At 69.7% G+C, this 111,486-nt stretch carries 109 protein-coding genes and 1 tRNA gene (1 of these 110 only partly in view); 43 read left to right on the forward strand and 67 right to left on the reverse strand.

Annotated elements, in window-relative coordinates; genetic code table 11:
- From AB0M83_RS12910 to AB0M83_RS12925, 4 genes are all read right to left on the reverse strand, one after another.
- Positions 1–1,201 (reverse strand): AAA family ATPase (locus tag AB0M83_RS12910; protein ID WP_364516412.1); only part of this gene is annotated, 1,201 nt, incomplete at its 3' end.
- Positions 1,198–1,743, reverse strand: coding sequence for a flavin reductase family protein (locus tag AB0M83_RS12915; RefSeq protein WP_364516414.1), 546 nt, complete (start codon positions 1,741–1,743; stop codon positions 1,198–1,200). The genes AB0M83_RS12915 and AB0M83_RS12910, both read right to left, overlap by 4 nt.
- Before the next feature lie 75 nt (positions 1,744–1,818).
- Positions 1,819–4,848, reverse strand: coding sequence for a BTAD domain-containing putative transcriptional regulator (locus tag AB0M83_RS12920; RefSeq protein ID WP_364516416.1), 3,030 nt, complete (start codon positions 4,846–4,848; stop codon positions 1,819–1,821).
- A 105-nt stretch (positions 4,849–4,953) separates the two neighbouring features.
- Positions 4,954–5,706: an FAD synthetase family protein gene (locus AB0M83_RS12925; protein ID WP_364516418.1), complete on the reverse strand. Its 753-nt coding sequence runs from the start codon at positions 5,704–5,706 to the stop codon at positions 4,954–4,956.
- A gap of 183 nt (positions 5,707–5,889) precedes the next feature.
- Between AB0M83_RS12925 and AB0M83_RS12930 the strand changes: the two genes are divergently transcribed.
- From AB0M83_RS12930 to AB0M83_RS12945, 4 genes are read left to right on the forward strand one after another with little or no spacing between them, the layout of a single operon-like run.
- A complete protein-coding gene (locus tag AB0M83_RS12930) occupies positions 5,890–6,678 on the forward strand; it encodes an SDR family oxidoreductase (RefSeq protein ID WP_364516420.1) in 789 nt (262 codons plus the stop codon).
- Positions 6,678–6,884 (forward strand): tautomerase family protein, encoded by a 207-nt coding sequence (locus tag AB0M83_RS12935; protein WP_364516422.1) that lies wholly within the window; start codon positions 6,678–6,680, stop codon positions 6,882–6,884. Before AB0M83_RS12930 ends, AB0M83_RS12935 begins: the two co-directional genes overlap by 1 nt.
- Positions 6,881–7,939: a maleylacetate reductase gene (locus AB0M83_RS12940; protein WP_364516424.1), complete on the forward strand. Its 1,059-nt coding sequence runs from the start codon at positions 6,881–6,883 to the stop codon at positions 7,937–7,939. The genes AB0M83_RS12935 and AB0M83_RS12940 overlap by 4 nt, the downstream gene beginning before the upstream one ends.
- A 13-nt stretch (positions 7,940–7,952) precedes the next feature.
- On the forward strand, positions 7,953–8,561 hold the full coding sequence (locus tag AB0M83_RS12945; RefSeq protein WP_364516426.1) for a YetF domain-containing protein: 609 nt from the start codon (positions 7,953–7,955) through the stop codon (positions 8,559–8,561).
- Here AB0M83_RS12945 and AB0M83_RS12950 read toward each other — a convergent pair.
- The 4 genes from AB0M83_RS12950 to AB0M83_RS12965 all read right to left on the reverse strand — a co-directional run bounded on the left by AB0M83_RS12950 (position 8,533) and on the right by AB0M83_RS12965 (position 11,245).
- On the reverse strand, positions 8,533–8,991 hold the full coding sequence (locus AB0M83_RS12950; protein ID WP_364516428.1) for a carboxymuconolactone decarboxylase family protein: 459 nt from the start codon (positions 8,989–8,991) through the stop codon (positions 8,533–8,535). The genes AB0M83_RS12945 and AB0M83_RS12950 overlap by 29 nt on opposite strands.
- 23 nt (positions 8,992–9,014) lie before the next feature.
- Positions 9,015–9,491, reverse strand: coding sequence for a cupin domain-containing protein (locus tag AB0M83_RS12955; RefSeq protein ID WP_364516430.1), 477 nt, complete (start codon positions 9,489–9,491; stop codon positions 9,015–9,017).
- 112 nt (positions 9,492–9,603) lie between these two features.
- Positions 9,604–10,494, reverse strand: a complete 891-nt coding sequence (gene sigJ / locus AB0M83_RS12960) for an RNA polymerase sigma factor SigJ (RefSeq protein WP_364516432.1) — start codon at positions 10,492–10,494, stop codon at positions 9,604–9,606.
- 112 nt (positions 10,495–10,606) lie between these two features.
- Positions 10,607–11,245: an HD domain-containing protein gene (locus AB0M83_RS12965; protein WP_364516434.1), complete on the reverse strand. Its 639-nt coding sequence runs from the start codon at positions 11,243–11,245 to the stop codon at positions 10,607–10,609.
- A gap of 86 nt (positions 11,246–11,331) precedes the next feature.
- Between AB0M83_RS12965 and AB0M83_RS12970 the strand changes: the two genes are divergently transcribed.
- On the forward strand, positions 11,332–12,288 hold the full coding sequence (locus AB0M83_RS12970) for a DJ-1/PfpI family protein (protein WP_364516436.1): 957 nt from the start codon (positions 11,332–11,334) through the stop codon (positions 12,286–12,288).
- On the opposite strand, the gene AB0M83_RS12975 is transcribed toward AB0M83_RS12970, so the two are convergent.
- Positions 12,285–12,875 (reverse strand): TetR/AcrR family transcriptional regulator, encoded by a 591-nt coding sequence (locus AB0M83_RS12975; protein ID WP_364516438.1) that lies wholly within the window; start codon positions 12,873–12,875, stop codon positions 12,285–12,287. The two genes, AB0M83_RS12970 and AB0M83_RS12975, sit on opposite strands and share 4 nt — an antisense overlap.
- Before the next feature lie 38 nt (positions 12,876–12,913).
- Here AB0M83_RS12975 and AB0M83_RS12980 point away from each other — a divergent pair, with 38 nt between their 5' ends.
- Positions 12,914–13,765, forward strand: coding sequence for an SDR family NAD(P)-dependent oxidoreductase (locus AB0M83_RS12980; RefSeq protein WP_364516440.1), 852 nt, complete (start codon positions 12,914–12,916; stop codon positions 13,763–13,765).
- Positions 13,766–14,064: 299 nt separating this feature from the next.
- Here AB0M83_RS12980 and AB0M83_RS12985 read toward each other — a convergent pair whose 3' ends face one another.
- Complete coding sequence (locus AB0M83_RS12985; RefSeq protein ID WP_364516442.1) at positions 14,065–14,841, reverse strand: Ltp family lipoprotein; 777 nt, start codon at positions 14,839–14,841, stop codon at positions 14,065–14,067.
- Positions 14,842–15,974: 1,133 nt separating this feature from the next.
- Here AB0M83_RS12985 and AB0M83_RS12990 point away from each other — a divergent pair.
- Positions 15,975–16,622, forward strand: a complete 648-nt coding sequence (locus tag AB0M83_RS12990) for a recombinase family protein (protein WP_364516688.1) — start codon at positions 15,975–15,977, stop codon at positions 16,620–16,622.
- A 1,916-nt stretch (positions 16,623–18,538) separates the two neighbouring features.
- On the opposite strand, the gene AB0M83_RS12995 is transcribed toward AB0M83_RS12990, so the two are convergent.
- A complete protein-coding gene (locus AB0M83_RS12995) occupies positions 18,539–19,324 on the reverse strand; it encodes a hypothetical protein (protein ID WP_364516444.1) in 786 nt (261 codons plus the stop codon).
- A gap of 202 nt (positions 19,325–19,526) precedes the next feature.
- Between AB0M83_RS12995 and AB0M83_RS13000 the strand changes: the two genes are divergently transcribed.
- Positions 19,527–19,856 carry a hypothetical protein gene (locus AB0M83_RS13000; protein ID WP_364516446.1) on the forward strand — a complete coding sequence of 110 codons (330 nt, stop codon included), beginning with the start codon at positions 19,527–19,529 and terminating at the stop codon, positions 19,854–19,856.
- 73 nt (positions 19,857–19,929) lie between these two features.
- Positions 19,930–22,116: a tetratricopeptide repeat protein gene (locus AB0M83_RS13005; RefSeq protein WP_364516447.1), complete on the forward strand. Its 2,187-nt coding sequence runs from the start codon at positions 19,930–19,932 to the stop codon at positions 22,114–22,116.
- Between the two features lie 88 nt (positions 22,117–22,204).
- On the opposite strand, the gene AB0M83_RS13010 is transcribed toward AB0M83_RS13005, so the two are convergent.
- On the reverse strand, positions 22,205–24,358 hold the full coding sequence (locus AB0M83_RS13010; RefSeq protein ID WP_364516449.1) for an NB-ARC domain-containing protein: 2,154 nt from the start codon (positions 24,356–24,358) through the stop codon (positions 22,205–22,207).
- A 459-nt stretch (positions 24,359–24,817) separates the two neighbouring features.
- Here AB0M83_RS13010 and AB0M83_RS13015 point away from each other — a divergent pair, with 459 nt between their 5' ends.
- A complete protein-coding gene (locus AB0M83_RS13015) occupies positions 24,818–27,130 on the forward strand; it encodes a tetratricopeptide repeat protein (protein ID WP_364516451.1) in 2,313 nt (770 codons plus the stop codon).
- An 88-nt stretch (positions 27,131–27,218) separates the two neighbouring features.
- Here AB0M83_RS13015 and AB0M83_RS13020 read toward each other — a convergent pair whose 3' ends face one another.
- Together AB0M83_RS13020 and AB0M83_RS13025 are read right to left on the reverse strand one after the other, a co-directional pair.
- Positions 27,219–27,503: a hypothetical protein gene (locus AB0M83_RS13020; RefSeq protein WP_364516453.1), complete on the reverse strand. Its 285-nt coding sequence runs from the start codon at positions 27,501–27,503 to the stop codon at positions 27,219–27,221.
- Between the two features lie 58 nt (positions 27,504–27,561).
- Positions 27,562–27,834, reverse strand: coding sequence for a hypothetical protein (locus AB0M83_RS13025; protein WP_364516455.1), 273 nt, complete (start codon positions 27,832–27,834; stop codon positions 27,562–27,564).
- Between the two features lie 262 nt (positions 27,835–28,096).
- On the opposite strand from AB0M83_RS13025, the gene AB0M83_RS13030 reads away from it, so the two are divergent.
- Positions 28,097–28,843, forward strand: a complete 747-nt coding sequence (locus AB0M83_RS13030; RefSeq protein WP_364516457.1) for a hypothetical protein — start codon at positions 28,097–28,099, stop codon at positions 28,841–28,843.
- A gap of 133 nt (positions 28,844–28,976) precedes the next feature.
- Here AB0M83_RS13030 and AB0M83_RS13035 read toward each other — a convergent pair whose 3' ends face one another.
- The gene (locus AB0M83_RS13035; RefSeq protein WP_364516459.1) at positions 28,977–29,693 is read right to left on the reverse strand and encodes a hypothetical protein; all 717 of its coding nucleotides are present in this window, start codon (positions 29,691–29,693) and stop codon (positions 28,977–28,979) included.
- Positions 29,694–30,236: 543 nt separating this feature from the next.
- On the opposite strand from AB0M83_RS13035, the gene AB0M83_RS13040 reads away from it, so the two are divergent.
- Positions 30,237–30,791: a hypothetical protein gene (locus AB0M83_RS13040; RefSeq protein ID WP_364516461.1), complete on the forward strand. Its 555-nt coding sequence runs from the start codon at positions 30,237–30,239 to the stop codon at positions 30,789–30,791.
- Between the two features lie 79 nt (positions 30,792–30,870).
- On the opposite strand, the gene AB0M83_RS13045 is transcribed toward AB0M83_RS13040, so the two are convergent.
- Entirely contained in the window at positions 30,871–31,908 is a 1,038-nt protein-coding gene (locus AB0M83_RS13045) for a site-specific integrase (RefSeq protein ID WP_364516463.1), read from the reverse strand.
- Positions 31,905–32,372 carry a hypothetical protein gene (locus AB0M83_RS13050; RefSeq protein ID WP_364516465.1) on the reverse strand — a complete coding sequence of 156 codons (468 nt, stop codon included), beginning with the start codon at positions 32,370–32,372 and terminating at the stop codon, positions 31,905–31,907. Before AB0M83_RS13050 ends, AB0M83_RS13045 begins: the two co-directional genes overlap by 4 nt.
- Positions 32,373–33,287: 915 nt before the next feature.
- Between AB0M83_RS13050 and AB0M83_RS13055 the strand changes: the two genes are divergently transcribed.
- A complete protein-coding gene (locus tag AB0M83_RS13055) occupies positions 33,288–33,851 on the forward strand; it encodes a hypothetical protein (protein ID WP_364516466.1) in 564 nt (187 codons plus the stop codon).
- A gap of 97 nt (positions 33,852–33,948) precedes the next feature.
- On the opposite strand, the gene AB0M83_RS13060 is transcribed toward AB0M83_RS13055, so the two are convergent.
- Positions 33,949–34,143 (reverse strand): hypothetical protein, encoded by a 195-nt coding sequence (locus AB0M83_RS13060; RefSeq protein ID WP_364516468.1) that lies wholly within the window; start codon positions 34,141–34,143, stop codon positions 33,949–33,951.
- A gap of 1,004 nt (positions 34,144–35,147) precedes the next feature.
- Positions 35,148–36,125, reverse strand: a complete 978-nt coding sequence (locus AB0M83_RS13065; protein WP_364516470.1) for a hypothetical protein — start codon at positions 36,123–36,125, stop codon at positions 35,148–35,150.
- A 341-nt stretch (positions 36,126–36,466) separates the two neighbouring features.
- Between AB0M83_RS13065 and AB0M83_RS13070 the strand changes: the two genes are divergently transcribed.
- The gene (locus tag AB0M83_RS13070; protein WP_364516472.1) at positions 36,467–37,354 is read left to right on the forward strand and encodes a CHAT domain-containing protein; all 888 of its coding nucleotides are present in this window, start codon (positions 36,467–36,469) and stop codon (positions 37,352–37,354) included.
- A gap of 80 nt (positions 37,355–37,434) precedes the next feature.
- On the forward strand, positions 37,435–38,235 hold the full coding sequence (locus tag AB0M83_RS13075; protein ID WP_364516473.1) for a hypothetical protein: 801 nt from the start codon (positions 37,435–37,437) through the stop codon (positions 38,233–38,235).
- Between the two features lie 61 nt (positions 38,236–38,296).
- Here the strand turns inward: AB0M83_RS13075 and AB0M83_RS13080 are convergent, their stop codons facing one another.
- The 4 genes from AB0M83_RS13080 to AB0M83_RS13095 form a co-directional block, all read right to left on the reverse strand.
- Positions 38,297–39,325 carry a hypothetical protein gene (locus AB0M83_RS13080; RefSeq protein ID WP_364516475.1) on the reverse strand — a complete coding sequence of 343 codons (1,029 nt, stop codon included), beginning with the start codon at positions 39,323–39,325 and terminating at the stop codon, positions 38,297–38,299.
- 69 nt (positions 39,326–39,394) lie between these two features.
- The gene (locus AB0M83_RS13085) at positions 39,395–40,222 is read right to left on the reverse strand and encodes a DUF3800 domain-containing protein (protein ID WP_364516477.1); all 828 of its coding nucleotides are present in this window, start codon (positions 40,220–40,222) and stop codon (positions 39,395–39,397) included.
- 1,182 nt (positions 40,223–41,404) lie between these two features.
- Positions 41,405–42,232, reverse strand: a complete 828-nt coding sequence (locus AB0M83_RS13090) for a Scr1 family TA system antitoxin-like transcriptional regulator (RefSeq protein WP_364516479.1) — start codon at positions 42,230–42,232, stop codon at positions 41,405–41,407.
- An 87-nt stretch (positions 42,233–42,319) separates the two neighbouring features.
- On the reverse strand, positions 42,320–42,661 hold the full coding sequence (locus AB0M83_RS13095; protein ID WP_364516481.1) for a MarR family transcriptional regulator: 342 nt from the start codon (positions 42,659–42,661) through the stop codon (positions 42,320–42,322).
- A 419-nt stretch (positions 42,662–43,080) separates the two neighbouring features.
- Between AB0M83_RS13095 and AB0M83_RS13100 the strand changes: the two genes are divergently transcribed.
- Positions 43,081–44,562: a helix-turn-helix transcriptional regulator gene (locus AB0M83_RS13100; protein WP_364516482.1), complete on the forward strand. Its 1,482-nt coding sequence runs from the start codon at positions 43,081–43,083 to the stop codon at positions 44,560–44,562.
- On the opposite strand, the gene AB0M83_RS13105 is transcribed toward AB0M83_RS13100, so the two are convergent.
- From AB0M83_RS13105 to AB0M83_RS13115, 3 genes are all read right to left on the reverse strand, one after another.
- On the reverse strand, positions 44,551–44,901 hold the full coding sequence (locus AB0M83_RS13105) for a signal peptidase I (RefSeq protein ID WP_364516484.1): 351 nt from the start codon (positions 44,899–44,901) through the stop codon (positions 44,551–44,553). The genes AB0M83_RS13100 and AB0M83_RS13105 overlap by 12 nt on opposite strands.
- Positions 44,898–46,460 (reverse strand): transcriptional regulator, encoded by a 1,563-nt coding sequence (locus AB0M83_RS13110; RefSeq protein ID WP_364516690.1) that lies wholly within the window; start codon positions 46,458–46,460, stop codon positions 44,898–44,900. Before AB0M83_RS13110 ends, AB0M83_RS13105 begins: the two co-directional genes overlap by 4 nt.
- A 144-nt stretch (positions 46,461–46,604) precedes the next feature.
- Positions 46,605–46,985: a helix-turn-helix transcriptional regulator gene (locus AB0M83_RS13115; protein WP_020640049.1), complete on the reverse strand. Its 381-nt coding sequence runs from the start codon at positions 46,983–46,985 to the stop codon at positions 46,605–46,607.
- Positions 46,986–47,141: 156 nt separating this feature from the next.
- Here AB0M83_RS13115 and AB0M83_RS13120 point away from each other — a divergent pair, with 156 nt between their 5' ends.
- The 8 genes from AB0M83_RS13120 to AB0M83_RS13155 are packed head-to-tail and all read left to right on the forward strand — an operon-like array spanning position 47,142 to position 52,707.
- Positions 47,142–47,330 (forward strand): helix-turn-helix domain-containing protein, encoded by a 189-nt coding sequence (locus tag AB0M83_RS13120; RefSeq protein ID WP_084093921.1) that lies wholly within the window; start codon positions 47,142–47,144, stop codon positions 47,328–47,330.
- On the forward strand, positions 47,327–47,662 hold the full coding sequence (locus AB0M83_RS13125) for a WhiB family transcriptional regulator (protein ID WP_364516486.1): 336 nt from the start codon (positions 47,327–47,329) through the stop codon (positions 47,660–47,662). The genes AB0M83_RS13120 and AB0M83_RS13125 overlap by 4 nt, the downstream gene beginning before the upstream one ends.
- Complete coding sequence (locus AB0M83_RS13130; RefSeq protein WP_364516488.1) at positions 47,659–47,988, forward strand: hypothetical protein; 330 nt, start codon at positions 47,659–47,661, stop codon at positions 47,986–47,988. The genes AB0M83_RS13125 and AB0M83_RS13130 overlap by 4 nt, the downstream gene beginning before the upstream one ends.
- Positions 47,985–48,674: a hypothetical protein gene (locus AB0M83_RS13135; protein WP_364516490.1), complete on the forward strand. Its 690-nt coding sequence runs from the start codon at positions 47,985–47,987 to the stop codon at positions 48,672–48,674. Before AB0M83_RS13130 ends, AB0M83_RS13135 begins: the two co-directional genes overlap by 4 nt.
- Positions 48,667–50,802: a cell division protein FtsK gene (locus tag AB0M83_RS13140; RefSeq protein WP_364516492.1), complete on the forward strand. Its 2,136-nt coding sequence runs from the start codon at positions 48,667–48,669 to the stop codon at positions 50,800–50,802. The genes AB0M83_RS13135 and AB0M83_RS13140 overlap by 8 nt, the downstream gene beginning before the upstream one ends.
- A complete protein-coding gene (locus tag AB0M83_RS13145; RefSeq protein WP_364516494.1) occupies positions 50,799–50,963 on the forward strand; it encodes a hypothetical protein in 165 nt (54 codons plus the stop codon). Before AB0M83_RS13140 ends, AB0M83_RS13145 begins: the two co-directional genes overlap by 4 nt.
- Entirely contained in the window at positions 50,953–51,108 is a 156-nt protein-coding gene (locus tag AB0M83_RS13150; RefSeq protein WP_364516496.1) for a hypothetical protein, read from the forward strand. The genes AB0M83_RS13145 and AB0M83_RS13150 overlap by 11 nt, the downstream gene beginning before the upstream one ends.
- Before the next feature lie 48 nt (positions 51,109–51,156).
- Positions 51,157–52,707, forward strand: a complete 1,551-nt coding sequence (locus AB0M83_RS13155) for a recombinase family protein (RefSeq protein WP_364516498.1) — start codon at positions 51,157–51,159, stop codon at positions 52,705–52,707.
- Here the strand turns inward: AB0M83_RS13155 and AB0M83_RS13160 are convergent.
- The 3 genes from AB0M83_RS13160 to AB0M83_RS13170 all read right to left on the reverse strand — a co-directional run bounded on the left by AB0M83_RS13160 (position 52,689) and on the right by AB0M83_RS13170 (position 55,503).
- Positions 52,689–52,772: transfer RNA gene (locus tag AB0M83_RS13160), tRNA-Leu, on the reverse strand. The genes AB0M83_RS13155 and AB0M83_RS13160 overlap by 19 nt on opposite strands.
- Positions 52,738–54,525 (reverse strand): AfsR/SARP family transcriptional regulator, encoded by a 1,788-nt coding sequence (locus AB0M83_RS13165; protein ID WP_364516500.1) that lies wholly within the window; start codon positions 54,523–54,525, stop codon positions 52,738–52,740. Before AB0M83_RS13165 ends, AB0M83_RS13160 begins: the two co-directional genes overlap by 35 nt.
- Before the next feature lie 36 nt (positions 54,526–54,561).
- A complete protein-coding gene (locus AB0M83_RS13170) occupies positions 54,562–55,503 on the reverse strand; it encodes an NmrA/HSCARG family protein (RefSeq protein ID WP_364516502.1) in 942 nt (313 codons plus the stop codon).
- A gap of 154 nt (positions 55,504–55,657) precedes the next feature.
- Between AB0M83_RS13170 and AB0M83_RS13175 the strand changes: the two genes are divergently transcribed.
- Entirely contained in the window at positions 55,658–56,437 is a 780-nt protein-coding gene (locus AB0M83_RS13175) for a cellulose-binding domain-containing protein (RefSeq protein ID WP_364516504.1), read from the forward strand.
- On the opposite strand, the gene AB0M83_RS13180 is transcribed toward AB0M83_RS13175, so the two are convergent.
- From AB0M83_RS13180 to AB0M83_RS13190, 3 genes are all read right to left on the reverse strand, one after another.
- Entirely contained in the window at positions 56,409–57,461 is a 1,053-nt protein-coding gene (locus AB0M83_RS13180) for a cytochrome P450 (protein ID WP_364516506.1), read from the reverse strand. The two genes, AB0M83_RS13175 and AB0M83_RS13180, sit on opposite strands and share 29 nt — an antisense overlap.
- A gap of 58 nt (positions 57,462–57,519) precedes the next feature.
- Positions 57,520–57,648, reverse strand: a complete 129-nt coding sequence (locus AB0M83_RS13185) for a tryptorubin family RiPP precursor (protein WP_364516508.1) — start codon at positions 57,646–57,648, stop codon at positions 57,520–57,522.
- An 83-nt stretch (positions 57,649–57,731) separates the two neighbouring features.
- Positions 57,732–58,625, reverse strand: coding sequence for a LysR family transcriptional regulator (locus AB0M83_RS13190; RefSeq protein WP_364516510.1), 894 nt, complete (start codon positions 58,623–58,625; stop codon positions 57,732–57,734).
- 96 nt (positions 58,626–58,721) lie between these two features.
- Here AB0M83_RS13190 and mdlC point away from each other — a divergent pair, with 96 nt between their 5' ends.
- From mdlC to AB0M83_RS13205, 3 genes are read left to right on the forward strand one after another with little or no spacing between them, the layout of a single operon-like run.
- The gene (mdlC, locus tag AB0M83_RS13195) at positions 58,722–60,296 is read left to right on the forward strand and encodes a benzoylformate decarboxylase (protein ID WP_364516512.1); all 1,575 of its coding nucleotides are present in this window, start codon (positions 58,722–58,724) and stop codon (positions 60,294–60,296) included.
- Positions 60,297–60,298: 2 nt separating this feature from the next.
- The gene (locus tag AB0M83_RS13200; RefSeq protein ID WP_364516514.1) at positions 60,299–61,726 is read left to right on the forward strand and encodes a benzaldehyde dehydrogenase; all 1,428 of its coding nucleotides are present in this window, start codon (positions 60,299–60,301) and stop codon (positions 61,724–61,726) included.
- A 19-nt stretch (positions 61,727–61,745) separates the two neighbouring features.
- Entirely contained in the window at positions 61,746–62,957 is a 1,212-nt protein-coding gene (locus tag AB0M83_RS13205; protein WP_364516516.1) for an aromatic acid/H+ symport family MFS transporter, read from the forward strand.
- Here the strand turns inward: AB0M83_RS13205 and AB0M83_RS13210 are convergent, their stop codons facing one another.
- Together AB0M83_RS13210 and AB0M83_RS13215 are read right to left on the reverse strand one after the other, a co-directional pair.
- Complete coding sequence (locus tag AB0M83_RS13210) at positions 62,958–63,131, reverse strand: hypothetical protein (protein ID WP_364516518.1); 174 nt, start codon at positions 63,129–63,131, stop codon at positions 62,958–62,960. It lies immediately after the preceding gene.
- A gap of 57 nt (positions 63,132–63,188) precedes the next feature.
- Positions 63,189–63,797 carry an HSP18 transcriptional regulator gene (locus AB0M83_RS13215; RefSeq protein WP_364516520.1) on the reverse strand — a complete coding sequence of 203 codons (609 nt, stop codon included), beginning with the start codon at positions 63,795–63,797 and terminating at the stop codon, positions 63,189–63,191.
- 106 nt (positions 63,798–63,903) lie between these two features.
- On the opposite strand from AB0M83_RS13215, the gene AB0M83_RS13220 reads away from it, so the two are divergent.
- A complete protein-coding gene (locus AB0M83_RS13220) occupies positions 63,904–64,704 on the forward strand; it encodes an ANTAR domain-containing protein (protein ID WP_364516522.1) in 801 nt (266 codons plus the stop codon).
- Positions 64,705–64,731: 27 nt separating this feature from the next.
- Here AB0M83_RS13220 and AB0M83_RS13225 read toward each other — a convergent pair whose 3' ends face one another.
- Genes AB0M83_RS13225 through AB0M83_RS13235 form a run of 3 tightly spaced genes read right to left on the reverse strand, consistent with a single transcriptional unit; the run spans position 64,732 to position 66,050 of the window.
- Positions 64,732–65,178 (reverse strand): nitroreductase/quinone reductase family protein, encoded by a 447-nt coding sequence (locus AB0M83_RS13225; protein ID WP_364516524.1) that lies wholly within the window; start codon positions 65,176–65,178, stop codon positions 64,732–64,734.
- A gap of 52 nt (positions 65,179–65,230) precedes the next feature.
- A complete protein-coding gene (locus AB0M83_RS13230) occupies positions 65,231–65,404 on the reverse strand; it encodes a hypothetical protein (protein WP_364516526.1) in 174 nt (57 codons plus the stop codon).
- Positions 65,405–65,450: 46 nt separating this feature from the next.
- Complete coding sequence (locus AB0M83_RS13235; protein WP_364516528.1) at positions 65,451–66,050, reverse strand: TIGR03086 family metal-binding protein; 600 nt, start codon at positions 66,048–66,050, stop codon at positions 65,451–65,453.
- A 99-nt stretch (positions 66,051–66,149) separates the two neighbouring features.
- Here AB0M83_RS13235 and AB0M83_RS13240 point away from each other — a divergent pair, with 99 nt between their 5' ends.
- From AB0M83_RS13240 to AB0M83_RS13250, 3 genes are read left to right on the forward strand one after another with little or no spacing between them, the layout of a single operon-like run.
- The gene (locus AB0M83_RS13240) at positions 66,150–67,409 is read left to right on the forward strand and encodes an amidase family protein (RefSeq protein ID WP_364516530.1); all 1,260 of its coding nucleotides are present in this window, start codon (positions 66,150–66,152) and stop codon (positions 67,407–67,409) included.
- A gap of 8 nt (positions 67,410–67,417) precedes the next feature.
- Positions 67,418–68,221: a MerR family transcriptional regulator gene (locus AB0M83_RS13245; protein ID WP_364516532.1), complete on the forward strand. Its 804-nt coding sequence runs from the start codon at positions 67,418–67,420 to the stop codon at positions 68,219–68,221.
- A gap of 12 nt (positions 68,222–68,233) precedes the next feature.
- The gene (locus tag AB0M83_RS13250; RefSeq protein ID WP_364516534.1) at positions 68,234–69,214 is read left to right on the forward strand and encodes a hypothetical protein; all 981 of its coding nucleotides are present in this window, start codon (positions 68,234–68,236) and stop codon (positions 69,212–69,214) included.
- A gap of 53 nt (positions 69,215–69,267) precedes the next feature.
- Here AB0M83_RS13250 and AB0M83_RS13255 read toward each other — a convergent pair whose 3' ends face one another.
- Genes AB0M83_RS13255 through AB0M83_RS13265 form a run of 3 tightly spaced genes read right to left on the reverse strand, consistent with a single transcriptional unit; the run spans position 69,268 to position 72,476 of the window.
- The gene (locus AB0M83_RS13255; RefSeq protein ID WP_364516536.1) at positions 69,268–70,446 is read right to left on the reverse strand and encodes an MFS transporter; all 1,179 of its coding nucleotides are present in this window, start codon (positions 70,444–70,446) and stop codon (positions 69,268–69,270) included.
- A gap of 57 nt (positions 70,447–70,503) precedes the next feature.
- Positions 70,504–71,703: an MFS transporter gene (locus AB0M83_RS13260; RefSeq protein ID WP_364516538.1), complete on the reverse strand. Its 1,200-nt coding sequence runs from the start codon at positions 71,701–71,703 to the stop codon at positions 70,504–70,506.
- Positions 71,700–72,476 carry a DeoR/GlpR family DNA-binding transcription regulator gene (locus AB0M83_RS13265; protein ID WP_364516540.1) on the reverse strand — a complete coding sequence of 259 codons (777 nt, stop codon included), beginning with the start codon at positions 72,474–72,476 and terminating at the stop codon, positions 71,700–71,702. Before AB0M83_RS13265 ends, AB0M83_RS13260 begins: the two co-directional genes overlap by 4 nt.
- 123 nt (positions 72,477–72,599) lie before the next feature.
- On the opposite strand from AB0M83_RS13265, the gene AB0M83_RS13270 reads away from it, so the two are divergent.
- Entirely contained in the window at positions 72,600–73,187 is a 588-nt protein-coding gene (locus AB0M83_RS13270) for a TetR/AcrR family transcriptional regulator (protein WP_364516542.1), read from the forward strand.
- Here AB0M83_RS13270 and AB0M83_RS13275 read toward each other — a convergent pair.
- Positions 73,184–74,284: a Gfo/Idh/MocA family oxidoreductase gene (locus tag AB0M83_RS13275; protein WP_364516544.1), complete on the reverse strand. Its 1,101-nt coding sequence runs from the start codon at positions 74,282–74,284 to the stop codon at positions 73,184–73,186. The two genes, AB0M83_RS13270 and AB0M83_RS13275, sit on opposite strands and share 4 nt — an antisense overlap.
- Complete coding sequence (locus AB0M83_RS13280; protein ID WP_364516546.1) at positions 74,281–75,015, reverse strand: TIM barrel protein; 735 nt, start codon at positions 75,013–75,015, stop codon at positions 74,281–74,283. Before AB0M83_RS13280 ends, AB0M83_RS13275 begins: the two co-directional genes overlap by 4 nt.
- A gap of 210 nt (positions 75,016–75,225) precedes the next feature.
- On the opposite strand from AB0M83_RS13280, the gene AB0M83_RS13285 reads away from it, so the two are divergent.
- On the forward strand, positions 75,226–75,420 hold the full coding sequence (locus AB0M83_RS13285) for a hypothetical protein (protein WP_155546414.1): 195 nt from the start codon (positions 75,226–75,228) through the stop codon (positions 75,418–75,420).
- A gap of 77 nt (positions 75,421–75,497) precedes the next feature.
- On the forward strand, positions 75,498–76,343 hold the full coding sequence (locus AB0M83_RS13290) for an SAM-dependent methyltransferase (RefSeq protein WP_364516548.1): 846 nt from the start codon (positions 75,498–75,500) through the stop codon (positions 76,341–76,343).
- On the opposite strand, the gene AB0M83_RS13295 is transcribed toward AB0M83_RS13290, so the two are convergent.
- The 10 genes from AB0M83_RS13295 to AB0M83_RS13340 form a co-directional block, all read right to left on the reverse strand.
- Positions 76,340–76,717, reverse strand: a complete 378-nt coding sequence (locus AB0M83_RS13295) for a CU044_2847 family protein (protein ID WP_364516550.1) — start codon at positions 76,715–76,717, stop codon at positions 76,340–76,342. The two genes, AB0M83_RS13290 and AB0M83_RS13295, sit on opposite strands and share 4 nt — an antisense overlap.
- Positions 76,718–76,740: 23 nt before the next feature.
- Entirely contained in the window at positions 76,741–77,829 is a 1,089-nt protein-coding gene (locus AB0M83_RS13300) for an extracellular solute-binding protein (RefSeq protein WP_364516552.1), read from the reverse strand.
- On the reverse strand, positions 77,736–78,038 hold the full coding sequence (locus AB0M83_RS13305) for a hypothetical protein (protein WP_364516554.1): 303 nt from the start codon (positions 78,036–78,038) through the stop codon (positions 77,736–77,738). Before AB0M83_RS13305 ends, AB0M83_RS13300 begins: the two co-directional genes overlap by 94 nt.
- Positions 78,035–79,138: a hypothetical protein gene (locus AB0M83_RS13310; RefSeq protein ID WP_364516556.1), complete on the reverse strand. Its 1,104-nt coding sequence runs from the start codon at positions 79,136–79,138 to the stop codon at positions 78,035–78,037. The genes AB0M83_RS13305 and AB0M83_RS13310 overlap by 4 nt, the downstream gene beginning before the upstream one ends.
- Positions 79,135–80,547, reverse strand: coding sequence for a VWA domain-containing protein (locus tag AB0M83_RS13315; protein WP_364516558.1), 1,413 nt, complete (start codon positions 80,545–80,547; stop codon positions 79,135–79,137). Before AB0M83_RS13315 ends, AB0M83_RS13310 begins: the two co-directional genes overlap by 4 nt.
- A 4-nt stretch (positions 80,548–80,551) precedes the next feature.
- Positions 80,552–82,741: a tetratricopeptide repeat protein gene (locus tag AB0M83_RS13320; protein ID WP_364516560.1), complete on the reverse strand. Its 2,190-nt coding sequence runs from the start codon at positions 82,739–82,741 to the stop codon at positions 80,552–80,554.
- A complete protein-coding gene (locus tag AB0M83_RS13325; protein WP_364516562.1) occupies positions 82,738–84,195 on the reverse strand; it encodes a serine protease in 1,458 nt (485 codons plus the stop codon). The genes AB0M83_RS13320 and AB0M83_RS13325 overlap by 4 nt, the downstream gene beginning before the upstream one ends.
- Before the next feature lie 246 nt (positions 84,196–84,441).
- Positions 84,442–85,413: an ABC transporter permease gene (locus AB0M83_RS13330; RefSeq protein ID WP_364516564.1), complete on the reverse strand. Its 972-nt coding sequence runs from the start codon at positions 85,411–85,413 to the stop codon at positions 84,442–84,444.
- Entirely contained in the window at positions 85,410–86,294 is an 885-nt protein-coding gene (locus tag AB0M83_RS13335; RefSeq protein WP_364516566.1) for an ABC transporter ATP-binding protein, read from the reverse strand. Before AB0M83_RS13335 ends, AB0M83_RS13330 begins: the two co-directional genes overlap by 4 nt.
- Before the next feature lie 13 nt (positions 86,295–86,307).
- Positions 86,308–86,703 (reverse strand): GntR family transcriptional regulator, encoded by a 396-nt coding sequence (locus AB0M83_RS13340; RefSeq protein ID WP_364516568.1) that lies wholly within the window; start codon positions 86,701–86,703, stop codon positions 86,308–86,310.
- A gap of 119 nt (positions 86,704–86,822) precedes the next feature.
- Here AB0M83_RS13340 and AB0M83_RS13345 point away from each other — a divergent pair, with 119 nt between their 5' ends.
- The 3 genes from AB0M83_RS13345 (at position 86,823) to AB0M83_RS13355 (ending at position 90,307) form a co-directional block, all read left to right on the forward strand.
- On the forward strand, positions 86,823–87,596 hold the full coding sequence (locus AB0M83_RS13345) for a cyclase family protein (protein ID WP_364516570.1): 774 nt from the start codon (positions 86,823–86,825) through the stop codon (positions 87,594–87,596).
- Positions 87,593–89,221 (forward strand): thiamine pyrophosphate-binding protein, encoded by a 1,629-nt coding sequence (locus AB0M83_RS13350; protein ID WP_364516572.1) that lies wholly within the window; start codon positions 87,593–87,595, stop codon positions 89,219–89,221. Before AB0M83_RS13345 ends, AB0M83_RS13350 begins: the two co-directional genes overlap by 4 nt.
- Positions 89,222–89,314: 93 nt before the next feature.
- A complete protein-coding gene (locus AB0M83_RS13355; protein WP_364516574.1) occupies positions 89,315–90,307 on the forward strand; it encodes a hypothetical protein in 993 nt (330 codons plus the stop codon).
- A gap of 914 nt (positions 90,308–91,221) precedes the next feature.
- Here AB0M83_RS13355 and AB0M83_RS13360 read toward each other — a convergent pair.
- The 3 genes from AB0M83_RS13360 to AB0M83_RS13370 all read right to left on the reverse strand — a co-directional run bounded on the left by AB0M83_RS13360 (position 91,222) and on the right by AB0M83_RS13370 (position 93,926).
- Complete coding sequence (locus AB0M83_RS13360; RefSeq protein ID WP_364516576.1) at positions 91,222–92,589, reverse strand: DUF222 domain-containing protein; 1,368 nt, start codon at positions 92,587–92,589, stop codon at positions 91,222–91,224.
- A gap of 157 nt (positions 92,590–92,746) precedes the next feature.
- Positions 92,747–93,478, reverse strand: coding sequence for a hypothetical protein (locus tag AB0M83_RS13365; protein ID WP_364516578.1), 732 nt, complete (start codon positions 93,476–93,478; stop codon positions 92,747–92,749).
- A 1-nt stretch (position 93,479) separates the two neighbouring features.
- Positions 93,480–93,926 carry an Lrp/AsnC family transcriptional regulator gene (locus AB0M83_RS13370; protein WP_364516580.1) on the reverse strand — a complete coding sequence of 149 codons (447 nt, stop codon included), beginning with the start codon at positions 93,924–93,926 and terminating at the stop codon, positions 93,480–93,482.
- A 157-nt stretch (positions 93,927–94,083) separates the two neighbouring features.
- On the opposite strand from AB0M83_RS13370, the gene AB0M83_RS13375 reads away from it, so the two are divergent.
- Positions 94,084–97,476 carry an indolepyruvate ferredoxin oxidoreductase family protein gene (locus AB0M83_RS13375; RefSeq protein ID WP_364516582.1) on the forward strand — a complete coding sequence of 1,131 codons (3,393 nt, stop codon included), beginning with the start codon at positions 94,084–94,086 and terminating at the stop codon, positions 97,474–97,476.
- Here the strand turns inward: AB0M83_RS13375 and AB0M83_RS13380 are convergent.
- The 4 genes from AB0M83_RS13380 to AB0M83_RS13395 form a co-directional block, all read right to left on the reverse strand.
- Positions 97,457–98,083, reverse strand: a complete 627-nt coding sequence (locus AB0M83_RS13380; protein WP_364516584.1) for a response regulator — start codon at positions 98,081–98,083, stop codon at positions 97,457–97,459. The two genes, AB0M83_RS13375 and AB0M83_RS13380, sit on opposite strands and share 20 nt — an antisense overlap.
- A gap of 63 nt (positions 98,084–98,146) precedes the next feature.
- The gene (locus AB0M83_RS13385; RefSeq protein ID WP_364516586.1) at positions 98,147–99,112 is read right to left on the reverse strand and encodes a DJ-1/PfpI family protein; all 966 of its coding nucleotides are present in this window, start codon (positions 99,110–99,112) and stop codon (positions 98,147–98,149) included.
- A gap of 1 nt (position 99,113) precedes the next feature.
- Positions 99,114–99,623: an ATP-binding protein gene (locus tag AB0M83_RS13390; RefSeq protein ID WP_364516588.1), complete on the reverse strand. Its 510-nt coding sequence runs from the start codon at positions 99,621–99,623 to the stop codon at positions 99,114–99,116.
- Between the two features lie 205 nt (positions 99,624–99,828).
- Positions 99,829–100,470: an NAD(P)H-dependent oxidoreductase gene (locus tag AB0M83_RS13395; protein ID WP_364516590.1), complete on the reverse strand. Its 642-nt coding sequence runs from the start codon at positions 100,468–100,470 to the stop codon at positions 99,829–99,831.
- Between the two features lie 82 nt (positions 100,471–100,552).
- Between AB0M83_RS13395 and AB0M83_RS13400 the strand changes: the two genes are divergently transcribed.
- Entirely contained in the window at positions 100,553–101,029 is a 477-nt protein-coding gene (locus AB0M83_RS13400; protein WP_364516592.1) for a MarR family winged helix-turn-helix transcriptional regulator, read from the forward strand.
- A 5-nt stretch (positions 101,030–101,034) separates the two neighbouring features.
- Here AB0M83_RS13400 and AB0M83_RS13405 read toward each other — a convergent pair whose 3' ends face one another.
- Together AB0M83_RS13405 and AB0M83_RS13410 are read right to left on the reverse strand one after the other, a co-directional pair.
- Positions 101,035–101,637 carry a precorrin-3B C(17)-methyltransferase gene (locus AB0M83_RS13405; protein ID WP_364516594.1) on the reverse strand — a complete coding sequence of 201 codons (603 nt, stop codon included), beginning with the start codon at positions 101,635–101,637 and terminating at the stop codon, positions 101,035–101,037.
- 22 nt (positions 101,638–101,659) lie between these two features.
- Positions 101,660–103,447, reverse strand: a complete 1,788-nt coding sequence (locus tag AB0M83_RS13410; protein ID WP_364516596.1) for a glycoside hydrolase family 76 protein — start codon at positions 103,445–103,447, stop codon at positions 101,660–101,662.
- Between the two features lie 153 nt (positions 103,448–103,600).
- Here AB0M83_RS13410 and AB0M83_RS13415 point away from each other — a divergent pair, with 153 nt between their 5' ends.
- Positions 103,601–104,665, forward strand: coding sequence for a serine hydrolase domain-containing protein (locus AB0M83_RS13415; RefSeq protein WP_364516598.1), 1,065 nt, complete (start codon positions 103,601–103,603; stop codon positions 104,663–104,665).
- Here AB0M83_RS13415 and AB0M83_RS13420 read toward each other — a convergent pair.
- From AB0M83_RS13420 to AB0M83_RS13430, 3 genes are read right to left on the reverse strand one after another with little or no spacing between them, the layout of a single operon-like run.
- Positions 104,662–105,246, reverse strand: coding sequence for a CPBP family intramembrane glutamic endopeptidase (locus AB0M83_RS13420; protein WP_364516600.1), 585 nt, complete (start codon positions 105,244–105,246; stop codon positions 104,662–104,664). The two genes, AB0M83_RS13415 and AB0M83_RS13420, sit on opposite strands and share 4 nt — an antisense overlap.
- Positions 105,243–106,139, reverse strand: a complete 897-nt coding sequence (locus AB0M83_RS13425) for an NAD(P)H-binding protein (protein ID WP_364516602.1) — start codon at positions 106,137–106,139, stop codon at positions 105,243–105,245. The genes AB0M83_RS13420 and AB0M83_RS13425 overlap by 4 nt, the downstream gene beginning before the upstream one ends.
- 37 nt (positions 106,140–106,176) lie before the next feature.
- Complete coding sequence (locus tag AB0M83_RS13430) at positions 106,177–107,082, reverse strand: DMT family transporter (RefSeq protein WP_364516604.1); 906 nt, start codon at positions 107,080–107,082, stop codon at positions 106,177–106,179.
- Between the two features lie 73 nt (positions 107,083–107,155).
- Here AB0M83_RS13430 and AB0M83_RS13435 point away from each other — a divergent pair, with 73 nt between their 5' ends.
- Complete coding sequence (locus AB0M83_RS13435; protein WP_364516606.1) at positions 107,156–108,079, forward strand: LysR family transcriptional regulator; 924 nt, start codon at positions 107,156–107,158, stop codon at positions 108,077–108,079.
- Between the two features lie 5 nt (positions 108,080–108,084).
- Here AB0M83_RS13435 and AB0M83_RS13440 read toward each other — a convergent pair whose 3' ends face one another.
- Positions 108,085–108,975, reverse strand: coding sequence for a LysR family transcriptional regulator (locus AB0M83_RS13440; protein ID WP_364516608.1), 891 nt, complete (start codon positions 108,973–108,975; stop codon positions 108,085–108,087).
- An 85-nt stretch (positions 108,976–109,060) separates the two neighbouring features.
- Here AB0M83_RS13440 and AB0M83_RS13445 point away from each other — a divergent pair, with 85 nt between their 5' ends.
- Positions 109,061–110,005, forward strand: coding sequence for a threonine/serine dehydratase (locus AB0M83_RS13445; RefSeq protein WP_364516610.1), 945 nt, complete (start codon positions 109,061–109,063; stop codon positions 110,003–110,005).
- On the opposite strand, the gene AB0M83_RS13450 is transcribed toward AB0M83_RS13445, so the two are convergent.
- The gene (locus AB0M83_RS13450) at positions 109,959–110,777 is read right to left on the reverse strand and encodes an LLM class flavin-dependent oxidoreductase (protein ID WP_364516612.1); all 819 of its coding nucleotides are present in this window, start codon (positions 110,775–110,777) and stop codon (positions 109,959–109,961) included. The genes AB0M83_RS13445 and AB0M83_RS13450 overlap by 47 nt on opposite strands.
- Positions 110,778–111,070: 293 nt before the next feature.
- A protein-coding gene (locus AB0M83_RS13455) for a peptidoglycan-binding domain-containing protein (RefSeq protein ID WP_364516614.1) crosses the window boundary here: on the reverse strand, positions 111,071–111,486 show its 3' portion. It continues 415 nt past the right edge of the window; 416 of the gene's 831 nt are visible here — the last part of the coding sequence; its start codon lies beyond the right edge, outside the window — the gene reads right to left on this strand; the stop codon is at positions 111,071–111,073.

The raw sequence follows: 111,486 nt of genomic DNA on the forward strand, positions 1-111,486 counted from the left end.
CGTGCGCGTCGGCCGGCGCCGCCGGCAGCTCGTCGAGCCGCGCGAGCAGCGTGCGCGGGTGCGCTGCCGGCCACGTCTCGAGGGCGGTCCGGGCGGCGACGCCGGGCAGCCCGGCCAGCCGGGCGTGCTCGTAGGCGGCGTCCGGATCGCCTTCCCGCCGCAGGCGTTCCGCCGCGCGGGCGTGCAGCACCGCGACGGCCTCGGGGTGTTCGGCCGTCAACACCGATCCCAGCACGGCCCGCAGCACCGGGTGGCACCGCAGCCCCGCTCCGGTCCGCCGCACCAGCAGCGAGGACGCGGCCAACGCGGCCAGCGTCTCCCCCACCGCCGGCAGCGCCGTCACCTCCGCGCACCGCTCGGGGGTCAGCTCGGCCAGGACGCTGCTGTGGAGCAGCAGCCGGCGTTGGCGTGAGGTGACGCGTTCGAGCACCTCGGCGCGGAAGAACTCCTCCACCGCCGGAACGGGGTACGGCAGGCGCGCGCCGGGCGGCCGGCTCCGCAGGGCCATGCCGGCCAGCCGCAGACCGGTCGCCCAGCCCGCGTACCCGCGCCACACCGCGGCAGCCTCCGCCCCGTCGACCGGCCGCCCGGCCGTGGCCGACAGAAGTTGCCGGGTCTCCGCCAGGTCGAACCGCAGGTCGTCCTCGGTGAACTCGGCGAGCCGGCCGGCCGCGCGCAGGGCAGCGACCGGCCCGCTCGGCGGGCGGGCCGTCGCCAGCACCACCCGGACCGCGTCGGGGGCCCGGCGGACGAACTCGTCCAACGCGGCCCTGGTCACCGGGTGCTCGACGACGTCCAGCCCGTCGAGCACGAGGACCAGCGGCCCGGCCGGACCCAGCGCGTTGAGCAGCTCGGGGATGATCTCGGTGAGCAGCGCCTGCTCGTCGTCGAGCAGGGCCGCCGGGGGCGCCGGAACGCCGGCGCAGCAGGGCCGCAGCGCTTCGAGCACCGCGGACCACACTCCCGCCGGGGTGTCGTCGTGCCGGCTCAGGCTCACCCAGGCGCACTTCCGGGAGGCGACCCACTGCGCCAGCAGCACGGTCTTCCCGGCGCCTCGCGGCGCGGCCACCAGGACCACCGGTTCGCCGGCCGCGTCCAGCCGGGCCAGCAGCCGCGTGCGGCGCACGTCGTCCGGGTGCGGGGCGGGGGGCCGCAGCCGGGTCCGGACGACGACGGCCGGACGCGTCCGGGGTGCGGTCACATCGCCGACGCGAAGTGCCAGCCGCCGGCGGCCGCCGGGTCGTGGAGAGTGCCGAAAGCGCTGGCGAAGTACACCAGCGGAGTCGTGCCCGGCACGTGGTCACACCTCAGCACGTCGCCGACCACGATGGTGTGGTCCCCGCCCGGCAAGGTGTCCGCGACGGCGCAGACGAAGTGCGCGATCGCGCCGGCCAGCACCGGGACGTCGCTGTCGGGCCGCAACTCGACGCCGGCGAACTTGTCCTTCCGGCGCGTCGCGAACCGCTTCGCGAGGTGCTCGTGGTCTTCGCCGAGGACGTTGACGGCGAAGTACCCCGACTCGCGGATCGCCTGGCAGGTCGGGAGGTTCGACCCGATGCACACCAGCAGCTGCAGCGGGTCCATCGACAGCGAGGCGACCGCGCTCGCGGTCATCCCGGCGGGCCCGTCCACGGTGCGCGTGGTGATCACGGCGACCCCGGTGCTGAACCGGGAAATGGCCTGGCGGAACCGGAAGACCCCGTCGTCGGTGTCGGGCACGGCGAGCTGCTTCGCGCTGTCCATTGCTACCTCCGTGGGAGCACGCGGGTGACGTTGGCCGCCACCACCGTGCCACCGGCCCCGTTACCGACCGGGAAATCAGCTCCGCAACCGGGTGACCAGGCGGTGGACCTCCGCTGACGGGGGCACGGCCAGTTCGTGCATGGTCGCCGCGTAACGCTGGTACAGCGCGAGCACGTCGTCGTCATTGCCGCTGGCCTGGGCCAGGGTGATCCGCAGCAACCAGGCCTGCTCGCGGTACGGGTCGAGGCGCAGCACCGTGTCCGCGTTGGCGACCGCCTCGCGGTACCGGCCCAGCCGGAACGCGACTTTGGCGACGTCCAGCCGGGCCCGCAGGACGCGCTCGTCGATTTCGGCGCGCCGCGCCTCCACCCACGCTCCGGACAGGTCGGCGAGGTACCTGCCTCGCTCGGTCGCGGCCAGCGCTTGGGTCAGCGTGTCCAGCTTGGCTTCTCCGTCCTGGTGATCGGCCTGCGTGAAGGCCTCCATGACCTCCGCCGCGCTGCTGCCGACCAGGTCGGGCCCCGGCAGGTGGAACCGGTCTTTCCGCAGGACGGGCGCCAGCTCCTCCGGCAGCACCTCGCGCAGGCGGTACAGCGCCTGCCGCAGGTAGCTGCGTCCGGCCGCTTCGTTGTCCGAGTCGAACAGCGCGCCGAGCAGCTCCTGCCGGCCGGCCTCGCGGCCGGGGGTGGCGAGGAGGTAAGCGAGCAGCTCGACGCTCTTGCGCAGCCGGGGCGTCACCGTCGCGCCGTCCACCCGCAGCTCCGGCTCGCCCAGGTCCTCGAGCACCAGCCTCGGCGCCCGGCCGGCCGCGGTGATCCGGCGGCCGTTCGCGAGCGACGCGGTCAGCTCGTGCCAGCGCGACAGCCGGTTCGGTTCGGTGTCCGCGCCCCGCACGGCCACGGCGGGCACGTCCGCCAGCGCGGTGAGCAGCAGGTGCACCGAACCCCGCTCCTCCGCCACCCTGATCGCCAACGCCGCGGATTCGTCGGAATCGTCCTCCTCCCCCAGCCGCCATTGGACTTCGGCCAGGTAGCACGCCGCCGTCGGGATCTCGAGCACGCGGTCGGCGGCGAGCATGCTCCGCAGGCACTGGTCGAGGACGTCACGGGCCTCGGCGTCGCGGTGGCGCAGCAGGAACGCGAGCCCCCGCCAGAGAGAGGTCAGCTCGCGGGTGAACGCGTGCGTGCCCGCACCGCTCGCCTCCGCTTCGTCCAGCGCGCGGTGCGCGGCGTCCGGGTCCTGGTGCAGGCGCAAGCACAGCTTGGCCTCCATCACGTGCAGCCACACCCGGTAGATCTGCGACCCGGTGGCCGGCACGAGTTCGTGCCCGCGCCGCAGGGCCTGCCACGCGTCCTCGGCGCGACGGAGGTCGATCATGAGCTCCACGGCGTCAAGGGCGTGCAGCCACAGCGGCTGAGGTGCGTCGCGGTGCGCCTCGTAGCGGGCCAGCGCCTGGTCGATCCGCCCCGTCGCGCGGAGCCCGGCGATGACCCAGGGGGCGCCGAGAACGCTGCGCCAGGGACCGTGGGTGCCGGGATCGTCCAGACCGGCCAGCCGCCCGCGCATGAAGGCCAGCCGCATGAGCATCCCGTCGAGCGGTCCCGAGGGGGTGGTCGCGAAGGCGGGGAACGGGGGCGGTGGGTCCTCGCGGCTCAGCGCCAGCACGGTGAGCGCGATGTCCCGGGCCCGCCCGGGCGGCAGCAGCTCGGACACGTGCCCGGCGTCGGCCGGGCGACCGGCGTGCCACAGGCACCACACCAGCAGCACCAGCGCCTCGCCGGAGCCGTTGTGCTCGTCGGCGGCCAGCTCGGGGAGCCAGTCGTGGCCGTGCCGGTCGTACAGTTCCACGCCGCGCCCGGCCTGTTCCAGGGCGAAGGCGACGCGCAGCACGATCCCGCCGATCCGCGGGCTGAGCGAGCGCTCGGACACCCGCAGTTCGTCGAGCCAGCGCGCCGCCGGGCCGAAGTCCATCCGTTCGATCAAGCGCGGCAGCAGCTCGGCCGCCAGCACCCACGCCTCGTCGGCGGCACCGACGCCGAGCAGGGCGTCCACGGCCTCCTCCTGCTCGCCCCGGCGGACCAGCAGCCGGGCGTGCCGCAGCCGGACCCGCTCCAGCTCGCCCGGCTCCTGCTCGGCGAGCAGGTCGCGCAGGTGGTCCCGCAGCTGGGGGCTGACGATCAGCGTCCGGTCGTCGGGCCAGGCGGCGGGCAGGTGCCGGTGGCGCAGCGCCGCCATGGTCCGGGGTGCGTCGTCGAGGCCGAGCGCGAGCGCGTCGTCGACGGTCACCTCGTCCAGGAGGCTGGTGTGCACCAGGAACCGGCGCTCCCGTTCGGACAGTCCGGAAAGGACGTGCGTGGAGAGGTAGTCGCGGAACCGGTGGGGCGCGTCGCCGACGGCGCCGTCGGCGAAGAGGATGCCCGCCGCCCAGCCGCCGGTGACGCGGATGGCCTCGGCCGCATCCGACGGCGGGCACCCGGCCAGGCGCAACGCTTCCGCGGCCTCGTCGAGGTCGAAGGCGAGGTCCGGGCCGGTGAGCTCGGCGATCCGGGCCAGGTCCCCGGTCGAACCGGTGTCCAGCGGCAGGGCGGTCCGGGACAGGAGGACGATCTCGACGTCCGCGGGTGCGTAGCGGGCCAGCGCGGACAGCACGGTGAGGGCCTCGTCGCTGCCGGCGATCCGCTCGGCGTTGTCGCAGACGAGCACGATTCCGGTGCCGTGCAGGCTTTCGGCGAGCAGTCCGGCCGCCTCGCCGATCAGGATGCCGGCGGCGAGCGCGTCGGTCGCCGCGCCCCGCGCTTCGGGGGCGTGCGGCGCGACCGCCGCCTCGATGTACAGCAGCAGCCGTCCCGCCGCCGCTTCAGTACCGTCGAGCGACAGCCAGGCCACCGGCCGGTCGAGGTCCTCGAGCGCCATGGCGACGGCGGTGGTCTTGCCCGAGCCGGCCGCCGCGTACACCGCGAGGACGTTCGCTCGCCCGAGCAGGGCGCGGATGCGGCCGGTCAGCCGGTCCCGCCGGACCAGCCGGTCACCGACGGCCGGCGGCGCCAGCTTCCGCCGGATGATGGTCCGGGCACCCGGCGGCACGCCGGGTTCGGCAGGTGCCACGCAACGCACCTCCCATCGCATCCGGCTCGTCCGCACTGCAGTGTCTCCCGAGCACCACAGGCGGGCAATGCGGGATTTCGCGCGGATTAACAGGCCTGGTTCACCTCAGCTCCGGTGCAGGAAGGCCACCTCGACCGGGCCTGCCGCCCGCCGCCGCGCCAGTTCGACGACACCGGAGCCGAGCACGGTCACGGGGGCCGCCACGCCGTCGACGACCGCCGTGTACCGGCCCGGGCGGGGAATCGCCAGAGCCGGATCGAGCACCAGGCGGTCGTCGCCGAGCGCGTGGACGGGCAGCGCGTGCGGCCGGCCGAGCAGCCGCGCGGCCCGCTCGACGTCACCGGCGGCGACGAGATCCCGGATCCGGGACGAGGACACGACGTCCTCCCCGACGGTCACCATCTCCGCGACGGTGGTGGCGAACCGCCGGTCCGCCCGCAGCATCTGCGCGTCGCCCCCGCCGCGCGCGCCGAACCGGAAGTTCGCCCCGACCGCCACCCGGACCGCGCCGAGCCGGCCGACCAGCACATCGTCGACGAACGTGGCCGCGTCCAGCGCCGCCCACTCGCGGTCGAACGGGATGACCACGACTTCCCGCACGCCGAGCGCGGCGAGTCTCCGCCGCTTGCCGGCCACGTCGGTCAGCAGCCGGGGGCCGCCGCCGGGGCGCACCACCGAGCGCGGGTGCGGGTCGAAGGTCAGCACCGTCCCGCAGTCGGCGACCACCCGCGCGTGACCCAGGTGGACACCGTCGAAAGTGCCGACCGCGACCGCGCGGCGGCCCGGCCGCACCTGCCGGACGTCGACGAGGCGGGCGGGTGCGCTGTCCGGGATCCGGAGAACTCCGGGACTTTCCATGGTTCCTCCCCGTTCCGGGCTCGAAGCCGCCGATCGTGCCCCGCCCCGTGTTAGCGGCGCGAGAGCCGCCCGGCTCGTCGGCGGGCACGGTGTGAACGGCCCTGTTAGGACGGTTTGTCAGCGCGGGCCGGCTCGCGGTGCAGTGGAGGCCGAACTGCCGGGGACGAGCCGAAGGAGACCCGAATGGTGGCACGCACGGAGCAGGCGGAGCGGCGCACGGCGCTGGTAACCGGGGCCAGCCGCGGGATCGGGCACGCCGTGGCGCGGTACCTGGCCGAGCAGGGCGTCGCGGTCGCGCTGCTGGCCCGCGACGAGACCGCTGTCAAGGACGCCGCGGGCCGGCTGGGCGGGGAAACGCTGGCCGTGCCCGCGGACGTGCGCGACGGAGAGTCCGTCGACGCCGCCGTCGGTCAGGCGTACGCCTGGCACGGCCGGCTCGACATCGTCGTCAACTGCGCCGGCCCCCAGATCGCGGCGGCACCGCTCACCGACACCGAGCACGGCGTGCTCGGGGACGCGCTCGACACGAAGCTGCGCGGCTTCGTCCGCGTCGCGAAAGCCGCGCTGCCCAAGATGATCGGGGGCGCGATCGTCAACGTCGCGGGAGCCACCGCGCACGCGCCGGTCCCGGGGGCCGCGGTCACCGGGATCACCAACGCGGCGGTCGTGGCCTTGACGAGCTACCTGGCGGCCGAAGCCGCGCCGCGCGGCGTCCGGGTCAACGCGGTGTCGCCGGGGATGACGCTGACCGAAGGCTGGCTCGCCCGCCACCAGGCGATGGCCGGCAAGCAGGGCCTGACGGCCGACGCCGTGCGCGCGACCATGGCCGACGCGCTCGGGATCCACCTGGGCCGCTGGGCGTACCCGGACGAGATCGCCGCCGCGGTCGCGTTCCTCGCCTCCGACGACGCGTCGTACGTCACCGGACAGGTACTGCGCGTCGACGGCGGCCTGACGAAGCCGGTGGCCTGATGCCGTTCATCCAGATCACCATCGCCCAGGGACACGACCGGTCCGTGAAGCGCGGCCTGCTGGCCGCGGTGTCCGCGGCCGCCGCCGAGGCCACCGGAACGCCGGAGAGCGCCTTCCGGGTCTGGCTCGTCGAGGTGCCCGACACCGAGGTCATGGTCGGGGGCACGATCCTGCACGACAGCCGCCACCCGGGAGCCACGCCGTGACGGCCGGGTTCGAGTACGTCGGCCTGCCCTACCGCATCCTCTTCGGCCGGGGGCTGCTGGAAGAGGTCGGCGCCGAAGTCGCCCGGCTGCGTCGGTCGCGGGTACTGCTGCTGAGTGCCGGCGATCTCGTGGAACCGGGTGACCGGGTCGAAAAGCTGCTCGGGCCGTTGTGCGTCGCCCGGTTCGACGGCGCTGCCCTGCACACCCCGGTCGGCGTGACCGAGGAGGCGATGGGGTACCTGCGGTCGAGCGCCGCCGACTGCGTGGTCGCGGTCGGCGGCGGCTCGACGACCGGGCTGTCGAAGGCGCTGGCCGCGCGGACCGGCGTCGACCAGGTCATCCTCCCGACCACCTACGCGGGTTCCGAGGTCACCCCGGTGCTCGGCGAGACCGCCGGCGGGAAGAAGACCACCCGGTCGTCGCCGTCGATCCTGCCCGAAACCGTGATCTACGACGTGGACCTGTCCATCGGGCTGCCCGTGCCGATCGCCGTGACCAGCGCGGTCAACGCGCTCGCCCACGCGGTGGAGGCACTGTATTCGGCCCAGGCCAACCCGATCGTCGACGGCTGGGCCGTCGACGCGATCTCCGGCATCGGAAACGGACTGCGCCGCCTCGCCGACGAGCCCACCGACCTCGAGGTGCGGTCGGATCTGCTCCGGGGAGCGTGGCTGGCCGGGATGTGCCTGGCCTCCGTGGGCATGGGCTTGCACCACAAGCTCTGCCACGTGCTCGGCGGCAGCTTCGGGCTGCCGCACGCGAGCACGCACACCGTGGTCCTCCCGCACGTGATGAGCTACAACGCACCGGCCGTGCCGGAAGTGATGGAGCGGATCGGCCGGGCGCTGGACGCGCTCGACGCGCCTTCGGGCGTGTTCGACCTGATCGAGCGGGTGGACGGTCCGACGAGCCTGCGCGCGCTCGGCCTCGGCCTCGGCGATCTCGGCGAGGTGGCGGACCAGGTGACCGCCTCGCCGTACCCGAACCCGCAGCCGCCGACCCGGGAGGGAATCCTGGAACTGCTCACCGGAGCGTGGCACGGCGTTCGGCCGTGATGTGGAGGTGCCCGTGCTCACACTGGCCGAAATCCGGTCGATCACCCCGGGAGGGGCGCTCGCGGTCGCGCTCACGACGGTCGTGATGTACGGGGTTTTCCTCGTGCTGGTGCGGGTCATGGGCCGGCGCAGCCTGACGGCGATGTCGGTCTACGACGCGGCCGCCGTCATGGCGTTCGGCGCGGTGCTCGGCCGGACCGCCCTCCTGAGCGTCCCGACGCCGGCCGGCGGTGTGGTCGCGATGGTGACTTTGTTCGTGCTGCAGCGGTTGTTCGCACTCGCGCGGAAGAGCCGCTGGTTCGGCCGGGCGCTGCGGCTGGAGCCGATTCTGCTCATGGAGGGTCCGCAGGTCCGCCACGGCGGCCTGCTGCACGTCCGGATCACCCCGGACGAACTGCGCCAGCACCTCCGGCTGGCCGGCATCACCCGCCTCGACGACGTCGCCTGGGTCGTCCTCGAGGCCGACGGCCGGGTGAGCGTGGCCCGGCGGGATTCCGCACCGGACCCCTTCCTGGTCGAAGACCTCGCCGGCTACGGCGAGCGGAAGCCCTCCGGACAGCCCGGGTCCCCGGGCTGTCCGGAAGCGGGGGACGTCAGCCCGCGACGTGGTACCGGCTGGTGATGGCCACGCGGTTGAACGCGTTGATCACCGTGGTGAGCCACGCGACAGCCGAAATCTGCTCCGCGGTGAGCACCGACGCGGCGGCGGCGTAGTCCTCGTCGCCGACGTGCCCGTCCGCCACCCGGGTGATGGCCTCGGTCAACCGCAGCGCCGCCCGGTCGGTGTCGGAGAAGTAGCCCGTTTCCTCCCAGGCGGGCAGCACGGCGATGCGGTCGGGGTTTTCTCCCTTCTTGAGGGCGTCACCGGTGTGCATCCGCAGGCAGAACGCGCAGCCGTTGAGCTGGGAGGCGCGGATCCGCACCAGCTCGACCAGGAGCGGGTCGAGACCCGCCGCGGCGGCGGCCTTCTCCGCTTCCATGGAAAGGCCGATGAGTGCCTTGTAGGCAGCCGGGTGCTGTTTGTCGATGCTCACGCGTGGGGTGTTCGTCATCACTTTCTCCGATTTCTTGGATATCACTGGTGGGCGTCGTCGACCTTGAGCTCGGCTCCGTTGTCGGCGACGAAGACGACCAGCAGCCTGGCCTGTTCCGTTGCGCTCGGGTTTTCCGTGAGGACGTGGTGGGCGCCCGGCCGCTCGGTCCAGTTCTCCCCGGGGTGGAAAGTGCCGGCGGGTTTGTCGTCGACTTGGCTGCGCACAGTTCCTTCGAGGACGTAGGCGTAGACGAAAGCGCCGCCGTGCCGGTGCGGTGCCGCGTGCGCGCCGGGAGGGAAGGTGACGATCGCCGAGGTGAAGGTCTTTCCCTGCACGCCGGGAAGAGCCTGCTGGAGCAAGGGTTTCAGGGTCTCCGCGGGTGGCTGCGCCACCGGCGCGGTTGTCGGGGTCGTTGCCGAGGCGGGGTGGTCCGCGGCCGCGCAGGCCGTGACCGCGAACACCGCGGCGACGGCCAGGACACCGCCGGCGATCCGCAATCCGGCCCTGGTGTATTTCATGACTTTCCTCACCGGGAGGGGAAATGCGCGAACGGGCCTGCTCGCGAGCGTTCCCTCGGCTCCCTTTTTCGTTCTCGTCAGGGAGACGAGGTAGCTCCTCCGGGTGTGACAGTCAGAGGTGAGAAAGTTTGTCCGGGTTGATGACCCGGCGGTACGCGGTGATTCGGCCGTCGGTGATCTGCACCGTGTCGACGGAGTAAACGCGGCCCTGCCGGTAACAGACGAGGGAAAGCTCGCCGCCCACCTCGACGAGGTCGATGTGGTCCAGCTCCCATTGGCGGCTCACGCGCACCATCACCTCGGCGATGCGCTCGCCGCCGTGGATGAGCTTGCGGGCCGCCGAGACCTTGCCACCGCCGTCGGTGACGTAGACGGCGTCCGGGTCCAGCAGCCGGACCAGGCCGGCCAGGTCACCGGACTCGTAGGCGGCGCGGAAGGTCGCCAGCACCCGTTCGCGCTCCGCCTTCGGTGCCCGCGGAGCGGACTGCTTCGCCTTGGCCACCCGCCGCCGCGCCCGCGAGGCCAGCTGCCGGGCCGCGGGCACGGAGACGTCCAGCACTTCCGCGATCCGGCCGAACTCGAGCTCGAAGACGTCGTGCAGGACGAAGGCCACCCGCTCCGGCGGGGTCAGCTCCTCCATGACCAGCAGCATCGCGGCGCTGACGGACTCGTCGACGAGCACCGGCTCCGACGCGTCCGGTCCGGTCAGCAGCGGTTCCGGCAGCCAAGGCCCGACATAGGCCTCCCGGCGCACGCGAGCGCTCTTGAGGATGTCATAGGACCGGCGCGCGGCCACCGTGACCAGCCAGGCCCGCAGGTCGTCCACTTCGCGGAGATCGGAACCGCCCGCCCGCAGCCACACGTCCTGGGCCACGTCCTCGGCGTCGGCCACGCTTCCCAGCAGCCGGTACGCCACCCCGAAGACCGCGGGCCGATGCGTCTCCCATTCGGCACCGAGCCGGTCCGCCTGCCCGGCCTCCCGCGGCGCACGCTCGTCGACCACGCGACCGCGACCTCCTCCGGCTTGCCGGCTCGACGTACCTTTCCCCACTCGGATGCTTACCGGAAGATCTTTGGCCGAGCGAATCGGGGATGCGCGAGTCCTTTCCGGAGGGTCAGCTCGGCCACGGCGAGCCGGTGATGCGCTCGACCGTCGTCGTGCGCCGGAAGCCGGGAACGAAGTGTTCGAGGTAGTCGGAGTTCACGGTGCCGTTCGTGGTGTCCGGGCGGTTCTTCAACCCCTCGACGGTGGTCCGCAGGAACTCGTTCTTGAAGTCCCCTCGGGGGTGGGCGGCGAGGATTGCGGCCAGCCGTTCACGGTCCAGTTCGTCCAGGCCGAAGCCGAGCACGTCGGTCAGGACGCCGTAGTACGTGACCGCGATCTCCGGGGCCATCCGGCCGGGGATGCCCGGGGTGGTGTGCAGGGCGATCGCCGTCCAGACCGTCTCGGCGGCGGCGGCCGGGAAACCGCGGTCCATCAGGAACTTCCGCGCGTGGTCGGCGCCGTCGACTTCGAAGCGCTGCTCGGCTTCGGAGAACGGAACCCGGAGACCGGCATCGTGGAACATGGCCGCCACGTAGAGCAGCTCGGGATCCGGCTGCACACCGAGCCGGTCCGCGTGCAGCAGGCCGAAGAAGAACACCCGCCGCGAGTGGTGGTAGATGAGTGGGCTGGTCGTTTCCCGGATGTGCGAAGTCGCCTCGGCGACCGCCTGCGTATCCGGGATTTCCAGCTCTGCGATGACTTCTGACATGCTTCCATGCTGCTCGCCGATCCTTGTGCGGCGCTGCCTTCGTCCGGCCAGGAACGCCTCGAATCCGGACGTGCTACGAATGACCTGTGCCCGTTCACCGTGTCGCGTTCCTCGTCTACGACGGGGTGACCCTGCTGGACCTCGCGGGTCCCGCGGAAGTGTTCAAAGAGGCGAACCGGTTCGGCGCCGAGTACCGGGTCGTGCTGCTGTCACCCACCGGCGCGGACGTGACGTCGAGCCTCGGGGTCCGGATCGCGGTCGACGCCGCCGTTACGGCCGAACCGGCTCCGGGCACGTTCCTGGTGGCCGGCTCCGACGTCTATCCGCGCGCCCGGGTCCCGGGCGAACTCGCGGACGCCGCGCGGGTACCGGCCGCGGCGGCCGGCCGGGTCGCGTCGATCTGCACCGGGGCCTTCGTCCTCGCCGCCGCGGGCCTGCTCGACGGCAAACGCGCGACCACGCACTGGCAGGTCGCGCACGAACTCGCCACCAGGTGCCCGACCTGCCACGTGGAGCCGGACGCGATCTACGTCCGCGACGGCGTCACCTACACGTCGGCGGGCGTGACGGCCGGCATCGACCTGGCGCTCGCCCTGGTCGAGGAGGACCACGGCCCCAGCCTGGCACGTGACGTCGCCCGCGCCCTGGTCGTGTACATGCAGCGGGCGGGTGGCCAGTCCCAGTTCTCGGCGCCCCTGCGGGGGACACCACCCCGCTCGCCGGCGCTGCGCACGATCACCGACCTGGTGACGGCGGATCCCGGCGGAGACCACTCGCTCGGCGGGCTCGCCAAGCACCTCAACGTGAGCACCCGGCACCTCGCCCGGCTCTTCCACGACGAGCTGGCCACGACGCCGGCCCGCTACGTCGAGAACATCCGGTTCGACCTGGCCAGGGCCCTGCTCGACCAAGGACACACCGCGACACAAGCCGCGACCCTCGCCGGCTTCCCCGGTTACGAAAGCCTGCGGAGGGTCTTCGCCAAGAAGCTGTCGATCAGCCCGGCCGCCTATCAACGCCGGTTCGGCACAGCCCGTCGCTAACCGGCCAGCACCACGTCGATCATTGACCGCGCGGTGACTCGGAGCCGTTCCGGATCCTGGTAGACGCGTTCCATGACGACGATGCCGCGGGTCATGGTGACCAGCACCCGCGCCGCGTCGGCCGCGGGGAGCGCGAGCCGGGTGTCTTCAGCTGCCAGCCGATCGCGGACGAGCTGTTCCAGACCGTCGAGCAGGCGGCGCAACGCGGCGTTGATCCGTTCGCCGCCGGCCTTCGAGTCGATCGCCGTCTTGGTCGTCAGGCACCCGCGAGCGGGCTCGCCGGTGGTCATGGACGTGATGGTGAAGTCGAAGAACGCCCGCAGGGCGCGGCCGATGTCCGGATCGGCGAGCACGCGGGCCGCCTCGGCGAGGAAGTCGCGGGCGTAGTCCTCGAACACCTGCAGGAACAGGGTTTCCTTGTCCTGATAGGCGTTGTAGAGCGAGCCGCGCAGGACGCCCGAGGCGTTCGCGATGTCCTGGATGGACGTCGCGCCGTATCCCTTGGCCCAGAAGATATCCCTCGCCAGCTCGAGGGTGCGCCTCTCGTCGAACTGCCGCTTGCCCGCCACGGTCTCAGCGTAGCTCATCTTTGACAGCCTCATCAAAGATGAGCTACGTTCCATTCATGACAACCGTGTCAAAGATGAGCCTTCCCCCGCTCGACCTGCGGGAACGCCGCACCCTGATCACCGGGGCCGGCAGCGGCATCGGCCGTGCCCTGGCCCTGGAACTGGCGTCCCGGCGGGGCGCGCTGGCGCTCGCCGGACGCCGGGCCGAGCCACTGGCCGAAACGGCGGCGCTGGTCGCCGAGCGCGGCGGCACCGCGCACCCGATCACCGCCGACCTCACCGCCGACGGAGAGCCGGACCGCGTGGTCACGGAAGCGGCCGAGGCGCTCGGCGGCCTCGACGTCCTGATCAACAACGCGGGCAACGTCCGGGCGGCACCCCTCGAGGACATCGACGTGGCGGACATCCGGGCCATGGTCGCCCTCAACCTGCTGGCCCCCATCCTCACGGCCCGGGCAGCGCTACCGCACCTCCGCGCCGCGGGCGCGGCGCACGGAAACGCCGCCCTGGTCGGGATTTCCTCGGCCGCAGGCCTGGTCGGCACGCCGTTCTACGCGACGTACGCCGCCACGAAGGCCGGAGTCATGCGCTTCGACGAAGCCCTGCGGCGCGAGCTGTACGGCAGCGGCATCCACGTCGCCTCGGTCTACCCCGGCCCGGTCGACACGCCCATGATGGCCACGACCCGAGCCGGCGCGGACCTGGGCTACGGCCTGCGACCCGTCGACGAGGTGGTCGCGGAGATCGTGGCAGGGCTGGAGGAGCGCCGGATCGACATCAACACCCAGCTGCCCGAACGCCGGGCGATGCAGGAGCTCAACGCACGGGATCCGCTCGCCGTCGACGCCGCCCTCGCGCCCAAGCTCGCCGAACTCCGGGCGGCTGTCAGCACACACCGCAGCGTCTGAACCACAGATTCCTTTGCCCGTTTCGCATTTCCACGCGGTCATGGACGACAACATGGTCCACTTGTCGTCGCCGTTACCCGAGGTTTCCGCGAGGACCCCGCCCGCTACTTCCGGCTACGCACCAGGCGATGGTCAACGCGACGCGCCCCCATAGAAGACGCCGGCCGCGTTGCTGTAACGCCTTACCCGCTTCCCGGCGCGAGACGCTCGACTTCCCGTACTCGGCGACGATCGGCGACCAATTCCGCGACAGGTCGCATGGGTGAGGACATCCGTTACTCCCGCTGGTTGCGGCGGATCTACTTGCAGGCTGCAGTCTGGCCAGCCCCATAGGCGGCCTGGGCCTTCGTGAAGCCGTCACCCGCCGACGATGACAGCTGCTGCTTCAACCCCGAGCAAGAGAACGACGTGAAGCTCAAGTAGTTCTCCGCCGACTTGACCGCCTGCGCGTTCCAGTCCACCGACAGGCTGTCGACGGCCTGGGTTGCCACATCCTTGGGGAACCCGTCGCCGGCCGACGAGGACAGCTGCCGGATCAGGCCGTTGCGCGAGAACGCGGTGAAGCTCAGGTAGTTCTGGGCGGAGGCGCGGGCCTGCTCGACCTGCGGCGGGAACTTGGGTGCTTCGCTCGTGGTGGGTGCCGGCGGCTCGACCGGAGCAGTGGCCGCGGCCGAAGCGGCGGCGTCGTTCAGGTTGGGGCTGGTGGTCTGAATGTGGTCGGGCGCGGCGACCGAGCTGGTCGGGGCAGCGGCGGGCATCCCGTTGGCGGCGTCGTTGACCGCCTTGCCGAAGGCCGCGGTCCAGAGCACGCAGATGACCAGCCCGATCGCCGACAGCACGACGGCGGTGATGGCCAGCCCCTTGTTGCTCGCCTGGCCCTGGTTGGCGCGCAGCGTCCCGACGATGCCGAAGATCAGTCCGAGGATCGTCAGCGGCCACGCGACGATCCCGATGATCGGGATGAACGCGAAGATCAACCCGATCAGGCCGAGCACGAACCCGGCCGTGCCGAGGCCGTTCTTGGGCTGGTTCGCCACCGGCATCGGCACCGACGGCGGCATGGGGGCGTAAGACACGGGGCTGCCTCTTTCAGTCCAGCGGCGACGCAACGGAACGCGTCACGCTCTGTGGCAGACGTCGACATCCGCATCCCGCGCGTAACAGTGCCCGAAAGCCGCCTCCGGTCACGAAAAGGACTCAGCCGACGATGTTCACGATCATTTCCGCTGGTGACCGCAGTGAGCGACTGACTCCCCACCGTTACCTAGAGTAAGAAATTGAAACTTCAAGTTCACTCGTTCGGAGCAAGTGGAGACGTGGGACGACGTCGCCTCGAGCTGAGTTACGACATGAGCGTTCACTGTCACTGGCTGGCGGCGAGCCTGCGAGACGACGACCCGCCCTGCGCTGATCGGATGAACCGCTCAGAGCGCGCCGTCATGACCCAACGGCCGCGACATCCGTCCAGCGTGATCTCACCGCACCGCCCCGCGTTACGTGACCGCACAACCCGCCGACACGGCCGACCTGCTGGCGCAGTGGATGAAAAGCAAGAAGCCGACAACCACTACTGCCCGCCCCAACCACGGCAGTGGCTTGCGGTTCGCCTTCTACGGCCGGACCTCGACCACCCGCCATAAGACCGCGTCTCATCACCGGGCCGGCAACGCGACATGGCCGATGAGCTGGTCGGGGGCCACGGCCATGTCGTCGCCACCTACTTCGACGTCGGCACCTCACGCCGCGTCCCATGGCACCAGCGACCGCAGGCTGCCCAGCTCATGACCGAGACCTCCAGCCCGGAGTCCGAAATCGATGCGATCGTGGTCGGTGAATACGAACGCGCCTTCACCGGCACCCAGTTCGCCACCCTCTACAGCCGGTGCAGCCGCCACGGTATTCAGCTCTGGCTCCCCGAGACAGCCGGTCCGGTCGATTTAAGCAACCGCGATCACCGGGCACTGATGTCGCTGCTGGCCACGCAGTCACAGCGCGAAGTCCTCCGCGCCCGCCACCGGGTACTGGCGGCGATGCACAACAGGCCACCCAGCAAGGCCGCTACCTCGGCGGCCGACCACCCTACGGCTACCAACTCGTCGACGCCGGCCCCCACCCCAACCCCACCGACGCCCGCTGGGGCAGACGACTCCAACGCCTCGCACCCGACCCACGAACCGCGCCCCACGTCGCCTGGATCTTCCGGCAACGCCTGGCCGGGCAAAGCGTCGCCAGCATCGCCCGACACCTCAATGAGCGTGGCGTGCCCTGCCCATCGAGCGCCGACCCGGACCGCAACCGGCACCGCACCCGCGGAGCCTGGACGCTGCGCACGGTCGCCGTGATCCTGGCGAACCCGCGCTACACCGGCCGCCAGACCTGGAACCGCCGCACCACCGACACCAGCAGCCCAGCCTCAACGCCGGCCCTGTCAGCGAAGGCCGCCCATCTAGCGCTCGTCACCGAACAGGACTTCATCGACGCGCAGCAGATCCGAGCGGCGCGACCGGCCAGTGACGGCCGGGCTCGCTGGTTCGCCTTGGCCGGCCTGATTCACTGCGGTGTCTGCGACCGGCGGCTGGACTCGCATTGGAACCACGGACGTGCGACCTACCGCTGCCGTCACGGCTACAACAGCACTCAGTGCGCGGGCCAGTCGCGGCCGAAGACGCTCTATGTCCACGAAGACGAGCTCGTCGACCAGGTACACTCCCGGCTCGGCGACCAAGTAGACGGCAGCGCCAAGCTGAAGCCTGACCAGACACGAAGTAAACGCATCGCCACAGCGCTAAGAGACTCAGGGCAGTTCATCGTCTACGACAGCGCCGGATGGCGACTGCAGGAGATCGATTCGAGCTAGGATCGCCCCGATTTCAAGATCGCGTTTCGCGATCCGTGGGGTAATACTGTGTCCGAGGACGATCTTGCTCACTATCCACACGTCTTAGCACTTGAGAAGTTTCCCAGCTAACAATCTTAATTATAATTCCAATTTCCGCCTCGTTGGCAGCGCTCATGATGGAACACAATGCAGTGACAAGCGGGCGCAAACTGAGATATCGGGAAGTCATCTGATTATGCGGAGGAGATCACCACTGAACCTGGACGGATAGAAGCGAGAACCACCCCCGCTGTGACTACTTCGCCCTTAACTCGGTGCAATCACGAAGCGCGAACAGGTCCCCTGTTACTATTCTGCGCGAGCATTCATCGACCCCACTCACGAGCAACCACTAAACTCAGAAGCGAGCATCAAAAATCATAGATTGCGAACCAAATCATTCGATCAATTAAGCTTCGCAGAACGGCCACACTGAAGGACATCGAGATCTTGCGACATGCCCATCCGCCCAAAACTAACGCTACACAGCGAAGGCTGGACAGTGAGAGTAAGCCGAATTTATGGGGTCGCTTGTGAAGCTCAAAGCTGGAGGGGAAGGTTGCTTAACTCGACCACACCAGTATGCGAGTATATGCTGGATCTGCACCCCCCAGCCAACTCCACGAGGACTAGCAGCGCTCGCCCAGTATGCGTGATGCACGTTCGCCCGACCTGGCGAGACAATCGGCACAACTGCGCAACTGTAACACTCAGCCGTCGGATCGCGACTTGATAAGGCCAAGCCTCTTAGCCACGGAAGGGTCAACCAGATGATCGACTTAGTGCAGAGATATATCTGGTTCCTGATCAGTCCTGCATTAATTGGAGCGGCGCTGCTCGTGCGGGGAGCCATCCGCCAGTTAGGCCTTGATGCAACATCGGCCTTTTTGTGGCTGTTTCGTCGACGCGTTCGCAAGGCTATTGCATCCGCAATGAACTTACGAAGATACTGCAAAATAGTAGCATCGACTCCAAGTGTTCAATTTTTACAGGTTCCAGGAGCGGATCGATCAACGTCGCTTCGAGTTGACGATCTTTTTGTGAGACTCCGCTTAGATATAGCCTCAAATATATCGAAGGTATACACCGATGACAATATCCTAGAAGCCGCCAACCGAATACAGATTGTAGGCGACCAATCAGGAGCGTACTGCGTAGCGTAGTTGATGATGATCGCAGTGATCAAAGCAGCACCAGTGGCCATGGCAGTACGCATGTATTGATTATGCCTAGCACGAACGGCTCAAGCCAGAACTGTTTCCACCGGCCTCGGCCAGCGGCGTCTTCCGCGTCGCCGAGGCCGGTCGGTGAAGGTTCTTCGCCGTATGCCCCCCAGGACCACACTGAGCGGCGGCCGGGGCACCCGATGCCGCCGATCCTCATGCCGAGCCCGCTCCGCGACAGCTCGAACTTGCAGTGGCACCTGCCGACGCGGCGGCGAGTCCGGGCATCGAGGTGTTCAAGCCCTTCGGCAGGACCTGGCCGTCGCGGTCACGGACGTGCCGCGAAATCACGCTCGGCCGACTGCATGAACGTTGTCAAGATCATCAGCCAGCCCATCGAGGTCACCCCGATGGACCACCCTGGACCAGGCGCAACATGATCGTCGCGGGGGCGCCTGACCACGAGGCTCCCGCGACGAGCCGGCACCGGCTTCAGAACGTGATTCCCACTTGACGTGCCATACTCGCTAGTCGGCGGTCGGATCACCGAGCCGTTGCCCTGCGGGTTCCCTTAAGTCCGGAATCACCGGCGACAACCATTTCAGGAGGCAACGTGCGACGCTCGGGTCGCGACGCCCGCCGGAATCATCATTCCCCCTGATTGATGTTCCCGCTCACCGTATGGGAGCTGAACTCATTGCGTGTCCCCGCCATGGTTCGCCACGCCGACCCTCAGTGCTCTGCTCCGTGACGGAGCCCGCCATGGAGATGCCCTACCTGGATCGCCGTGCCGATTTCCCCGCCACTGATGATGTTCGTCGTGTCTGGAAGCCCGCGCGCCGCCACTGCTCTCGAGGTCGCTGTCGCCGAGCTGGTATCGAAGCCGTGGACCAGCAGGTCGCCGCTTGGGCGGGGAACGTAGAGGTGGACTGTGCCCTGGTACTCCTTGATAGTGACCCGTTGTTCCACCAGCGGCGCCAGCCGGGCATATTCCGTCAGAAGAACGTCCTCGTACACTCGCTGCGACAACGCCACCGCCAGGAACGTCTGCTCGGGGTCGGACCGGGTCAGCAGGTCGCGAACTTCCGGGGCGTCGAGCAGGCGGTGGGTCGTGATCACCGCGCCGCCGATCGCGGCCGCTGAACCGGTGTCTGCCGCGGAAACTAGGACGGGGCCGACGTTCAAGCTCGCGCGCATCCGCAGCCGCACCCGCCGCACTCCGGTAGGCCATTGGCTGTCACGGTCTGCCAGCACTTCTTGAAGCGTGTCGAACAAGCGCATCACGACCACGGGGAGGTAGCGCGTGTCGAAGCCGAGCCCGAAGCCGTCCCCGGTGCCGTGGGGGAAGAGCGCCTCGCGCCAGACGTGAGCCAAACCGGCGCGCTCGAAGGCGAGTGCCAGCACGTCCGGGACGGCGTCAGCGAGTACCGCCTGCCCTCGATCGGAGTGCCCGCCGAACTCCTTTGTGTCCACGACCAGCACCGCACGGTATGGCGGCAGCTCGCCCTCGCTCGTCATCCCGCTCCTCGCCAGATCGTCGCAGCAGGCCACGGTACCTTGGCGAACTCGAGCCGTCAGTCGCTCGACAGAGACTGTCCCGGATTTGTCACTTGTCCCGGAACCCGACACCGTTCGCCGGCACTCGGCGCTTCGTCATCGGGTATCTTCGGCAGGACGGCCGCGAAGTCCGGGAGGGTGCGTTATGCCTGAGCCTGTGTTGGTGTCCGTCGCCGCGGCTGTCGCCGGGCGAGCGGTGGTCAGCCTGTATCACCTGGTGAAGGCCAAGTTCGCGGACGACCCCGAAGCGACGGCGGTGCTGGAAGCCGCCGAAGGCGCCGAACAGGAATCGCCGCAGGTGCGGCAGCTCGCCGCAGCACTGGAAGCGAAGCAAACCGAGGACCCCGGCTTCGGCGAGCAGGTACGAGCCGAATGGGAGCGGCACACGAGCGAGCAGCACGCCACGTTCGGCGGCGTGACTAATCACATCTCGGGCCACGTAAGCGGGAATGTTGTTCAAGCTCGCGACATCACCGGTGGCGTCAAGTTCTAACTGAGCCTGTGGTCACTATCGCCGCGAGCGTGGCAATCAAGCCGGTGAGGGAACGACTGCGGCGGGCGGAGCGATGACGGTTGCGGACCAGCGCGAAGAAGGTCGAGACGACGCTTCGTCCGTCAGGCCGCACAACGCAGTATTGGGCGCGGTGATCGGTTCGGTGGTGCAAGCCAACAAGATTACCGGCGGCATCCACTATCACCTGCCGCGACAACAGATCCTGGTACCTCGACAACTTCCCCCGAACCCAACCCCCTTCGTGGGTCGTGCTCACGAACTCTCCACGTTGAGTATGTCCGCGGACCACCCGGATGATGTCGGCGGCGTGATGCTGATCTCTGCCCTGGCGGGGGCAGGCGGGATCGGCAAGACCTGGCTCGCGGTGCATTGGGCACACGAGCATGCCGCCGAGTTCGCGGATGGACAGTTGTTCGTCGACTTGCACGGCTTTGCCCCTTCAGGAGCATCGCTTCCCGCCACCGACGCACTGCGCATGTTCCTGGAAGCGCTCGGCATCGCCCCTGCGCACATCCCCGCTGATCTAGGCGCTCGGACGAGCTTGTACCGCAGCCTGGTAGCCAACAAGCGGATGTTGATCGTCTTGGACAACGCTGCCACCGGCGAGCAGGTCGAACCCCTGTTACCCAACTCGCCAGCCTGCACCGTACTGGTCACAAGCAGAAAGACGCTCTCCACGCTGATCACCCGGTACGGCGCCAAACACCTGCCTCTATCTGTCCTCAGCGAGGACGAGGCACATGTACTTCTTACCCGCCGCCTTGGACACACACGCGTCACCACCGAACGCGACGCGGCGAAGGAACTGATCCGACTATGTGGGCGCCACCCGTTGGCGTTAGCCCTCATGGCCTGCCGTGCTCATGCCCGCCCCCAGCTGCCTTTGGCCGAATTCGCCGCCGAGCTATGCGAGCTGGGCCTAGCCGCGCTCGACGGTGACGATCCCCTGACGAGCTTGCCCAAGGTGCTGTCCTGGTCTGTCCAGGACTTCACAGATCAGCAGCACGCAGTGTTCGCCCTCCTCGGCATCGGCCCAGGTCCTGATATCTCTCTGCCGGCAGCTGCCGGACTGACCGGTCTTGATGAACGGCAGGTCGCCTCGGTAATGCGGCAGTTGGAGGAGGCATCGGTGCTCGACCGCCACCCGGGCGGCCGGTATTCCATGCATGATTTGGTCCGCGCCTACGCCGCTGCGACGGCCCACAACGACCTAACCGAGGAGACACGAATCGCGGCCCTACGGCGAGTGGTGGACTTCTACACCCACACTGCCTGCGCGGCCGATCGTCTCCTCGCACCACACCGAACACCCATCCCGGTCGGTCCGGCCATCCCCGGCGCGAACGTGAGACAGGTGACCGACGGTCCCGCGGCAATGACATGGTTCGACGCCGAACGTGCCGACTTGCTGGCTGCTCAGCACGTCGCGAAGATGTACGGCTGGCATGACGCAGTGTGGCAGCTGGCTTGGGGGTTGACCACTTTCAGCGAACGACGGGGGCAACGCCAGGATCAGCTCACCGCGTGGCGAGCCACGCTGGACGTCATCGACTTTCTGCCCGACCCAACCGCACGCATGAATATTCTTCGGAATCTCGGTCACGCCTATACACACCTAGGTCGCCACGAGGAATCGATCAAGAACCTGCACCAGGCCCTCGAGCTGGCCGCACAACATGACAAACCGATCCACGAGGCCCACGTCCACCGGATGCTCGCGTGGGACTGGGGACGGCAGGGAAGCAACCGTCGAGCTCTTGCACACGCGGTCCGTGCGCTAGATCTCTATCGCGTCCTCGATCTGCCTGCGTGGGAGGCGAACGCGTTCAACACGGTTGGCTGGTACGCCGCCCAGCTAGCCGACTACGACACTGCACGGACGTACTGCCAGACCGCCCTCGCCCTACATCGGCGTCACGACAATTCCGACGGCGAGGCCAATACTCTGGACAGTCTCGGATATATCGCCCGCCGCACCGGCGACCACAAGCAAGCCATTCACTATTATCGGCAGGCCTGTTCTCTCCTGCGCGTTCTCGGTGACACCTACGCATCAGCCAGCGCGCTCGACTGCCTCGGAGGCTCTTATGCAGCGGTCGGCAAAAACACTCAGGCGCGTACCGCGTGGCGGGAAGCGCAGGAGCTATATCGGCAACAAGGGCGAGATTCCGACGTCGAGCGAGTACAGTGTCAGCTCGATACGTGTGGCCATCAACCTCTGAACTTCTCACTCACGTGATGAATGGCAGGCTTCGCGCTTCGGGACCGGCGGAAACAGAACATCGACGTGACTGTGGTGAGCCGCCAGCCGAAGGTCGATCGTCGGATCATTCTGCTCGCATGTGCGCACGGATTTCCGCGGAACGCGGGAGATCGAACATGTCGTAGATCTCCAATGCCTTCTCCCAACAAGCCGCGGCGCGTCGACGATCACCCAGCTCGACGAGTGAATCCGCCATGACGTCGAGGAGTCTGCCGACACCCCTAGGGTGACCACGGCGCTTGTTGAGCTGAGCGAGTGTTTCATCGCAGATCTTCACCACTTCGGCGTGCCGGCCGCAGCTCTGGTACGCCAGGGCGAAGTGATAGGGAGAGGCGGACTCGAGACCTTCAGCGTCGCCGGCTCGCCGACGCAGCACTCGCTCCTGTTCAGCATGGCGGAGGGCTTGCTCATGGTGGCCGAGATGGGCATGGGCCTCGCTGAGGTTACCTTCAACGACCCCCTCCATGCGTCCGTTCTGATATCCGGCGCTCAACGGCCGCGCTCTGTGCAGATAGCCGATGGCGTCGGTGTATCGGCGCTGGTTGAGGCTAATCAGGGCCAGGGTATTGAGCGCCCATGACATTATCGATGGCTGGCCAAGACGTTCCGCCAGAGTCAGACACTGTTTGGCGACTTCAATGGCCCGATCGGCATTGCGGTCAGGCATGTCACAGAGAAATTCTGCCAACTGGCAGAGCAGGTGGGCTTCGATAAGTTCTTCGCCGCTTCGTTGGGCGGTCGCCACGGTGGACTCGAGAACGTCGAAGAGGTCGGTCCACCGTCCCCGGCGGGTAAAGATTCCTATCGCTCCGTATATCAGCACCACGGTCAGATTGAGCAGCGCTGCGTTGGTGCAGACCTGGCGCAGGACTGCGGACACATTGGCGGCTTCGTCGTCCCACCAGGCCATGACGTCCTCGATCGAGGACAACGCCAATACTGGTAGGTCATTTGGGATCGGCTCGTGGAAGGGGGCAGTCGAGGACGGCGGGTGAGTGATCCTTTTCGCTGCTGTCACCTGCTGGGTGTACCACTCCAGTAACCGGCGTTCTGCCTGCTCGCGCTCGGCTTGCGTGTTCTCGAGGTTGGCCTGTTCGGCGGCGTAACTGTGCAGCAAATCGTGGAGGCGGTAGCGATATCGTCCAGCGGACTCGATCAGGTGAGCCGTGGCCAGCTTTTCCAGCAGCCGCCGAGTAGTCGGTAGATCTAGCCCGGTCAAAGCGGCGGCGGCGTAGGTGGTGATGTCTGGTCCCGGGGCCAGACCGAGCAGCCGGAACAGGCGCGACGTGACGACGTCGAGCATGCGATAGGAACCGTCGAACACCGCGCGGACTGTGGCTTCTTCGTCGTCGGACACGCTCAGTGTGTCCAGGCGGGCTTGTTCGTCGGCGAGTTCGGTGATGAGATCGGCGATGGTGAGGCTGGCTTCGGCGATGCGAGCTGCCGCGATGCGCAAGGCCAAGGGCAGCCTCGCGCACAGCCTGATCAGTTCGTCCACCTCGCCGGCGCCCGCCGCGTCGATCGCAGGGCCGATCAAATTCTGAAGCATGCTCGTGGCTTCGTCCGGACTCATGAGGTCCAACGTCATCCGGCGCGCCGAGGTGTTGACGACCAGCCCGGTCAGCGACGCACGGCTGGTGACCAGGACCAGGCACCCAGGGTGTCCTGGAAGCAGTGGCCGAACCTGACCGGGCGTGTTCGCATTGTCCAAGACGATCAGCACGCGCTTGCCGGCGAGCAGCGACCGGTACAAGCCGGCCTGGCTCTCGATCCCGGCAGGAATCATCTCGCCCGGTACACCGAGGGCCTGAAGGAATCCTTCCAGCGCCTTGCCAGCGGACAGCGGGTCACCCGGCCCGTAACCGCGGAGGTTGACGAAGAGGGTTCCATCGGGAAACTGACGTTCGACCTGGCGCGCCCAGTGCAGCGCAAGCATCGTCTTGCCGACGCCGCAGGTTCCGTTGACCGCCGTGATTACCACGGCCCCCACGCGGTCGTCCTGGTCGTCCACAGGTAGCTGCGCGGTCAAGAACGCCAATTGCTCCTGCCGCCCCGTGAAGTCGGGCATGATCGGTGGGAGCTGCCGGGGCACGACGGGAACCGACCACCATCGATTTGCGCCCGTGACAGACACCTGCTGAATCGCTCCGGCCTGGACGACCGATCCAACATTATGACCACGGGCAACATTTCGGGTGAGGTCACTGGTCGGCTCCATGGCAGTGGTCGTGCCTCCCTCAGCGATCCCTCAAGCGCGGCGACTTCGTGGGCGATTCTCTTGGCATCCTCCGGTGAGGCCCTCGACCTCAGAGGTTCGCTGCCCGACCGCGAGACCGTCGGGTCCCCGGCGGGTTTGGCACCCTCCCGGCTTGGTGACCGCATACCTCCACGCCCGTGCCAACACCGATCCGCGGTGGCGTCAGCGTGGTGAGTTAGTCGCGCCAGGCTCCATCATTGTTACGCAACCGGTCACTTTCCGTAAACATGCTCTCTATGCCGCTGGTCGTGCGCATCGCGTACTAGCCCGTGCCAAGGGGCGCGGTTTCTCGGCGCGCTGCAGTCTGCTGAGAACGGAGCACGATCGGGCCGCCGTCGGGCCGCGCAGCTGTGTACCACCATTTGGGTCAGCTTGTCGGCTCCCGCCATATGCGTGCGACGGCGTCGGGATACTGGATCGATGAGCCACCATCCCGATCAGCCGGTGCACGCCGGCACGGCCAATCACGCGACTGGCGGCGTATCCGGGAATCTGGTCCAGGCCGGTATCATCCAGGGTGGCGTGCATTTTCACCAACAGACCCGTCCGATCGTGACCTTCCCCCATCGGGCTGGTGTCGCGCCGCAGCAGGCGGCGGCCTTTCAAGACCGCGGAGGGACTACCCGCCTGCTAGCGCAGGCATTGGAGCGTGGGGACGCCGCGGTACTGACCGCTCACCCAAGATTTCACACCGGCGTGGTGTCGGGGATGGGCGGGGTCGGTAAGACACAGGTGGCGCTGGACTATGCCAAGCGGCTGTGGGCCTCGGGCGAGGTGGAGTTGTGGCTGTGGGTGACGGCGGGCTCGCGGGCGGCAATCGTGTCCAGCTACGCCCGCCTGGCCACGGACCTGACAGGCGTCGAAGATCCCGACCCCGAGCACGGCGCACGACGGCTGCTGGAATGGCTAGCCGGCACCCGAACACGCTGGCTAATCGTGCTCGACGATGTCCAGAGCCCGGCCGACCTACGGGGCCTGTGGCCGCCCGCCACATCCACCGGACGGGTGGTAGTGACTACCCGGCGCCGCGACGCCGCGCTACGCGGACACGGCCGCTGCCTGGTCGAGGTCGACGTGTTCACCCCTCGGGAGGCTGATGCGTACCTGCACGCCGCGCTGGCCGACCAGCAGCACTTGGTGGAGGGCGCGGCCGAGTTGACGGCCGAATTGGGGTTTTTGCCATTGGCGTTGGCGCAGGCCAGCGCCTACATGCTTGACAGGGGGTTGTCCTGCGCCGACTATCGCACCCGGTGGGCGAGCCGTCGGCGGAGCCTTGCGTCGCTGATGCCTGAACCTGACGGGCTACCCGACGAGCACCGCGCCACCGTGGCCACCACGTGGTCATTGTCGATAGAGCAAGCCAACCGGTTGGAACCGGCGGGGATTGCGGGCACATTGCTGGACGTGGCCAGCGTGCTTGATCCCAACGGCATCCCCGCCGAACTTTTTACCTCCCCACCGGTCGTCGCCCTGCTATCAGTCGACTCGGAACGCGAGGTCGACGCCGAGCAGGCGCGCGATGGGTTGGGATGCCTGCACCGATTGAACCTGATCGCCCTGCACCCGGACTCGATGTCTCGAGCGGTGCGGGTGCACGCGTTGATCCAGCGCGCCACCCGAGACACCCTGCTCGCCCAGAAGCTTCCGGACGTGGCGTACGCAGCGGCTGACGCACTTCTGCAAATTTGGCCGGAAGTCGAGCGGGACGCCGCGCTGGGACAGGTGCTACGCGGCAACGCCGACGCACTTGCTGACGCTGTCGGCGAGCTCCTGTGGGAGTCCGATCGATATGCGGTGTTGTTCCGCGCGGGTATCAGCCTCGCTGACAGAGGGTTGGTCGCCGAGGCAAGGGGCTACTTTCACCGACTCCACACCACCGCCACGCGTCAGCTGGGAGGCGACCATCCCGACACTTTGACCATCCGTAGCCACCTCGCCGTCTGCCGAGGGGAGGCAGGCGATCCCGCTGGTGCCACAGCCGCCTTCCAGGAACTGCTCATCGACCAGCAGCGGGTGCTCGGTCCTCACCACCCCGACACCCTGGCCACCCGTGGCAACCTCGCGCGCTTTCGGGGTGAGGCAGGCGATCCCGCCGGTGCTGCAAACGCGTTCGACGAACTGCTTACCGACCAGCTCCGTGTGCTGGGTCCTGACCACCTCGACACCCTGACCACGCGCAGCTATCTCGCCTCCTGGAGGGCGCGTGGGGGTGATCTGGCTAGTACTGCAGCCGCGTTCGAAGAACTGCTTACCGAAGAGCTGCGCGTGCTGGGTCCTGACCATCCCGACACCCTCACCACCCGCAACAACGTTGCGCGATTTCGAGGGCTTGCGGGTGATCCTGCTGGCGCCGCAGCCGCCTTCCAGGACCTACTCACCGACCGCCTGAGGGTACTCGGCCCTGACCACCCCGACACCTTGGCAACCCGCAACAACCTCGCCTACTGGCGGGGTGAGGCGGGCGATCCCGCCGGCGCCGCAGCGGCATTCGAGGAGCTACTTGCCGACCGACTGCGGGTGCTGAGCCCTGACCACCCCGACACCTTGACGACCCGTGGACACCTCGCCTGCTGGCGGGGTGAGGCGGGCGATCCCGCCGGCGCCGCAGCCGCGTTCCAAGAACTGCTCACCGACCGACTGCGGGTGCTAGGCCCTGACCACCCCGACACCCTGACCACCCGCAACAACCTCGCCTACTGGCAGAACCAATCTTCCGATGGGCTGAATTCGTGATCAAGCTCAGCCGGTCGATAATGTCAACCCAGCTCGTGCCTAATCGAACATCCGCTTCTGCCGCGAAGGGTGCCAGTATCGGCATTTATCATTCCCGATGAATGTGGAAGTCCGAGCAAGTCGGCTCAGGCGTTGCATGCCTGACTCCCTCCATCGAGGAACACCACGAGGACTGGAGGCTCGTCCAGCAGAGCATGAGATCCTCGGTTTCCCGAGTCCGCGAGAGTCCAACCGTCGAATCGATGAACGCCTGCGCGTCCACAGCGTCGACGTTGCCGCCGAGCTCTTCGATCCGTGCCCACTCCCGCGCCACGCGAGGCACATCGCCGGTCTGGGCCAGCACATCGTGAGCCGAAGTGTTCAGCTCGGACACCCACGACCCCTCGTAGTCGGAGTCCGGCTCCCGGCCGCTGGCCACACCAAACTCTCGCTCACGAGGTTCGGACTCCACGGCACCTGCTGGTCGCCGCGATCATCATGCCCAACACGACTATCGGATCGACGTCCTTCGCGTCGATCCCGTCGAACACATTGCCCACCGGAGTGCGCCACCACCGGCATCCATCACCCGCCGCACGGCGTCGGCGGGCTTGCCGGAACTCCGGTGTGGGCAGCAGCCACACGGCATAGCCGGGCACCGCGAGCAGCGGCTTGACGAGAGACGGCAGCAGCCGGAGGCCCTCGGCGACGAACTGCCCGCGCATACCGCTGAGTGCGCTGCTCGGAGCGCTGATAGCCGGGCTCGACGTTCCCACCACGGCTGGACGGACCGCAACCACCGGGGCCACTACGCCCAGACGAGCGCCCGCCCCCATAACCATGAGCGCCCACTACAGTTGAAATACACCAACGCTGATACGTCCAAACGGGTTAACCGTCCGACGATGCCAGGGGCCTACCTGCCAAGCGGGTCGTGAAGACGTATCGTTCCCCTCTGCCGCCCGAATCGCGCTCAGGAGGAATCCGGTGGCTGACACTCCGGATCGGCCACCTGCAGGCTCCACGGACAACACTTCGACAGGTAAGAAGCTCGAGAACGTCATACAGGGCCGAGACATTTCGGGCCCGATCCATTTCCACGGGCGGTCCGGCACCGGCCTTGTTGTGGCTGTTGCCGTCGCTATGGTGCTGGCCCTCGCCGCACTGGCGCTGGCTGCGGCGGGGCGAGGCGGCGACACCCCGGCAACCTCAATCGCACAGCCGTCTCCCGGCGACGGCCCGGCAGAGCCGAGCCAAGCGCCGGAGTGGAAGCCGCTCCACGCCTGCAAGCTGCTGGATCCCGAGTCAGTGGCGTTGTTCTTCGGAGTGTCGCTGGACCAGCTACAGCCCGGTGCGGAAATCGGGCCGATGCCGGAAGCGACCCCAAATCGCGGGAAAGTGACGAATTATACCAATTGCGTATGGAAACCTATGGATCCGGCCGACCTGCGTACGCTCGTTTGTCACTATCTGAGCTTCGTCAACGACGACGAGGCCAAGGCTGCGTTCGACGCCATGATCAAGATCAAGAAGGGACAGTCCGGCGACGCCACCCTGATAACGCCGCCGAACATCGGCGACAAAGCCGTCATCGCGGACTCTCCTGCACACTGGATGCTCGCCGAAAAAGCCGGTTTCGTCGTCGACCTGTCGTTCGAGCCCGCCGAAGCCCGAAACAACGGCGAATTCCGCACACTGGCGACTAGCGCGGCCAGCCGCGGCCTCTTCGCTTGAGCGCGAACCCGGGCGGCAGCGCGATCCAGCGACCGGGTCAGCAGGGACCTTTGTATGGACCGGGGCACCACGCCGAAGCGTCACCGCCGGCGTGGTGCCCCGGTTCGTGGTCGGATTCGAGCGCACCCAAGGATTACGTGTGTACTGGCGCGCTTTGGGCACGGACGCGCGCCACCAACATCCGTGAGGTCGTCGCGCCGACCCGAAGCTGTTTTCGCAACGTCTCCGCTGAGATCGGACGGCCGATCCGCCGCCAATGTTCGGCGTCCGCGCGTCGCGCCCGCTCCACAAGTTCCTCGTCGAGGTCGGAGGCAGGCGCGGTCCTTGTCTCTAACTCCTCACGACCCAACTCGACTACCTCGTGAACCTCCGGGTTGGCGCTGTCCGACTGAAGGTCCAAGGGCGAAGCCGCAGCTGACCGGCCCGACTCGGAGGCGTTCGCAGCGGTCAATGCCCGCAGGAGACCAGGCCCCGTTTCGGCCCAACCGATGAGCAGGAGCGGGCCGACCGAGTCGAACGCGGCCTTGCCCCACTGGCCAGCGGACACCGGGTCAGCGACGTTCAACAGCAGGGTCACGGCGCTCGCCGCCAACAACAGCCGCCGAGCCGGCCGAATCACCTCAACGGAAGCACCCCGTAGCGACAGGGACCGAATGGCGACCAGCAGCCCGACCACGGACAGATCCACCGCAGGCGCCACCAGCGGCGCAATCCAGACCGGCACGCCCAGCCGAAGCGCCAACGTGAACACGTTCCCGAAACCGAACAGGAACGTCAGCGCCACGATGACCCCGACGATCAGCGTCACCGCCGACAGCACCGGATCACGGTCCTCGCTCGGGCTCAACACAGCAACCACCCTGCCCGGCAGTTCCCGCCCGGCCCCGCGCCCTCAGCAATTGACCTGCACGGATACCTCGACAGAATCCGGCACGGACGAGCCCGAGAAGTGCCCGAGAGGTCTCGCACACGTCGACAGAACGCGGTATAGTCCGACACAAGTGATGGCCGTTGACCAGCCGAAAAGGTCTTGTCCGACATCACTCGGCACCACCCGACACCCCAAAACGCGTTCTCTTAATCAGCGGGTTGAGATACCGGCGGTACCCAAAGATCGTCGCTCGAGCACAGTGCTCCGTCAGATGCCCGGGCATGTCCGCCGCACACTTTGCTCGAACGATCCTGACAAGCTGGCGCACTCGACCAGCCGTCGACACACGCAGCCGATAAAGGCTGAATTGAACCGTCCCTTGCACAGCCAACAACTCAAGTTGTCGCGTTGAGCTGAGGCTCCGGTGCAGAGTTGGCAGTCAAGCCCATCGCGCGGCACACTGACACTAGTGATCCACTTGGATGACCGACGCCCTCCCACGTCAACGCACGTGGAGGGTACGTGTCCACACCGTCGAGCGCCGACGAGAAGGCGGCGACGAGCAGCGCTCGCGCTACCAGGACTCCGGCCGACATCCCGTCCAGCTCTCATGTCGTACAGCCCGCCGACCGCATCGTCGAGACGCTCGCGATCCCACCACTATCCAGGACGAGCTCCACGGTCACGGCGCTTCCCGTCCCTCCGCTAGAACCGCTAGTTGATAACTCGACGGCGGGTTTTGCCCTCGTGCGGGTGGACGGCTCAGGCACCGTTGCGTCGAAGGCAGCCATCACGCTGCTCGGCTGGTCTGCGGGGATCCCGATTCGCTACGACATACGTTCGGGACTGATCGTTGTCACCGCAGACCCGACCGCTGGACGGCGGGTGCCGGCGAAGCTGAATCTCGTATTGCCCACAAAGATCCGTTCCCGCTGCCGTATCCGCGCCGGCGACCAAGTCTTCCTCGCCGCGCTGCTCGAGCACAAGTTGCTGGTCATCTACCCGCAGCGCCGTCTCTACGACATGGTCCTCGCCTACCACGCAACCCTTCGGACCGAGCCCGGTTCGCTTCCCTGATCAACCGGGAGCCATATCGCCGCCGCTCTTGTGGGGTGTCCGCGCGACACGACAGCGGCGCGAACACCCCGCAGGCTGGTCAGGCGGGTGCTAGCGGATGTGGTTCACCGGTCAGGGCGGACAGCGCGTTGGCGACTTCGGTGATGTCGGCTTTGACGTAGGTGGTGGTGGTCAGGTCGCTGCCGCTGTCGGCGTGTCCGGCGTAGGCGCGGGCGACGCCGATGCCGAAGCGACGTTCGACCCAGGTCAGGGTGGTGTGGCGGAGCCAGTGGGCGGTGACGCCCATGGCCTTGGCCCAGTCGAGTTCGTTCTGGACGCGGTTGAAGATGTAGTCGTAGCGGCGTTTGGTGATTGGCAGACCGTTGGCGTAGCGCAGCAGCTGTCCGTTGCGGTCGCCGTCACCCCGTTCTTTGGCGTGTACGAGTAGGTGGCGTATCAGTGTCGGCGAGACGGGCTGCCAGCGTTCGGTTTCGCCCTTCTCGCGCAGCAGGATCAGGCACTGTTTGTCGTCGAGGTCGCGGGGCCGTAGGGCCAGTGCGCCGCCGCGGCGGCAGGCGGTCTCGACGTGCAGGCGGCAGATCAGCGCGTCGAGTTCCGGGTCGTTGCCGGTGCTGGCCACGACGTCGGAGATCTCGACGAGCCGGTCGTTGGCCAGGCCGCGCCGGGTGGAGGGGTTGCGGCGCGGTTTGGTGACGCGGATGGCCGGGTTGTTGCGATCATCGATTCGCTGGTCGTTGACCAGGTGCTTGTAAAGGCAGCGGACGGCGGCGATGAAGTTCTCGGCCGCGTTGCGGCCTCCGCGGGAGTTGCGCCGGACCCGGGCGGTGCGGCGGACGATCTCGGCCTGGGTCTTGATCTCGCTGGCGGTGATGGTGTCCATCCGGCGGCCATCCCAGGCGGCTTTGGCTTTATTCCAGTAGGAGCCGTAGGAGGTGGCAGTGCTGGGGGAAACGAGCCGGGCGACGACCGGAATCCATTCGTTCATCGTCGGGACGGGCTTGCGGTCGCCGTTCTCGGCCGGTTCGTTGAGGAGATCGGCGGGGTTGACGCCCAGGCGCGAGAGCAGCAGCCGGGCGGCTTCGAGGTCGGCGGAGTTCGTGGTGGTGGTTTCGGTCATTGGTCCGCCTCCCCAGCGGCAAGGGTCGCGTGAAAGTCGCGCAGCATCACGTGTACTACGTGTTCGGGGTGCACGACCAGGACGTCCTGAGCGAGGTCGGCCACGAGCAGGACGCGGCTGCCGGCCAGCACGCGGCAGCCGTGCCGGACCGGGGCGGGTAGCACGACATACGGTTTGGTGGTCATCCGGAAGACACCGTCGCTGCGACGGCAGATCACTGCGGACGAGCGAATCTGCGCGATCAGCAGACGGTCACCAGGTTTCCAGTCCAGGGCGGTGACGATGCCGCGGTCCTGGATCCGGCCAGAGGCGTCCAGCAGCGCGGTGGAGAACCGCCGCTGCCCATCCGTGGCTAGTTCCGGCAGCGCCGGTATCGGCAGCGGGACGAGGGTTCCGGCCTGTACAGGAGCAGGCTCATGCCTGCCGGCGCGGGGCGGGAGCGTGAGCGGCGCGATGCCGGTCATGACGCACCTCCCCGATAGCGGTCGCGCGGGGAGGGCGCGGTCAAGATCAGCCTAGCCGAGACGAGCAAGGGCTGAACGCCAGAAAGACCCGCCGTGGCGGGCCTGTTACTCTGTGGTGCGGGAGATATCCCGTGTTTTTGTGTCCGAGGACGATCTTGCTCACTATCTACACGCCTTCCACTTGGCGCGTTCTGAGCTGCATGGCGGGCTTGTTCGCCCTTCACGATCGTGAGCTCAACGGTGGCCGCGGCGGTGCCAGCTCAGCGGTCACCCGTGGAACGCCGTAAGCGCCCCCGGTGCTCGACATAGATCTCGGCGATCACCCTCACCAGCTCGTCCTCGGCCTCCGCTCGCGTAGCACGCGCCTGCTCGGCGGCGACCCACTAATGGAAGCCCTGTCGATGCAGGCCCAGGACCCAGCACGACCGCTTCACACCGAACTCGGTGCGATGCTCAAAGATGAACCGGTAGCGGTAGATCGTCGATCCGTCTCGCGCGCAAAATAGGCGGCGCTTTCCGCAGGATCTCCTTCTCATACTCCAGCTCAGCAACCTTTTTACGCAACCGCGTCACCTCATCGGCCACTCCAGGATCCCCACCGGCAGGCCGGCCTCCGCCGCCTACTTGGCCACGTTGACCCACGACCGCAACATCTCGCGGTTGACCCAGCTCTCGGGCGCTCTACCGCAACCGACGATCACTCGAGCTCACCAGCTCCACCGCATCGCGACGGAACTCCGGATACTTCGACCTGCGCGACACCAGGACATCCTCCCCCAGACCACCGTCTGGAATCAAGGTGTCCGGCCCCATGGGGCAACCCCATGTCTACACCCGTAACGGGTAAACATGCTGACAGACATCGGGGCGTGGCGGTCACGGGCGTGAGTTGCGGCGTCCGGCATAATGTCTCACATGCGGAGATCAAAGTTGACGGTTGCGGCTGAAATTGCAGGTGTTGGCGCGCTGGTTGTCGCAATTGCCGCTTTATTTGTGGTCGTATTCTTTGATACCGGCGTCCGAATGCCTTGGAATTCCGGCGCCAACGCGCAGCCGAGTTCGAACACCGCGCCTATGTCGGATTCGACATCCAGTGCAGCCCCCCGGAATCCTTTCGCCCAACGGGCGGATCCGACACCAGGAAGCAAGATGGAGGCAGCGGCGAAAGATTCAACGACCGAGCCAAGTCGTAGTCACGACGACTTTTGGACCAGCTGGCTCGGCCTCTGCTTTGCTGCTTTCGTGGCCTATCTTGTTGTGGCCATCGCTTCCATTATTATCGGCTTCTTGGTTAACGCATTTTTCTTTCCCGATAATCCGGCCGCAGTGGGAGTTACAATCTCAACCCCTTTGGTGAGCATGCTATATCTATGGCTCTTCTGGCCATTCTTGTCAGTCTTTGGAAGCATATTGTTTGTAGCACTCACTGCGGTAGCCGCCGTCTGCTTGGCATTTGTATTGGAGGACTGGATTTTGTGATTTAGCACGTCAGCCCCTTCGTGCACCGTAGTGCGGATGGCGCCGTTAAGCAGGAGGCCGACGAGCGCTTCTTGTCGGGTGCGCCAAGGGCCGCCCGTCACGGTGAGCCCGTGAGCGCAGTTGTCGTCCGGGCTTCGCAGCGGCATTTCAGGCCGCGCGCGAGGTAGCCGAGCAGGATCGAGTCACCGGCGAGTACGCGGTAGATGCAGGAGATCTCGAAGCCCTCGCCGCGCTCGACCTCCACGGTATCGACGTCGATTACGTCCCTGCGCGTCACCGGCCGCACGATCACCGTTTCAGAATTCGTGAGGGTTTTCGTGACATTCCTAGGCATCGGCACACGGGCGTAGGCGGACGCTCGACAGTCGCGCTCGGCACGGCCGCATCGTCGGACGTGTGCCCAGCGTTAGCTAGCTCGGCGATAGCCAACTCCATGAGCGCGGCGGCGGGCACATCGCCGGAAAGCCCGGCGTGCCGCGCAGCGGCGAGCGCGCGGCCGGCGCGGTCGAGTGGGGTGAGCAGGTCCGCGCGGTCAGGCTCGGCGGCCAGGCGCTCCCGGCCGGCGCGCTGACGGCAGGCCGGTCCAGTCATCCGCCGACTCCAATTTTCGTGACTTGTTTCGTGACGACGGCGCCACTCCACCGTGCGATCACGAAATTTGTCACGGAATCAGCCGTCACAACTTGTCTCAGGGACCCGTCACGCCGTCACGCCCGGTGTGACGGCCGGAAATGCTGGATGACCTGCGGAAACGTTTCGTGTGACCGCTGTGACGGCTCGCTAAACCGTCACGGTTACTCGAAACGGCCCCTCGTGGGTCGTTTCGAGGCGTCCGTCGGACAGCCGTCCCAGCGCGGCCAGCGTCACCTACGCGCGGCGCGCTGCGGCCGCAATCAGGTCTGCGGCCGCATCAGCAGCAGCGGGCCAGGCTCCACCAGAAGGTCCCGGGCTCGCTACACCACGCACTCGGTAGTCAAGTAAGCGGTCACCTCAGCGATGCGCACCCAGCGACGGTCGTGTTCGACGACGAACAACACGTACAGCCGACGCAGCAGCACCGTGTCCACATGGAAGGGATTCCACCGCCAAGGTGCCTTGGCATGGGGCGCGAGGAACCGCTCCCACGTCGGCCCCAATCGACGCGGCGCCGGGTCCCTCTGAGTACCACGCCGGCCGTCGCAGGCCCCTGGCTACCTTTACACCGTCTGGCGCGACCCCAAGAACGACTTCGGCGACGACGCCTTGGCCCGCCACCTCGCGGCGTTCCACCGGGCCCCTTTAGGCCACCGTGTCGGGCTATCCGCCACTGTCACGACTTACCGCCACGGCCGACGCGGTCGGGTCGGCATCGGGGCGCCCCAATTGTCGGCGGATCGTCGGAATCTGGGTTCGGAGATGCGTCTCGACCTGCTCGAGCCGATCGGCGAAGCTCTCGGTTTTCCGGCCGTAGTAGGTGCCGACAGCGTTTCCGGCCTCCCGCACGATCGAGCTGACATCGGCGGCGAGTTCGACGTGTTTGTCTTCGAAGGCGAGGGTCGATGCGAGCAGACCTGTTTCGCCCCTGGCGAGGGAGAGCGAGGTCCAGGGCTGGTGTGCCCATGACGCGTAGTGCGCTGTGGCGCTCCACTGGTGATAGAGGCTCTTTCCGTCAACATCGATGAGGCATCGAACAGGCGCAAGGGAGTGGAACGGCTTTGGTTGTCCGCCCTGGTAGATCGCGATGTTCCGGCCGTGGCCGTAGTCCTTCCCGAAGGGCCTGACGTCAAAGCCCGCGTCCTTTGCGAGGCGTTGTGTGTACTCGACCGAGCCTCGTTCGTCGGGCGGGATCGTCGCGCCCCCGGAGCGCTGTTCGCAGGCCGACCACAGATGGAAGCGCGCAGAACGATAGAGCCGTTCGCCTGGGTCAGCTGGAAGCAGCCAGGCGGCCAAGGCGGTGCCTTCGAGAAGGGTGCGCGCGAGCGTGAAGGCGGCGAAGCCTGGCCACCCGTTCGGATGAAGACCGCTGTCCTGCAGCGCATCCGGCGGGTAGATCATCGCCAGCGACCTGAGGTGGTGCAAGACGCCTCTGACCGCGTTGTTAGCACTAATCTCGGCCTCGACGAGCAGCCGCGTTCTCCCGCCAGCCGACTCATCGGGCCCTTCGAGGGGTTCCCACTGGTCCCACGGAGCGGACTCGTCGCACTGCTGGTCCATGCTCAAGGCGTGCCATGCGTCGCGCACCACCTGGTATGCCCAGGTAAGGTGATATAGCGTTGAAGGGCCCTCGGTGGTCATCGCGCGAGACTACCTGCGATGCCGTCGAGCTACCTCCGGTTTTAGGCTCGGGAACATGTTCGCGAGCACTCCAGCTCGCCCTGGATGTCAGCGCCCCTGCAGTGCGGCGCGCCTGATTGCCGCCCTGGCTCTCATCGAGTTAGATGAGACAAGGAACAAGGACGGCAGGCGATACAATGAGCATCCAACAAGATCGACGGCAGCTAGAAGCAAAACAAAAATCTCAATCTGATGCTGCTCGTAAAGCCGCAGATCTCCGCACGAGGGAGTCGCGTAAGCGAGCAGATGCCGCCCAGGCTCAGCAAGCCGCCGGTCGAACGAGTAGCGCCAGCCAAGCGCGCATGAAGACGTCGGAGGCTACGCGAGCGCTAGAGGCGGCGAACAAGTTCGGCCGCGACGCATCAGCTCTAGAAAGTAAAGCTGCTAGTTATGGAGCCGACGCGGCGAACCTGCAGGCCAAGATTTCACGGGCAGAAGCCGCCGAAAGGGAGCGTCTCGCCCGTCAGCAGGCCCTCGCTCAGCGCGCGGCCGAGCAGGAGCGGCGCAAGTTTGCTCAACAAATCAGCTTCACACAGCAGAGAGTCTCAATGACCGAGACGGCATTGCACCACCTCAAAGCACCGAAAGTGGAGAAACTTCGCATCCTTATGCTCGGCGCTTCCTCGCAGGGAGACTTACGCGTTGGACGGGAGCACACTAGGATTCGGCGAGCAGTGGAGGTCGCCGTGCACCGGGACCAGGTGGAGATTGACGTAAGACTGTCGGCAACTGCACAAGACCTTCTGGAAGGGATTGCGAAGTTCCGCCCACACGTTGTCCATTTCTCCGGACACGGCGACGACCAGTTGATCGTCTTCGAAGATGACATTGATGACCTGCACGAAGGTGTGATCATAACTGCGAGCGCCTTTGCCGCCGCTTGCGCAGCCACTGACGACCCTCCCACATTAGTAGTACTCAATGCATGTCACTCGAAGGGAACTGCTGAGGCGTTGGTTAACCGCTGCGCACCCCTGGCAGTTGGAATGAACGGAAGCATCGATGATGCCGACGCACTCCAGTACGCAACGGCGCTTTACTCCTCAATTGCCAACGGTCACTCAGTTGGCTCCGCGCACGCTGCCGGCAAGGCGGCAATTGAACTTTCTGGCGGCGAACACGACCTTCCCTATCTAGCATTGACTCCTGGCATTACGGCGAGCGTCGTCAAGCTCGTCCAGGAACCTTGAAAAGAAACAGTAACCGCAAAGTCACTACCAGACGATCCACCCCAAGGCAGAGAACAACATGATTGAGGAGAAGTAAACACTTGGAAGAGCCTCGAATCAGAGTCCCTAGATGGACAAGAGCGGCCTACAGCAATCCTCCTTTCGTCCGAAAATCTGATGAATTCAGGTTCGTCGCCGAGGGCAGCATCGAGTGCTGGCGCGGCACGCCTCACGAACTTCTAAGTGTCGCCGAAATACTTACAACACAGCGCACGGTTTACACTATTCAAGCATCTATAACATGGATAGACGGTACCGCTTTTCGAGCAGAATCAGTTGAAGAAGTTCGCGCAAAATTAGGAAGCCAGAATCTAAATAGGGTGCTGGCAATACGAGTAGAAGCAAAGTCGTCAGATGACACTGTAAACACCGCACTAGTGGCCAGAAATAAAATACCAGGAGTCATCGTACACGTTGAATCAACCGATGAAAGCCAAGCTTTAGGGGCTGCAGAGTTGGCCTTTAGACAACTAATGCTCGGATACGTGGATCGCATGGGAAGCTTTCGTGCACCAACTTGGATGCTCACCGCGCTAACACCAATGCTTGTATTTGGCCTGCTCATCAGCGGGAAAATAGATAACGGCGCAATTAGAGCAACGGCAGCAGCTTTGGTGGCGGCAACATCGATAGCGACATTCGCCGCAACATATAGGCTGCTTATGTTCTCAAAAGGATTCGAATTAGTTGACCAGATTCCTCGATCAAAGATCGCCGGATTGCTGGCCAGCACACGAAGCATCTATCGAAACCGTTGGACAAAACCCATACTTGCCGGACTCATGGCTATCATCTTGGGCATTATTGGAAATAAGCTGTCGGACCTTATTCCATTCCCCTGATTAACCTATTCGAGATATTGTAGTCACCACATGCGTTCTTGCACATCCGTTCACGGTCACTTCAATATTTCTCACTTTCTAACCGCAGCTGATTGAGCTCTGCTTCTACTACCGAGCCGCGCATTTCATCGGGCTCCCAAATCACGTGATCGATATCGTCGAATAGAATATCCCACCTCTCAAAAGCGGCCGATATAGTGACCAAAAGCCGACCTGTGACCATCTCAGGAACCTCAGTCAGGAAGGGTCCGGCCAAATGCATAGACCCCGCCGAACGCCTCACAGCGGAAGGGGCATATCGCAACTCAAGTAGCCGCATTATATGACGCATCTCGTCGGTGAATACTCCTTCCATCACCTGTTTTTGTAGCTCGCCACAAAAATCTAGAAATACTCGACCTTTAGTGGTCACTTGAACCAGGAGGGCGCCTCCGCCGAACTGGCTCGCAAACCCCGATCCCAACAAGCGCAATAGTCGTTCACGAACCGCGCTTGCAGACACTCCCAGGGCCGCCGAAATGTCTTTTGTAGACTTATATTTCTCGCGTGTCGTCGACAACAAGTGGAGGACGGCAATATTTAGACCCGCCACACCGCTAGCGCGCACGAAGAAACGAATATCCTCCGGCCCGAGGTTTCCGAACACGATATTCATCAGAATATCGCGATTGACGTTCTCTTCAAGCATTCCAGAGACGAATTTGCGTTGCGTTTCGTCGTCAGCATCGAAGTCATTCGGCACCCAAAATACCCGGAGACGGTGTGGTCGCACCGGCGCACCGCTCGAACGAAAGTCTCTCATGCCCTCAGAGAGCAATCTCCGTGCCTTAATAGTATCTCGCGCTACATAAGCGCAAATTTCCGCATCTGGATCAAGTAGCATCGTGCGCAAGTCCTTATCGACTCCGGCAGTATGACTCCAGAGCGTTTGCCCCACCAGTGGACGAGACCAATCACGACGCAACTCACATGCGAAGTCAAATTTCCGTCGCTCCGCTTCCACGTACGCATAAAGGCGCGATTTAGACATTCTACTCAAAACATCGGTGACGCATTGAGATAGGAATTGATGCTCTGCCGATTCCGCCACGCTTCAATCTCCCTGATACTCACGACCAAGATCGTTGATAATACCTACAGTCTTCGATGATTTGTCGAGCTACCCGAGACCGTCGTCATCATAGTATGGATGCCCCTTTACGGGTAGCACAAAACCCGTGTTGCGTCCCGGCTTTGAACAACCCGTCTCACCAAACGCTTGGTAGTAAAGGTTATACTTCGGAGGAAAAATCACCAACCCAGCACCGTTGACATCACCAAGGCTGTGACGGTGCATAATCTTCACCAATTTTGGCGCCAAATCAAGTCCCGACTTCCTTCCCGCGATTGCGGCAGTCGTCGAAGCGACAACGAGGTCAGCGAGTTGAAGATGTGGCACATGATGACTTGGCGCCGTAACAATGGGAAGAACAATTTTCCCGGGCTCCACATATTCAGTGCCGTCACCTGTGATGCATAAAGTGTCAGCAAGCCAGCGTCCCTCCTCCGCCGAACCTCCACCAGGCTTGTCGGCGATCATGATCCCAATGTCGTCGTAGTCGTCCAACAACATAGATACTCGCTCGAACAACCACTTGAGGATTTCGCGCCCGACCTCCGCCTGGTTGCGTTGCGTATACGAGGCGGAATGGTCAATGACCACAACGATAGACCTAACTTGATGATCAATCGCAGCTTCAAGCATTCGCGCTCGGAGTGCGCCAGCAACCTCGCCACCAGCGCTCGCGAGAAAACTGCCCTTGGGAGCTTTCCATTTGATCTCTTCCTGCGAAGGAATTCCAAGGTCGATGCGAATTGCAGCCAATGTATCGGCGTAAGTGGCCACTTCTTCCTCAGGAAAAATTACGGCCCCCATCGCCATCAAGTGCCCTAGACCGCGACGGGGTGGCTCTCGCTGCTGACTATCATCGATGAACACCAGTCGCATAGCAACCGCCTTTCGCTAACCTTTCACGAGCCACTTGGCACATAGTCCAGATCATGATCGGTCCCGTGGCGTTTTCGTGTCGTAATATTGTCGCTGACAGCGGTGCGTGAGTTACAGACTGTACGTCTCGATTTGGCGAAGATTTCTGCAGTCGCCTACAGGAGACCCAACGTTGCCAGCATGGTTCGACTTCTCAGCGCAACAACCTCCGTGTCACCCCTGCCTGAAGGCCGCCGTAGAGCGCAATCCAACGGAGGTCGTTCTGCCCGGTATGCCTACGGCTGCCCTCAGGAGGAGCGCTGCCTGGCGGTTCAGGCCTCCCAGCATCGACGCCAATCCGAGTGAGATGGCAGAAGCGGTTGGGAATCGTCGGCGAGTATGCAGTAGTTACCTGGGGCCGGAGTCTTCGCCGCGTGCCCCAGAGTCGACTCCGCATCGATCATGCGTTCGATGTCGGAGGTCGAGTTTCTGACACCGCAGGTGCGCGGATCTGGCCGTCGCAGCCCGTCCAACGAGCCGTCACGACTCCAGGCTCTTGACGACAGCCGTAAGGGCCAGCTGACCTGCAAAGATCCCATTTGTGTCGGTTGTGACGGATGCGCCGGAACGGGCCACAGCCGTCACAATTCGGCCGCTTACGGCGCCGCTCTCAAGCTACGAGGCCATCTGCTGTCACATCGGACGCTTGGGCCGGCACACGGCGCGGCGATTATGCACACTCCTGTCTGAAGCAGCCCAGTGTGCGATCAATCAGTCATGGCCGAGCGTCGTAACGCAAGGTCGTACGGCGTGAGGCGGTCCGGTCTCCCGGTACTCCAACCCACAGTCTTCTCGATATGCTCCGCGTACTCCGCTCACGAGGGTGTAGCGCTTCAGAACGACGACGGCACCTTCAAACCTGCCAGTCGGCACGCTTAACCTGGCTAATTCACGAACGACCGGTTCGATCCTGCCGAAGTGGGATTCCCTGCTCACGACGATAGACGACGTCACAGCGTTCGCACTGCCGAAGAATCCGGCGCTGTCGACGCTCGTCGGACAACTTGAACGCCACGGCGTCCGAGACTCCGCAAAGCATCGTGATGACCTGCCCGGGTGCCGGAATCTCCGTCAGGCGGGTTCGATGCCACTCGCCGGCGATCACTGGCTGGATCAGAAGCGGTTCGATGTAGATTGTCGCGGTCACCGTGTCGCTCGAATCAGGGCAGGTGCGCTCAAGGCGGACGTGCTCGCCGGCTCATCGAACGCGCGCCGCAGCAGCGCCTGTGTTGTGTCGTGATAGCGGCTCAGCATTTTGCGATCGGCCAGGTAGGTGTTGCAGTGGTGGTGCCTTAGCACCACCGCGATCGGATCGGAGCGATCCTCGAAGAGCGTGAATGCGCCGATCGACTTCAGCGCGATCTCCGTTGACGGCACGATCCGGATAGTCACGTGCTTGAGCTGCGCCGCCGCGTGAAGATGCTCAATCTGCTCGTTACGTAGGTCGTCCATGCCGCGTAGTGCCTGGTCACCGATAAGGAACAGGTAGCGCCGGTCCCCTCGATCCAGTGCCTGGTGGCGGACTTGGCGGCTTAGCTGCTCCATGTCCCTGCGGTCGTCCTCTACCACGCCCTTGTCGAGCACTCGTTCGGTATACGCCCGCGTCTGGAGCAGCTCGGGAATGCCCGACGGTGCCCACTCCACGACACGGCTAGAGAGCTGTTCGTACGTCCACAGCAGGTGCCCGAGCTGCGCGTCAGACGAGTCGACCAGATTCGCGTCGCCGGCGTACGGGGCGAACGCCATCACCCGGTCGTACTCAGCCGACTCGACCCGGAGGTATCCGAGGATCCAGGCCACGGCCGTCGCGGGCGCGACTCTGACGCCCAACTCCCACGCCGAGAGAGTCGCGGGACGAACCCCGATCTTGTCGGCCAGCCTCCGCAACCCGATTCGGCGGCGCTCACGGGCGTCTCGCAAACTGCTGCTGACAGCGACAGTCGCGGGCGAACATATGACCGACTTGGGCATCTTCAGATCCTTGCTGAGGGCTGTTCGCAGCAGGTGGCGAGCACGTGAGCTGCGGTTTAGAACGGTCTGGTTAGCGAGGGCCAGCTGTCACGGTGGACTCTCGCCGGGGAGTGCAGTTCGGACTTCCGCGACCAGGGCGCCAGCTGTTGCCGCGACCGTCTTTAGGGCGCCGATGTGCTCCAGCAGCCGCTTCAAGCCCAACGTGGTCAGGCGGAGTTCGCGGGGTTCGGCACGGCACTGTAGGTAGCCGGCCGCGCGCAAGAACTCGATGTGCAGGTCGAGGTCGGGCGTGGGAAGCCCCAAAGCCTGCTGAACTGCGAGTTGCGAACGCCAACTGGTGTCGGCCAGCAGGCAGGCGATGAACAGGCGGACCGGCTGGAGCAACAGCGCGTCGAGGTCCGTACGCGAAGGGGGCGAGATCGGCGTCATCGCCGCCTCACCGCGACGCGCGCGGAGGCGTTCACGAGTTCACGACACGTCGGACATGAACGGTCGGCCGGTGCCAGGCAGGAGTGAATCAGCACTTCGTGGCCGCAGAGAGATTGATACCGGCCTTGCTGAAGACGGATGCCACGCAGGAACTCGTCGTCCGTGACCGCGTGTGTCAGGCCGTCCATGACGCACCGGTACCAGCTGACGTAGAGCGCTGAATGCAGCGACCTGCAGCTAATGCCTGTCACGTCCCCTCCCTTCGACCTCACGAGTTGATGAAATCAGTCAAACGGGAGTCAGATTCGACGACCAGAGCAGCGGGGCGGCAGTTGTGTGGCGCGTACGTCGCACTAGCCCATCTGAGCTGCAGTTACTACTGCTACATTGATCTGGTCACGCGGGGTTGGAGGTCGGTTATGCCCACAGGGCGACGTCGGGAGGGGCTGATCTCAGCTCGCAAGGTCGCCGGCTTTACCCAAGAGGGTCTGGCGGACGTGCTGCATGTCGACCGGTCGACCGTTGCTCGCTGGGAAGCCGGCGACTACGTGCCACTCCCCTACCTTTGGCCGAAGCTCGCGAACGTGCTCGGTCGTTCACGAGACGAGTTGCAGGGCCTGATCGGTCCGAGCGCCGTCACGCGGGAGTTCAACCCCGACGACTCGTTCGAGCCGGTGTTCACGTGGCTCGATCGGCACACCGGGTGGCCGCTGGGGCGAGCCCGTGAACAGGTGTGCGCGAGCGCAGCCATCTCGACTCGGGACCGGCCGAATCCGCCGCGAAGCGTCATCTCAGATGCTCTGGCTGATTACTACGCACCTCCGACCAGCGACTACCGGCCATACGCCGCGCACTGCGGTCGGGTGGAGGTGACCACCAGCGTCCTTACGCGGCCGGCGTGGCTGGATCTCGCCTGCTCGCTGACGGCCACGGGCGAGCAGACCGCCTTCGAAGGTGGAGGCGCGCGGCCGCCGGCGGCGGTTGACGAGCGAGCTGCGGTGCTGCGTCTCGCGGACGCCGCAGCGTCCGGCATCCGGATCACCGACGTTCCCCTGTACCGGCTGCTCGATGTCGACCCGCAGCCCGGAGCACTGCGGGCGAAGGTCGGGATCGCGTCGTTCGTCGAGTACGCGCTTGGCGTCGATCTGCTGGAACGCGAGTTGACCGAGCACTTGGCGAGCGGTCGCACCGCACGTCCAGGACACATGCCGCTCCGGGACCGCCAGCTGCCTGACGTGGCCGCAGTACTCGACCTGCCCGGGCGTCTCTGCGCGGGTGGCGTGCTGGCATTGACGGCTATCGCGCGGCCAGCGGACCCGTTTCGTGGTCACGCCGACTTCGTGCTGCTGGTCCAGAAGCGGTCCGCGCAGGTCGTGAACACGGCCGACCGCCTGTCGGTGATTCCGAAGAGCTTCCACGGGCCGCTCGCGGACCGGCGAGCGGACGCCCGGATCGGCGTCACCTTGCGCCGTGAGCTTGAGGAGGAGCTGTTCGGCAGGACGGACGTCGACCGGTCCGCCGGAGATCTCCGGGTCGCCAATCCCATGCATCCGACCAGGCTTTCCGCGCCGATGCGGTGGTTGACCGAGCAGCCGGGACGGCTGCGGATGGAGTGCACCGGGTTCGGACTCAACCTCGTCAGCGGGAACTACGAGTTCGCCAGCCTGGTCGTCATCCAGGATGAGGAGTTCTGGCCGCGGTTCGGTGGCGACGTTGAGGCGAACTGGGAGGCTGCCGGTCTTCAACAGTATTCGACGCTGGACGGCGACTTGGTCACCGAACTGATCGGTGACGAAAACTGGAGTAACGAAGGACTGTTCGCCTTTCTCCAGGGATTACGTCGACTCGCCGAGATCGGCGGCGATCGGGTGCAACTTCCCGTCGTCGAATTAAGTTGCTGAAGGCCAGCGGGCGGTCAGGACAACCGAATCCGCCAACGCTTCCCAAGAATGGTCAATTCCGGGCCCCCACATCACGTAGTCACCCTGGCGTGTCATAATCTTGCCGCCGCCAGTGACCTCTACGCGGAACTCGCCGGAGATCAGCATCACCAGCGTGGTCCGCTGGTCGTCGGACGTCCACTCGGGACGCTTGTCCCCGGCAGGGTGGTTAGCCCACTTGACTTCGACGTCCTTCGAGGCGCGGACGCCCTGCGACGGGTCGATGAAGTGGCCGACCAACCAGCCGCGCGTGTCCGCCGCGTCTTCGTTGGCGTTGCCGGCGGTCCAACCGTCGCTCACTGGCCTATCTCCCATTCGATCGCGGGCAGTTTCACACGCTCTCCGCCGATTTCCGCAAGGCGTCGAAGTCCTTGCGTCATGGCGAACAGTCCTTCGTTGCTCCACGCTACATCACCCAACAACTCGGTGACGAGTTCCGCATCAGTAGTCGAATACTGACGAAGAGTCGCTGATTCCCAGTTTGCTTCGACCACTCCGCCGTAGCGCGTCCAGAATTCTTCGTCGTCGATGACGATGAGGCTGGCGAACTCATAGTTGCCGCTCACGAGGTTCAGGCCGAACCCGGTGCACTCCATGCGTAGGCGGCCGGGCTCGTCGAGGAGCCAGCGCATCGGCTCGGTGAGCCTGGTCGGGTGCATCGGGTCCGCGGTCAGCGTGTCGGCGACAGTGTTGTCAGCGTCCGGCCGGCCGAACAGCTCCTCTTCCATCTCGCGTCGCAGGGTGGCGCCGATCTGGGTTTCTCGCCGTACGTCGGTGAGTGGCTGGTGGAAGCCCTTCGGGATGACGGCGAGCCGGCGCGTGGCGTTGAGTACGTGGCCGGAGCGCTCCTGGACCAAGAGCACGTAGTCCGCTTCGCCGCGGTACGGGTCGGCCGGCCGAGCGATGGCCGTCAAGGCCAGGGCTCCGCCTGCGCAGAGTCGGCCGCCGACGTCCAGGACGGCGCCGACGTCCGGGAGGTAGCGATCACGCAGGGGCAGCGACGTCGTGTCGCCTGACGCGAGCGCGTCGAGCAGCTCGCCTTCGAGCAGGTCCATCGTCAGGGCGTAGTGCACGAAGTGGTCCACGCCGAATGTGCCGCCGAGATGACGTTCACGGATGTCCGTGCTCAGCAGCCGGTAGAACGGCGCGTTCATGAGCCGCGTGTTCATGGCCACCGTCTCGGCCAGCCGGTTAACCGCTGCACTCGTCGCGTGCTCGTCGAGCACTTCCCGCGGGTCTGGCCGGGCGCTTGCGATCGTGAGCCCGTCGTGCGGCGGGCGTAGCTCGCACGCCAGATCGAGCCAATCAGCGCAGGTCAGAAGGCTGGTGTTCACGGCCTGCTCGCCGCAGCTTCCGGCATACAAGCCGTGGTCACCGTGACGTCGACCGTAGTACTCGGCGAGCGCGTGGGTCACGGAGCGCTGGTCGACCCACGCGCGGCGAGTGGCCCGGGCGTACGCCTCCTGCGCATCGACGTGCGCGGCCTGCTCGGCTACTGCGCGGCGTGCAGCGCCAGGACTCCGGTAGGCGTGCTGGTCGAGCCATTCGAGAGCCGCGCCGATGTGGGGGTCCGCGGCAAGTCGTCGGTCGGCTTCCTTCGTGTCCGGCCTGGTTTGGGCGGCCGGCCCGTCGCCGGTCAGCTCGGCGAAGCGGGCTCGCTCGGCGTCCGACGCCCGCTCATACGCGGTGTCGAGGACCTGCTGCATCTCCGACTGCGGGCGAAGGTCCGGCTTCTGGTGCCAGGACGCGACCGTACGCGCGCCGATTCCGAGCTTCTCGGCGAATTTCTCATTGCTCAACCGCAACGCGGATTGCAGCGCCGACGCTGACCGTCCGGTCCAGCCACCTACCCCGCTCATTGCCGCCCCAAAGCGCTCTTGTGCAGCGGATATGCAGTAGTTGCGCACTGCTTCTGCACTGGTTGTGCATGGGATCGGACGTCGTTTCGGCCTTGAATTCTAGGTATGGAAATCACCTGGTTCACCAGCCCGAATCGCCCGCCGCTAACGCTTCGGCTTCACGTGCTCGACCACGGTCGCAAGGCTCGTTTGGACGTCCTCCAGCCGGTCGGTGATCTCGGCCAGGCGCTGTTCCAGCGCGTCCAACCGGGACCACAGCTCGTGGCCGTCGTCGGCCGGCTCGTCCGGGTGCGGCGGTGTGCGGTTTTGCAGCACGGCCAACAGGTGCTGCGGGTGCCAGCCCAGGGTCGTGGACAACGCTTCGAGCGTGCGCGCGCTCCGGCGGCGCTCAACCGTGTGGTGCTGGAGCTCGCGCACGATCGCCTGCGACACGTGCGACCGCTCGGCCAGCTCGCGTTGTCGCCAGCCGAGTTCGTTCACGCGCATGTTGATCGCCTTGGCGACTGCCGCCCAGTCCTCCGTCACGTATTCCTCCGCGCTCCGCCTCAGCGCCGAGATTAGCGGTTCTTCAAGCCTTCACCACGTCGCCTAGCACTTCGTCGGCAGCGCGTCGGACAAACGCGTACGTCGACGAGCTGAAATCAGCAACATAGTCTTGAAATCATCAGATTGGCCTTTCTCATGAACTCGCACATCACCTTTCACACCATTCGAGAAGCGGCCTGGCTGCTTGGCGTCTCCCGCGCTGCAGTCAGCCGGGCGATTCGGACGCGCGAGCTGCGCGCTACCCGCTGCCGTTCCGGTCTTCGGGTGTCGTCGACCGAGTTGGCTCGTCTGCTCGGGTCGCGTCAGGCCGGAGGTGCCGCATGAGCGCCGACGACCTGCAGTTGATCGGGACCGCGTGGCGGCTGGATCGGCTGCGCTGGGTTCCGACCCAAGGCCTGACCGACGTCGTAACCAGTGAAGGAGTCTCCATGTGGCCCCCGCCGGACGACGGGCCACCCGACGCTGACAGCGACGGCGAGCTGGCTGAGCGGCTGTGTGGCGGATGCCCTGTCCGGGACGAGTGCCTGGAGCTGGAGTTGCGGACGGCCGGCCTCGACACGGTCGGCGTCTGGGGCGGGATGACCGACGACGACCGGCGCGCCCTGCACCCCGTCTGGCTGCGGCGCGGCGAACGGACCGATCGGGGTGCGCAATGAACGGGCTCACCGTGACGCCCACGCAGATTCTCGCCGGTGTCGGCATGCTGCTCGTGCTGTTCTGGGTCTGGCGTGCCGGTTCCCGCCGAGCGAAGGCCGCCGCCGAAGCTGCTCGGAGCGGGGCGCGGCTCGTGTCGCTGGTCGGGCGGGTGTTGTTCAACGCCGGGCTGATCGTCGCTGTTCAGTGGGTCGTGATCGCCCATCCGGGGAACCCGTGGCTCCTGTTCGCCGTGCTCGGGTTGCCTGCGCTGTTCGCGTCCTACGCGCTGACTCGTGCCATGACGGTGACCACCGTCGACACGTCGAAGCGGGATGGTCGGCGATGAACCGGGCGCAACGGCTTGCGCAGGACGCGGCCGAAGCGGCAGAGGTGCGCGCTTACCAGACCGATCCGGACGTCGTTGCGCTGCGGATCGAGCGGGTGCGGCGGCAGGTCGACTGGATGTGCTGGTCCGGGATCGTGCTCGGGCTCGCGTTCACGATGACCAACGTCCAGGGTTTCGCGTCGGCCGGGACCCGGCCGGGGTCGCTGCCGTGGCTGGCCGCGTGGGTGCTGGACCCGACCGTCTCGCTCGTTCTGCTGGCGATTCTGCGGGCCGAGCAGGTCACTGCGCGGTACCAGGTCCGGACCGGTGTCTGGGTGCGGCGGGCGAAGTGGTTCACGCTCGCAGCCACCTACGTCATGAACACCTGGACGTCGTTCGCCGCCGGCGAGGCTGCCGCCATCGTGCTGCACTCGGTGCCGCCGCTCGTCGTGTTCGTCGCCGTCGAGGCGATCACCGACCTGCGGGACAAGCTCACCGATGCCGTGCTGGTCGCAGCTGAACGGCGGCCCGTTCAGCAGGATACCGGGCGACGGGTGCTGTTTGCCGACTACCTCGCTATCGCTCGGGAGACCTGGACGCCGGACGTCGAGATCACGCCGGCGTGGGTGCGGAGGGCTACCGGCTGCTCGCGGGGCCTCTCTCCCCGGCTGGCGCGGGCGCTGCGGTCGGAGGTGGGCAATGGCTGACTCATTACCGGTCAAAGCCGATCCCGTATTCGACGGCGAGTTGATCGACGACACGTTGCCTCAACCGCGTCGGCGAGAGCCGAAGACGAACCGCTTCGTCCGGTGGTGGCGGCACTCACCGCGGGTGCCGTTGTGGCTGAAGAGCAAGCCTCAGGCCGTCCAGGCGGGCAAGGACGCCTTCGTCGGGCTGGTGAAGTCGCCGTGGCGGTACATCGGCGCGGTCGTTCGCGGGCTGGTCGTCGGGGTGCGGTGGTGGCGCGGGTGGGGCACCGTCCGGGACTACCGGACAGCGGCTGAGGAGTCCGAGAAACTGGCCGACAAGTTCACGGAGATTCGGGCACTCACCCTGTTCCGCTGGAAGGTGACCGGTGCCGTCCTGGTCGTCGCGATCGTTGGGGTGGCCGTCGTTGACCTGGTGTACGGCACCGATCCTCTATGGATCGGCGGGGCCGCCGCCTCCTTGGCGCTCGCGATACTTGGGCGCAAGAAGGACGGCAGTCCCGGCCGCAAGCCGGCGCTCGCGGGCCCACGGACGCTGACCTGGACGATGGATCCCCAGGTCCTGGTGGACGCGTTCCGGGACGCGAAGCTGATCGGCAAGGACGAGGCGTTGCGGCTCGTCGAGCGCGCGACGCGTGTCGGCGACGGCTGGGCGGTCACCGTCGACCTTCCTGCCACCCGCAAGGCGGCCGACGTGGTGAAGAACCGAGACGCACTCGCGTCAGCGCTCGCCGTCGATGAGGTCCAGCTGATCGTCGAACGGGTCCGCGGCAACGGTGGGCACGCCGGACGGGTGTCGATGTGGGTGGCTGATGAGGACCCGTACGCTTCGCCGCCGTTGCGGACGCCGCTGCTCGGGGTGGCGCAGTGGGATGCGTGGCGGCCGATTCCGTTCGGACGGGATGCGCGGGACCGGCGAATTGACCTGCCGCTGGTGTGGACGTCCCTCCTGGTCGGTGCCATCCCCCGGCAGGGCAAGACCTTTGCCGCCCGGCTCGCGGCGGCCGGGCTCATCCTGGATGCGTGGGTACGTCTGTACGTGGCGGACTTCAAGGCCGGGAAGGATTGGGACGCGGCCGGCCTGGTCGCGCACCGGTTCATGTCCGGCGATGAACCCGAACACGTTCTGGCGCTTGTGGACTGGCTGATTGAGCTGGTCGGTGAGGTTCAGGCGCGGTTCCGGCGGATGCGCGGCCTGGACGACCTCACGTGTCCGGAATCGAAGGTCACGCCGGAGATGTCCCGCGACAAGGCGCTGAACATGCCCATTACGGCCATCTTCATCGATGAGGTTCAGGTTCCCCTAGAAGACCGCACACCCGTTGACGTGCAAGGAAAGAAGCTCACCGCAGGCGAGTACGTCGGCGAGCTGCTGACGTGGCTGGCGAAGAAGGGACCGGCCGCCGGGATCGTGCTCGTACTGGCGACACAGCGACCGGACTCGAAGACGATCCCGTCCGGTCTGCGGGCGGTGCTCGGGTCGCGGTTCGCGCTGCGGGTGATGGACTGGCGCGACTCGAACATCGTGCTCGGCGAGCAGATGAACACGCGCGGGTTCGACTCGTCTCGACTGCTGCCCTCTCACAAGGGAGTGGGCATCTTGCGGCCGGACGGCGACACGTCAGCCGGCGCGGATGTGCTGGCCATGACGGTTCGGACGTACTACATGCCGAACGAGGACTGGCGGACCATCTGCGAGCAGGGCCGGACGCTGCGCGAAACGGCTGGGACGCTCACCGGACACGCGGCCGGACAGGACACCATGCCGGTACTCGACCACGCAGCCGCGGTGAAGGCAATCGGCGCAGGTCACGCGGTTGACGCGGTTCAGTCACCTGGTGAGCTGCCCGAGGTGCTCGCGTCGCTCGTCGAGTACCTGGGCGATGACCTGAGCCCGGACGGCAGGGACTTCGTACCAACGGCCGAGCTGTTGAGCGCTCTGGAGATCGACGGGAAGACGTTCGCGCAGCAGATGACCGACGCGGGATGCCGACCGACGCGAGACCGCGTGACCAGCGAAGACGGCGAGACACGGCAGGTACGCGGGTACCTTATGGCTGAAATCAGGAGCGCCATCGACCGCGCGACCGCTGGTACCGGGGCGACAGACGAGGACGATCAGCGATGAGCGCCGATCGTTCCGAAGATCCGCCGATCCGGGTTATCCTACCTGCGGGATTGCCTGAGCTGACGCCTGCTGTCGCGCGTGCACTACTGGCCGTTCTGATCGAGGTTACTGAGGTGCCGGTGCTGGACGTTCCGGCGGAGGAGGTGAACCGTGGCAGCTGAAATCATCAGCGACCCGTGGTCGACTCTGGACGACATCCTGGGTCTGGAGATCGCCGACGTGGTGGACGACGGCATCGGGACGTTGGCGGCTTACGGTCGGTGCTCGACAGAGGACAACCAGGACCCGGAGACGTCGCGTGGTTGACAGGTCGGGAACGCGCGCAAGTTCGTCGAACCGCTTGGCGGGCGGATCGTGGCGGAGTTCTTCGACATAGGGCAGTCGCGGTCCGTCCCATGGGAACGGAGGACAGAGGGGTCGCGGCTGCTCGCGGCATTGAAGGATCCGCGACGCGGCTGGGACGCGATCGTGGTTGGCGAGGGCACCCGTTGTTGGTTCGGCAACCAGTTCTCCCTTATTGCGCCGAAGTTCGCCGCGTATGGCGTGGATCTGTGGGTGCCGGAACTGGGCGGGAAATACAACGCGCGGAACCCGTCGCACAAAATGCTCATGAGCGTGCTCGGCGGGATGAGCGAGTCCGAGCGCCAGCACGTTCAGGCGCGCGTCCGTGCGGCGATGGACGCGCAGGTGATCAACGAAGGGCGGCACCAGGGCGGCCGGGCGCCGTACGGGTACGTCGTCGTCGACAGTGGACCCCACCCGAATCCGCGGAAGGCCGCCGAGGGGTTCAAGTTGCGCGCGTTGGCGCTCGACGAGACGACGGCGGACGTGGTGCGCCGGATCTTCGCCGAGTACCTGGACGGCAACGGTGACCGAGCGATCGCCAACATCCTCAATCGCGACGGCATTCCCTGTCCCTCCGCGCATCGGCGGGATCAGAATCGACACCGGCTCGCGGACGGCTGGCAGGGCAGTTCAGTGCGGGCAATCCTGGACAACCCGCGATACACCGGTTACGCGATTTTCGGGCGCTGGACGAAGCATGAGACGTTGCTCGACCCTGAGGACGTCGCTGCGGGCCACGTGGTGCGGTTCAAGCGCGCTGCTCCCGACCGGATCGTACGGTCGCGCGTGCAGGCACATCCGGCGATCGTGTCCGTGGAGACGTTCACGCAAGCTCAGCTTCTCCGCCGGACGAAGTCGGCGGGTGGGTTGAAGACGGCGCGCAAGGCCGAGCGCGGCGGCCGGAAGACTGCGCGGGCGTATCTCCTGCGCGGGCTGCTCCGATGCGGGGTGTGTGGCCGGAAAATGCAAGGCGCCACGATCAGGAAGGGCGCCTACTACCGCTGTACCGCGCGCACGATGGCGCCGGGCTCTTTGAAGCTGGCGGACCACCCGAAGACGGTCAACCTGCGCGAAGGCGTGGTCGTCGAGGTGATCAACGGATGGATTCATGAGCTGTTCCACCCGGATAACCGCGACCGAACGGCGGCCGCGCTACTCGGATCGGATGGCAGTCAGGCCAACGGCGGTCCGCTTGAAGCCGCGCGAAACCGGCTGGCGGACGCGGAGGCGAGGCTTCAGCGGTATCAGGCCGCGATCGCGGCCGGCGTCGAGCCCGAAGCACTCGTCGACCCGATCAACCAGGCACAGGCTGAACGAGCCGCCGCGAAAGCCCAGATCGAGAGCGTCCCAGCCGACTCGACGGTAAGCCGAGCGGAGGTCTACGCGAGGATCGATGCACTCGGCGACGTCTGCGGAACCCTGGCCGACGCGACCACGGCTGGCATGAGCCGCCTGTACCGAGCGCTGAACCTGGAGCTACGCTACGAACCAAAAGAGCTGGCCGTCTATGCGACGACCAGCCCGGGTGTAGATAGTGCGTGTGTCCGAGGGGGGACTTGAACCCCCACGCCCGTTAAGGGCACTAGCACCTCAAGCTAGCGCGTCTGCCATTCCGCCACTCGGACCTGCTGAAGAAAGAGTATACGGCCGCCCGGTGGGGTCGTTCAGGGGGGTCTGGATCCGGCCGGATGCGGGCTCTGGCATCATCGGCGAGTTTTGGATCTGCTGCATCGATTCAGCGCCGCGGCTCCGGGCAAACATGCGGACCGGCTCCTGGTAGCTGTAGCGGGACGGGCCGGCCGGGTCCAGTAAATGCGCGTCCACCAGGGACTCCAGCAGGGTTGTCGTGTCCGCCAGGCCCAGCTCCAGGACCTCGGACGCCGTCTCTGCCGAGAACGTCGGGAATGCTGACAACCTCGAGAATGCCCGGGCCTGCCAGGGAGTCAGCTCCGCCAGCGCCGACTCGTACGGCTTCTCGATCGCCTGGCACTCCGGGGGTGTAGCCGGCGCGCCCGGGGCCGGGCGGCCCACTCGCTCCAGTGCCTCGGCCAGTGTCCAGGCCGGGCGGGCCGCCAGGCGTGCGCCTACTGCCTGGATCACCTGGGGCAAACCCGCTGTGTGGGACAGCAGCGTTCGTGCCTCCGGCAGCTCGCGGTTCACCCGCTCCGGGCCCAAAAGTCCAGTGAGCAGGGCCACCGAGTCCGGGAGATCCAGGCCGCCCAGTTTGGTCCAGTGGGCGTGGGCCAGGTCGTACCGGCGGCGGCGGGCCGTGATCATCACCGCCGGGCCTCCGGCTCCCGGGAGCAGGGAACGGAGGTCGTCCGTGGGGCGGGCGTTGTCCAGGATCACCAGCAGCCGGCGGCCGGTCGTTCGGGTTCGCCACAGGGCCGCGCGTTCGCTCAACGAAGGCGGGGCGTCCGGCACACCGATGCCGCGCAGCAGCTCCGACAAGGGGTCCGCTGACGTGGACATGTCCAGGAACAGGCGGCCGTCCGGAAAACTCGAGGTCAGGGCGTGACCCAGGTGGACCGCCAAGGTCGTCTTGCCGATGGCCGCCAGGCCCTCGATACCGACTACCGAAGACCTGGTCAGTGCTTCGGAGAGCGCCGCGATCTCCGGCACGCGGCCGACGAACTCCGGGAGGTCCGGGGGCAGCTGCGACGGGCGGGACATCGGCGCCAGCGACGGGTCCGCCGCGAGGATGCGGCGCTGCATCTCCTGCAGTTCGGGGCCTGGGTACAGGCCCAGTTCGGACTCGAGGAGGCGCTGCGTCCGGGCGTAGACGTCCAGGGCCTCGGCCTGGCGGCCCGAGCGGTACAGCGCCAGCATCTGCAGCTCGCGAGGCCGCTCGCGCAACGGCTGCTCCGCGATCAAGCCGGACAGAACCGCCACCGCTTCGACGTGCCGACCGGCCTCGATGTCGGCCGCCGCCAGGTCCTCGAGGGCTGTCGAGCGCAGCTCCGCGAGACGCACGCGTGCGGCCTCCGCGTAGTCGCCGTTCATCCCGGCCAACGGCGTGCCGTGCCACAACAGCAGCGCCGCGCGCAACGACTCGGGGTCGGACGAAGACAGCAGGCGCTCGAACTCCGTGACGTCCAGGGCGGCCGGCCGGATCGCGTAGCCGCCGCCGGCGGACTCGATCGGGACGCCCGCGTGGCGCAGGCGGGACACGTACGAGCGCACCATGCCGATCGCCGCCCGCGGCTCGGCGCCGCCCCACAACGCCGAGACCAGCTGGGACGGCGACAGCGGCGTGCCCTCCTGCAGGAGCAGCACCGCCAGCGCCGCCCGCTGCTGGGGCGGGCCCAGCTCGACCTCGGCGTCGCCGCGCCACGCCCGGACCGGGCCCAGGACTTCGAACCGCATCGCTTCGGTCACGCAGAGCGCAACCGGCCGATGCGGAACGGTATTCCGTCACAGTCCCTGGAAGGCCTCCCGGTGCCCGGCGAGCCAGGTCGCGAAGTCCTGCAGCCGCGGGTTCAGCTCCCGCACCGCCTCCGGGTCGCGCGCGCCGGCGAACGCGTCTTCGTGCTCGGTGTAGTAGAAGAACATGTTCGCGAGGTCGTCGGCGCCCGGGAAGCCCGCCGCCCGCAGCGCCTCGACGCTCATCGGCCGGTAGGCGACGTCGGTGCCGAGTTCCTTGGCGAACGCCGCCGCGTACTCCTCGCCGGTCAGGTTCTCGCCCGAGATGCTGATCGTCTCCCCCGCCAGCGACGGGCCCTTCGCCAAGACGCCGAACGCCGTCCGGCCGATGTCCTCCGCGGCGATGCCCGGCAGCCGGCGGTCGGCCATCGGCAGGTGCAGCGCGAGGACGCCGTCGTCGTCGCGGACCGGGCGGAAGAAGTCGACGAAGGCCTCGAAGTAGAACGTCGTCGAGAGGAACGTCGTCGGCACACCCGCCTCGACGAAGTACTTCTCGGCCTCGGCCTTGCTGTCGAAGTGCGGCACCTTGTACCGCTCGTGGAGTGTCGGCACGTGGTCGTCGCGCAGGTGCAGGCGCGTGTCCGGCAGGGTCGACCAGATCACGTGCCGCAGCCCCGCGGCCTTCGCGGCCGCCGCCATCGCGCGGGCCTGCTGCTGCTCACGCTCGACGGAGTTGTACTCCCAGAACGCGGTGACCAGGTAGGCGCCGTACGCGCCTTCGAAGGCCTTCGTGAGGCTCGCTTCGTCGTCGAGGTCCGCGGCGACGACTTCGGCGCCTCGCGCGGCCAGTGCCTTCGCGGCCGGCGAATCCGGGTTGCGCGTGAGCGCACGCAGGGCGAACCGCCGCTCCGGGTCGTCGAGGATCGCGCGGGCCACCCCGCCACCCTGCTGGCCGGTCGCGCCCACGACGGCGATGATCTTCTGCTCGGACATCGGGAACCTCCTGGGATCGGGCCGGGCGTTCCGGCCACCGCTCCAGGTAAGCGCGGCGAGATGCACGGCGGGTGCACGCCGCGTGCACGCGGTTTACAAGACCCGCCCAGGTTTCTAGGATTCGCCGGTCGGGCCGCAGAACTGGAGGATCCGGATGGCGCGTGCCGGTCGGCGGCAGGACGACGAGATCTCGGTCGCCGAGCTGCTCCGCGAGACCGGAGCGACGCCGCGCTCGCTCGGCGGGCCGCCCGAGACCACGCCCGCCCGCGACGAGGACACCGGCGACGGCTACCGCGAACGCCTCGAGCAGCGCGCCCGGGAAGCGGCCGCGGCCCAGCAACGGGCCGGCCGGCGGATCCGGTGGGTTTCCGCGATCGCCGGCGCCGTCGTGGTGCTCGGCAGCCTCGTGGTCATCGCGGTCGCGTCCGAAAGCTCCCCGGGCCGGCAGGCGGCGCTCGCCCCGGACTCGCTCGCACCCGCGACGACTCCACGGCCGACGACGCCGGCCCCGGCGAGACCGAGTCCGACGCCGAGTCCGACGCCGATCCCGACCGTGCTGCGGCAGACCGAGGCTCCCCCACCCCGCACCCAGGCGCCGCCGCCCGTCGAAACCGCGCCGTGCGTCGTGCGCTTTTCCGTGACGGACCAGTGGAACGACGGCTTCACCGCCGGCGTCGCCATCACCAACAAGGGCAGCGCGACGCTCTCGCCGTGGACGCTGTCCTGGACGTTCACCGCCGGTCAGCGGGTCACCCACGGCTGGGACGGCAAGTACGGCCAGAGCGGCAGCCGCGTCACGGTGACCCCCGAGTCCTACAACGCCACCCTCGCACCGGGCGCGACCGTCGGCACCGGCTTCAACGGCGCCTTCGACCACGGCAACCCGGCGCCCACGGCGTTCACCCTCAACGGCGCCCGCTGCGACGTGGGCTGACGACCTTCACGTCGGCCAGCTCCAGCAGGCCGTCGAGCTCGACGTGCGCGCGAGTGCGCCGCGGATCGGGCACCAGGCCCTCGGCGCGGACGACGTCGAGCAGCCGGCTCGCCAGCGGCAGCACCAGGTGCCGGCCCCAGCAGCGCTCGGTGACGTGCCCGAACGGCAGGTAGCCCGGGTGGCGGTCGGCGTCGAGGTCCGCCCAGCGCCGCGGCCGGAACTCGTCCGGCGCCTCCCAGAGCTTCGGTGAGCGGTGGCTCAGCAGCGGCAGCAGCAGGACGTCGTCGCCCGCGGTGATGCGGGCGTCCACCTCGGTGAACTCCGGTGAGCGGACGCGCAGGATGTTCCACGACGGCGGCAGGAGCCGCAAAGTCTCGTTGATGACGTGCTCGTTGGGGACGTCGTCGTCGAACGGCGCGCCCAGCCAGACCGCGTTGGTCACCAGCGCGGCGACGGTGAAGCAGATCGGCCCGGCGACCCGGCGGTAGAGGTACATCCGGAAGCGCCGCTCGGCCAGGGTTTCGGCGGCCACAACTTGGCGCGCGAGGGTGGACAGCGGCACGTCGGCAGCGGGCGGGCGGACCAGCGCCGCGCCGGCGGTGACGGCCGACCACGTCAGCTTCGGCGTCAGCTCGAGGCGGCGGTCGACGAGCACGCGGAACCGCCGGAGCTCCGGGCCGAAGACGAACCGGCGCAGGTAGTCGTGGGGCACGGCCGGCCACGCGCCCGTGAGGTCGGGGCGGTCGGCGGGCCGCTTCAGCGCGGCGCGCACGTCCGCGCCCAGGGCCTGCATCAGGCTCGCGGACTCGGCGCGGGTCACCTCGCGGCCCAGCACCGGCTTGAACGTCGGCCGCTCCTCCGCGCCGGCCGGGCGGGCGCGCAGGACGGCGTCCATCAGCTCCGGATCGGCGATCCCGACGGTGTCCGGTTCGAGCCGGAAGAGCGCGCTCTCGCGGTGGTCGCGCAGCAGGCGTTCCAGGCGGGGCGCGAAGACGACCGCGCGGTGGGCGGGGGCGATGACCACGTTCGGCACTCCTCGGGGAAAAACGGCCGGTCCCGGTGACCGGGACCGGCCGCGGTGATCAGATCCAGCCGTACCAGGCGTAGGCCTTCAGGCTTTTCTTGGGAAGCGCTTTCTTGACCAGGCGGACGAGCTTCACCGGATTCCTCCCTAGCTCGGTTGTCAGAACCGTGATCGACACTGGCAGCACCGGATCGGTTCCGCACGAAGCACTACACGTTCGGCCCAGATCTTTCGGCGGGAAAAGGGCACGCAAGAAAAATGCGTGTTAAATCAACCGAGCACTTCACGCATGAATGTCACAAGCCAATGCTGTGCCGGGCTGCGCGCGTGCGTGTGGCGCGTGTACACCGAAACCTGCGCGGGCTCCACGTCCATCGGCAGCTCGAACAGCCGGACGCGGTGCTGGGCCGCGAACATCTCCGCCACCAGGCGCGGCACCATCGCGACCAGCTCGCCGTCCTGGACCAGGTACGGCAGGGCCGCGAACCGGGTCACCTCCAGGACCACCCGGTCGAGCAGCCCGCACGCCTCCAGCGCGCGGCGGGGGCCGTCGTGGCCGGTCGGGCCGAACACCGTCACGTGGCGCTCCGCCGCCAGCTCGTCGAACTCCACCGACGAGCCCAGGCGCGGGTGATCGGCCGCGACCATCCCCAGGTAGCCCTCGGAGAACAGCGGGACCCGCGCCACGCGCTGCGAGCTGATCAGCGGCGACGCGATGAACGCGTCGATCTCGCCGCGGCCGAGCTGGTCGGCCGCGCGGTCGACGTCCAGCGGCCGGACGGTGAGCGTGACGCCGGGTGCCTGCGCGGGCAGCGCCGCCATCAGGCGCGGCAGCAGCGAGATCTCCCCCAGGTCCGACAGGCACAGCGTGAACGCCGCCCGGGCCGTCGACGGCGAGAACGACCACGCGCCGCTGACCGCCGTCTCGATGCCCGACAGCGCGCTGTGCAGCGGTTCGTAGAGCGCGCGAGCCGTCGTCGTCGGCACCAGGCCGCCGCCCGTGCGGCGGAACAGCTCGTCGGAGAACCGGCGCCGCAGCTTCTGCAGGCTGTAGCTGATCGTCGGCTGCGTGACGTGCAGGGACTCCGCCGTCGCGGTCACGCTGCGGGTCTCGTAGAGCAGCACGAACGTGCGCACCAGGTTGAGGTCGAAATCCCGCATCATCGATCCTGTCTATATGAGTAGACGACAACATTTATTGGAACACAGGCGGGCGACCTCCCTAGGGTCTGGGCCAACCCGTCCGAGGAGGACTCGCGCATGCCCACCGCCCGCCGGCTCGCCCATGAGTTCCTGCACCGCCGAGGCCTGACCACGATCTTCGGCAACCCCGGCTCCAACGAGCTCCCGTTCCTCACCGAGCTGCCGGACGGCTTCCGGTACGTCCTCGGCCTGCACGAAGGCGCCGTCGTCGGGATGGCCGACGGCTACGCCCAGGCGACCGGCCGGCCGGTGCTGGTCAACCTGCACGCCGCCGCCGGCTCGGGCAACGCGATGGGCGCGCTGACCAACGCCGTCTACTCGCGCTCTCCCCTGGTGCTCACCGCCGGCCAGCAGGTGCGGGCGGCCATCGGCATGGAGGCGATGCTCGCGAACGTCGACGCCACCCAGCTGATGCGTCCCCTGGCCGGCTGGTCCGGCGAGCCGAGCTGCGCCGCGGACGTCCCGCGCTCGCTCGCGCAGGCGGTGTTCGAAGCCGAGCTGCACCGGCGCCCGAGCTACCTCTCGGTGCCCTACGACGACTGGGCCGCCGAGCTGGACGCGAACGCCGCCGTGACGCTGGACCGAAGCGTCCAAAGAGGACTCACCCCGAGCGGGAGCCAGCTCGACGACCTCGCCGCGAGCGTCGCCGCGGCGAAGAACCCGGCGCTCGTCCTGGGCGGGGACCTCGACGCCACCGGCCTGTTCGACCGGGCCGTCGCGCTCGCCGAGCACCTCGGCCTGCCGGTCTGGGTCGCGCCGTCGCCGCACCGGCTGCCCTTCCCCAACCGGCACCCGCTCTTCCGCGGCGTGCTCCCGGCCGGCATCGCGCCGGTCTCGGACGCGCTGACCGGGCACGACCTCGTGCTCGTCCTCGGCGCGCCGGTGTTCCGCTACCACCAGTACGTGCCCGGGGCGTACCTGCCGGAAGGCACGCGGCTGATCCAGGTCACCGACGACGTCGGCGCCGCGGCCCGCGCGCCGATGGGCGAGGCGCTGGTCGCGGACTCCGGGCCGGTGATCGAGGCGCTGCTGGCCAAGGTGCCCGCCCGGACGTGGACCGGTAGCCACGCCGTGAACCCGGAGCCCAGGACCGGCGAAAAGGCGCTGCACCCGGAAGAGGTCTTCGCGGCGCTGCGCGCGACCCAGCCGGACGACACCCGCTACGTCGTCGAATCGACCTCGACGAACTCGGCCTGGTGGCGGCAGCTGGACCTGCGCCGCGAGGGCTCGTACTTCTTCCCCGCCGCCGGCGGGCTCGGGTTCGGCCTGCCCGCCGCGGTCGGCGTCGCCATGGGCAGCCCGGACCGCCCGGTCGTCGGCGTCATCGGCGACGGCTCGGCGAACTACGGCATCACGGCGCTGTGGACGGCGGCGCACTACCGCGTCCCCGTCACGTTCGTGATCCTGCGCAACGGCGTCTACGGCGCGTTGCGGTGGTTCGGCGAGTTGCTCGGGACGCCGGACGTGCCGGGCACCGAGATCCCCGGTTTGGACTTCACCGCGATCGCCGCCGGGTACGGCGTTCCCGCCACCGCCGTCACCGACCTCGACCACCTGCACACCGAACTCAAGACGATCCCGGACGGCCCGCGGCTGCTCCAGGTCGACACCGAACCGACCTCCCCGGAGTGATCATGACCCTGCTCGACGAAGACTTCCTCCGCGGTACCGGCGGGACCCACCCGGTCGTCGAACCGGCCACCGGGGAAACCCTGGGCGGCGTGGGCATCGCGACGCCGGACGACGTCGCGAAGGCCGCTTCGACCGCCGCGGCGGCCCAGCGTGACTGGGCCCGGCGCAAGCCCGCGGAGCGCGCCGCGGTGCTGCGCCGCGCCGGGGAACTGTGGGAGGCGCACGCGGCCGAGGTACAGGACTGGATCGTCCGCGAAGCCGGTTCGACGCGGCCGAAGGCCGGGATCGAGACGGAGATGGCGGCCGGGATCTGCTTCGAGGCCGCGGCCTTGCCGACCCACCCGCGCGGCGAGGTGCTGAGCACCGGCGAACCGCGCTGGTCACTGGCCCGCCGCGGCCCGGCCGGGGTGGTTTCGGTGATCTCGCCGTTCAACTTCCCGCTGATCCTGGCGATCCGCTCGGTCGCGCCCGCGCTCGCGCTCGGCAACGCCGTGCTGCTCAAGCCGGACCTGCGCACCGCGGTGTGCGGCGGGGTGAGCCTGGTGCGCGTCTTCGAGGAGGCCGGGCTGCCCGAAGGACTGCTGCACCTGCTGCCCGGCGACGCCGCCGTCGGCGCGGCGGTGGTCGACGCGCCCGAGGTGTCGGTCGTGTCGTTCACCGGGTCGACGGCCGCCGGGCGCAAGGTCGGCGAGGCCGCCGCGCGGGCGCTCAAGCGCGTGCACCTGGAGCTGGGCGGGAACAACGCGCTCGTCGTGCTGCCGGGTGCCGACGTCGCCAAGGCCGCGTCCGCCGGCGCGTTCGGCTCGTTCCTGCACCAGGGCCAGATCTGCATGACGACCGGCCGCCACCTCGTCCACGAGTCCCAAGTGGACGAATACGTCGAGGCCCTCGCCGAGAAGGCGCGCCGGCTGCCGGTGGGCAACCCGGCCGCGGGCGACGTCGCGCTCGGCCCGATCATCGACGACCGGCAGCTCGCGCACGTCACCGACGTCGTCGACCGCAGTGTCGCGGCCGGCGCCCGCGTGCTGGCCGGCGGCAAGCCCGACGCGCCGTACTACCCGCCGACCGTCCTCTTCGGACTCTCCGACGACACACCCGCGTGGCGCGAGGAGATCTTCGGCCCGGTCGCGCCGGTGCGCGCCTACCGCGGCCTCGACGAGGCCGCGCGGATGGTCAACGATTCCGAGTACGGCCTGTCGGTCGGCATCCTCGGCGACGTCGGCACCGCGATGACGCTGGCCGACGAGGTCCGCTCGGGCAAGGTGCACATCAACGAGCAGACCGTCGGCGACGAGCCCACCGCGCCGTTCGGCGGCGTGGGTGACTCCGGCAACGGCTCCCGCTTCGGCGGCGCCCAGGCCAACATCGAAGCCTTCACCGAGACCCAGTGGCTGACCGTCCGCGCGGACATCGCGGGCTACCCCTTCTGATTCCCCCAGGAGTACGACGATGACGACGACGTCACCCGCCCGTACCGCGTGGACGGCGGTCCTCTGCTGGCTGACCGTCCTGCTCGAGGGCTACGACCTGGTCGCGCTCGGCGCCACCATCCCGACCCTGCTGAAGAGCGGCTACCTCGGCTTCACCGCGGCCGGCGCGACGGCGGTCGCCACCGTGTCGCTCGTCGGCGTCGCGGTCGGCGCGGCGTTCCTGGGCCCGCTCACCGACCGCTTCGGCCGCCGCGTCATGCTCATCGGCTCGGTGCTGCTGTTCTCGCTGTTCACCCTGCTGACGCCGCTGGCGCCGAACGTCGCGACGTTCGGGATCTTCCGGTTCGTCGCCGGGCTCGGCCTCGGCGCGTGCATGCCGGTGGCGCTGACCGTCATGTCGGAGAACCTGTCCGCGCGGCGGCGGGCCAGCGCGAGCACGTTCACGATGACGGGGTACCACGTCGGTGCGGTGCTGACGTCCATCCTCGCGCTGTACGCCAAGGACGACTGGCACCTGCTGTTCTACGGCGGCGGGATCGTCGGCCTCCTGGCCGTGCCGCTGATGTGGTGGAAGCTGCCGGAGTCGGCGGCCTACCTCGCGTCCCGGGAGGACGCGGCGGCCGAGCGCGTCGGCCTGCGCGACCTGCTGGGGGCGCGGTTCCGGCGGATCAGCATCGCCGTGTGGACCGGCTCGTTCATGGGGCTGCTGCTGGTGTACGGGCTCAACACGTGGCTGCCGCAGCTGATGCGCACCGCGGGCTACCCGATTTCGACGTCGATCACGCTGCTGCTGGTGCTCAACATCGGCGCGGTGCTCGGGCTGGTGCTGGCCGGCACGATCGCCGACCGGTTCGGCATCCGGCCGATCGCCCGGATCTGGTTCGGCGCGGGTGCGGTGCTGCTCGCGGCGCTGAGCCTGCGCATCGGCAACGCGTTCGTGCTCAACGCGGTCGTGCTGCTGACCGGCGTGTTCGTGTTCTCCGCGCAGGTGCTGATCTACGGGTACGTGGCGCAGGCGTTCCCGGCGCAGGCGCGCGGCACGGCGCTCGGGCTGACGTCGGCGGTCGGGCGGCTCGGGTCGATCCTGGGGCCGTTCGTGACGGGCGCGCTGGTCACGGCCGGCGTCGCGTACCCGTGGGGGTTCTACTTCTTCGCCGTCGTGGCCGCGTTCGGGCTGGTCGCGGTGCTGACGCTGCGGAGCGAGGCGCCCATGGAACCCGCGGCCGTGTAGTCAGGTCGTTTCCTCGGGGCGGCGGCGCATGGTGGGCTCGGGGGCCTCGGTGCGGCGGTCGGAGTCCCTCAGCACTTCACGGGCCTGCGCTTCGGGGTCGGCGCTGTCGGCGGCTTGTTCTTCCGGCAGCAGCTCGGCGCGGGTTTCGGTGCGGTCGGGGATCTTGTCGTCCATGCCGGGGTGGTACCCGCTGACACGCGGGCTCAGACACCGGCCCACGCCGCCGCGTCGTCAGTCCTTCGCCGCCCGCCGATGGCCCGCCTCGCGGCGGAGGCGGTTCGTCTCGTCCGAGATCTGCCCGAGCTGCTCCGCCAGCCCGGCGTGAGCGCCGGTCAGGTGGGGCCGGGCCGCGGCCAGCGGCGGCAGCAGCGTCGCCGGGTCGTCGTCGCCCAAGGCCGCCCCCAGCCGGTCCGCGCTCTCCTGGGCCGCCGGGCCGAGGCCGTCCAGTGCGCTCACCCGGCCGGCGAGCTGGCGCAGGATCACCGAGTTGCGGCGCGCCCAGTCGGCGACCGCCCGGTCGCCCGCCCGGCGGTCCCGCTCCGCGTCGACCCGGGCCTCGCCCGTCTTCTCCCCGGTGTTCGACGGCTGCAGCCGCAGGTAACGGCGTTCCGCGGCCTGCCGGCTGGCCACGCCGAGCGCCGGCGCCAGCGCCACCCAGCTGGCACCCGCCGCACGGGCCGCGGTGATCAGCTCCGGTTCCCAGCGGGCGAGCTCCTCGCGCAGCATCCGCAGGCCGGCCAGCGCGGACAGCAGCCGATCCTGGTCCGCCACGCCGGCGCGCGCGGCCTCGACCGCCTGGTGGATCCGGCGTAGCGCACCGGCGGGATCACTGGCGTCCATCCGTCATCCTTTCGACGACCCGGTTCTTGTCATCATTTTGACGACATGCTAGAACAAGAGTGTGTGGTGACGCCAGAGCCGCCGAGTCCTGGAGGGTGAACGCAGGGTGACACAGCATCGCGTGACCCTCGAACCACCCGCGACGGACGAGCACGCGCCCGTGACCGCCCTGCTCGAGGAACTCCTGGCGCGGATCGCCGCCGACGTGCCCGGCACCCTCGGCGCGGCGGTTTCCGTGGACCACGACGGAAAGCCGCTGCACCTGGTCGCCACCCACGGGCTCGCGGCCACCTTCGTCCCGGCCCAGCTCGACGGGCTCGGCGGCCCGGTCCCGACCGCCGGCCGCACAGGCGAGCCGGTCGTCACCGCCGACGTCTTCGCCGACGAGCGCTGGCCGTCGCTCACCTTGAGCGGCCTGATCGAACGCCACCCCGAGCTGACGGCGGACTGGTCGCGCGTCCGCGGCGCCGCGGCATTGCCCGCCCCCTGGGACGCCGAGGACAGCCTGGTCCTGTCGGTGACGCTCGACCGGCCCGCCACCCAAGAGACCGTGGAAGTGTTGCGGCGCAACGAAAGGCTCACGGCGATGGCGCTCGTCGTCGCCGAAGCGGCCCGGCCGGACCGGACCGAGCAGATGCTCGATCTCCTGCAGTCGCGGGCCGCACTCGAGGAGGCGAAAGGCATCGTCATCGCGCTGCGCCGCTGTGACCCCGACGAGGCCTGGGAGACGCTCAGACGGGCGAGCCAGGAGTTCAACGTCAAGGTGCGCGAACTCGCCGTGGCGCTGGTGGAACTGCTGGCCGGAGCCCCGGCGCCGCAACCCGGCGGCGACCGCACGATCCGTCCGGGACGCGCGGCGCGCACCGCCGCCGAGCAGGTGCTGCGGGCGTTCGAGGCCGGCCGGTAACGACGCGCGCACCTCCCCAGCCGCGACTCAGACCGGGTCGATGCGGAACACGGCGATGCGGTCCGCCGCCGCGGCCGCCGCTTCCGGGGTCGCCGCCTCCGCCAGCCCCGTCGTCACCAGCCGCTTTCCCACGCTGGCCGGACTGTTCGCCACCAGCTCGCGCAAGAGCGGGCGCCGCTCCTCGACCGGGACCTCCGTCAGGCGGGCCGGCTTCGTCCGGCGGCCGCGGGTCAGCGTCACCGACGACGCCACGCGGGCGTTCGCGACCCACGCCGCCTTCGGGTAGGCCTGGAAGATGTAGCGGTCGCCGTCGATCGGGATCACCGCGATCGGGAACGTGCGCGGCGCGCCCGTGCGCCGCCCGGGCACGGTGAGCAGCTGCATCGGGCCGAACGCGACACCCAGCCGCTGGAGCCCCACGACGATCTTGTTGCCGGCGTTGACCATCCGCCGGTAGTTCTGTGCTGTTGTCATGCCACGACCGTACACGAGATCATATGAAAGTCATATGATCTGCGACTCGTATTCAGTGGCGCTCCGGGCCGGGCTGCGGATCCGGCGGCATCGGGTCCGGCACGGGCGTGCCCGGCTCGGGCGCCGGCCGGCCCGGACCCGGGTCGGGCAGGTCCGGGACCACGGGATCCGGCGGGATCGGTTCGGGCGGCGCCGGGGGTGCGGTCATGCGGGGTGCGGTCGGCATCGGTCTTCCCTCCGCCACGCTGCGCCGTCCGCGGCTCGGACGACGATCACCGGGGACTACCACCACGGCCCGGAACGGAAACGCTCACCGCGCGGCGGCCGAGGAACGCCAGCATCCGGGTCTGCTCGTCGGCGTCGTCGGGCGGGGCGAGCTCCGGACCGAAGAACCCCGGCCGCCGCACGACGTTCGCCCGCGCCCAGGCGAACGCCACCGCCACGAGTTCCGGCGGGAGCCGCACGTCCTGACCGGTCGCCGAGCCGATGTCCCAGCTGTGCGCGACGAGGTCGGTGGTCAGCAGCGTGACGATGCCGGCGACCGGGATCTCGCCGAGCCCAGGCAGCGAAACCGGCCGGCCCAGCTCCTCCGCGGTCAACGCGCCGACCAGGGAGCTCCGCCACGTCTCGAGGGGGTCCGCTCCGGCCAGCACGGCGGGATGCGGCGCTCCGGGCGCGCCCGCGGTCTCGGCGTAGTCCTCGCCGGCCGCCCAGGCCCGCAGCTGCCGCTGACCCCAGACGACGTGCCCGGCGACGTCCCGCACCGACCACTCCGTGCACGCCGACGGCGTGTCCCACTGGTCGTCGCGCACCGCCGCCAGCACCGCGTCGAACCCGTCCTGGGCGCGCCGGTACAAGTCCATCGTGTCCATTTCGCTCCTTCGCCGAGGTGTGCTGTCCCCCGAGGACGAACGGGCGGGGCCGGACTCGACAGTTGACCCTGACACCGTGTCAGCCGTTAATCCGGACCCATGACGTTCTTCCGCACCGCCATCGAGGTGGCCGCCGACCTCCGCCGGGGCACGCTCTCGGCCCGCGAGCTGACCGAGCAGCTCTTCGCCCGCATCGACGCGTCCGACGTCAACGCCGTTGTCGCGACGCGACGCGCCTTCGCGCTCGAAGCGGCTTCGAAAGCCGACGCGACGACCGGTGGCCCGCTGCACGGCGTCCCGATGACGATCAAGGACGCCTTCGCCGTCGCCGGGATGGCCACGACCTGGGGCGAGCCGGCGTTCGCGGACAGCGTCGCCGAGCAGGACGCCGCGGTCGTCGAACGGCTGCAGGCGGCGGGCGCGATCGTCGTCGGGAAGTCGAACGTGCACCACCTGCTCGCCGACTTCGGCCGGACCGAGAACCCCGTGTACGGGCGGACGGTGAACCCGAGGGACCACTCCCGGACCCCGGGCGGGTCGAGCGGCGGCGCGGCGGCGGCGCTCGCGGCCGGACTGTCCTTTTTGGAGTACGGCTCCGACTTGGCCGGGTCGATCCGGATCCCGGCGGCGTACTGCGGCGTCTACGGCCTCAAGCCGACGCCGGGAACTGTTGCCCTGCGCGGTTTCCAGCCGCCCGGGCCGCCCGCCGAGCCCGTCCGGGAGTTCCCGTCGGCGGTCGGTCCCCTGGCCCGCTCGGCCGCCGACCTGCGGCTCGCGCTGAACGTCACCGGCGGGCCGGGAACGCCGTCGCGGCGGTCGCGGCTCGCGGACTTCCGCGCCGGCGTCGTCCTCGACGATCCGAACTGCCCGGTGACCGACGAGGTCGGCCGGGTCCTGTCGGACGCCGTCGACGCGCTCGCCCGCGCCGGTGTGCAGGTGGTCGAAGGCTGGCCGGACGGCGTCGATCCGGCCGGCCAGGCGGAGGCGTTCGGTTTCCAGGTCGAGTGGTTCTTCGCCGCGATGGAGGGCCGCGAACCGGCCGGCGCGGACGAGCAGGAGCGGCGGCGGGCGGCGCTGGGAGCGGCGTGGGCCCGGTACTTCGCGCACGTCGACGTCTTCCTCTGCCCGACGGTGTTCACGACGGCGCTCCGGCACGACGACCGGCACCGCTACGACGACCAGGTGTTCTGGGTCGCGCAGGCGTCGCTGCCCGGGCTGCCGGCGGTGAGCGCGCCGGCCGGGGGCACGCTGCCGGTCGGGCTGCAGGTGGTCGGGCCGGCGCACGAGGACGACACCGCGATCACGTTCGCGGAGCTCGCCGCGGACGTCCTCGGCGGGTTCGTCCCGCCTGCGGAATGATCGGGTGCGTGTTTTCGATCGGCGACTTCGCCCGCCACGGCCGGGTGTCGGTCCGGATGCTGCGCCACTACGACGCGCTCGGGCTGCTGCGGCCGGCGCGCGTCGACCCCGCGACCGGCTACCGCAGCTACACGGCGGGCCAGCTGGCGCGGCTCAACCGGATCGTCGCGGTGAAGGACCTCGGGTTCACCCTCGACCAGGTGGCGACGCTGCTGGCCGACGACCTCCCGGTGGAGCGGGTCCGCGGCATGCTCGCGCTGCGGCGGGCGGAGCTGGAGGCCGCGCTGGTGGAAGGCGCGGCGCGGCTCGCGCAGGTCGAGGCGCGGCTGCGGACGATCGAGGAAGAAGGTCGCGCACCCGACGTCGTCGTCAAGGAGCTGCCCGCCATGCGGGTGGTGGAGCTGACGGGGGTGGCGGCGGGGTTCGCGCCGGAGGCGATCGGCCCGGTGGTGCGCCCGCTCTGCGCGGAGCTGGGCCGCCGTCTCGCCCTCGCGGACGTCACCCCGGCCGGGCGGCTGACGTGCTATTACGAGCAGCGCGCGGAGGACGAGGTCGTCGTGCACGCGGCGGTTCCGGCGTCCGTCGGCCCGGGCGACCTCAACGGCTTGACGGTGGCGGACCTGCCCCCGGTCCGCGCGGCGACGCTGGTCCACCGCGGCGCGATCGACGGCGTGCTGCCGAGCTGGCAGGCGGTGGTCCGGTGGATCGCCGGCCACGGGTTCACCACGGCCGGGCCGCAGCGGGAGCTCTACCTGGACTGCCCGGAGGATCCTTCGGGCTGGGTGACGGAGCTGCAGGAGCCGATCGGCTGAGAGGATTCCCCGATGACGCCGCCCCGTGCCTTCATCTCCTTCACCCCGGACACCGACCAGCACTGCGAGGCGGTCCGGGAGTTCGCGGCGCTGCTGCGGGAAAACGGGATCGACGTCGAACTCGACCAGGGAGCCGACCTCGCCGAAGCCGATTTCGTGCTCGTGGTGGCGTCGGAGGGCTTCCGGCGAGCGGACGATCGCACGCTCGAAGCTTCGGCGCTGCGCGACCTCCTCCAGGCTGATCGGCCCCCGAAGCTCCTTCCCGTGATCCTGCCCGGCCGGAAGCTCGGCGACCTCCCCTCGTTCTTGCGGGGTCACAGCGCCGACCACTTCCTGGTCCCCGCGCTGACGGCGGACGGGATCGACCACCTGCTCCGTCACCTGACCCGGCAGTCGCTGCCGGTCTCCTGGCGATCGGAACTGCTCCCGCAGGGCTATGAGCCGCGGAGTCCGCTCGTCGAGGTGCACCTCGTTCCGGCCGGGCCGGCAAGCGGGCACGATGTGCTCGAGCGGACGTGCGACGAACTGGCGACGCTGGGAAGGTCCGACGGGCTCTTCGCGCCGACGCAGCCTTTGAGCGCCGGATCGTCCGCGGACGCGGCTTGGGCGTATTCAGCCGACCGGCAAGGCGGGGAATGCGGACTCGCCGTGGTGCGCGACGGACAGCGGACTTGCTGGTTCCCGTTGCCCGGCGCGATTCTCGACCGGGCGGACCTGGCGCGGCAGGTCTCGGCCCGGCTGCGCACCCTGCTGGCCATCAACCTCCCGGGGTCCGGCCGGCTGGCTCCCGGAATCGGGCTGGATCCGGTCACCGCGACGACCGGGATCGCCGAGGCGTCGGCCCACCACAAGACATTCAGTCTGACCAGTCCCGGACGCATCAGGATCGGTCCCGAAGAGGCTTTCGCGCCCGAGGAGCTGCATCGTGCGGCCGGGGAGATCGCCGAAGACCTCGTCACGCGGCTCGCGGCTCCGCTCGGCCACCACCGCTGACGGGCATCACTCGTGATTGAAGGGGCATCACGTGTGATTGGGGGGTCGACACGTCAAGCCGGGGCCGGCTGACGTGCGCTCGCTCGCCAGACCGCGGCGGCCGACAGGGCGGTCAGCGTCGCCAGGGCGCCGGACACCGCCACCGCCGTCGCCGGGCCGACCTGCTCCGCCAGCACTCCCGCGCCGACGATCGCGACGCCCTGTGAGCTGTACAGGCACGTGCTGAGGCGGCCCATCACCGTGCCGCGGCGGGCGTCCGGGACCAGGTCGGCCACCGCCGCCTGCAGGCGGATCAGGTACACCGTCGACAGGCCGCCCGACAGCGCCCAGAACCCCGCCGCCCACCACGGGCCCGGCAGCAGCGGGCAGACCAGCAGCGGCAGCCCGGCCAGGGAAGCCGGGACGGCGACCGACCGCGGCGCCTCCCGCGGCCGGGACGCCGTGCGGGCCGCCCACCAGCCACCCAGCACGCTGCCCACCGGGTCCGCCGCCATCAGGATCCCCACCCCCGCGGACCCGATGCCGGCCGACGCCGCGTACGGCGCCGCGAGGCCTTCCGGCACCACGAGGAAGCCGATCAGGGCCGCGAACGCGTACACCGCGACCAGCACCGGACCCGTCTTCGCCGGCGGACCGGCCGTTTTCGCGGCCCGCGCCGCCGGGCGCGGGCGCACATACGCCAGGACGACCGCCGCGCTCGTGAGGAAGGTCGCCGCGTTGACCAGCAGCGCGAGGGCCGGCCCGGTCGCCGTCACCAGGACGCCGCCGGCGCCGAACCCGGCGACCTGCACCGCCTGGATGGTGATCTGCCGCAGGCCCATCCCGGCCTGGAACAGCGGGCCCGGCAGGACGTCCGGGAGCAGCGCCAGCTGCGCGGCCTTGAACGGCGCGGACGCCAGCGTCAGCACGCCGACGAGTCCCCACAGCAGCCACAGCGGCAGCCCCGGCACGGCCATCGCGGCCGCGAGCAGTCCCCGGACGACGTCGGTCGCGACGATGACCGCCCGCCGCGGGTACCGGTCGGCCAGCCCGGACAGCAGCACGCCGCCGAGCACGGCCGGCACGAAGGTCAGCGCGTACGTCAGCGCGGTCAGCGCCGCCGAGTTCGTCCGGGCGAAGACCACCAGCGCGAGCGCGACCCGCGCGACCTGGTCACCGCCCACCGACAGGCCTTCGGCCAGCCAGAGCGCCCGGAACTCCCGGACGCGCAGCACGTCGGCGAACCCCGCCATCCACACCACCCCGGACAGGGCACGCGCGGGACGGCCGGCCGGTTTAGCCCCCGCGGGTCAGGAGGCGACCGGTTCCTCCGCCGGTTCCGGCTTCGGGCTCAGCACGCCCGCGAACACCGCCGCCAGCACGCACAGCACCACCGGCACCGCGAAGGTGACGTTCAGCGGCATCCACCGCGTCAACCCGCCGATCAGCGCCGGGCCCGCCAGCAAACCCACGTACCCCAGCCCGACCACCCGGGCCATCAACGCCCCCGAAGCCCGCGTGTCCAGGTTGCCCGCCGCCGTGAACAGCTGCGGAACGCCGCCCGACAGGCCCAGCCCGAACAGTGCCCAGCCCACCAGCGACAGCGGCACCCACGGCGCCGCCGCGGCCGTCGTCAGGCCGACCGCCGCCAGTATCGCTCCATAGCGGACGATCGCCGCCGGGCCCGCCCAGGCCGCCACGCGGTCGGTCAGGAACCGGCCGGTCGTCATCGCCACCGCGAACGCGCCGTACGCCAGCGCCGCCGTCGAGGACGAGGTCCCCAGGACCTTCTCCATGTGCAGCGCCGCCCAGTCGTTCGCCACGCCCTCCGACAGCATCAGCGCCAGCGCCAGCAGGCCGAGCAGCCACACCAGGCGCCCCGGCGTGCGCCGGCGGGCCGGCGCGGCTTCGGCGGCGGATTCCGTGACCACCGAAGGCGCGTCCGCCGGCTCCATCAGGAACCGGGCCGACACCAGGGAAAGCACCACGCACAGCAGGCCGGTGCCGGTGAGCGTCACGCCCGTCGGCACACCCGCGCCGAGCGTCGCCGCGCCGATGACCGCCGCGAACGCGCCGCCGATCGACCACATCGCGTGGAACGCCGCCATGATCGGGCGCGGGTAGGCGCGCTCCACCACCACCGCGTGCGAGTTCATCCCGACGTCGATCGCGCCGTTGCCGAAGCCGAACAGGATCAGCGAAAGGCCCAGCGTCCACCACGAGTTCGCGAACCCGGGTGCGAGCAACGCAAGCCCCAGCAGGACCCCGGCCGCCGGGACCAGGCGGCGGTGGCCGAGCCGGTCGACGAGCGGCCCGGAGATCTGCATGCCCGCGAACGCCGCGCCGCCGAGCACCAGCAGCAGGCCGCCCAGCGTGCTGTGCGAGATGCCGGTCGCGCGCTCGACGTTCGGGATGTGCACGACCCACATGCCCATCGCGAACCCGTTCAGGCCGAAGAACATGAAGGTCGCGAACCGGGCGGCGCGCGGGCGGGGCGGGGCGGTCGTCATCGGTTCTCCCAGGGGACGGCGACGTGCACGAGCACGCCGAGGCCGGCCAGCGCCGCGCGCTGGTCCTCGGGCGCGCCCGGGTCGGTGATCATTACGTCCGCGCGGTCGGCGGGACAGACGTGGGCGAGCGCGGCGCGGCCCCACTTGGCGCCGTCGGCGAGCACGATCACCCGGGCCGCGACGTCGAGGGCGGCCCGCTTGACCTCGGCGTCGCCCAGGTCGAACGCGGTGAGCCCGGCGTCGAGGCCGAACGCGCAGGGGCTCAGCACGGCGACGTCGAAGCGCAGGGCGCGCAGCGACGCGACGGTCAGCGGGCCCACCAGGGCCTGCTCCCCCGGCCTCGGCTCGCCGCCGGGCAGGAGCAGGCGGATGTCCGGATCGTCGGCCAGCTCCCGGGCCGCGTGCAGCGAAAGCGGCATCACGGTGACCGGGCGCCCGCGCAGCAGCCGCGCGAGCTCCAGCGCGGTCGTGCCGCTGTCGAGCACGATCGTTTCGCCGTCGCGGATCAGCTCGGCCGCCGCGGTCGCGATGGCCCGCTTCGCCGCGACGGCTTCCGTCGCGCGGGCGGCGAACGGCGGCTCGACCCCGGACGGCGACGCGGGGACGGCCCCGCCGTGCACCCGCCGCAGCACGCCGCGCGAGGCCAGGTGGTCGAGGTCGCGGCGCACGGTCATTTCGGACGCGCCGGTGGCCGCCGCCAGGTCCGCGACGGCCACCTGGTCGGTGTCGCGCAGCCGCTCCACGATGATCCGCTGCCGTTCCGCACTCTTCACGCCGCGATGTTCGCAAGCCACGAGCGTTCGCACAACCGAATTGTTCGTCCGCTCACGTCGTTTGTGCGAAACACCGCTGCGGCATGATGGTGCCGTGCACGCCGCCGAGACCACCGCGACCCCGTGACCGGGGGCTACCTGAAGGGCCGGATCCGCCGCGAGGACATCATCACGGCGGCGGCCGCGGCCTACGGCGAGCTCGGCTACCACGGCTCGTCGCTGCGCGAGATCGCCAAGCGCGTCGGGATTTCGCACGCCGGCCTCCTGTACTACTTCCCCACCAAGGAGGCCCTGCTCGCCGCCGTGCTCGAACGGCGCGACACCGAGGACTCCGAGCGGGAGCAGCTGACGGTGCCGCCCGGCCTCGAGGTGCTGCGCCACTTCGTCGCGCTCGCCGAGCACAACGTCCGCCACCCCGGGATCGTCGACCTCTACTCCCGGCTCGCCGCCGAGGCCGTCGCCCCGGACCACCCGGCGCACGAGTACTTCGTGCGCCACTACCGGGCCGCGCGCGAAGGCGTGCGTGAGTCGTTCGCGGTGCTGGCCGCCCGCGGCGAACTGCGGGACGGCGTCGACCCCGGGCTCGCGACGCTGACGTTCATCGCCCTCATGGACGGCCTGCAGGTGCAGTGGCTGACCGTCCCCGGCGACGTCGACCTGGTCGGTTCGCTGCGCTTCTACCTGCAGAACCTGCTCACCGTCCCCGTCTAGAGGGTCTTCGCGTACGGGTCCCAGTCCGCCGGGAGCAAGGGCGGGACATCGACCGTGCTGCCGACGTCCACCGGCTGACCGAGGGTCATCGACTCGTCGATCGCCAGCATCGTGTCGAGCACGTGGTAGGCCAGCTCCCCGGACGCGCGTTCCGGCACGCCGGCGCGGATCGCCCGCGCCAGTTCCAGGGTGCCGGTGCCGCGCGAAGCCGCGTGTCCCGCCGCCGGCAGCTCTTCCGGCTCGTCGTGGCCGAGCAGGTGCAGCCGGGTCGGCTCGTCGAACCGGTTGGGGTCCGGCAGCACGGCGGTGCCGAGCGTGCCGGTCAGCTCCACCAGCCCGGTCCGCTTGAGCGCCGAGTCGAAGCTCAGCACCAGCTGCGCCGAGGCGCTTTCGAACTCGACGAGAGCGGTGACCGTGGTCGGCACCAGCACCGGGAACTCCGTCCCCGCCCGCGGCCCGGACCCCACGACCCGGGTGTCGCGCGCCCGCCCGCCGGCCCCGGTGACGCGCCGGACCGGGCCCAGCAGGTGCACCAGCGTCGTCAGGTAGTACGGGCCCATGTCCAGCAGCGGCCCGCCGCCGGCCTGGAAGTAGAACTCCGGCGCCGGGTGCCACACTTCCGGCCCCGGCACCTGGAACAGGGCCAACGCGGTCAGGGGACGCCCGATCCGGCCCGCGTCGACGCTCCGGCGCGCGGTCTGCAGCGCGGCGCCGAGCACGGTGTCGGGCGCACTCGCCACGCGCAATCCCTTCTCCCGTGCTCGGTCCAGCAGCTTGCGGCCGGTCTGGCGGTCGAGCGCGAGGGGCTTCTCCGCCCAGACGTGCTTGCCCGCCTCCAGGGCCGCGAGCCCGACGTCGACGTGCGAGGCCGGGAGGGTCAGGTTGACCACGATTTCGACCTCGGGGTCGGCGAGCAGCTCGGCCACCGTGCCCGAATGCGGCACGCCGTGGGCCGCCGCCTGGGCCGCCGCGCGCCCGATGTCGAGGTCCGCGACCCACCGCACGCTGACGTCCGGGAAGCTCGTCAGGTTTTCGAGGTAGGTGCCGCTGATGACGCCGGCGCCGATGATCCCGACGCCGACCGGCCCGCCGGTCACCGGCCCGCGCCCGTCAGGAAGGCGTGGCTGGCGGCGATGGCCTCGAAGACGTCGCCGTCGTAGGCGTCGAACTCGATCACGCGCAGCGCGTCCGGCGCGGCGGCGAGCACGTCGGTGACGGGCAGCCGGCCCTGTCCGGCGGGCACCTGGCCGGTGGCGTCGGTGGCCAGGCCGCCGTCCTTGACGTGGATCGCGCGGACGCGGTCGCCGAGCCGGCGCAGCAGGGCGGGAGCGTCCTCACCGCCCGCCGTGGCCCAGTAGGTGTCGACCTCCAGCGCGACGGCCGGATCGAGCTGGTCGGCGAACACTTCGAACGCGCTGCGGCCGTCGATCCGGGACTCCAGCTCCCACCAGTGGTTGTGGTAGCCGACCTGGACACCGTGTTCGGCCGCGAGCTTGGCGGCGGCGTTCAGCGCGTCCGCCGTGGCGGCGATGTCGGCCGGGTCCTGCCACTGCTCCGGCTTGACGAGCGGGTCGATGACCAGGCCGATGCCCAGCTCGGCGGCCGCGGTGAAGACGGCCGCCTGGTCGGCGCCGATCAGGCGGGCGTGCGCGGTCGGGGCGCTCAGGCCGTTCGCCGGCAGCCCGGCCCGCAGCGCTTCGACGTTCTCGACGACCCCGTACGGCTCGACGCGCGTGAAGCCGATCGCGGCGAGCCGCCGCAGGGTGTCGGCGGGATCGGCCGCGAAGGCGTCGCGGACCGAGTACAGCTGCACGGAATGCTCGCTCATCACCGGCTCCTGGAGGTCACGGGGTTCGCTGAATTTCTACCACCTGGTCAAAATTGGCACCAGGGATTTCCCGCCTGGTCAGCCGGACGGCCGCACCGGCGTGCCCGGGCTCACTGCCGTCGTTTCGCCAGGCACCGTTTTGGCGAGGGCCGGTTGGGGCAGTAACGCTGGGACGAGGTCAGGGCCGATCCGACCCGGGAGGTGCCGGTAGTGGACAGGGCAGGGGACGAAGTGGACACGGGGGCCGTCGGGCACCCGGCGTCCCGTCGCGACCTGACGGAACTGTCCGAGGCCGCACGCGACCTCGACCGCCGGATCGAGCAGCACCTCGCCCGGCTGCGCCGCGAACGCGCCGAGCGTGCCTGGGACGACATTCCCGACCAGCGGCTTCGGCCGAGCGGCTGACCTCGCGTTCACCGCGCGGACCCGGGCTACTACGCTGGGTGGCTCCACGCCACGCGCCGAAGCACTGCGAGGTCGCCATGTCCGAGACGCTGTCCCCCAGCCAGAAGCCGGTGGGGGTCGACCCCGAGCGGCCGAGCATCGCCCGGATCTACGACGGGTTCCTCGGCGGCCACAACTTCTACGAAGTCGACCGCGTGGTGATGGAGAAGATCCGCGCGGCGGTCCCGGAAGCGGTCGACATCGCCCGCGGCAACCGCGGTTTCCACAACCGTGCGCTGCGGATGCTGGCCGCCCAGACCAAGATCCGGCAGTTCGTCGACTGCGGGTCCGGGCTGCCGACGGCGGAGAACACGCACCAGATCGTCCAGCGCATCGACAAGGACCACACGGTGGTCTACATCGACAACGACCCCGTGGTCCTCGCGCACGGCCGGGCGCTGCTCGTGGAGAACGACTTCACGCACATGGTCGAGGCGGACATCTTCAAGCCGGAAGAGGTGCTCGGTCACGAGGACGTCCGGCAGCACATCGACTTCTCGGAGCCGGTCGCGCTGCTGCACGTCGGCACGATGCACCACTTCGAGGGCGACGGCGCGGCCGACGTCATGCGGCAGTACATCGACGCGCTCGCCCCGGGCTCGTACGTGGTGCTGTCGCACTTCTTCGACCCCGAGGTGCCGGAGCTGACCGCGATCGCCAAGCGCATCGAGGACATCCTGACCCAGGGCCCCCTCGGCGCCGGCCGGTTCCGCACGCGCGCGGAGATCGAAGCCATGCTGCCGGGCCTGGAGTTCCTCCAGCCGAACGCGACCTCCGAGCCGGGCCTCGCGGTGTGCGACGAGTGGTGGCCGGACGGCCCCCGGCTCACCCCGCTGTCGGGCTCGGCCAAGTGCGTGGCCGGGATCGTCGGCGTCAAGCGCTAGCTCGGCCCGCCACCGGCCGCCGGCTTGGCCGGTTCTTCCTCGTCGGCACTGTCCTCAGTGGACGCCTCCCCGCGCACCCACTTCAGCTTCACCTCGAACTGGCCCTGCAACCCCGTGCGCGCGATCACCGCGCCGGCCTGGGCGTCCAGCTTGACGCCGAACTTGAGCTCGACCTCGTCCGGGCCCAGGTCGCGGAACTGGGCCAGCGCCGCGCCCGCTGCCGCGCGGACCTCGTTCAGTGCGTGCTCGAACGTCGTCGTCGCCTTGCGGAGCACCCCCGACGGCGCCGAAGCGCGCTCGAAGCCGGGTTCCACCTCCACCTCGACGAGCACCGATCCGCCGTCGGCCAGCGGGAAACGCACGAATTCCGGCAAGTGATCCTCCAAGGCGGCACCGATCAACAAGACAAATCCAGCCACTGCTCCGGGCCGATGCCGAGGCGCACCTGTTCCAGCTCGGCGAGCAGCCCGTCCTGCCGCTCCAGGCGGTCCGGGTGGACCAGGTACTCCAGCACCGCCTGGGAGAACGCGCTGCTCATCGCCGACGGCATCAGGTCCGACGCGTCGAAGCACAGGTCGGTGCCCTGCGCGAGGGTCGTCGCGATCCGCCGGGTGACGTCGCTGCGGTAGACGCCTTGCCCGACGAGCCGCTGGTGCACCGAGAACGTCGTCCCGCCCGACGGCCAGATGCGCTGGCCCGCCTCACTGGCGAGGTAGACCATGAGCTTTCGGGCGGCCGGCGTGTCGTGGAACATCGCCGCGAGGTCGGCCGAGACCTCGACCGGACCGCCCGCCCCCGCGCCCGGGAACGGGAAGAACCGGAAGTCACGGTCGGGCACGGGTGGTCCCGGGAGTGCGCCGTACCCGCCGATCGCGAACGAACCCAGGTGCTCCCACACGCACCCCGGCGGTTCGGCAAACATCGCCTTGCCCGCGTCGGCGAACGACGTCAGCACCGCCGCCGTGCTGCCGCCGCGGACCGCACCCGGCGCCAGCACCAGGTCGCCCCAGCTCCGCCACGCGGCCCGCACCGCCGGGTCGGTCCACGGCAGGGTGCCGGCCGCCCAGGCGCTGTAGACCCGCGGGCCGGCGCTGTGCAGCAGGATGTCCTCGATCCAGTCGGTGCCCGGGAACCCGGAGTTCGGCGGGGCGCCCATGCCGAGGCACCAAGGACGTTGCCCGCCGGCGGCGAGCTGCCGCGACGTCGCCAGGAGCTGGTCCCACGTCGCCGGGGCCGGCCCGGTGAAGGTTTTCGGCGAGTACCAGACGATGCTCTTCAGGTCGGCCTTGACGGCGACCGCGTACATCGCGCCGCGCCCGAGCTGCTGCAGCTTCAGCCATTGCGAGCTGTACGTCTCGGCCGCCTCCGCGCCGAGGACGGCGTCCAGCGGCTTCAGGTCGCCCGAGTGCGCGTATCCGGCGAGCTCGGCCGGGTTGGACAGCACCGCCACGTGCGGCGGGGTGCCCTGCTGCAGGTCGCCGCGCACACCTGGTTCTGCGCGCGGGTGCCCTGGTACCGCGTCGGGATCCCGGTCTCGCGGGTGAAGCCGTCGAGCACGCGCTGGAACGCGGCCTGCTCGTCGCCGGTCCACGGGCCGAGCACGGTCACGACCTCCGCCCCGGGGTCGGCGGAGCAGCCGGATACCCCGGCCGCCAAAGCGGCGGCCAGCACGGTCACGGCGAGGCGTTTCCTCATCGGCTTCTCGCTCCCCGGAACCGGTATTCGTCGAGCCGGGGCTGCAGGCCGCCCGCGGCCAGCACCCCGATTCCCCCGGCCAGCACGGGAATCCCGTAGCCGAGCAGCCCGTTCCAGCCCGGCTCCGTGAGTCCCGGCAACGCCGGCTCGTCGATGTCGGCCGCGGGCGGGCCCTCGGGCGGGGAGGCCGTCGCGGCGACGAACGCGTCCACCGTGTCGCCGCAGGCTGCCACTCCTCCGGTACGGCACGAGGTGACCAGCACCCGGGCGAGCGACGCCTGGGCCTGGCCGGCGGCCGTCGTCGTCGCGGCAGAGCGTGCGTCCACCGTCCGCTCCAGCACGGCACCGCTGTCCCGGGCGCCGGACTGGACGCCGAGCAGCAGCGCCGTCCCCGCCCCCAGCACCACCAGGGCCGCCGTCGCGGCGAGCAGCGCGGAGTTGACCGTCCGCCGGAACCGGCGGGCGAGGAAGCGCTGGGTCCGGATCAGCAGGACGAGCAGAAGCAGCACCGGCACCGCCCACAGCAGCGTGATCGCCGGGTCCAGCCAGTCGGTGCCGAGCTGCCTGTCCAGCGCGGCGCGCTGGGCCACGGCCAGGGTGTCGAGCCGCGCGAGGATGCCGTTCTCCTTCGCGGTCAGCAGGTCGGCCGCGGACTGCAGGTCGCTCGCGGCGAGCGCGCCGCCGTTGTCCTGCCGGAAGTGGGCGCCGGCCTGCCCGATGACGCTATTGTACGCGGGCAGCAGCCCTTCGATGAGCCGCAGCGTCTGGCTGCCCTGCTCGCCGGCCGCGTTGTGCTCCGCGACCTGGGCGAGCTGCTGGCCGGCCAGCGCGATCTCGTCCTCGTACTGTTCGCTGGGGCCGGTCAGGCGCGCATGACCGTGCTCGAAGGCGGCCACCGCGGCGCCGTGGGCGGCCACGAGCGCCTCCTTCGCCAGCGACACCTCGGTCACGGCCGGCGCGGTCCGTTCGCGGACCTCGGCGATGCTCGCCCGCACCCCGAGGAAGGTCGCCAGCGCGGTCACCAGCACCAGCGCGCTGCCGGCCACCAGCCCGAGCCGCAGCCACCACAGGGTCTTGCGCGTGGTGCTCGTGGCGCTCACGACGGATCCTCGAACGGTTCGCCGCACCGCCCGCAGCGCTTCGCCGACGGCCGCGCTTTGTGTCCACAATGGATACACTCGCGCGGCGCACCACCGTCTTCCGGACGGACCGGCGCGGCGACGGGTTCGGCGGTGTAGGTGGAGATGGTCGACCCGAGCACGAGCGAGAACCCGTCGCGCGGGCGGACGTTCTCCTTGATCGCGACGGCGCCGTCGTCGCGGACGTCGACCAGGCGGCCCAGGCGCTTGAGGATCTCCGCGTTGCCGAGGTCGGTGGCCAGCCGGTACGCGGTGCCCCATTCCCGCGCCGCCTCCGCCCGGTCTTCGCGCTCGAAGGCGTCCCAGCCCGCGCGGACCGCCCGGCCCAGCTCGGCCTGCCCGGTGATGCGGGCGACGTTCTCGTCCGGCACGCTCGAGAGCGCCAGGTCGTCGGTCAGGTAGCCGACGACCGGGAGCTGATCGCTCACCACGGTGTCCGCGCCCTCGAGCAGGGTGACCGTGCCCAGCAGCCGGTCTTCGTGGCGGGTCAGCTCCGCCGCTTCGACGTCGAGGCAGAGGTGGTACTCGCGTTGCTCGTCGCCCCACGCGCCGGTGGGCAGCTCGAGCACGCGGCCGCCGGCCCGGCACTGCGCGGTGAGGTCCACCTCGGTCGGGAAGACCTGCTTGACGAACCTCAGCCTGCTGTAGGGCATCGTGGTCAGCCGCAGCCGCAGGTCCGGCACCGTCCGGCCCATCGCCTGCTCGACCAGCCGCCGGAAGTCCCCGGCGAGCTCGGCGTCCTCCAGCACCGCGTCGGCGCTGCCGCGCAGCACGGACGCGATGCGCTGCAGGTCCCGCGGCTCCCAGTCGTCACCGATTCCCCGGGCGTCGCAGGCGAACTCGCCCCGGCAGCGCTCGAGCGCGGCCTCCAGCGCGCCCGTGCGGTCGGATTCGTTCTTACCGTCGGTCAGCAGCACGGCGTGCCGGATCGCGGTGGGGTTGCGCGCGAAGAGCTCCCGGGCCAGCTCCAGCCACTGGCTCATCGCGGTGCCGCCGCCGGCGATGAGACCGGAGACCGCCGTCTTCGCTTCGTGCCGCGTCCGCGGGCCGGCCACGGCCAGCTCCGGGGTCGCCGGGTAGACCAGCTCGGCGTGCGCGGTGCACTCCACCACCCCGAACAGCACGCCGTCGCGCAGGGAGTCGACGGCGACCCGGCAGGCGTGCCGCGCGGCCTCGATCTTCGTCGGCGGCCAGTCCATCGAGCTGGAGCAGTCCACCAGCAGCAGTTCCGCGGTCTGCGGCACGCCGTCCGCCACCGTCGCCCCGGCGTCGCCCACCCGCACGGTGAGGACGGCGTCCATCCGCTCGTCCGAGGGGGCCAGGTACTTGTTCTGGCTCAGCTGCAGGGTGAACGACGGGGTTTCGGGCATCCGATCACCTTCTCGTCTTCGGCCGGACGGAGTTGGCGAGGTCGACGAGCACGCCGTGGTCGTTGCGGTCCCGGGCCCGCTCGGCGAGCCGGCGCAGGGACTGCTCCAGCAGTGTGCGCAGCCCGGGGTCGGTGACGCGCTCGCCGAGCAGGGCACCGTCGTTCCAGCCGGGCTGGGCGCCGTCGCCGAGGGCGTCCAGCGCCGCCTCGCGGACGAGCGTCTCCAACCGGTCCTGGGACTCGCCGTCGAGGTAGAGCTCGGGCAGCCGCCGCGCCGCGTCGGCGAGGTCGTCCGGGCCCGGCGGCCCGGACGGCAGGCGGGCCACCCGGATCCGCACGGCGGCGATCCGCGCGGCGTCGTAGTGGCGGGAGATCGGCGGGACGGCGTCCAGCAGGGCGACCGCGCCGTCGCGGCCCCGATCTCGCAGATGGCTCCTGGCCAGGCCGAAGACGGCGCTGACCTGACTGTGGTCGCGGTGCCACACCGAGCGGTAGCAGCGCTCGGCCTGCCGGGTGTCCCCGCGCAGTTCGGCGCAGAAGCCGAGCGCGAGCTTCGGCGCGAGCTCGCCCGGCCACGCGCGGTGCACCCGGTCGAACGCCGCCGCGGCCGGCTCGGTGTCGCCGCGGACGAGCGCCAGCAGGCCGTGGTGCCAGGCCGCCCGCCAGTCGCGCGCGGCCTCGGCGCCGAGCAGCTCTTCGGCCCTCGACAAGGTCACGGCCGCGCGGTCGGAGTCGCCCACCGCGACCAGCGCCCGCGTCCGGGCGAACTCGATCTCGACCGAGCGTTCGCCGAAGAACGCGAGCTTGTCCAGCCAGCGGTGCGGTCCCGGCGCGCCGGCGGCGGCGATGAACTCGGCCGCCGGGTCGTCCGGCGCGACCCGCGGGAGCGGCAGCCGGCCGGCGCCGTCGGCGGCGCGCGGCAGCCCGTAGTCCCGTTCTCCGGCGCGGGAGGTGCCGGAGACCCAGCGGTCGAGACCGGGCACCGCGCCGAGGCCGTCGTCGAGCAGTTCGGCGGTGTCCTCGAACAGCGCCGACGGCACCGGGCGCGGCCGTTCGTCGCGCAGCGAAAGGATTTCCCGGCGCACGCCGTCGAGCTGCTCGGCCATCTCGGCCGCGGTGGCGAACCGCCGCTCGAACGGCGCGACCGCGCGCTCGAGGACCCGGCGCAGGGAATCGACGCCGCCGACGACGCGGTCCGGGTCCGTGGCCTCGCCCGCAGCCTCCAGCAGCACCTGCAGCGTCCGGCCCACGGTGTGCAGGTCGGACCGGACGGTCAGGCCGTGCCGGGTCAGTTCGTGCGCCGGCACCTGGAACCCCTCGGTCCCGACGCTCGGACTGGCCGAGTCGTCGATCGCACGGGCCGCGCCGAGGTCGATGACCTTGACGCGCTTGTCGCCGTGGATCACGTTCTCCGGCTTCATGTCGCAGTACAGCAGGCCCTCGCCGTGGAGGTAGTCCAGCGCGCCGAGGATCGCGCGGCCGTAGACGATGACGTGCTCCACGCGCGGCGGCGGCCCCTTGACGAGGAGGTCGCGCAGGGACCGGCCGCCGACGTACTCCATCACCAGGTAGGTGTCCGGCTCGCCACCGGAGGGCGGGGTGTGCTCGACGAAGTCGGTGATCCGCACGATGTTCGGGTGGTCGAGCCGGATGAGCACGTCCCGCTCGACCCGCGCGAGCGCGCGCAGCATCGCGCTTTCGCTGTTGATCACGCCCTTGAGCACGACGTGCTGGCCGGCGAGCGCGGTGTCGGCCGCCAGGTACACCCAGCCGAGCCCACCGCGGGCGAAGCAGCCGAGGACCTCGTAGCGGTCGCCGACCCGCTCCTCGGGCGAAAGCTTGGGCAGGAAGGAGAACCGCTCGCCGCAGCTCTCGCAGAACCCTTCGGCGAACGCGGGTTCGCCGGCGTAGGCGCGGCCCACCGGTTCGCCGCAGCGGCCGCAGAACCGGTGCTGCTCCGGGTAGTCCGGGTCGGCGAGGACCAGCTTCTCGGGATCCGGTACCTCGACCGCGGGCAGCGACTGGAAGTCGGTTTCCCCGCCCCACAGCTCGACACTGCGCCGGGTGCTCTCCGGAAGGGACGTGCCCAGCACGACGGTGGAGGCTTCGACCGGCACCCGGCGGTGGCCGCACACCTCGCAGAACCCCGTCGGCCCGACGGGCTGCCCGTGACACCACACCGGCTCGGCGGTCATGAGCCGGCCAGCCGGTGGCGGACCGCGCGCACGTAGCGCTCGACCAGTTCCGCGGCGGCCGCCGGGTTGCCGGGGACCGCGGCGAGCGCCGCCATCGCCGGGCGGTACAGCCCGGCCAGTTCCTCGTCCTCCATGAAGCCCGCGTCGGTCGCCTTCGCGTTGTAGCCGCGGAGCCGTCCGCGCAGCTCGTCGTGCCGGGCGGCGTGCGCGTCGAGATCGGCGTGCAGCCGGACGAGCTCCCGGCGGGCCGCTTCGGCGTCGCGCTCGGTCACCGTCAGCGCGCGCCGGACGCGGCCGGGGTCGATGCGCTCGCCCGCCGAGCGCAGCGCGGCCAGCCGCAGGCGCAGGTCCGCGGCGTGGCCGGGCACCTCGGCCGCCGGGTGCGCGCGTGTACCGACCTGGGCGGCCCGCTCGCGTGTCCGCTCCTCTTCGTGCTCCACCATCTCGACCAGGAGCGCCAGCCGGTCCAGCCGCCGCGCGTTCCGCTCGCTCTCCCAGCGGCGGGCCAGGCGCACGCCGGGCGAGTCGGGTCCGCTGAACTGGACGAGCACGGTGGCTCCCTTGTCCATCAACGGTTTGACCGCGCCGGTCAGCACCTCCTCCGGCGCGCGGGCGGCGTCGACCCCGGCCACCGCCACGGCGACGTCCTCCGGGTTGGTCGCGAGCACCGTGGTGACCTCCTCGGTGCTGATGCCGGCGCTGACGTTCTCGGCCACCTCGTCGGCGGTCTTGCCGGTGGCGTCGACGATCGCGGCGAGCCGGTCGCCCCGGCCCGGCCGAGACCCGCGGCGTTCGCGCCGGACCTGGGTCAGGAAGTCCCGGACCACCGCCGAGTCGCGGTCGCCGATGACGACGACCAGCGGACCGGACGGCGGCCGCGGCGGCTCGCCCACCCACCGGGCGACCTCCGGGACGTGCCGGACGATCGTCTCGACCGGGATCAGGTAGGCGAGGCCGAGCCGTTCGTCGGTGTATTCGGTGACCACCATGCCGAGCACGGCGTCGGTGGCCTTGTCGATCACCCCGGCGCCGCTGAACCCGCGGCGGACCCGTTCGCCGGGCGGCTTCGAGTTCAGCTGGACCCACTCGCTGCCCGGCCCGGCCGGGCCGGCCAGCTCGGCGTCGTTCACCCACACGCCGTGCTGGTGCGGCGGCGGGAAGCCGTAGGTGTAGACCACCCGGTCACGGACGGCGCCGAGGCGCACCAGCGGCGCACCCGGTACGCCGGGGAACGCCTCGCTCAGCTCCAGCAGCGCGATGTCCCCGCGGCCGTCGGGCAGCGGCGGCACCCAGCACCCCGGCCGGACGCCGGCGTAGGCCTCCGGCATCCCGGGCAGGCCGACGAAGCGGACCACGAGCTGCCCGGCCGGGCACTCGGGTAGCGTAAGCGCTTCCCCGCCGACGGCCTGCACGACGTGCGCACAGGTAAGCACCGTGGATTCGCCCAGCAGCATGCCGGCACCCAGTGTCCGGCCCGACGAGTCCAGCAAGCACACCCGCCACGGTTCCGAATCCCCCGCGCGCCCAGCGGACAAATCCCCGTTGTGCTCCCTCACCGTGAGCGACCTTACGGCGGCGCACCGACGGTCCGGGCCCGGTTGGCCCGCTTCCCCCGGCAGACCACCCGAACGGCCGCAGGAGCGCCGGGCCGTCGTGGGCAACTCACCACCCGGCGGGCTGCCCGGTGGGAAACGGCCGGGTCAGGCGAGCGTGCGCAACCGGCGGAGCGCGAAGTACACCAGTGCCGCCGTCAGCAGCACGAAGATCCCCGTCTCGATGCCCTGGAACGTCCAGAACCGGTCGCCCGGCTGGTACTGCAGCCAGTTGTACGCGCCGGGACCGGCTTCGCTCTGCCCGCAGCCGCCGGGGCCGCACGGGCCGATCTCCGCGTTGGGCAGCACCATCTCCCCCGCCGCGTTGCGGACGCCTTGGGACAGCACCCAGTCGCCCGACGCCGTGTTCGGTGTCCGGTCACCGTCCGGGAAGAACGTCAGTGCCTGCGCGGGCAGGTAGCGCGGCCGGGCCAGGACCTCGATCGCGACGCGGACCGCCGCGAAGCCGACCAGCGCGATCCCCATGGCGGGCAGCACCTTGCGCCAGTACGTCCCCGCGAAGACGCCCAGAGCGAGCGCGAACAGCGTGTACGCGATCGGGACGACGCCCTGGACGTCGAAGGACAAGTACCCCAGCCGCCCGGTGCTCGCGGTGACCAGCGGTTCGAACCACCACGAGACGCCGAGCGCGTACACGACGGCCAGCACCGCGGTGATCCCGCCGACCAGGCCGAACTTGACCAGCGCCCAGTGGAGGCGGCTGACGCCCTGCGTCCACACGAGACGGTGGGTGCCCTGCTCGACCTCGCGGGCGACCAGCGGCGCGCCGAAGAACACGCCGACCAGCACGGGCAGGACCACGAACAGCACGGCCACGAACACCATGCCGCCGAACTGCTGCTGGAACTGGTGGCCGAGGCCGCCGCAGCGACTGACCTCCTCGGTCTGGGTGATCATCGACGCACCCCCGAGCGCGGCCCGGCAGGCGGCCAGGCCGAGGCTGTCGAACTTCGTGTGCATCGCCAGGCCCGTCGGCACCATGATCGCGGCGAGCGCGACCAGGGCGCCGAGCGTGAACAGGGCCTGCTTGCGGTGCTGGCGCCAGGTCAGCCAGATCATGCCGGCACCCCCCATGCGGTCGCGGCGACGCGGGGCTCCGCGTCGGCGAGGTGGGCCAGCACCAGGTCCTCCAGCGTCACTTCGTGCTCCGTCCACAAAGGATCCACCGGCCCGTCGCCGCGGCGGACGAGCAGGGTCGACTGACGTTCGGTGTGGCTCGCGCGGACCACCTTCGCGACACCGGCGATCGACTCGCTGCCGGCCCGCGGGCCGACCAGCGTGCGGTGCGTTTCGAGCAGCTCGTCGACGGGTCCGGTCAGCTGGACCCGGGACTGCTGCAGGACGACGAGGTAGTCGCAGCTGCGTTCGAGGTCGGCGAGCAGGTGCGAGGACAGCAGGACGGTCGTCTCGCTGTCGGCCACCGCGCCCATCAGCGTCTGCATGAACTCCCGGCGCGCCAACGGGTCCAGGCTCGCGATGGGCTCGTCGAGCAGCAGCAGCCTCGGGCGCTTGGCCAGGGCCAGCGCCAGCGCGACCTGTGCCCGCTGGCCGCCGGACAGCTTGCCCACCGGCCGGTCCGGCGGGATGCCGAGCATGGCGAGCCGTTCACGGGCCAGCGCGGCGTCCCAGCGGCGGCGGTTCAGCCTGCCGCCCATCGTGACGAGCTCCGCGGCGGTGAAGTCCCGGTACAGCGGGGTGTCCTGCGCGACGAACCCGACGTCCGGGAGCACGGACCGCGGGTCGCGGCCGAACACCAGCACCTCCCCCGCGTCGGGGCGCAGCAGCCCGACGGCCAGGTGCAGCAGGGTCGTCTTGCCCGCGCCGTTCGGGCCCACCAGCGCGGCGATCCGCCCGACGGGCACCTCCAGCGCGCAGTCCTGCAACGCCCAGGTGCGCCCGTAGCGCTTGCCCAGCGCCCGGGCCTGCACGGCCAGCTCCATCTCCGCCAACTCCCTAGGCAAGGTCGCGGGGCACCGGGGTGCCGCGCAACGTGGTCTCGATCAGGGCGGCGATGTCGTCCGGCGACATCCCCGCGGCTTCCGCGCGCTCCAGCCAGGCCACCAGCTCGTCGCGCAGCCGCCCCTGGCTGCCCAGCGACGGCCCGGCCAGGCTGCCGGTGACGAACGTGCCCACCCCCGGCCGGCCTTCCGCGAGTCCTTCCAGGATCAGCTCGCGGTAGGCCTTGAGCACGGTGTTCGGGTTGATCGCCAGCGCCTCGGCCACATCCCGCACCTTCGGCAGCTGGTCGCCAGGGCGCAGCAGGCCGACCCGCAGCGCCTGCTTCACCTGGACGACGAGCTGCATGTACGTGGCGACCCGCGAGCGGCCGTCCAGGACGAACTCGATCACCCGGCACCTTCCTATTGTCCTACGACATTAAGACAACACCCGCGAACGCACCGCTGTCAAGGAACGCCCGCCGGGCATAAGGTTCCGATCAAGAGGCACACCGGCACCAGGAGGCAGGCATGTCGTTGTTGGACGGGCTGAGCAAGGCGATCGCCGGGGGAACGATCGAGATCGTCGATCTCACCGCCCCGCTGAGCGCGAGCACGCCGATCCTGCAGCTGCCGGAGCCGTTCGCCAACACGATCCCGTTCCGGCTTGAGGAGATCAGCCGCTACGACGAGCGCGGCCCGCGGTGGTACTGGAACGACATCCACACCGGCGAGCACACCGGCACCCACCTCGACGCCCCCGTCCACTGGGTGTCCGGAAAGGAGGGTCACGACGTCTCGCAGGTGCCGCTCAAGACCTTGGTCGCACCCGCGGTCGTGCTGGACTTCTCGGCCCGGGCCGCCGAGGACCCGGACTTCCTCCTGTCGATCGACGACGTCCGCGCCTGGACGGCCGAGCACGGCCCGCTGCCCGACGGCGGCTGGCTGCTCTACCGCACCGGCTGGGACGCGCGCAGCGACGACCAGGAGCGGTTCCTCAACGCCGACGAGACCGGCTCGCACGCCCCCGGCGTCTCCCCCGAGTGCGCGCGGTGGCTCGCCGAGGAAAGCCCGATCACCGGGCTCGGCGTCGAGACCGTCGGCACCGACGCGGGCCAGGCGCCCGGCTTCGAACCGATGTTCCCGTGTCACGAACTCCTGCTGGGTGCCGGGAAGCACGGCCTGACGCAGCTGCAGAACCTCGCCACGCTGCCGCCGACCGGGACGCTGCTGGTCGTCTCGCCATTGCCGATCGTCGGCGGCTCCGGCAGCCCGGCCCGCGTGCTGGCCCTGGTGGAGCGGTGAACGTCGCCGGACTCGTCGGCCGCACGCTGGCCGGCCTCGGCGTCGGCACGGCGTTCGGGGTGGTGGGCAGCGGCAACTTCGAGGTGACGAACGCGCTGCGGGCGGGCGGCGTCCGGTTCGTCGCCGCCCGCCACGAAGGCGGCGCCGCGAGCATGGCCGACGCCTACGCCCGGATGAGCGGGAAGGTCTCGGTGCTGTCGCTGCACCAGGGCTGCGGGCTGACCAACGCCGTCACCGGGATCACCGAGGCCGCCAAGAGCCGGACGCCGATGCTGGTGCTCACCGCGGACTCGGCCGCGGCGTCGGTGCTGTCCAACTTCCGCATCGACCAGGACGGGCTGGCCGCCGCGGTCGGCGCGGTGCCGGAGCGCGTGCACTCGGCCGCGAGCGCGGTCGACGACACCGTGCGGGCCTTCCGGACCGCGTGGCAGCAGCGCCGGACGGTCGTGCTGAACCTGCCGTTGGACGTCCAGGCCGAGCCCGCGCCACCGGGAGCGCTGTCGCTGCCTTCTGTCGAGGGGCCGGCTCCGATGCGGCCGGACATCGGCGCGGCGGCGGATCTGGCGGACCTGCTGATCGCCGCCGAACGGCCGGTGTTCATCGCCGGCCGGGGCGCCCGCGGGAGCCGGAAGCCGTTGCGGGAGCTGGCCGCGCGGTCCGGCGCGCTGCTGGCCACCTCGGCCGTCGCGCACGGCCTCTTCCACGGCGATCCGTTCGCCCTGGGCATCTCGGGCGGGTTCGCATCGCCGACGGCCGCCGAGCTGATCGTGGGCGCCGACCTCGTCGTCGGGTGGGGGTGCGCGCTGAACATGTGGACCACTCGCCACGGCAAGCTGCTCAGCCCGCACGCGGACCTCGTCCAGGTCGACCTCGAGCAGAGCGCGCTCGGCGCGCACCGGCCGATCGACCTCGGCGTCGTCGGCGACGCCGGGTGCACCGCGGAAGACGTCCTGAGCGAGCTGGGCGACCACCAGGCGGTCGGCTACCGCACCGAAGAGGTCGCCGCCCGGATCGCGGCCGGCCGCTGGACCGACGTCGAGCACGAGGACCTCTCCCGTGAGGGCCGCATCGACCCGCGCACCCTGAGCAAGCTGCTCGACGAGCTGCTGCCGGCCGAGCGGATCGTCGCGACCGACTCCGGCAACTTCATGGGTTACCCGAGTGCGTACCTGTCGGTGCCCGACGAGCAGGGGTTCTGCTTCACGCAGGCGTTCCAGAGCATCGGGCTGGGCCTGGGCACGGCGATCGGCGCGGCGCTCGCCCGCCCGGACCGGCTCCCGGTGCTGGGTACGGGCGACGGCGGGTTCCACATGGCACTGTCCGAATTGGACACGGCGGTCCGGCTCGGCCTGCCGCTGGTGGTGATCGTGTACAACGACGCCGCCTACGGCGCGGAGGTCCACCACTTCGGCGACGCGGACATGACCACGGTCCGGTTCCCCGACTCCGACCTCGCCGCGATCGGCCGCGGCTTCGGGTGCGCGGGGGTGACGGTCCGGTCCGCCGAAGACCTGTTCGCGGTGCGCGAGTGGCTCGCGGGTCCCCGCAGCGAACCACTGGTCATCGACGCGAAGATCGCCGACGACGGCGGTTCCTGGTGGCTCGCGGAGGCGTTCCGGCACTGACCCGGCCTTGACAGCGGCCCGGCCGGGGCTGGATGCTGGCCGAGTTGTCCTACTGTCGTAAGACAGCAGGTATTCTGCTTCTGGGGAGCTGTCATGCGCTTGTTCATCTCGGCCGTACTCGCGGCCACCACACTGGTGGCCGCACCCGCCGACGCGGGTCAGCCCCGGCCACCGTCCGACCCGGCGGGCACGCTGCTCACCGCGTTCGACACGCATCCGATCGTCGCGAAGTCCAGCCCGGACGTCGGGCCGTTCGTGTTCGACCTGATCCGCGACCCGCGCTTCCCGGGCCGGGTGAACGACATCGCGGTGGAGTGCGGGAACTCGCGCCTCCAGCCACTGCTGGACGCCTACATCGGTGGTGCGGACGTGCCGGACATCAGCCGGGTCTGGCGCGACACGACCCAGCCGAGCTGCGGGTTTTCGACGTTCTACGAACAGCTTTTCGCCTTGGTGCGCCAGGTGAACACGACACTGCCGGCGAGCCGCAGGATCCGCGTGCTGGCGTGCGACCCGCCGATCGACTGGAGCCGCATCCAAAGGCCGACGGACATGGAGCCGTTCGACGACCGGGACGCCTCGATCGTCTCTGTGGTGAAGACGCAGGTGCTGCAGAAGAACCGCAAAGCGCTGATGCTGTTCGGCCTGGGCCACTTGACCCACGACGGCGGAAGCGGCGCGGTGGCCCAGCTGGAGCGCGAGTACCCCGGCGCGGCGTACGTGGTCGCGGACCACCGCGGGTTCACTTCGGACAACGCACGGCTCGAGAAAAGCTTGGGCTCATGGCCGTCGCTGATTTCGCTCCGGGGATCGTGGCTGGGCGCTCTCGACACTCGTCTGTTCCCGACGAACCGGGAGTATCCGCCGGGCACCCGCGGTTATCCGGGAGTGGACGCGTACATGTACGAGGGCCCGGCCGACCTGCTGTTGCGGGAGCCGTTGTCGGCTCGGGCGGTGCTGGATACGAGGTTCTTGGCGGAGCTGCGGCGTCGGGCGGCGGCGGTGGACTCGCCGCCGGATGGGTTGTTGTGGCCGGAGACGTTCTTCGAGCGGGAACGCACTTCCGGGGTGCTGCTGCACGGTTAGCCGGTTTGAAGCGGCCGGCTGCCTGGGGTACTCGCCGTCGAATGGCAGGGCCGAACCCTGGGAGGCTGACTCACCACCGGATGAACTGCTGTGGTCGGAAACGTTCTTCCGGCGGGAACGCGCATCCGCAGTACTGCTGCACGGCTGGCCGGTTCGACACGAGCCGACTGCCTGGGGCACCCGCCGCGGGCGACAAGGGCCGGACAATGGAAGGCGACGCTCGGCAGCAGCGGTCGACTCACCACTGGACAGACAGTTGTGGCCGAAGACGTTTCTTCCAGCGGAAACGCGCACCCCGGTACTGCTGCACGGTTAGCCGGTCCGAAGCGGGCCACCAGCCTGGAGTATCCCGCCGCAGGGTGCCCGGAGCCGAACAGTCGGAGGCAGGACAACGAGTTGCGAAGCCCGGCGGCGGCGGTCGACTCACCACTGGACGGACTGCGCTGGCCGGATACGTTCTTCGAGCGGGAACGCACTTCCGGGGTACTGCTGCACGGTTAGCCGGTTTGAAGCGGCCGGCTGCCTGGGGTACTCGCCGCAGGGGGCAGGAGCCGAACCCCGGGAGGCTGACTCACCACCGGATGGACTGCACTAGCCGGAAGCGTTTCCAGCGGGAACGCACTTCCGGGGTGCTGCTGCACGGTTAGCCGGTTTGAAGCGGCCGGCTGCCTGGGGTACTCGCCGCAGGGTGGCAGAGGCCGAACGTTGGGAGACTGGATAGCGGTCGCGCTGAGCGCGATGCTCGTGACCGTCCGGCAACCTTGGAAAGCGATGTCGATTACTTTGCTGGTGTCGGAAGGCGCCGCAACCTTCTCGACCGGATGCAGGTGTTCCGGGGCCTGCGGCACAGTCGGCGCGGTTCGCGACGTGGGCATAGGCCCGTAGCCGGTTGGCTGCGGGCCTGTCCCGTGTACTCATGCCGCGAATGGGAGTGGCTGGTGCAGGTTGTTGCGCCTGGGTTTTCGGCGCTTGTCCAGGAACACCGGTGGCAGGAATTCCGGTAGACCGTCGGCGGCGATCCTTACCTGCCAGCCGGAACGGTGCAGCAACCGGTGATGGTGAGCGCACAGCAGCACCAGATTGCCCAGCTCGGTCGGCCCACCGTCAGCCCAGTGCCGGACGTGGTGACCCTGACAGTGCCGAGGTGGGCGATGACAGCCCGGGAAGGCACAGCCGCGATCTCGGAGGTAGAGCGCGCGGCGGAGCGGGGTGGAGACCAGGCGGTGCTGGCGACCGAGATCAAGAAGCTCACTCTTGGTACCGAGGACCGCGGGGATGAGCATGCAGTCGCAGGCGTGGATGCGGGCTTCGGCCGCGGAGATCGTGCCGAGGTCGCCCAGGAGCGCCCGGCCGACGCCGGCCTTGGGAGTGGTGCCGGTATCGCCGAAGGTCGCCAGACCTGCACCGGCCGTGGGCGGCGTGCCGGTGTTGCCGAAGGCGGCCGCACCGGCAGCGGAGGTGGTTCCGGTGTCGTCGAACATGGCCTGGCCGATGCTCGACTTCAGGTCCTCCAAGGAAACCGCGACCATCACGTGGGCTCGTTCGCCTGCTTGCATCGGCAGGTCTGGGGAGTTGTAAGCCAGGTCGATCGCGTCGGAGAAGGCGTCGCCGTAGCGTTCCAACGGCGAACGTAAGTCATGGCCCTCGTCGGTGCTGTGGCGCTCGGCGAGAGCGTCCAACAGGGCGCTGGCTCGAGCACCGGTCTCGTCATCGAAACGGCCGTTCAGCTCCCAGAACCCGGTTCTCTTGCGACGCAACGACAACTCGCGACTGGGCTTGGCCGGTTCGGTCTCGTCGGGCTCGGCGCCATCGGGATCCAGGTGGGCCAGGATGCGTGCGCCGAGGGCGGCGACTTGCTTGTGTCCGGCTTCGGAGGCGAACGTGAGCAGGTGCTGCTCGGCATCATCACGGTGCTCGAGCGGAACCTGGGTCATCACCCCGACGATCGTGTCGATCATCGGGCTGCTCAACCGACCCTCCGCAGCAGCAGCGCCGGTGGCGGGAGCAACAGCGGGAATGGGAGTGCCATCCAGGGTACGGCTCGGAGTGAGTGCGCGGGCTCGCTTCACCACAGTCTCGGCGGCGGACTTGGGAACGTCGGCGAGGTGCTCGAAGAGCCGCGCGACAGAACGGTATCCGAAGAGTTCCATCACACCGCGAGACTCGATTTCCGCCAACAGAGAACCGATCTCAGCCTCGGCAGACCGCACAACAGTGAGCAGCGCGGAGATGCGGTCGGCCAGGGCCACCGCATCCGCTTGCCACACCGCTTCCCTGTCCATACAACAAGATTACCGAAGATCGAACGCATGTCATCACACGATCAGGTGCGAACAAAGACCGCGGCAGGGACACCGTTGCGTGGGGAATCGGCGCTCTTGCACCGAGCGGCAAGCAAGTACACGAAGCGCCGATTTCCCACGCCCCGGCGAAGCCGCATCAGTAAGAGCCAACCCGATGAGAAACCCAAACGTTGGCCTCAACGTAAACAGCAAAGTCCTGCGAAACAGAGACGAACACAGGCCCCAGAGCCCCCGGAACCTCAACGGAACCGTCCCGATCGAACGGCATCCCGGTCCACTCCCGCCACTCGCCCAAAGGAGCCTGCACAGTCGCCGAGCAGGAAGCGACACCGACGATCCGCCCACCAGCACGCACATGAGTACGCAACCAACGATCAGCGGGCAAACCGTCAGCCCGCACCCGAGCGACGTACTCGCGCATCGGCATCCCCGGGACCGCGGCCTTGTCGGGCGGCCGAACCGGGATGACCAGCGACTCGAACCCGGCGGCAGCCGTACGCATTCCCTTCAGCACAGCAAGCGAATGCCCACGCCCCTGGTGGTCCGGGTGCACCGCGATCTCCAACGCGCAAGCGGTGTCCGGAGTGACGCCGTCGAGGGCGTCCTCAGCCGCCCACACCGCCACTTCGTCCCAGCCTCGGGCAGGCAACGACCCGCGGTCGCGGAACGGCACCATGATCCCGCGCGCGACCGGCCGGTCACCCTCCAGCAGCACGACGACCAGGTGCGGCCAGCGGCTCGCCACCCGGCGGCGGCGGACCAGCAGGCTCGTGAGGCTGCCGGCCATGAACTTCGGCGAGTCCGGCGGGTACGGGATCGCGTAGGCGGCCGCAGCGAGGTCGGGGCGCTCGGCCAGCGTGACGAGCACGTCAGTTCCCCCGGGACCAGGATTCCAGCGCGATCAACGTCTTCGTGCCGGTCACCTGGTGGTGCCGGCGGATCTCGTCGATCGTCTTCTGCAGGTGGGCCATGTCGCGCACCCGCAGCCACACCAGCGCGTCCGGGTCGCCCGCGATCGTGAACACCGCCTGCGCCTCGGGCATCCGCGTGGTGGTGCGCAGGATCTCCGCGACCTTCGTGTTGCCGACGAACCGCAGCTCGGTGAACGCCTCGATCCCCCAGCCCAGCTTCGCGTGGTCGACCTGCACGGTGAAGCCGGTGATCACGCCGGTCTCGCGCAGCCGGTCGATCCGGCGCTTGACCGCGGCCGTCGACAGCGTGACGCGGCCGGCGATGTCGGACAGCGTCCGGCGGGCGTCCTCGCGCAGCAGGCCGAGGATCTCGTGGTCGGTCGCGTCGAGCAGGTCTTCGGTCATGCGTCCGAGCGTAAACGGACGCAAAAAACGGGACCACTCAGTCACTGGATACGCTGAACTTTGCGTGTGACACCCTGATCCGGCCCTGACTGTTGCGTGAGGGTGACCCGCGCCGCACTGTGCTCCGAAGCACAACCGACGCGAAGGAGGCCGCGCCGTGGAGACGTTCACGCTGGAGGACCGCTACCTGCGAGAAGCGGGAACCGTGCACCTGTCCGGGGTGCAGGCCCTGGTCCGGCTGCTGTTCGACCGCGTCCGCCACGACCGCGCCCGCGGTGGCGACCCCGCCGTGTTCGTCTCGGGCTACGAGGGCTCGCCGCTGGCCGGCTACGACCTCGAACTCGGCCGCCGCGCGAAGCTGCTGGAGAAGCACGACGTCGTCCACCGCCCGGGCCTCAACGAGGAGCTGGCCGCGACCTCGGTCATGGGCAGCCAGCTCGTCGCGGGCGCCGGCGGGCGGCGCGGCGTCACCGGGTTCTGGTACGGCAAGGCCCCGGGCCTCGACCGCGCCACCGACGCCCTCCGCCACGCGAACCTGGCCGGCACCGACCCGCGCGGCGGCGCGGTCGCCCTGGTCGGCGACGACCCGAACGCGAAGTCCTCGACCGTCCCGTGCGCGTCCGAGCTCGCCCTCGCCGACCTGGCGATCCCGATCCTCTACCCGGCCGACTCCCAGGACGTCCTCGACCTCGGCATGCACGCGGTCGAGCTGTCCCGGGCGGCCGGCGTCTGGACGTCGCTGAAGATCGTCGCCAACGTCGCGGACGCTTCGGGCACCGCCACCGTGAGTCCACAGTGGATGGCTCCGGAGATCGAAAAGGCCTACCGCCACACGCCGACGTCGCGCTTGCTCGGCACGAGCCTCGCCGAGCTGGAACGCAGCCTCTTCACCGTCCGGCTGCCCCTCGTGCTCGACTACCTGCGCGCGGCCGGCATCAACCGGATCACGCAACGGGGACCGGCCGACCGGATCGGCATCGTCTCCGCCGGCAAGTCCTATCTGGACCTCCAGCAGGCCCTGCGTGCACTGGGTCTCGACCCGGAAACACTGAAAATGCACGGCATCCGCGTGCTCAAGCTCGGCGCGATCCACCCGCTGGAACCCGGGATCGTCCGCGAGTTCGCCGACGGGCTCGACGAGATCATCGTCGTCGAAGAGAAGCGCGCGTTCCTCGAGACGGCCCTCAAGGAAGTCCTCTACGGCCTCCCCGGCGCGCCCGCGATCACCGGCAAGAAGGACCGCGACGGCCGCACGCTGTTCACCGAGCTCGGCGAGCTGGACCCGGACGGCATCGCGGCCGGCCTGGCCCGGCGGCTGCCTGGGGGCATCGCCTCGGTGGACGCTTTCACAGCGCGCCGCCGTCGCGAGCGCATCTCCGTGCCGCTGCTCGCGCGGACGCCGTACTTCTGCTCGGGCTGCCCGCACAACTCGTCGACGAAGGTGCCCGAAGGCACGCTGGTCGGCGGCGGCATCGGCTGCCACACCATGGCCCTGTTCATGGAGCCGGACCAGGTCGGCACCGTCCTCGGCGTGACGCAGATGGGCGGCGAAGGCACGCAGTGGATCGGCATGGCGCCGTTCGTCGAGGCCGAGCACTTCGTCCAGAACATCGGCGACGGCACGTTCACCCACTCCGGCAGCCTCGCCGTGCGCGCGGCGGTCGCCGCCGGGGTGAACATCACCTACAAGCTGCTCTACAACTCCGCCGTCGCGATGACCGGCGGCCAGGACGCCGTCGGCGGCCTGCCGGTGGAGAAGGTCGCCGAGCTGCTGCTGGTCGAAGGCGCGAAGCGGGTCGTGATCACCAGCGACGCGCCCCGGCGGCTGCGGCGCCGGAAGCTGCCCGCCGGCGTCGACGTCCGCGACCGCACCGAACTCCTGGCCACGCAAGAAGAACTGGCCGCCGTCAAGGGCGTCACCGTGCTGATCCACGAGCAGGAGTGCGCGGCCGAGAAGCGCCGGAAGCGCCGCCGCGGCAAGCAGGAGACACCCGCGACCCGGGTCGTGATCAACGAACGCGTCTGCGAAGGCTGCGGCGACTGCGGCACCAAGTCGAACTGCCTGTCGGTGCAGCCGGTGGCCACCGAGTTCGGCCGCAAGACCGCGATCCACCAGTCGTCGTGCAACGTCGACTACTCGTGCCTGGCCGGGGACTGCCCGTCGTTCGTCACCGTGGTGCCCACCGGGAAGAAGCAGCGCCGGAAGCTCGGCGAGCTGGCCGCGGACGCCGTGCCCGCTCCGCCGGTGTCCGGGAAGGACTTCACCGTCCGGATCACCGGGATCGGCGGCACCGGCGTGGTCACCGTGACGCAGATCCTCGCCACCGCCGCGGTGCTCGACGGGCGGCACGTCCGCACGCTCGACCAGACCGGGCTCGCCCAGAAGGGCGGCGCCGTGGTGTCCGACCTGAAGGTGACGACGGAACCGGTCGAGCAGGCCCCGAAGCTCGCCACCGGCGAGTGCGACCTCTACCTGGCGTGCGACGCGCTGGTCGGAGCGGACGCGACGAACCTCGGCGTGGCCGACGCCGCCCGCACCACGGCGGTCGTCTCGACCACCGAGGTGCCGACCGGCCGGATGGTCGTCGACACGACGGTCGCCTTCCCGGACCCCGGCAGCGTCCTCGCGCCCATCGACACGGCCGCATCGCGGACGGTGTCCCTGGACGCGCGCGGTCTGGCCGAAGAACTCTTCGACGACGACCAGTTCGCGAACGTGCTCCAGCTCGGCGCGGCCTTCCAGACCGGCGCGATCGGCCTGCCCGCCGAGGTGATCGAGCGCGCGATCGAGCTCAACGGCACCGCGGTGGCTGCGAACCTGCAGGCCTTCCGCCGCGGCCGTCAGCTGGTGGCCGACCCGGACGCGCTGACGACGTCGCCGGCTCCGACGCGCACGGTCGCACAGCCCGCCGCGCGGAAGCTGGTGGACGCATCGCCCGGATCCGAGCTGGCGCGGCTGCTCGACGTCCGGATCCCGGATCTGGTCGCCTACCAGGACGAGCGGTACGCGCGGGCGTACGCGGAGTTCGTCGAGCAGGTGCGCGTGCTGGAGGACGGGCCGACGGAGATCACCGAGGCGGTCGCGAAGCACCTGTACAAGCTGATGGCCTACAAGGACGAGTACGAGGTCGCGCGCCTGTCGCTGGACCCGGCGTTCACGGCGGATCTCGAGGAGCAGTTCGGCGAGGGCACGAAGTACGCCTACCGCCTCCACCCGCCGGTCCTGCGGGCGCTCGGCATGAAGCGCAAGATCAGCCTGGGCCCGTGGTTCCGCCCGGCGTTCCGGCTGCTGCACGCGCTGCGGCGGCTGCGCGGCACCCGGTTCGACCCGTTCGGCCGCGCCGAGGTGCGGCGGGTCGAGCGCGAGCTCGTCGAGGACTACCGCGCCTCGGTGCTGCGCGCCTTCCGCGCCGAAGACGTCGACCGGGCCCGGGTCCTGGCGCTGGCCGAACTGCCCGACCTGGTGCGCGGCTACGAGGACGTCAAGCTGGCCAACGTCGCCCGGTACCGGGAGAAGCAGGCCGAAGTCTTCACGCTCGTAGATAACTGAGCATCGCCCGGGCTTCGTCGGGGACGCGCAGCTTCGCGCTGACGTCCCCGGCGTGCTGCCGGGCGGCGGCGGTGCCGATGCCGAGCAGCCGCCCGATCGTCGGCACCGAGTGGCCTTCCGCCAGCAGCGCGACGACCTCGCGTTCGCGCGCGGTGAGCGTGCCGACGGGGTCGCCGGGCCGCGGCCGGGCCAGCTGCACGGCGACGACGTCGCGGTCCAGCACCGTGCCCCCGGCGGCGACGCGCCGCAAGGCGTCGAGGAACTCGCCGGGCTTGCCGACGCGCTCCTTGAGCAGGTAGCCCGCGCCGCCACCCCCGGCGGCCAGGAGGTCGCCCGCGTAGCCGTCCTCGATGAACGCCGAGAGCGCGAGGATGGCGAGCCCCGGCATCAGCCGGCGCGCTTCGAGGGCGGCCCGCAGGCCTTCGTCGGTGAACGTCGGCGGCATCCGGACGTCGACCACGGCCAGGTCCGGGATCTCCGCCGCGACGGCGGCCACCAGGTCGCCGGGGTGGTCGACGGCCGCGGCGACGTCGAACCCCTCGCTGCGCAGGAGCAGGACCAGCCCCTCCCGCAGCAGGGCGTCTTCTTCCGCGATGACAATGCGCACGCTGCCTCCTCGCCTCCACGTCCTCTCCCTGCCTGGATGCACGGATCGGGGGGCGGGTCCGGTTCAGCCGATGCCGGTGGTCCGGAACCGGGCGCGGTAGTCGCTCGGTGTCACGCCGAGGCCGCGCGCGAAGGCGCGTCGCAGCGTCTCGACGGATCCGAAGCCCGCTCGCCGGGCCACGACGTCCAGGGGCTCGGTCGTGCGTTCCAGCAGCTGCTGGGCCGATTCGAGCCGCACCTGCTCGACGAACCGCGCGGGCGTGCGGCCGAGCTCTTCGCGGAACAGGCGGGTCAGGTGCCGCGCGCTGACCCCGGCGCGGGCGGCCAGGTCGCCGAGGGTGTGCGGCGCCGCCGGATCGGCCGCGACGGCGTCGAGCACGGCCCGCAGCACCTCGGTGCGGGGGCGGCCCGTCTCCAGCCGGACGCTGAACTGCGACTGCCCGCCGGGCCGCTGCAGGAAGACGACGAGGTGCTTGGCCACCAGCCGGGCCACCTCGGCCCCGAGGTCCTCCTCGACCAGCGCGAGGGCCAGGTCGATGCCGGACGTGACGCCCGCCGAGGTGATCACCGGGCCGTCCTTGACGAAGATCGCGTCCCCGTCGACCCGCACGCGCGGGAAGCGGCGGGCGAGCTGGTCGGTCAGGTCCCAGTGGGTGGTGGCGCGCCTGCCGTCGAGGACGCCCGCCGCGGCCAGCGCGAACGCGCCCGCGCACACCGACGCCGTGCGGTCCGCGCCGCCGGCCAGGCGCCGGATCTGCGCGACGAGCTCGGTGTCGGCGATCGTGCGGACCCACTCGGGGCCGCCGGGCACCAGCACGGTCGCGCCGCGCGGATCGGCCGCCGCGAGGTCGAGGTCGGCGCCCAGGCGCGTCCCGGTGTTGGCGCGGACGTCGGCGCCGCCGGGCGACGCCGTCTTCAGCTCGTACCGGCCGCCGTGCTCGTTGGCTTCGGCGAAGACCTCGAGCGGCCCGGAGACGTCCAGGAGCCGGACGCCGTCGTAGAGGACGACGAGGACGAGACGGCCGCGCACGTCAGCCCTGGCCGGACCAGCCGCTCAGCCGCGTGAGCAGGCGCTCCAGCACCTCCGGGTCCGCGGCCACGGGATCGCCGGAAACCGGCTCGTCGACCAGGGTCCGGCGGTCCTGCCGGCGCGGCAGGCGCACCTGCTTGGCGTTCATCCCGCCGGGCAGCTCGAGCTCGCACCAGGTGGTGCGGGCCCCGCCGGCACCGGGCGTGACGCCCACGCGCTCGCCGGGCCCGGCGACCTTCGGCTCGGGCAGGCCGGGCACGTCGTCGTCGACCTCGACCACCAGCACGTCGGCGCGCAGCCGCAGCCGCAGCGTCACGAAGGCGGGTGATCGCGGGTCACCGGCGTCGATGACGGTCTCGACCAGCCGTCTCGCGGTGGCGGTCACCTGCTCCAGCATCGGCAGCAGGGACCAGTCGGTGAGAATCAGGCGGACGAACAGCTCCGTGACCGGCAACGCGCTCGGTTGCGCGACCAGCCGGATATCGTCCATCTGCGAGGTGTGCGCGCTCAAACCTGACCTTCCTCGCCCAGGTGCGGACCGTCCGGGTTTCCGCATCTTTCCACCCGGCCTCCGGCGGCACGGTACCGGCTGTGTCCGCGCTGCTACCGGCGGGGCCCGGGGCGAAGTCGGCGAAGGCGAAGTTCTGCGCGCCGAACGGTTCCCCGAGGCGGCCTTCGGTCACTCCGACGTACCGGAGGCCGCCTCGGAAAGCGCTTCAGACCCGCGCGGGGGCCCACAGGTCGTCGATGGTCTTCTCGGCCGTCGCCAGGCTCGCGTCCGCCAGCGGGATGAGCTCCGCCATCGCCGGGTTCACGTGCGCGAGCGTCAGCTCCGCCGTGACGAACCGCGGCTCCAGGCCCGTCAGCGAGACGCCGTGCGGGAGCCACTGTTCGGCGTGGTCCCAGCCCTGGCGGGGCGCTCCTTCGCCGTACCCGCCGCCGCGCGAGGCCAGCACGATGAACTCACGGCCGCCGAGCAGGCCGGTCATCGTCTCGTGGTCGACCGACAGCCCGGGGGCGATGAGGTGGTCCACCCACGCCTTGACGCTGCTCGGCGCGCCGTAGTTGTAGACCGGCAGGCCCAGCAGCACCGTGTCGGCCGCCTTGATCTCACCGACGAGTTCCTGCGTCAGCGCCCACGACGCGGCCTGGGCCGGCGTGTGCTGCTCGGGCGGGATCGCGCGAGCCGTCCCGGTCTCGGAGTCGAAGTGCGGGAGCGGGTGCGCGCCCAGGTCGCGGTAGGTGACGGTGCCGTCCGGGTGCGCGGCGCGCCACGCCGCCGCGGCCCGCGCAGTGAGCCGGCGGCTCACCGAGCGCTCGCCCTGGATGCTCGAGTCGATGTGAAGGAGATGCGCCATGTCGTTAGCCATCCATAGATCGTTGATGTAAGACAAACCATTAATAGCACATCGACTGTTGAACCGCCCATATACTGGGCGCATGACCTCGCTGCCGGTCGTCAACCAGCCGCCTCACCGCTGCGGGGCCCTGCTCGGCCAGCTCACGCGGCGGCTCCAGCTGCGCAGCGAGTCGGTGCTGACCCCGCTGGGCCTGCGGCCGCGTCACCTCATCGCGCTCACGGTGCTGCGCGACCTGGGCGGTAGCTCGCAGCAGGATCTGGCGAAGATCCTCGAGATGGACGGCACGAACGTGGTCGGGCTGCTGAACGACCTCGAGGCCGAGAACCTGATCGAGCGCCGCCGCTCCCCCGTCGACCGGCGGCGCCACGTCGTCGAGCTCACCGACGTCGGCGTGAAGCTGCTGGTCCGGGCCGAGTTCGCGCTCGCCGCGGTGGAGGACGAGGTGTTCAGCGGCCTCAGCGACGAGCAGCGGGAGAGCCTCTACGAACTGCTCCGCCAGGCGACGAACAAGACGGAGACCGAAGCCTGCCGGGAAGCCCTGCCGCCGACCTGCTGAGAGCGTCAGCCGCCGGCGATGTCGCGCGCCAGCTGCCGCGCTTCGGGCAGCGTGAACTTCCCGGTGATCTGCGTTTCCCCGCCGGTGATGGCCGACTGCACGGCCGGCGCGGTCAGCACCCGGCTCTTCAGCACCATCGCCACCTGCTTGCCGATGTTCTGCCCGGTCCACTCCGCCCAGGCCTTCGTCCCGGCGGTCGTGAAACTCAGGGTGATGACCGCGCTCCCGGTCTGCGGATCGACGGTGGCGTCCACCCGGCTCACGTCGGCGCCGCTGAGGAAGCCGGGCGCGAGGATGTACTTCGTGCCTTCGGCGCGGTCGCAGCTGACCAGCGGCAACGCCGGGTCGTCGCGGCCGTCGAGGGGGTCCGGCTTCCCCTGGGCGCAGTCGAACGCCTGCGCGGCGGCCTGCTGCGTCGCCGGGTCGGTGCTCTGCCGCTCGGTCACGGAGCCGGCCGCCGGCCCCGGCGGCAGTTCGGCCAGGACCGGCCGGAAGCGCAGCTGGGTGCCGTCCTTGACGATGAAGCCGGTGGGCGCGGCCTGACCCGCGACCTCGGCCTGGCACCCGGTGACGAGCACGGCGACGGCCGCGAGGAGGAGAATCCGCACGGCGCCATTCTGGCGTGCGGACCTACCCGGCCGCCAGGATCGCTTCGAGCCCGGAGGCCTGGGTCCGCCAGTCCGTCACGTTGGGTGTGGTGCCGGTCCAGCGCTGGCCGATCCGGTTCAGCGAGTCCCGGTCGCCCGACCACAGCGCGTCCGCCTGCCGCTGCGCGAACGCGCGGTAGGTCGCCGAGCCCGTCGCCGTGGCCAGGTCGCCGAAGTAGCGCAGGAAGATGCCCTTGAACTGCTTCTGGTTGTCGTCGCAGGACGCCGTGCCGAGGTCGCAGGACTCGACCAGCACCCCGCCCGAGGTGAGCCGCGCCATCGCCGCGTCCGCCAGCCGCTTCGCCGCGTCCACATAGGACTGGACGCCGGTCGCGCGCCCCAGCTCCAGCAGCCCGCCGATGCCGAGGCCCTGGTTGTACGTCCAGACCGTCTGGCCGTTGTTGGCGCAGGACGCCGTCAAGCCGTCGTTCACCAGGCCCGAGGAGTTGATCAGGCCACTGTTCAGGAACCAGTCTCCCGCGGTCCGGGCGCGCTGGCCCCACACCGTGTCACCGGCGAGCCGGTTGTGCAGCGACGCGGTCAGCCGCAGGTACAGCCCGGCCGTGACGGCGTTCTTGTACGTCCGCTCGCGGTTCCACCACACTCCGCCGCCGCAGCTGCCGGTGTCCCAGAACCCGTGGACGTAGTTCGCGATCGTCGTCGCTTCGGTGAGGTAACGCGGGTCGTGGGTGCGGTCGTAAAGGGCGACCCAGGCCAGCCCCCACCACGCGCTGTCGTCGATCGCGCGGCTGACGAAGTGGCCCTCGATCGCGTCGGAACTCCTTGCCCCGGCCGGGAAAGCGGCGCGGTTGACGTCGAAGGTGCGGGCCAGCGCGGCGTCGAACCCGCCCGCGTCGGCCACCGCCGTCACCGCGACCGCGGAGTTCCACCAGCTCGACGGCCACCAGGCGGTGGAGGGGTCGTAGGACCACATCAGCGCGTCGAGCGCACCGGCGGCGCGGGTCGTCGCCGGGCGTGCCCAGGCCGTGCAGCTCCCTTGCGGGTGCGTGGCTTCGCGGCCGCAGGCGCGCACCGCGCCACCGTAGAGCCGGCCGCGGGGATCGCGCGTCGCGAACGCCGTGGTGCGGGTGCCGGTGGCGCCCGCGGCGACGCTCGTCCGGCCCAGAGACGAGCCGTCCGGCCAGCTCGCGCCGGCGTCCCAGGAGCGGTCGAGCCAGATTTCGTCGCCGGCACCGCCGGCTTCGATCCCGGCCCAGGCCATGCCTTTGCCGTCGAAGTGGAGCCGGATCGTGCGGCCGGAGAGCGTAGCCGGCGCGACCGGCTGGCTGTCCCCGGATCCCGGGGCGGTGCGGTCGCAGGCGGCGTCGCAGACCTCCGGGTAGATCCACGCGGTGCACGCGACACCCTGCGCGTCCCCGCACGCCCGGACCAGGCCGCGGCGGTGGTGCTGCGGATCGGTGAGGTTGTACATGAGCGTGCGGGTGCCGGTCCACGTACCGGGGACGCTCGCCTTGCCCAGCAGGCCTTCCCAGGTGGCGCCCGCATCCCAGGAACGATCGAGCCAGACGGCGTCACCGGCGACGCCGTTGTCGATGCTCGCCCACGCCATGCCGTCGGGGTCGGAAGCGTGCAGCCGCACGACGCGGCCGTTGATCACCTTGTCGGGCAAGGGAAAGCTCTCCCGCGCGGCCCGCGACGGGTCGAGCGTGTCGCACGACGTGCCGCACACCGCCGTGGCCGCTTCGGCGGGCCGGAGGGACATCGGAGTGAAGGAACCGAGGACGAGCAGCAGCACGAGCAATGTCCGCATCGACATCCCTCTCCACGCACCGGGGTTCGCTCCAGGATAGGAACTTTCCCCGCGGTTATGAAGGATTCCGCCCGGTTCTGGCTCGTTCCGGACAAAGGTTCTCCACCGGATAAATGAGTGGTGCCGCCCGGCCGGACGGAGTTGGCTGGCGCCGTGGCTGACATCTGGGGAAACTGCGAGGACCGGTTCGGCAAGGTGCGCGACGTTCTGGCGGAGTCGCTGGACACCGACGACGTGGGCGCCTCGGTCGCCGTGTTCGTGGACGGCGAGCCGGTGGTCGACCTCTGGGGCGGATATGTCGACACCGCGCGCACCGTCGCGTGGGACCACGACACCATCACCACCGTCTGGTCCACCACCAAGACGATGACCGCGCTGTGCGCGCTGGTCCTGGCCGACCGCGGCGACCTCGACCTGGACGCGCCGGTCGCGCGGTACTGGCCCGAGTTCGCGGCCGCGGGCAAGGAAACCACGCGCGTGCGGCACCTGCTCGGGCACACCGCGGGCCTGCCGGACTTCGACGGCCCGATCGCGGTCGAAGACCTCTTCGACTGGCCGGCCGTGACAGCGCGGCTGGCCGCGCAGGCGCCGGCGTGGGAGCCCGGTACCGCGGGCGGCTACCACTCCGTCACCTTCGGGTTCCTGGTCGGCGAAGTCGTCCGCCGCATCACCGGGCGCAGCCTCGGCACGTTCTTCGCCGAAGAGATCGCCGGCCCGCTGAGCGCGGACTTCCACATCGGCTTGGCCGCGGAGCACGACCACCGGGTGGGCCCGCTGATCCCCGACCCTCAGGGCGACAAGCCGCCGGGGTTCCTGGTCGGCGTCTCGGATTCGTACTCCGAAGCTTGGCGGCGCGCGGAACTGCCCGCCATCAACGGGTACGGCAACGCCCGCTCGGTCGCGGCGGTGCAGTCGGTCCTGGCGTGTTCGGGAGTCTCGGGCGGCGTACGGCTGCTGTCGCCGGCGGGCGCCGAGCGGGTCTTCGAGGAGCAGTTCCACGGCGAGGACCGCGTCCTCGGCACGCAAATGCGGTACGGCCTGGGTTTCCGGCTGGAAGGCCGCACGTGTTCGTGGGGCGGGTGGGGCGGCTCGGTGGTCCTCGTCGACGCGGACCAGCACCTGGCCGTGTCGTACGTGATGAACCAGACCCTCTGGGACGGCGGGTACGACCGCGGCCTGGGCGTCGTGATGGCCGCCTACGAGGCGATCGCGGCCTAGCCGCCGAGCTCCGGCGGGAACAGGCGCGGCAGGAAGGCGAGCATCAGCGCCGACCAGACGACGTGCGTCAGCAGCGGCGCCTGCACCCCGCCGGACCGGCCGCGCTGCACGGCGAAGAGCGTGCCCATCACCGTCGAGGCCAGTACCAGCGCGGGGTTTCGCGTCGCCGTCGTCGAAAGGACGTACAGCGCCGTCGATCGCCGGGCGCCGAAAGCGTCGTAAAGCGCGCCGCGGAAGAAGAACTCCTCCGCCACGCCCGTCACGAGCGTGGTCGCCGCCACCGAAGGCGCCGAACCGTGGTGGGCGTGGCCGAGCACGCCCGCGATCGCCCGCCGCAGCGGCGGGATGCGGCGGGCCACCAGCGCGCAGCCGTAGAACACGCCGAACGCGCCTGCCCCTGCCACAACCGGCTGCACGACGTCCCGGCGGCCGCGGGGCACCGGTCCGGCGCCGGCGAACCAGGTCGCCGCGACCGAGGCCGTGAGGACGTGGAACCGGCGGGAACCCGGCCGGCTGGCCAGGGACGCGCCGAGCAAACCGGACCCGGCGGCCGTCACCCCGGCGAGGAGCGCCTTCTTCACGCGGGCCGCCGGCTCTTCGCCCGCTCGCCCAGGGCCTGCAGCACGGCTTCGTCGTAGCCCATCGGCTCGAACTCGACGATCCGGCGGATCGCGTCGTCGCGGACGACGACCTCGTTCGTCATCGAGTCGATCAGCGCCCGCCCGGTCGTCACGTCGATGTCCGTGACCAGCGAAAGCCAGTACGAGGACAGCTTCGGCGACAGCAACGGCACGGGCAGGATCAGCAGCGGCCTGCCCTCGATCGCGGCGACCCGCTGCAGCATGTCGCGGTAGGCCAGCACCTCGGGTCCGCCGATGTCGAACGCGCGGCCCGCGGCCTCCGGGTGGTCGAGCACGCCGACCAGGTAGCGGACGACGTCGGCGATCGCGATCGGCTGGGTGCGCGTGCCGACCCAGCGCGGGGTCACCATCGCCGGCAGGTGCTCCACCAGCTGGCGGGTCAGCTCCCACGACGTCCCGCCGTGCCCGACGACGATCCCGGCGCGCAGCACGGTCACCGGCACCCCGGTCTCCCCCAGCAGCCGCTCGACCTCGCGCCGGCTGGCCAGGTGCTCCGAAAGCGTGTCGTCGTCGTCCCCCAGACCGCCGAGGTAGACGATCCGGCCGACACCCGCGTCGGACGCCGCCCGGGCGAACGCGCGAGCCGCGTCGGCGTCACGGCGCTTGAAGTCCGCGCTGTCGAGTGAATGGACGAGGTAGTAGGCGGCTTCGACGCCCTTGAGCACGTCCCGCAGCGAACCGACGTCGGCGACGTCGCCGCGGACGGGCGTCCCGGCGCCGTCGTACTTCGCCGGGTGGCGCGTCATCGCGAGGACGTCGTGCCCCGCTTCTTCCAGCACCGGGCACAACCGGCTGCCGACGAACCCCGACGCCCCGGCCACCAGCACACGCATACCGGGGACGTTAGCCGGGACGGCCCCGGCCCGCAGATCACCCGCGGCGGGCCCGCCCGGCGAAGCAGACCGCGGCGACGACGCCCGCGCAGCCGACGAGCTGCAGCACGCTCGGCGTCTCCCCGAGCAGGCCGATGCCCAGCAGCACCGCGCCGACCGGCTGCAGCAGCATCAGCATCGCGCCGGTGGTGGCCGACATCCGGGGCAGCGCGGCGGAGATGAGGATCCAGCCGATCAGCTGACCCACCACGGCGAGCGCGACCAGCCAGCCGAGCGTCGCCAGGCCGGGGCTCAGGTCGAGCGTGCCGGTCGGGAACCCGAGCACGACGGCGACGACGCCGGCGGAGATCGTCGCCAGCACCAGGGACTGCGCCTGCGCGCCCGCGCCGCCGCTGAGCCGGATCAGGAAGAGGTACACCGCATATCCCGCGCCGGCCAGCAACGCGAACACGGCACCGGTGACCGGGTCGGGGCCGAACGAGGCGGTGCCGGCGAACCCGCCGGCCAGCACGACGCCGCCGAGCAGCACGGGCACGGCGATGAGGAACCGCTTCGCCGGCCGTTCCCGCAGGAACGCGAACGCCAGCAGCGGCACGATGACCACCTGGACGGCGAGCAGCACGGTCGCGATGCCGGCGCCGATCCGCGGGATCGCCTCGCCCCACAGCACGAAGTCCAGCCCGAGCCCGGTTCCGGCCAGCAGCGGGAAGAGCACGCGCGGCGCCGGCCCGGACTTCCGCCGTTCCCGCGCGGCGAGCGCGAGCAGCAGCGGCAGGGCGAGCAGGCAGCGCCAGAACGCGCTCGTGCTGCCGCTGGCGTGCGAGACCTTGATGAAGACCGACGACAGCGAGATGCAGAAGCTCCCCAGCGCGGCGAGCAGGCGCGGGTCGACGCGCTCGGTGAACGGCGTGGTGGTCGCGGGTCGGGGTGCGGTCGTGGTCACCCCTCCAGCCTGCGGGCCATGATTGTCAAGGACAAGCGATTGTTTCTGCGCGGAATTCGGTAGCATCTCTACCGTGTTCGGAATCGAGCGGATGCGCGCGCTGCACGCGGTCGCGACCCAGGGCTCGGTCGCCGCGGCGGCCGCGTCCCTGCACGTGACGCCGTCGGGGATGTCGCAGCAGCTGGCGAAGCTGGAACGGGAAGCCGGGCAGCGGCTGCTGGAGCCGCGCGGCCGCGGCGTCCGGCTGACGAAGGCGGGCCAGGTGCTGGCCGGGCACGCCGAGCGGATCCTCGCGCAGGTCGCCGAGGCGAAAGCGGACCTGGAGCTGCTGCGCGAGGACGTCATCGGGCCGCTGCGGATCGGCGCGATCCCGACGACGGTGCACGCGCTGCTGCCGCCCGCGCTGGCCACCCTCGCCGCACAGCACCCCCGGCTGGCCGTGACGCTGCACGAAGGCGAGGCGGAGCAGACGATGCCCCGCGTGCTGGCCGGCGACCTCGACGTCGCGGTGCTCGAGAGCTGGGAGGACCGGCCGACGGTGCTCCCACCGGCGACGACGCGGATCGCGTTGTTCTCCGACGTCGCGGACCTCGCACTGCCCGCCGGGCACCGCCTCGCGCACCGCAAGGCGGTCGATCTGTCCGAAGTGGACGACCTGCCGTGGATCGGCTGGACCCTGGGGTCCGGCTGCTACGAATGGCTGGTGCAGGTACTGCGCAAGCAACGGCTGGAGCCCCGGATCAGCTGCACGGTCGGCAGTTACCCGACCCAGCTGGCCCTGGTGGCGGGCAACGCCGGCGCGGCGCTGGTCCCGCGCCTGGCCCGCGAGCTCCAGCCCGAGGGCGTCCGCATCCTGGCCACGCGCCCGGCGCTGACCCGGACCATCTACGCGATCTGCCGGGCGGGCGAAGAGGATCACGGCGCGGTGCGCGCGTGCCTGGACGTGCTCCGGGACGCCTCCGCGCGGTTCCAGCGCGGGGGACGGACCACCGGCTGAGCCGGCTACTGGGGACGGCTCAGCCGCTCGACCATCTCGGTCACCAGCTCGCCCGGCCGCCGGTGGTGCACCAGGAAGACGTCGCGCACCGGCCGGGCGTCGGCGGCGTCGCGGACCTCGATCCGCGCCGGCCCCATCCGGGCCAGCACGCTCTCCGGCACGAACGCGACCCCCAGCCCGGCCTCGACCAGCGCCAGGATCACCTGGTAGTCCCGGGTTTCGTAAGCCACGCCGAGCGTGACTCCGGCGGCGCCGGCGAGCTGCTCCAGGCAGACGCGGTTGGGCACGCCCGGGCTGCCGGAGATCCAGTCGTCGCCGGCCAGGGCGGCCAGCGTGAGCCGGCGGACGCGGGCTTTCGGGTGTCCCTCGGGCAGGATCAGCCGGAACCGCTCCGACCGCAAGAGCGTCCGGGTCAACCCGCGCGGGTCGGGCAGCGGCGCGCCGGGATAGCGGTGGGTGATCAGCAGGTCGAGGTCGCGCGAGCTGACCAGCCCGTACCCGTCGGGCGGTTCGAGGTCCAGCAGCCGCAGCGCGACGGCGGGGTGGTCGCGGCGGAAGCCGGCGAGCGCGGCGGGCACGAGCGTCATGCCGGCGCTGGCGAACGTCCCGACGGTGAGCTGCGCCGGTTCCTCGCCGAGCAGGGCGCGGACGGTCCGTTCGGCGGTGCGCAGCTCCCCCACGATGGTTTCCGCGTGCCCCAGCAGCGCCTCCCCGGCCGGCGTGAGCGTGACGCCACGGGGGTTGCGGTGCAGCAGGGGCGCGCCGATGTCGCGTTCGAGCTTGCCCAGCTGCTGCGAGACGGCGGACGGCGTGAAGGACAGCCGCTGAGCCGCCCCGGCGATCGAGCCGGCGTGCGCGACCTCGGCGAGCAGGGCCAGGCGGTGAGCGTCGAGCATGGCGGCCTCCAGCCGTAAGCGTCGCTAATGCCAGCATAGGAGACGGCGCTGGTGCTTACGGCGGTCCGCGCGCATGCTGGTGCGCATGATCAGCATTTCGGATGTCGAGCGGGCCGCCGCACGGATCGAAGGCCGGGTCCGCCGGACGCCGGTGTTCGAGGACGACGGCGTGTGGTTCAAGCTCGAGCACCTGCAGCACACCGGGTCGTTCAAGGCCCGCGGCGCCTTCAACCGGATCATCGCGGCGGGCGAGCTTTCGGCGGCCGGGGTGGTGGCCGCCTCAGGCGGCAACGCCGGGCTCGCCGTCGCCTACGCCGCCCGGGAGTTCGGGGTGGCCGCGCGGGTCTACGTCCCGGTGAACGCGCCGGCGGTGAAAGTGGCGAAGCTGCGGCAGCTGGACGCGGCGGTCGAGCTGGTCGGCGAGAAGTACGCGGACGCCTACGACGCGGCGGTGAAGGACGCGGCGGACCGCGGCGCGCTCTTCTGCCACGCTTACGACCAGCCGGAGATCTGCGCCGGCCAGGGAACGGTGGGCCTCGAACTGCTGGCGGACGTCGACGGGCTGGACACGATCCTGGTCGCGGTGGGCGGCGGCGGGCTGCTGGCCGGCATCGCGGCCGCCGTCGAAGGCCGGGCGCGCGTGGTCGGCGTCGAGCCGCGCACGGCCCCGACGCTGCAGGCCGCGCTGGCCGCCGGTGAACCGGTGCCGGTGGAGGTGTCCGGCGTGGCCGCGGACTCCCTGGGCGCTTCGCGGCTCGGCGACATCGCGTTCGCGGTGGCCACGCGCACCGGCGTGGGGTCGGTCCTGGTGGACGACGCGGCGATCGTCTCGGCTCGGCTGGCCTTGTGGGACCGCTACCGCCTGGCTGTCGAGCCCGGCGGAGCGACGGCGTACGCGGCGCTGCTGGCCGGCGCCTACCGCCCGGCGCCGGGGGAACGCGTCGCGGTCCTGCTCTGCGGCGCGAACACCGACCCGGCGACGCTCACTTCCCCGACAGCCGTTCCACCAGCGGTGCGAACTCCTCGATGAAGGCGCTGTTGACGCTGACGTAGGAGACTCCGAGCTCCTCGCGCCGCCGTTCGAGCTCGGCGGCCATGTCGTCGACGCTGCCGCGGATCATGGTGAGCGAGTCGTGCTCGATGAGCGTCTCGGCATCGACGCCGATGAACCCCCGGATCCACGGCGGCACCTGCTCACCGACGACGAAGATGTTCAGCGCGAGCTCGATGTCCCGCTCGCCGGCCGCGGTCCGGATCTCTTCGACGTAGCCGGCCATCTCCTCGCGGGTGGTGAGGACGCCACCGGCCAGCGTGACGATGTCGGCTTTCGCGGCGGCGAGCCGCCGCGCTTTCGGCCCACCGGCGGCGACCATGACGGGGGTGTGCGCGTCGCCGTCGAGCCGGCGGACGTGGTCGATGGTTTCGGAGATGGAGTCGAGCCGCTCCTGGCCCGAGCCGTAGGGCAGGCCGAGCTCTTCGGCTTGCTGCCGCATGGTCGGCAGCCCGGTCCCGAGCCCGAGTTCGAACCGGTTGCCGGTGACCACGGAGAGACTGTGCGACTCCCAGGCGGCGGCCCGGGCGGTCCGCAGCGGGCTGGCGAGGACGAAGGAGCCGACTTTGAGCTCACTGGTGACGGCAGCGGCGGCCGCGAGGGCGGCGGTGGGGGTGGGCAGGTTGAGGTTGTCGGGGCAGAGCAGGGTGGAGTAACCGAGCTCTTCGGCGCGCCGCGCGGTCTGCAGCCATTTCGCGCCGCCTTCCGTCGCACCGGCGACCACGCCGAACCGGAACGCCTTCTTGGCCATCGAGCACCCCCAGGTTTGGTTGGTACTTCGATCAAACCACCGCTGGGGCCGGCGGTGCCACCCGCGGGCTCGGGGGTCGATCGGCAGGCGCGGCCACTCCGCTGGCGTTGCGGTTGGGCGGTGGGTCGTGATGCCATGAATGAGTCATTCATGGCGTCGGGCGAGGTGAATGAGTCATTCACCGCATCGGCGGGGACACCGTCGCGTGGGGAATCGGCGCTCCGGCACCGAGCGGCAAGCAAGGAAGCGAAGCGCCGATTTCCCACACTCCGGCGAAGCCGTATCAGCAAGAATCAGCCCCGCTGATACTCCTCCCAGGTAACCTTCGCCACCGAAGGACCATCATCAGCCCCTCGCCCGGCAAGCCCGTTCATCCCGAGGTAGTAGTCCCCGGTCTGGTGCTGAGCCCCCGAAGAGAGATCCGGGTCGGAGATGGCCATGGCGTGGATGTGATATGCGAACCCCTGCGCAGGAGTCCGCAACCAAGCGGCGAACCCGACCTTCCGCAAAGCCTTCAGCAGATTCGTCCGGGAAGCCGACGACAGATTCGACACGGAGATGTCCATCGCCCCACCACCGTCATGGGTGCCGGCGGAAGCATCGACACCACCCGGGTTGTAAGAACCCTGGGTCAAACTGACCGAAGACCCGAAAATCCCTTCGGCAGCAACCAGCATCGCCTTCGTACGGGCGTTCAGAGTGACCCCGT

The sequence above is a fragment of the Amycolatopsis sp. NPDC051106 genome, from assembly GCF_040682775.1.
In the GTDB taxonomy this organism is placed as follows: Bacteria; Actinomycetota; Actinomycetes; order Mycobacteriales; family Pseudonocardiaceae; genus Amycolatopsis.

What these genes read in the sequence shown, in the direction of transcription:
- AB0M83_RS13055 (WP_364516466.1), top strand. Translation starts at nt 33,288, where the DNA reads ATGCGGAGATCAAAGTTGACGGTTGCGGCTGAAATTGCAGGTGTTGGC.
- AB0M83_RS13315 (WP_364516558.1), bottom strand. Translation starts at nt 80,547, where the DNA reads ATGCCCGAAACCCCGTCGTTCACCCTGCAGCTGAGCCAGAACAAGTAC.
- AB0M83_RS13005 (WP_364516447.1), top strand. Translation starts at nt 19,930, where the DNA reads ATGACGGTTGCGGACCAGCGCGAAGAAGGTCGAGACGACGCTTCGTCC.
- AB0M83_RS13230 (WP_364516526.1), bottom strand. Translation starts at nt 65,404, where the DNA reads ATGCCGACCGCACCCCGCATGACCGCACCCCCGGCGCCGCCCGAACCG.
- AB0M83_RS13335 (WP_364516566.1), bottom strand. Translation starts at nt 86,294, where the DNA reads ATGGAGCTGGCCGTGCAGGCCCGGGCGCTGGGCAAGCGCTACGGGCGC.
- AB0M83_RS12980 (WP_364516440.1), top strand. Translation starts at nt 12,914, where the DNA reads ATGACAACCGTGTCAAAGATGAGCCTTCCCCCGCTCGACCTGCGGGAA.
- AB0M83_RS13260 (WP_364516538.1), bottom strand. Translation starts at nt 71,703, where the DNA reads ATGACGACCGCCCCGCCCCGCCCGCGCGCCGCCCGGTTCGCGACCTTC.
- AB0M83_RS13395 (WP_364516590.1), bottom strand. Translation starts at nt 100,470, where the DNA reads ATGGCGCATCTCCTTCACATCGACTCGAGCATCCAGGGCGAGCGCTCG.
- AB0M83_RS13280 (WP_364516546.1), bottom strand. Translation starts at nt 75,015, where the DNA reads ATGAGCGAGCATTCCGTGCAGCTGTACTCGGTCCGCGACGCCTTCGCG.
- AB0M83_RS13440 (WP_364516608.1), bottom strand. Translation starts at nt 108,975, where the DNA reads ATGCTCGACGCTCACCGCCTGGCCCTGCTCGCCGAGGTCGCGCACGCC.
- AB0M83_RS13325 (WP_364516562.1), bottom strand. Translation starts at nt 84,195, where the DNA reads ATGCTGCTGGGCGAATCCACGGTGCTTACCTGTGCGCACGTCGTGCAG.
- AB0M83_RS13320 (WP_364516560.1), bottom strand. Translation starts at nt 82,741, where the DNA reads ATGACCGCCGAGCCGGTGTGGTGTCACGGGCAGCCCGTCGGGCCGACG.
- AB0M83_RS12965 (WP_364516434.1), bottom strand. Translation starts at nt 11,245, where the DNA reads ATGTCAGAAGTCATCGCAGAGCTGGAAATCCCGGATACGCAGGCGGTC.
- AB0M83_RS13190 (WP_364516510.1), bottom strand. Translation starts at nt 58,625, where the DNA reads ATGATGCGGGATTTCGACCTCAACCTGGTGCGCACGTTCGTGCTGCTC.
- AB0M83_RS13045 (WP_364516463.1), bottom strand. Translation starts at nt 31,908, where the DNA reads ATGACCGAAACCACCACCACGAACTCCGCCGACCTCGAAGCCGCCCGG.
- AB0M83_RS13175 (WP_364516504.1), top strand. Translation starts at nt 55,658, where the DNA reads ATGGCGCGTGCCGGTCGGCGGCAGGACGACGAGATCTCGGTCGCCGAG.
- AB0M83_RS12915 (WP_364516414.1), bottom strand. Translation starts at nt 1,743, where the DNA reads ATGGACAGCGCGAAGCAGCTCGCCGTGCCCGACACCGACGACGGGGTC.
- AB0M83_RS13345 (WP_364516570.1), top strand. Translation starts at nt 86,823, where the DNA reads ATGTCGTTGTTGGACGGGCTGAGCAAGGCGATCGCCGGGGGAACGATC.
- AB0M83_RS13305 (WP_364516554.1), bottom strand. Translation starts at nt 78,038, where the DNA reads ATGAGGAAACGCCTCGCCGTGACCGTGCTGGCCGCCGCTTTGGCGGCC.
- AB0M83_RS13425 (WP_364516602.1), bottom strand. Translation starts at nt 106,139, where the DNA reads ATGCGTGTGCTGGTGGCCGGGGCGTCGGGGTTCGTCGGCAGCCGGTTG.
- AB0M83_RS13015 (WP_364516451.1), top strand. Translation starts at nt 24,818, where the DNA reads ATGAGCCACCATCCCGATCAGCCGGTGCACGCCGGCACGGCCAATCAC.
- AB0M83_RS12995 (WP_364516444.1), bottom strand. Translation starts at nt 19,324, where the DNA reads ATGACGAGCGAGGGCGAGCTGCCGCCATACCGTGCGGTGCTGGTCGTG.
- AB0M83_RS13225 (WP_364516524.1), bottom strand. Translation starts at nt 65,178, where the DNA reads ATGACAACAGCACAGAACTACCGGCGGATGGTCAACGCCGGCAACAAG.
- AB0M83_RS13125 (WP_364516486.1), top strand. Translation starts at nt 47,327, where the DNA reads ATGAGCGCCGACGACCTGCAGTTGATCGGGACCGCGTGGCGGCTGGAT.
- AB0M83_RS13250 (WP_364516534.1), top strand. Translation starts at nt 68,234, where the DNA reads ATGACGCCGCCCCGTGCCTTCATCTCCTTCACCCCGGACACCGACCAG.
- AB0M83_RS13050 (WP_364516465.1), bottom strand. Translation starts at nt 32,372, where the DNA reads ATGACCGGCATCGCGCCGCTCACGCTCCCGCCCCGCGCCGGCAGGCAT.
- AB0M83_RS13120 (WP_084093921.1), top strand. Translation starts at nt 47,142, where the DNA reads ATGAACTCGCACATCACCTTTCACACCATTCGAGAAGCGGCCTGGCTG.
- AB0M83_RS13400 (WP_364516592.1), top strand. Translation starts at nt 100,553, where the DNA reads ATGACCTCGCTGCCGGTCGTCAACCAGCCGCCTCACCGCTGCGGGGCC.
- AB0M83_RS13355 (WP_364516574.1), top strand. Translation starts at nt 89,315, where the DNA reads ATGCGCTTGTTCATCTCGGCCGTACTCGCGGCCACCACACTGGTGGCC.
- AB0M83_RS13290 (WP_364516548.1), top strand. Translation starts at nt 75,498, where the DNA reads ATGTCCGAGACGCTGTCCCCCAGCCAGAAGCCGGTGGGGGTCGACCCC.
- AB0M83_RS13410 (WP_364516596.1), bottom strand. Translation starts at nt 103,447, where the DNA reads ATGCGGACATTGCTCGTGCTGCTGCTCGTCCTCGGTTCCTTCACTCCG.
- AB0M83_RS12950 (WP_364516428.1), bottom strand. Translation starts at nt 8,991, where the DNA reads ATGACGAACACCCCACGCGTGAGCATCGACAAACAGCACCCGGCTGCC.
- AB0M83_RS13445 (WP_364516610.1), top strand. Translation starts at nt 109,061, where the DNA reads ATGATCAGCATTTCGGATGTCGAGCGGGCCGCCGCACGGATCGAAGGC.
- AB0M83_RS13095 (WP_364516481.1), bottom strand. Translation starts at nt 42,661, where the DNA reads ATGACGCCGATCTCGCCCCCTTCGCGTACGGACCTCGACGCGCTGTTG.
- AB0M83_RS13240 (WP_364516530.1), top strand. Translation starts at nt 66,150, where the DNA reads ATGACGTTCTTCCGCACCGCCATCGAGGTGGCCGCCGACCTCCGCCGG.
- AB0M83_RS13170 (WP_364516502.1), bottom strand. Translation starts at nt 55,503, where the DNA reads ATGTCCGAGCAGAAGATCATCGCCGTCGTGGGCGCGACCGGCCAGCAG.
- AB0M83_RS13370 (WP_364516580.1), bottom strand. Translation starts at nt 93,926, where the DNA reads ATGACCGAAGACCTGCTCGACGCGACCGACCACGAGATCCTCGGCCTG.
- AB0M83_RS13450 (WP_364516612.1), bottom strand. Translation starts at nt 110,777, where the DNA reads ATGGCCAAGAAGGCGTTCCGGTTCGGCGTGGTCGCCGGTGCGACGGAA.
- AB0M83_RS13255 (WP_364516536.1), bottom strand. Translation starts at nt 70,446, where the DNA reads ATGGCGGGGTTCGCCGACGTGCTGCGCGTCCGGGAGTTCCGGGCGCTC.
- AB0M83_RS13200 (WP_364516514.1), top strand. Translation starts at nt 60,299, where the DNA reads ATGACCCTGCTCGACGAAGACTTCCTCCGCGGTACCGGCGGGACCCAC.
- AB0M83_RS12930 (WP_364516420.1), top strand. Translation starts at nt 5,890, where the DNA reads ATGGTGGCACGCACGGAGCAGGCGGAGCGGCGCACGGCGCTGGTAACC.
- AB0M83_RS12935 (WP_364516422.1), top strand. Translation starts at nt 6,678, where the DNA reads ATGCCGTTCATCCAGATCACCATCGCCCAGGGACACGACCGGTCCGTG.
- AB0M83_RS13135 (WP_364516490.1), top strand. Translation starts at nt 47,985, where the DNA reads ATGAACCGGGCGCAACGGCTTGCGCAGGACGCGGCCGAAGCGGCAGAG.
- AB0M83_RS13145 (WP_364516494.1), top strand. Translation starts at nt 50,799, where the DNA reads ATGAGCGCCGATCGTTCCGAAGATCCGCCGATCCGGGTTATCCTACCT.
- AB0M83_RS13070 (WP_364516472.1), top strand. Translation starts at nt 36,467, where the DNA reads ATGAAGACGTCGGAGGCTACGCGAGCGCTAGAGGCGGCGAACAAGTTC.
- AB0M83_RS13065 (WP_364516470.1), bottom strand. Translation starts at nt 36,125, where the DNA reads ATGACCACCGAGGGCCCTTCAACGCTATATCACCTTACCTGGGCATAC.
- AB0M83_RS13085 (WP_364516477.1), bottom strand. Translation starts at nt 40,222, where the DNA reads ATGCGACTGGTGTTCATCGATGATAGTCAGCAGCGAGAGCCACCCCGT.
- AB0M83_RS13210 (WP_364516518.1), bottom strand. Translation starts at nt 63,131, where the DNA reads ATGGACGACAAGATCCCCGACCGCACCGAAACCCGCGCCGAGCTGCTG.
- mdlC (WP_364516512.1), top strand. Translation starts at nt 58,722, where the DNA reads ATGCCCACCGCCCGCCGGCTCGCCCATGAGTTCCTGCACCGCCGAGGC.
- AB0M83_RS12955 (WP_364516430.1), bottom strand. Translation starts at nt 9,491, where the DNA reads ATGAAATACACCAGGGCCGGATTGCGGATCGCCGGCGGTGTCCTGGCC.
- AB0M83_RS12925 (WP_364516418.1), bottom strand. Translation starts at nt 5,706, where the DNA reads ATGGAAAGTCCCGGAGTTCTCCGGATCCCGGACAGCGCACCCGCCCGC.
- AB0M83_RS13360 (WP_364516576.1), bottom strand. Translation starts at nt 92,589, where the DNA reads ATGGACAGGGAAGCGGTGTGGCAAGCGGATGCGGTGGCCCTGGCCGAC.
- AB0M83_RS13140 (WP_364516492.1), top strand. Translation starts at nt 48,667, where the DNA reads ATGGCTGACTCATTACCGGTCAAAGCCGATCCCGTATTCGACGGCGAG.
- AB0M83_RS13205 (WP_364516516.1), top strand. Translation starts at nt 61,746, where the DNA reads ATGACGACGACGTCACCCGCCCGTACCGCGTGGACGGCGGTCCTCTGC.
- AB0M83_RS13330 (WP_364516564.1), bottom strand. Translation starts at nt 85,413, where the DNA reads ATGATCTGGCTGACCTGGCGCCAGCACCGCAAGCAGGCCCTGTTCACG.
- AB0M83_RS13090 (WP_364516479.1), bottom strand. Translation starts at nt 42,232, where the DNA reads ATGCCCAAGTCGGTCATATGTTCGCCCGCGACTGTCGCTGTCAGCAGC.
- AB0M83_RS13215 (WP_364516520.1), bottom strand. Translation starts at nt 63,797, where the DNA reads ATGGACGCCAGTGATCCCGCCGGTGCGCTACGCCGGATCCACCAGGCG.
- AB0M83_RS13130 (WP_364516488.1), top strand. Translation starts at nt 47,659, where the DNA reads ATGAACGGGCTCACCGTGACGCCCACGCAGATTCTCGCCGGTGTCGGC.
- AB0M83_RS13010 (WP_364516449.1), bottom strand. Translation starts at nt 24,358, where the DNA reads ATGGAGCCGACCAGTGACCTCACCCGAAATGTTGCCCGTGGTCATAAT.
- AB0M83_RS13235 (WP_364516528.1), bottom strand. Translation starts at nt 66,050, where the DNA reads ATGGACACGATGGACTTGTACCGGCGCGCCCAGGACGGGTTCGACGCG.
- AB0M83_RS12975 (WP_364516438.1), bottom strand. Translation starts at nt 12,875, where the DNA reads ATGAGCTACGCTGAGACCGTGGCGGGCAAGCGGCAGTTCGACGAGAGG.
- AB0M83_RS13110 (WP_364516690.1), bottom strand. Translation starts at nt 46,460, where the DNA reads ATGAGCGGGGTAGGTGGCTGGACCGGACGGTCAGCGTCGGCGCTGCAA.
- AB0M83_RS13100 (WP_364516482.1), top strand. Translation starts at nt 43,081, where the DNA reads ATGCCCACAGGGCGACGTCGGGAGGGGCTGATCTCAGCTCGCAAGGTC.
- AB0M83_RS13025 (WP_364516455.1), bottom strand. Translation starts at nt 27,834, where the DNA reads ATGCGCGGGCAGTTCGTCGCCGAGGGCCTCCGGCTGCTGCCGTCTCTC.